92 protein-coding genes (2 of these 92 only partly in view) are annotated in these 115,343 nt (G+C 38.9%); 9 read left to right on the forward strand and 83 right to left on the reverse strand.

The features are described from left to right. Window positions 1-669 carry the 3' portion of an ELWxxDGT repeat protein gene (locus RI844_RS07000; RefSeq protein WP_348397726.1) on the forward strand. Its footprint begins 816 nt before the window's first position, so only the last 669 of its 1,485 coding nucleotides appear in the window; its start codon lies beyond the left edge, outside the window; its stop codon occupies window positions 667-669. Between the two features lie 337 nt (window positions 670-1,006). Here RI844_RS07000 and RI844_RS07005 read toward each other — a convergent pair whose 3' ends face one another. Then, window positions 1,007-2,071 (reverse strand): NAD-dependent epimerase/dehydratase family protein, encoded by a 1,065-nt coding sequence (locus RI844_RS07005; RefSeq protein ID WP_348397727.1) that lies wholly within the window; start codon window positions 2,069-2,071, stop codon window positions 1,007-1,009. A gap of 14 nt (window positions 2,072-2,085) precedes the next feature. Continuing rightward, window positions 2,086-3,360, reverse strand: a complete 1,275-nt coding sequence (gene tviB, locus RI844_RS07010) for a Vi polysaccharide biosynthesis UDP-N-acetylglucosamine C-6 dehydrogenase TviB (protein WP_348397728.1) — start codon at window positions 3,358-3,360, stop codon at window positions 2,086-2,088. Window positions 3,361-3,642: 282 nt separating this feature from the next. On the opposite strand from tviB (RI844_RS07010), the gene RI844_RS07015 reads away from it, so the two are divergent. The 4 genes from RI844_RS07015 to RI844_RS07030 all read left to right on the forward strand — a co-directional run bounded on the left by RI844_RS07015 (window position 3,643) and on the right by RI844_RS07030 (window position 8,648). Then, on the forward strand, window positions 3,643-4,566 hold the full coding sequence (locus RI844_RS07015) for a hypothetical protein (RefSeq protein ID WP_348397729.1): 924 nt from the start codon (window positions 3,643-3,645) through the stop codon (window positions 4,564-4,566). A 72-nt stretch (window positions 4,567-4,638) separates the two neighbouring features. Continuing rightward, window positions 4,639-6,114: a hypothetical protein gene (locus RI844_RS07020; RefSeq protein ID WP_348397730.1), complete on the forward strand. Its 1,476-nt coding sequence runs from the start codon at window positions 4,639-4,641 to the stop codon at window positions 6,112-6,114. Between the two features lie 383 nt (window positions 6,115-6,497). Further along, window positions 6,498-7,595: a lipase family protein gene (locus RI844_RS07025; protein ID WP_348397731.1), complete on the forward strand. Its 1,098-nt coding sequence runs from the start codon at window positions 6,498-6,500 to the stop codon at window positions 7,593-7,595. A gap of 192 nt (window positions 7,596-7,787) precedes the next feature. Beyond that, a complete protein-coding gene (locus RI844_RS07030; RefSeq protein WP_348397732.1) occupies window positions 7,788-8,648 on the forward strand; it encodes a hypothetical protein in 861 nt (286 codons plus the stop codon). A 33-nt stretch (window positions 8,649-8,681) separates the two neighbouring features. Here the strand turns inward: RI844_RS07030 and RI844_RS07035 are convergent, their stop codons facing one another. The 52 genes from RI844_RS07035 to cysD form a co-directional block, all read right to left on the reverse strand. Further along, window positions 8,682-9,245: an excalibur calcium-binding domain-containing protein gene (locus RI844_RS07035; protein ID WP_348397733.1), complete on the reverse strand. Its 564-nt coding sequence runs from the start codon at window positions 9,243-9,245 to the stop codon at window positions 8,682-8,684. Window positions 9,246-9,319: 74 nt separating this feature from the next. Then, window positions 9,320-10,201, reverse strand: coding sequence for a nuclease-related domain-containing protein (locus RI844_RS07040; RefSeq protein WP_348397734.1), 882 nt, complete (start codon window positions 10,199-10,201; stop codon window positions 9,320-9,322). Window positions 10,202-10,403: 202 nt separating this feature from the next. Continuing rightward, window positions 10,404-11,570, reverse strand: a complete 1,167-nt coding sequence (locus RI844_RS07045) for a nucleotide sugar dehydrogenase (protein WP_348397735.1) — start codon at window positions 11,568-11,570, stop codon at window positions 10,404-10,406. A 15-nt stretch (window positions 11,571-11,585) separates the two neighbouring features. After that, window positions 11,586-12,779 (reverse strand): DegT/DnrJ/EryC1/StrS family aminotransferase, encoded by a 1,194-nt coding sequence (locus RI844_RS07050; protein WP_348397736.1) that lies wholly within the window; start codon window positions 12,777-12,779, stop codon window positions 11,586-11,588. Between the two features lies 1 nt (window position 12,780). After that, window positions 12,781-13,302: an acyltransferase gene (locus RI844_RS07055; protein ID WP_348397737.1), complete on the reverse strand. Its 522-nt coding sequence runs from the start codon at window positions 13,300-13,302 to the stop codon at window positions 12,781-12,783. Next, the gene (locus tag RI844_RS07060) at window positions 13,280-13,903 is read right to left on the reverse strand and encodes a sugar transferase (protein WP_348397738.1); all 624 of its coding nucleotides are present in this window, start codon (window positions 13,901-13,903) and stop codon (window positions 13,280-13,282) included. The genes RI844_RS07055 and RI844_RS07060 overlap by 23 nt, the downstream gene beginning before the upstream one ends. Further along, a complete protein-coding gene (locus tag RI844_RS07065) occupies window positions 13,896-15,023 on the reverse strand; it encodes a glycosyltransferase family 4 protein (protein WP_348397739.1) in 1,128 nt (375 codons plus the stop codon). Before RI844_RS07065 ends, RI844_RS07060 begins: the two co-directional genes overlap by 8 nt. Window positions 15,024-15,035: 12 nt before the next feature. After that, window positions 15,036-15,926: a glycosyltransferase family 2 protein gene (locus tag RI844_RS07070; RefSeq protein WP_348397740.1), complete on the reverse strand. Its 891-nt coding sequence runs from the start codon at window positions 15,924-15,926 to the stop codon at window positions 15,036-15,038. A gap of 7 nt (window positions 15,927-15,933) precedes the next feature. Further along, window positions 15,934-16,986 (reverse strand): EpsG family protein, encoded by a 1,053-nt coding sequence (locus tag RI844_RS07075; RefSeq protein ID WP_348397741.1) that lies wholly within the window; start codon window positions 16,984-16,986, stop codon window positions 15,934-15,936. Window positions 16,987-17,173: 187 nt separating this feature from the next. Beyond that, a complete protein-coding gene (locus RI844_RS07080) occupies window positions 17,174-19,147 on the reverse strand; it encodes an acyltransferase family protein (RefSeq protein WP_348397742.1) in 1,974 nt (657 codons plus the stop codon). 215 nt (window positions 19,148-19,362) lie between these two features. Continuing rightward, complete coding sequence (locus tag RI844_RS07085) at window positions 19,363-20,424, reverse strand: glycosyltransferase family 4 protein (protein ID WP_348397743.1); 1,062 nt, start codon at window positions 20,422-20,424, stop codon at window positions 19,363-19,365. Window positions 20,425-20,796: 372 nt separating this feature from the next. Then, on the reverse strand, window positions 20,797-21,732 hold the full coding sequence (locus RI844_RS07090) for a glycosyltransferase family 2 protein (protein WP_348397744.1): 936 nt from the start codon (window positions 21,730-21,732) through the stop codon (window positions 20,797-20,799). Between the two features lie 94 nt (window positions 21,733-21,826). Continuing rightward, window positions 21,827-22,492 (reverse strand): sulfotransferase family 2 domain-containing protein, encoded by a 666-nt coding sequence (locus tag RI844_RS07095; RefSeq protein ID WP_348397745.1) that lies wholly within the window; start codon window positions 22,490-22,492, stop codon window positions 21,827-21,829. Window positions 22,493-22,688: 196 nt separating this feature from the next. Next, on the reverse strand, window positions 22,689-24,062 hold the full coding sequence (locus RI844_RS07100) for a hypothetical protein (RefSeq protein WP_348397746.1): 1,374 nt from the start codon (window positions 24,060-24,062) through the stop codon (window positions 22,689-22,691). Beyond that, window positions 24,062-25,462 carry an oligosaccharide flippase family protein gene (locus RI844_RS07105; protein WP_348397747.1) on the reverse strand — a complete coding sequence of 467 codons (1,401 nt, stop codon included), beginning with the start codon at window positions 25,460-25,462 and terminating at the stop codon, window positions 24,062-24,064. Before RI844_RS07105 ends, RI844_RS07100 begins: the two co-directional genes overlap by 1 nt. A gap of 154 nt (window positions 25,463-25,616) precedes the next feature. Beyond that, window positions 25,617-26,648, reverse strand: coding sequence for an acyltransferase family protein (locus RI844_RS07110; protein ID WP_348397748.1), 1,032 nt, complete (start codon window positions 26,646-26,648; stop codon window positions 25,617-25,619). After that, complete coding sequence (gene rffA / locus RI844_RS07115; RefSeq protein ID WP_348397749.1) at window positions 26,641-27,771, reverse strand: dTDP-4-amino-4,6-dideoxygalactose transaminase; 1,131 nt, start codon at window positions 27,769-27,771, stop codon at window positions 26,641-26,643. The genes RI844_RS07110 and rffA overlap by 8 nt, the downstream gene beginning before the upstream one ends. Then, window positions 27,768-28,328 (reverse strand): acyltransferase, encoded by a 561-nt coding sequence (locus RI844_RS07120; RefSeq protein WP_348397750.1) that lies wholly within the window; start codon window positions 28,326-28,328, stop codon window positions 27,768-27,770. Before RI844_RS07120 ends, rffA begins: the two co-directional genes overlap by 4 nt. A gap of 1 nt (window position 28,329) precedes the next feature. Then, entirely contained in the window at window positions 28,330-29,403 is a 1,074-nt protein-coding gene (locus RI844_RS07125) for a TDP-N-acetylfucosamine:lipid II N-acetylfucosaminyltransferase (RefSeq protein WP_348397751.1), read from the reverse strand. Continuing rightward, on the reverse strand, window positions 29,400-30,281 hold the full coding sequence (rfbA, locus tag RI844_RS07130; RefSeq protein WP_348397752.1) for a glucose-1-phosphate thymidylyltransferase RfbA: 882 nt from the start codon (window positions 30,279-30,281) through the stop codon (window positions 29,400-29,402). Before rfbA ends, RI844_RS07125 begins: the two co-directional genes overlap by 4 nt. Before the next feature lie 15 nt (window positions 30,282-30,296). Next, window positions 30,297-31,397, reverse strand: a complete 1,101-nt coding sequence (gene rfbB / locus RI844_RS07135; protein WP_348397753.1) for a dTDP-glucose 4,6-dehydratase — start codon at window positions 31,395-31,397, stop codon at window positions 30,297-30,299. Between the two features lie 3 nt (window positions 31,398-31,400). Beyond that, window positions 31,401-32,432, reverse strand: a complete 1,032-nt coding sequence (locus tag RI844_RS07140) for an NAD-dependent epimerase/dehydratase family protein (protein ID WP_348397754.1) — start codon at window positions 32,430-32,432, stop codon at window positions 31,401-31,403. A gap of 112 nt (window positions 32,433-32,544) precedes the next feature. Further along, window positions 32,545-33,825 (reverse strand): Vi polysaccharide biosynthesis UDP-N-acetylglucosamine C-6 dehydrogenase TviB, encoded by a 1,281-nt coding sequence (gene tviB / locus RI844_RS07145; protein ID WP_348397755.1) that lies wholly within the window; start codon window positions 33,823-33,825, stop codon window positions 32,545-32,547. Window positions 33,826-34,121: 296 nt separating this feature from the next. Then, complete coding sequence (locus tag RI844_RS07150; protein WP_348397756.1) at window positions 34,122-36,365, reverse strand: polysaccharide biosynthesis tyrosine autokinase; 2,244 nt, start codon at window positions 36,363-36,365, stop codon at window positions 34,122-34,124. A 272-nt stretch (window positions 36,366-36,637) separates the two neighbouring features. Continuing rightward, the gene (locus RI844_RS07155) at window positions 36,638-37,069 is read right to left on the reverse strand and encodes an arsenate reductase/protein-tyrosine-phosphatase family protein (RefSeq protein WP_348397757.1); all 432 of its coding nucleotides are present in this window, start codon (window positions 37,067-37,069) and stop codon (window positions 36,638-36,640) included. A gap of 112 nt (window positions 37,070-37,181) precedes the next feature. Then, window positions 37,182-37,550 (reverse strand): four helix bundle protein, encoded by a 369-nt coding sequence (locus RI844_RS07160; protein ID WP_348397758.1) that lies wholly within the window; start codon window positions 37,548-37,550, stop codon window positions 37,182-37,184. A gap of 184 nt (window positions 37,551-37,734) precedes the next feature. Next, a complete protein-coding gene (locus tag RI844_RS07165; protein WP_348397759.1) occupies window positions 37,735-38,844 on the reverse strand; it encodes a polysaccharide export protein in 1,110 nt (369 codons plus the stop codon). A gap of 681 nt (window positions 38,845-39,525) precedes the next feature. After that, window positions 39,526-40,047, reverse strand: coding sequence for a transcription/translation regulatory transformer protein RfaH (rfaH, locus tag RI844_RS07170; RefSeq protein ID WP_348397760.1), 522 nt, complete (start codon window positions 40,045-40,047; stop codon window positions 39,526-39,528). Window positions 40,048-40,443: 396 nt separating this feature from the next. Further along, complete coding sequence (locus RI844_RS07175) at window positions 40,444-41,616, reverse strand: nucleotidyltransferase family protein (RefSeq protein ID WP_348397761.1); 1,173 nt, start codon at window positions 41,614-41,616, stop codon at window positions 40,444-40,446. Window positions 41,617-41,904: 288 nt separating this feature from the next. Beyond that, complete coding sequence (locus RI844_RS07180; RefSeq protein ID WP_348397762.1) at window positions 41,905-43,065, reverse strand: nucleotidyltransferase family protein; 1,161 nt, start codon at window positions 43,063-43,065, stop codon at window positions 41,905-41,907. A 2-nt stretch (window positions 43,066-43,067) separates the two neighbouring features. Continuing rightward, window positions 43,068-44,552: a hypothetical protein gene (locus RI844_RS07185; protein WP_348397763.1), complete on the reverse strand. Its 1,485-nt coding sequence runs from the start codon at window positions 44,550-44,552 to the stop codon at window positions 43,068-43,070. Between the two features lie 863 nt (window positions 44,553-45,415). Then, a complete protein-coding gene (locus RI844_RS07190) occupies window positions 45,416-45,595 on the reverse strand; it encodes a hypothetical protein (RefSeq protein WP_348397764.1) in 180 nt (59 codons plus the stop codon). A gap of 17 nt (window positions 45,596-45,612) precedes the next feature. Beyond that, on the reverse strand, window positions 45,613-46,134 hold the full coding sequence (locus RI844_RS07195) for a hypothetical protein (RefSeq protein WP_348397765.1): 522 nt from the start codon (window positions 46,132-46,134) through the stop codon (window positions 45,613-45,615). A 22-nt stretch (window positions 46,135-46,156) separates the two neighbouring features. Further along, window positions 46,157-47,170 (reverse strand): hypothetical protein, encoded by a 1,014-nt coding sequence (locus RI844_RS07200; RefSeq protein WP_348397766.1) that lies wholly within the window; start codon window positions 47,168-47,170, stop codon window positions 46,157-46,159. Window positions 47,171-47,182: 12 nt separating this feature from the next. Next, complete coding sequence (locus RI844_RS07205) at window positions 47,183-48,538, reverse strand: hypothetical protein (RefSeq protein WP_348397767.1); 1,356 nt, start codon at window positions 48,536-48,538, stop codon at window positions 47,183-47,185. Window positions 48,539-49,075: 537 nt separating this feature from the next. Then, a complete protein-coding gene (locus tag RI844_RS07210; protein ID WP_348397768.1) occupies window positions 49,076-49,711 on the reverse strand; it encodes an acetyltransferase in 636 nt (211 codons plus the stop codon). Between the two features lie 1,083 nt (window positions 49,712-50,794). Next, on the reverse strand, window positions 50,795-51,448 hold the full coding sequence (locus RI844_RS07215) for a hypothetical protein (protein ID WP_348397769.1): 654 nt from the start codon (window positions 51,446-51,448) through the stop codon (window positions 50,795-50,797). An 11-nt stretch (window positions 51,449-51,459) separates the two neighbouring features. Then, window positions 51,460-53,652: a GumC family protein gene (locus RI844_RS07220; RefSeq protein ID WP_348397770.1), complete on the reverse strand. Its 2,193-nt coding sequence runs from the start codon at window positions 53,650-53,652 to the stop codon at window positions 51,460-51,462. Window positions 53,653-53,660: 8 nt separating this feature from the next. Then, a complete protein-coding gene (locus tag RI844_RS07225; protein WP_348397771.1) occupies window positions 53,661-54,266 on the reverse strand; it encodes a polysaccharide biosynthesis/export family protein in 606 nt (201 codons plus the stop codon). A gap of 34 nt (window positions 54,267-54,300) precedes the next feature. Beyond that, window positions 54,301-55,554, reverse strand: coding sequence for an outer membrane beta-barrel protein (locus tag RI844_RS07230; protein WP_348397772.1), 1,254 nt, complete (start codon window positions 55,552-55,554; stop codon window positions 54,301-54,303). 182 nt (window positions 55,555-55,736) lie between these two features. Then, a complete protein-coding gene (locus RI844_RS07235) occupies window positions 55,737-57,167 on the reverse strand; it encodes an O-antigen ligase family protein (RefSeq protein ID WP_348397773.1) in 1,431 nt (476 codons plus the stop codon). Window positions 57,168-57,173: 6 nt separating this feature from the next. Continuing rightward, complete coding sequence (locus tag RI844_RS07240) at window positions 57,174-57,803, reverse strand: hypothetical protein (RefSeq protein WP_348397774.1); 630 nt, start codon at window positions 57,801-57,803, stop codon at window positions 57,174-57,176. 25 nt (window positions 57,804-57,828) lie between these two features. Then, window positions 57,829-58,377: a hypothetical protein gene (locus tag RI844_RS07245; protein WP_348397775.1), complete on the reverse strand. Its 549-nt coding sequence runs from the start codon at window positions 58,375-58,377 to the stop codon at window positions 57,829-57,831. A gap of 27 nt (window positions 58,378-58,404) precedes the next feature. Next, window positions 58,405-58,659, reverse strand: a complete 255-nt coding sequence (locus RI844_RS07250; RefSeq protein WP_348397776.1) for a hypothetical protein — start codon at window positions 58,657-58,659, stop codon at window positions 58,405-58,407. A 323-nt stretch (window positions 58,660-58,982) separates the two neighbouring features. Beyond that, a complete protein-coding gene (locus RI844_RS07255; protein WP_348397777.1) occupies window positions 58,983-59,117 on the reverse strand; it encodes a hypothetical protein in 135 nt (44 codons plus the stop codon). A gap of 110 nt (window positions 59,118-59,227) precedes the next feature. Continuing rightward, window positions 59,228-59,518, reverse strand: a complete 291-nt coding sequence (locus RI844_RS07260; RefSeq protein ID WP_348397778.1) for a GIY-YIG nuclease family protein — start codon at window positions 59,516-59,518, stop codon at window positions 59,228-59,230. 787 nt (window positions 59,519-60,305) lie between these two features. Next, complete coding sequence (locus RI844_RS07265; protein WP_348397779.1) at window positions 60,306-65,195, reverse strand: RHS repeat-associated core domain-containing protein; 4,890 nt, start codon at window positions 65,193-65,195, stop codon at window positions 60,306-60,308. A 308-nt stretch (window positions 65,196-65,503) separates the two neighbouring features. Beyond that, window positions 65,504-67,570, reverse strand: coding sequence for a M13 family metallopeptidase (locus tag RI844_RS07270; protein ID WP_348397780.1), 2,067 nt, complete (start codon window positions 67,568-67,570; stop codon window positions 65,504-65,506). A 1,202-nt stretch (window positions 67,571-68,772) separates the two neighbouring features. Then, window positions 68,773-69,378: an adenylyl-sulfate kinase gene (gene cysC, locus RI844_RS07275; protein WP_348397781.1), complete on the reverse strand. Its 606-nt coding sequence runs from the start codon at window positions 69,376-69,378 to the stop codon at window positions 68,773-68,775. Window positions 69,379-69,389: 11 nt separating this feature from the next. Continuing rightward, window positions 69,390-71,123: an SLC13 family permease gene (locus RI844_RS07280; RefSeq protein ID WP_348397782.1), complete on the reverse strand. Its 1,734-nt coding sequence runs from the start codon at window positions 71,121-71,123 to the stop codon at window positions 69,390-69,392. A 355-nt stretch (window positions 71,124-71,478) separates the two neighbouring features. Beyond that, complete coding sequence (gene cysN, locus RI844_RS07285) at window positions 71,479-72,888, reverse strand: sulfate adenylyltransferase subunit CysN (protein WP_348397783.1); 1,410 nt, start codon at window positions 72,886-72,888, stop codon at window positions 71,479-71,481. 75 nt (window positions 72,889-72,963) lie between these two features. Further along, window positions 72,964-73,863, reverse strand: a complete 900-nt coding sequence (gene cysD, locus RI844_RS07290) for a sulfate adenylyltransferase subunit CysD (protein ID WP_348397784.1) — start codon at window positions 73,861-73,863, stop codon at window positions 72,964-72,966. A gap of 263 nt (window positions 73,864-74,126) precedes the next feature. Between cysD and RI844_RS07295 the strand changes: the two genes are divergently transcribed. Continuing rightward, window positions 74,127-74,276, forward strand: a complete 150-nt coding sequence (locus RI844_RS07295) for a hypothetical protein (protein ID WP_348397785.1) — start codon at window positions 74,127-74,129, stop codon at window positions 74,274-74,276. A 316-nt stretch (window positions 74,277-74,592) separates the two neighbouring features. Here the strand turns inward: RI844_RS07295 and RI844_RS07300 are convergent, their stop codons facing one another. From RI844_RS07300 to RI844_RS07420, 25 genes are all read right to left on the reverse strand, one after another. Next, window positions 74,593-76,395 carry a DEAD/DEAH box helicase gene (locus RI844_RS07300; protein ID WP_348397786.1) on the reverse strand — a complete coding sequence of 601 codons (1,803 nt, stop codon included), beginning with the start codon at window positions 76,393-76,395 and terminating at the stop codon, window positions 74,593-74,595. Between the two features lie 429 nt (window positions 76,396-76,824). Continuing rightward, window positions 76,825-77,823, reverse strand: coding sequence for a Vgb family protein (locus tag RI844_RS07305; RefSeq protein ID WP_348397787.1), 999 nt, complete (start codon window positions 77,821-77,823; stop codon window positions 76,825-76,827). A 404-nt stretch (window positions 77,824-78,227) separates the two neighbouring features. Then, the gene (locus tag RI844_RS07310) at window positions 78,228-78,989 is read right to left on the reverse strand and encodes a DUF4097 family beta strand repeat-containing protein (protein WP_348397788.1); all 762 of its coding nucleotides are present in this window, start codon (window positions 78,987-78,989) and stop codon (window positions 78,228-78,230) included. 248 nt (window positions 78,990-79,237) lie between these two features. Then, complete coding sequence (locus RI844_RS07315; RefSeq protein ID WP_348397789.1) at window positions 79,238-80,704, reverse strand: NADH-quinone oxidoreductase subunit N; 1,467 nt, start codon at window positions 80,702-80,704, stop codon at window positions 79,238-79,240. Further along, window positions 80,704-82,200: a complex I subunit 4 family protein gene (locus RI844_RS07320; protein ID WP_348397790.1), complete on the reverse strand. Its 1,497-nt coding sequence runs from the start codon at window positions 82,198-82,200 to the stop codon at window positions 80,704-80,706. The genes RI844_RS07315 and RI844_RS07320 overlap by 1 nt, the downstream gene beginning before the upstream one ends. Further along, a complete protein-coding gene (nuoL, locus tag RI844_RS07325; protein WP_348397791.1) occupies window positions 82,197-84,098 on the reverse strand; it encodes an NADH-quinone oxidoreductase subunit L in 1,902 nt (633 codons plus the stop codon). Before nuoL ends, RI844_RS07320 begins: the two co-directional genes overlap by 4 nt. Window positions 84,099-84,100: 2 nt before the next feature. Beyond that, on the reverse strand, window positions 84,101-84,409 hold the full coding sequence (gene nuoK / locus RI844_RS07330; RefSeq protein ID WP_348397792.1) for an NADH-quinone oxidoreductase subunit NuoK: 309 nt from the start codon (window positions 84,407-84,409) through the stop codon (window positions 84,101-84,103). Continuing rightward, the gene (gene nuoJ, locus RI844_RS07335) at window positions 84,406-84,945 is read right to left on the reverse strand and encodes an NADH-quinone oxidoreductase subunit J (RefSeq protein WP_348397793.1); all 540 of its coding nucleotides are present in this window, start codon (window positions 84,943-84,945) and stop codon (window positions 84,406-84,408) included. The genes nuoK and nuoJ overlap by 4 nt, the downstream gene beginning before the upstream one ends. 610 nt (window positions 84,946-85,555) lie before the next feature. Beyond that, on the reverse strand, window positions 85,556-86,083 hold the full coding sequence (gene nuoI, locus RI844_RS07340; RefSeq protein WP_348397794.1) for an NADH-quinone oxidoreductase subunit NuoI: 528 nt from the start codon (window positions 86,081-86,083) through the stop codon (window positions 85,556-85,558). Continuing rightward, window positions 86,076-87,065, reverse strand: a complete 990-nt coding sequence (gene nuoH, locus RI844_RS07345) for an NADH-quinone oxidoreductase subunit NuoH (protein ID WP_348397795.1) — start codon at window positions 87,063-87,065, stop codon at window positions 86,076-86,078. The genes nuoI and nuoH overlap by 8 nt, the downstream gene beginning before the upstream one ends. Beyond that, window positions 87,055-90,063: an NADH-quinone oxidoreductase subunit NuoG gene (gene nuoG / locus RI844_RS07350; protein WP_348397796.1), complete on the reverse strand. Its 3,009-nt coding sequence runs from the start codon at window positions 90,061-90,063 to the stop codon at window positions 87,055-87,057. The genes nuoH and nuoG overlap by 11 nt, the downstream gene beginning before the upstream one ends. Continuing rightward, complete coding sequence (gene nuoF, locus RI844_RS07355) at window positions 90,056-91,486, reverse strand: NADH-quinone oxidoreductase subunit NuoF (RefSeq protein ID WP_348397797.1); 1,431 nt, start codon at window positions 91,484-91,486, stop codon at window positions 90,056-90,058. Before nuoF ends, nuoG begins: the two co-directional genes overlap by 8 nt. After that, the gene (nuoE, locus tag RI844_RS07360; RefSeq protein ID WP_348397798.1) at window positions 91,479-92,066 is read right to left on the reverse strand and encodes an NADH-quinone oxidoreductase subunit NuoE; all 588 of its coding nucleotides are present in this window, start codon (window positions 92,064-92,066) and stop codon (window positions 91,479-91,481) included. The genes nuoF and nuoE overlap by 8 nt, the downstream gene beginning before the upstream one ends. 18 nt (window positions 92,067-92,084) lie before the next feature. Next, window positions 92,085-93,872: an NADH-quinone oxidoreductase subunit C/D gene (gene nuoC / locus RI844_RS07365; RefSeq protein ID WP_348397799.1), complete on the reverse strand. Its 1,788-nt coding sequence runs from the start codon at window positions 93,870-93,872 to the stop codon at window positions 92,085-92,087. Then, window positions 93,872-94,510, reverse strand: a complete 639-nt coding sequence (locus RI844_RS07370) for an NADH-quinone oxidoreductase subunit B family protein (RefSeq protein ID WP_348397800.1) — start codon at window positions 94,508-94,510, stop codon at window positions 93,872-93,874. The genes nuoC and RI844_RS07370 overlap by 1 nt, the downstream gene beginning before the upstream one ends. 1 nt (window position 94,511) lies before the next feature. Next, window positions 94,512-95,060, reverse strand: coding sequence for an NADH-quinone oxidoreductase subunit A (ndhC, locus tag RI844_RS07375; RefSeq protein WP_348397801.1), 549 nt, complete (start codon window positions 95,058-95,060; stop codon window positions 94,512-94,514). Window positions 95,061-95,519: 459 nt separating this feature from the next. Next, the gene (locus RI844_RS07380; protein ID WP_348397802.1) at window positions 95,520-96,785 is read right to left on the reverse strand and encodes an inorganic phosphate transporter; all 1,266 of its coding nucleotides are present in this window, start codon (window positions 96,783-96,785) and stop codon (window positions 95,520-95,522) included. A gap of 11 nt (window positions 96,786-96,796) precedes the next feature. Continuing rightward, a complete protein-coding gene (locus RI844_RS07385) occupies window positions 96,797-97,474 on the reverse strand; it encodes a TIGR00153 family protein (RefSeq protein ID WP_348397803.1) in 678 nt (225 codons plus the stop codon). 245 nt (window positions 97,475-97,719) lie between these two features. Beyond that, window positions 97,720-98,424, reverse strand: coding sequence for a phosphate signaling complex protein PhoU (gene phoU, locus RI844_RS07390; RefSeq protein ID WP_348397804.1), 705 nt, complete (start codon window positions 98,422-98,424; stop codon window positions 97,720-97,722). 16 nt (window positions 98,425-98,440) lie between these two features. Continuing rightward, the gene (gene pstB, locus RI844_RS07395) at window positions 98,441-99,238 is read right to left on the reverse strand and encodes a phosphate ABC transporter ATP-binding protein PstB (protein ID WP_405054478.1); all 798 of its coding nucleotides are present in this window, start codon (window positions 99,236-99,238) and stop codon (window positions 98,441-98,443) included. Window positions 99,239-99,311: 73 nt separating this feature from the next. Next, window positions 99,312-100,946 (reverse strand): phosphate ABC transporter permease PstA, encoded by a 1,635-nt coding sequence (gene pstA, locus RI844_RS07400; RefSeq protein WP_348398328.1) that lies wholly within the window; start codon window positions 100,944-100,946, stop codon window positions 99,312-99,314. A 20-nt stretch (window positions 100,947-100,966) separates the two neighbouring features. Next, the gene (locus tag RI844_RS07405) at window positions 100,967-103,207 is read right to left on the reverse strand and encodes an ABC transporter permease subunit (RefSeq protein ID WP_348397806.1); all 2,241 of its coding nucleotides are present in this window, start codon (window positions 103,205-103,207) and stop codon (window positions 100,967-100,969) included. 93 nt (window positions 103,208-103,300) lie between these two features. Then, the gene (locus RI844_RS07410; RefSeq protein ID WP_348397807.1) at window positions 103,301-103,936 is read right to left on the reverse strand and encodes a DsbA family protein; all 636 of its coding nucleotides are present in this window, start codon (window positions 103,934-103,936) and stop codon (window positions 103,301-103,303) included. Between the two features lie 19 nt (window positions 103,937-103,955). Next, a complete protein-coding gene (locus RI844_RS07415) occupies window positions 103,956-105,308 on the reverse strand; it encodes a sensor histidine kinase (protein ID WP_348397808.1) in 1,353 nt (450 codons plus the stop codon). Next, window positions 105,298-106,716 carry a sigma-54-dependent transcriptional regulator gene (locus tag RI844_RS07420; protein ID WP_348397809.1) on the reverse strand — a complete coding sequence of 473 codons (1,419 nt, stop codon included), beginning with the start codon at window positions 106,714-106,716 and terminating at the stop codon, window positions 105,298-105,300. The genes RI844_RS07415 and RI844_RS07420 overlap by 11 nt, the downstream gene beginning before the upstream one ends. Before the next feature lie 226 nt (window positions 106,717-106,942). Here RI844_RS07420 and RI844_RS07425 point away from each other — a divergent pair, with 226 nt between their 5' ends. From RI844_RS07425 to RI844_RS07435, 3 genes are all read left to right on the forward strand, one after another. Then, window positions 106,943-108,289: an efflux RND transporter periplasmic adaptor subunit gene (locus tag RI844_RS07425; protein WP_348397810.1), complete on the forward strand. Its 1,347-nt coding sequence runs from the start codon at window positions 106,943-106,945 to the stop codon at window positions 108,287-108,289. Between the two features lie 100 nt (window positions 108,290-108,389). Further along, on the forward strand, window positions 108,390-109,070 hold the full coding sequence (locus RI844_RS07430; protein WP_348397811.1) for an ABC transporter ATP-binding protein: 681 nt from the start codon (window positions 108,390-108,392) through the stop codon (window positions 109,068-109,070). Between the two features lie 51 nt (window positions 109,071-109,121). Further along, a complete protein-coding gene (locus RI844_RS07435; RefSeq protein ID WP_348397812.1) occupies window positions 109,122-111,554 on the forward strand; it encodes an ABC transporter permease in 2,433 nt (810 codons plus the stop codon). A gap of 84 nt (window positions 111,555-111,638) precedes the next feature. Here the strand turns inward: RI844_RS07435 and RI844_RS07440 are convergent, their stop codons facing one another. The 4 genes in view from RI844_RS07440 to RI844_RS07455 are tightly spaced (at most 19 nt apart) and all read right to left on the reverse strand, a layout consistent with a single transcriptional unit that may run on beyond the window. Continuing rightward, window positions 111,639-113,954, reverse strand: coding sequence for an efflux RND transporter permease subunit (locus RI844_RS07440; RefSeq protein WP_348397813.1), 2,316 nt, complete (start codon window positions 113,952-113,954; stop codon window positions 111,639-111,641). Between the two features lie 7 nt (window positions 113,955-113,961). Further along, window positions 113,962-114,186 carry a hypothetical protein gene (locus RI844_RS07445; protein WP_348397814.1) on the reverse strand — a complete coding sequence of 75 codons (225 nt, stop codon included), beginning with the start codon at window positions 114,184-114,186 and terminating at the stop codon, window positions 113,962-113,964. A 19-nt stretch (window positions 114,187-114,205) separates the two neighbouring features. Next, on the reverse strand, window positions 114,206-114,760 hold the full coding sequence (locus RI844_RS07450) for a ferritin-like domain-containing protein (RefSeq protein ID WP_348397815.1): 555 nt from the start codon (window positions 114,758-114,760) through the stop codon (window positions 114,206-114,208). Next, a protein-coding gene (locus tag RI844_RS07455; protein WP_348397816.1) for a 4'-phosphopantetheinyl transferase family protein crosses the window boundary here: on the reverse strand, window positions 114,757-115,343 show its 3' portion. Its footprint extends 31 nt past the window's final position; the window shows 587 of its 618 coding nt (coding positions 32-618); the start codon falls outside the window, past its right edge; the stop codon is at window positions 114,757-114,759. The genes RI844_RS07450 and RI844_RS07455 overlap by 4 nt, the downstream gene beginning before the upstream one ends.

Here is a 115,343-nt window from a genome sequence, read left to right on the forward strand (position 1 = left end):
GGCACCAATGCCGGCACAACCCTGGTTAAAGATATAAACCCGGGTAATCACAGTAGTGCCCCTAACTACCTGACCAACGTTAACGGCACCTTGTTTTTTAGCGCGTACAATACGACCAACGGCAATGAACTGTGGACATCCGATGGCACCGAGGCAGGCACTACACTGTTTAAAGATATCGTTCCAGGGGCTGGCGGTAGTGAACTTGCCTATCTAACCAACGTCAACGGAACCCTGTTTTTTAGCGCGAACACCAGCACCCGCGGATACGAATTGTGGAAATCCGATGGCACTGCGGCCGGCACCACCCAGCTCAAAGCGATAGGGCCTATTAATGACGACAGTTACCCGGTATACCTAACCAAAGTCAACGGCACTTTGTTTTTTGTCGGCAACAATGGCACTAGCGGCTATGAGCTGTGGAAATCCGACGGCACTGAGGCCGGCACTACCCTAGTTAAAGATATATATACGGGTGGCAACAGTAGTTTTCCTTACAGCCTAACCAACGCCAACGGCACCTTGTTTTTTAGCGCGAACAATGGCACCAATGGGGTTGAACTGTGGAAATCCGATGGCACCGAGGCAGGCACCACCCTTGTTAAGGACATAGCTCCAACCGAGACCATCACTAATCTTGCAGACCTGATCAATGACAACGGTAGCTAGGTTAGAGTAAAGTGGCAGCATGACTAAGGCTTAAAACAGTCACTCCCAGCTACGTCATACCCAGCTTGTTTGGGTATCGGGTATCCACTCAATTAACGAAAAGCATGGATTACCGCCTCGGCTTTGGCATCCATGCGTCGCTCTACCTCCTCCATCCGTGGAGTCGTTCGCGGCAATGACAGAGTGAGGTGGCGGCAATGACAGAGTGAGGTGGCGGCAATGACGTAAGAGGCGTACGCGGCAATGACGCGTAAAGACATTGCGGCAATTACTGTTAAGTTTAAATAGCGAGAGGATAAGCTTTACTAGAGAAAGTAGTAAAGCAATGCAATAACGTTCAACACTTACTTGTTTGTTTACTTGTTTGTTTACTTGTTTGTTTACTTGTTTGTTCAATATACCAAGGCATCGCCAGTGCTAGGCCTTGCAACACAGTGTACTTGGGTTGATAGCCAAGTTTGGTTTTTGCCTTAGTAATATCGGCCTGAGAATGCCGAACATCCCCCACTCTAAAATCTTTATAAACCGCGGGGGTGTTATATTCAACGTTATTTTGCGCCAGCGCTTGTTGTATAGCGCTAAACAATTCATTTAGGCTAGTACGATCCCCCACCGCAACATTATACACCTCATTTTTTGCCGTATCCGGGGCAACAGCAGCAAGTATATTCATTTGTATGGTATTGCTGATATAACAAAAATCTCTCGACGTTTCGCCATCACCATAAATAAACACCTCGTTATTGTGTATCATTGCATCGGTCCATTTTGGAATAACGGCGGCATAAGCTCCGTTTGGATCTTGGCGTTGGCCAAACACATTAAAATAGCGTAAGCCGATGCAGTTAAAATTATAAGTTCGGGCAAATACTTGCGCATACAGCTCATTCACATATTTAGTCACTGCATACGGCGATAATGGCGCACCAATATGCTGCTCTACTTTCGGTAAGGCCGGATGATCGCCATAGGTAGAGCTAGACGCCGCGTAAGTAAAGCTTTTTACGTTGGCGCTTGCACTGGCCATTAGCATGTTTAAAAAGCCGGAAATGTTGGTGCTGTTGGTGGTGAGCGGATCTGCAATCGATCTGGGCACAGAGCCTAACGCGGCTTGGTGCAATACATAATCAACCCCGTGTACAGCAGTTTTACATGTTGCAAAGTCGGTAATATCCCCGTTTATAAAGGTAAACCGTTGCCACTGCTCTTGACTAACCTGGTGTTGCACTTCATCTAAATTATGTTGGTAACCGGTGGCAAAGTTGTCCAGGCCAATAACCGTTTGATTTAACTCAAGCAAGGCTTCTAATAAATTTGAACCAATAAACCCGGCCACACCGGTGACTAGCCACACTTTTGGCTGTTCAGTCAGTTGTTGTTGTACTTGGGCAAACTTAGTCATAACAGTTCAACTCTTTACAGTCTTAAATCAACATCCGCTTTCGGCAAAATATATTTTAAGTCATAAATAAAATGACCACGCCTGCCCCAGGCTCTTATTTGCTTGCTGTTAAGCGCTTTAAACTGCTCATGGGCAACCGTTAAAATAATGGCGTCGTAATGCTCTATTTTTGGCTCATCGATAAGATCAATGCTATATAAACTTTTAGCTTCGTTTTTATCACACCATGGATCAAACACATCGACCTGCATATTATACTCATGCAGTTCATTAACAATATCAATGACCTTGGTGTTGCGCAGATCTGGGCAGTTTTCTTTAAAGGTTAATCCCAAAATAAGTACATTGGCATGCTCAACGTGAGCGTGCTGTTTCATCATGTTTTTCACTAATTGCGACACCACGTATTCGCCCATGCCATCATTTAAATGCCGGCCGGCCAAAATCATTTTTGGATGATAGCCAATGTCTTCTGCTTTTTGGGTTAAATAATATGGGTCAACACCAATACAATGGCCACCAACTAAGCCGGGCCTGAACGGTAAAAAATTCCATTTAGTACCTGCAGCTTCCAACACTTCTAAGGTATCAATATCGAGTCGATTAAAAATAATGGCTAATTCGTTGATTAAGGCAATATTCACGTCACGCTGAGTATTTTCAATCACTTTAGCCGCTTCTGCCACTTTAATACTCGACGCTTTATACGTACCGGCAGTGATAATACTGTTATAAACTTGATCGATTTCTTCGGCTGCCGCAGGCGTTGAACCCGAGGTGATTTTTAATATTTTGCCAACCGTATGTTCTTTATCGCCGGGGTTTATTCTTTCGGGTGAATAACCGGCATAAAAGTCTTGATTAAAGGCCAACCCAGACACTTGCTCGATAACCGGAATACACTCTTCTTCTGTAGCACCTGGATATACGGTTGATTCAAACACCACCATGTCGCCCTTGTTCATCACCTTGCCCAGCATCTCACTGGCCTTAATTAACGGCGACAAATCGGGTTGTTTATGTTTATCGATAGGGGTAGGCACAGTAACAATATAAAAATTACAATTTTTTAAATCATTAACTTGGTTAGTGAAGGAAAGCTGGGCAGCAGTGGCTAACTGTGCGGCGGTGATTTCAAGGGTGTTATCGATTCCATCTTTAAGTTCATCAATGCGAGATTGGTTAATATCAAACCCTACGGTTGGGTAACGTTTGGCAAATTCAACCGCCAGCGGCAAGCCAACATAGCCCAAGCCAATTATGGCCAATTTTTTTGAAGTTAAGTCCATGTGCTTTCAAGTTTTATTGTTGATAAACTTGAGTATAGGTGTAATTCATAAAATTACTAAAAAGCGGCAGATAAAACAACCTGCTCTGATGACGGTAATCTAACGCCATACTCTTAGTAACATTAGATGACAAAATGGCACTAAAAATGGAATGCGGGAAAACCATTTCAAATCGCAAATGTAGCAAACATTAAGTTCTTAATCGTTAGTGTAATTTATTGATTAATTTGTTTTTTACTTCTATAAGTTAAATTACAGCAAGCACATAGTTGTGAAATAATAATGAAATGGATTTTAATTATATTTGTCTCTTTTTCGATTTCAGCAGAAGAGATAAAGCAAGTAAAGCTGCAAGATTATGAACCCAACCTAGTGGGTTATACCTTTGATTCTGACGACGAAGAATTTTTTCTCGACTTCAAACTATCGTTAATGTACCCAATAGCGAAAGACTTTATTAAGTCACAATCTAACAATCATTATTTCTCCTTTATCAAACGCGCTTGTGTAAATAAATACATTAAAAGCTGCTTTCCTTATTTCGCCTTTACCGGCAGGTTTGGTCAATACATCGAAGAAAGAAATTCGTCCCCTGTTATTTCTAAACGCTTCAACCCCAAAATATTTTTTCGATTTGAGCTAACCGATGGTTATGTCGATTTAGAATATGCCCATGAATCGAATGGGCAACGGATTGTATCGCAAAACAGTTGGAATTCCATGGCTGACGATTTTGAAAACGATGGTGAAAAACGTTCGTATGCGAATGACTATATAAGCCGTGGTTGGGACTATTTCGGGGTGACTTACAAGAAAGAAAAAATTAACGAGAATTTAAGTATTTATGTTAATTATCAAAAATATTTTGGCGGTTTACTGCAAGGTGATATAGAAGAGTACTTTGACTGGGAAGCCGATAGAAAAATAAAACAACGTGCCATGGTTAATGGCCTTAAGTTACTGCTAAAAACTGAGGGTGACGGCTTGTTTCAGCTCCCCTGGCTTAATGGTTATAAATTTTCGTTAATACTGGAAACCGGCACAACCCATCCGTTTAAATATGGCACGGTAAAGGTAGAAGCCCTAACCAATATATTTGGTATGCCAACACTATTTTGGACGAGAAAAGGCTACAGTGCCGACTTTGCCCAGTATTATAAAAACATAGAAAGTTATGGCGTAGCGTTTGAATTTTTAACCTTTTAATCATTCAACCACGTAATGCTGCACGCCTTAACTTTTACAGAACGTTAAAAATAACAAAAACAGGATGTTACCATGAAGCAAATAACCCCATTAAAATTACTAAAACCATTACTCATTCTAATGCTAATGCCCTATATGACATTAAGTGCGTTAGCAAACGCATCAGAAGAAGAATCGTTAATAAAAGGGTTTGCTCAATGGCAAGCCTCTAGGGTAGAAAAAATTCTCATTAATGAAGTGCTTGAAGACATTACAGAAGACCCATACACCAAACGATTTTTTAGTAGTACATCAAGAAACTACAGCTTTTATGAATCTAGTAATGCACAACGGTTGATACCGTTACTGCAGCATTATATTAAAGTAGACATTGATAATTTTGAACAAATTATGACCAAATGTATTCCTTATCATTTAGATAACTTGGTCAACAGTAAGCAAACGATAGCACAAAAAGCAGAGGCGTTAGGCAACCTGATGCATGGTTTACGGCTGTTAAGTTCAAAAATTGCGGCAGGCGATAAACCCTATACGGTTGAAAATTTTAACGACACGGCTTGCGTAGGAAGTGAGAATTTTAACGGTAAGTTTACCGTCAGCATAAATGAAGCAAACCTAAAAGCACTGATCAACAACGTTTTGGCTTATATACAAGCTAATCCTGCCAGCTCGCAAGTGATCAAATACGCCACCCGAAACATACGCCAGCTTAATGAGAGTTACCCGGAAAATTACCAAGCAACGTTTATTAACATCACAGAAGAGCAAGTACTGCGTTTGATTAATCACGTGTTAGAGCTAAAAAGAACATTTATTGAGGCAGATAACCTGTTTATTCAAACTCATCAGTTAATTGTCACCTTAGAAACCATTGCCAACATGCAAGAAAACGACTACCCAGGATTCAATAAATTTAAGAATGCGGCATTATTATTCTCTTCATTAGCACAAGCGTCGAAGGAAGGAAAAACTGGCCAAGTTGTCGCTATACTCGATACCTACATTGATGAGCAAGATGCTTATATGCAAAAACGTTCTAAGCAGGCCTATTACGCAAGATATAAAATACCTAGCGTAGCGTCTGAAGGGTTTGATAATAATAAAATTGTCAATAAAACCTATACCGGCTCTTGTTCTGGCCGTTTTTTCAGCCCGTGTAAAGGCACTATATTTTTAAGCTCTTATTATGGCATTTCGGCAATATACAACAAGGAAGAACAATTTGAAGACCGCGAAATTAACTTTCGAGCATTTGGCCCTATTGGTTTTGAGTTTAAAGCAATTTCGTTTGAAGACAGTATTTTATCACTCAACATTATGCCGCTAGATATCGGCAATTACATCACTAACGAGTTAAAGCAAGATGACTACAGTGCTAAGTTTGATGATATTTTAGCACCCAGTGTGTTCATCTCTTATACCTCTAAAAGTAAACCCTTTGCTGTGTTGTTTGGTTTTCAAGACAAAATTAAAGTTGCCGAAGATTATGAAACAAATGGCATATTTTTGTCGCTAGTTTTTGACTTACCGATATACACAATTTACTAATTTAAATTCTACTTTTAACATTATCTGTCAGATACTTATTGTGAGGTACTGGCAGATTAAACCTTGGTCAACGAACGTTATTGGATAACACAGATCATTCTGTTAATTGGCAGTGATTGAAATGATAACGCAAAAATTTCGTATAAAATTCATACAACCAATAAACCTGAACTATAACTTATTGAAAGAATTTATTGTTGCTGATATTCATCATATATACCGGCGAGTACAGGCCAAGAGATAGAAGGAAGTCACAATAATGCTTAGCTTAATAGGGAAAAACGAGTTTGTTATTTTCTACTATAATAATTAAGTCATTGTTATTCATCACTTAACAGTGCCATATTTTTACCTACCTATGGATTGCGAAAAAAGGACTTATTGTGGAAAGCTTTTTAAATGAAGAATTATTCAATACCAACATATTAAGCTTTGCAATTGTAATTGAAGTGCGCCACTTAGTGTATTTTTCCCCGCTATTTCTGTTATTAATCGTTTCCATAGTTAAAAGCTATAAGGCCAGCATTTCCACAAAATCTGCCCCATCAGCGTTTGAGTTTTTTAAATACAAACACTTAAGAGCACTGCCCTTAAAGCGGATAGGATACAGTGACCGGTTAGCTTACCTACTCGCTGAACTATCGGCTCTGGCTTATATCAAATTTGAAGGTGAGCAAAACACCGAAACTCATGAAAATAATGCGAATAACGTCGCAAGTAGTAAAGAATTTATCGAAACCACATTAGCAAACAACCATTTTAGTGATATAAGCTTTTTTGATCATGGACCATTAGAAGGGTTTAGTTGTGTAAGCACCTTAAAAGAAAACCAGGAGCCATTTTTAGTCATTGTCTTCAGGGGCTCTGAAAAGAAAATAGATGACTGGCTCACCAATGCCGATGTATTGCCGGTAGAGCTAAAGCAAAACCGCAGTGTTACCTTGTCGCAGAAAACAACTAGGGAGAATAATAGTGAAAGACGCTTGGTCCATAGAGGTTTTTATAAAAGCTTCACCAAATCATACTCGAAAAAAACTGAATTGAGTGACTCAGCCACTAACACAACACAAACGTCTATTAAAGATGAGTTGCAAAGCCTGATCAACCAAACCAGAACAAAGCATGGTGAGCTAGCCGTTTATTTTACTGGCCACTCGTTAGGTGCAGCATGGGCAACAATAGCAACCAACCTGTTAACGGTTAAAGCACCATGCGCATGTTATAACTATGGTTGCCCACGGCTGGCCAACTATGGCTTTTATTTAAAAAACAAACATCCTATTTATCGCATTGTAAATTCTGCCGATATTGTAACTAGAGTCCCGCCGGGACCAACGTTTACCTTTACCATGTTATTTATGCTTAAATCATTAAAATATTTAACCGGTGCCATACCACTACTTACCAGGTTATTTTCGTATTTAATCAGTTTTTCGACAAACTTAAAGATTACCGCCACTACGGTGAACAACGATACTTAACAGATATGGCCAATAAACAATTTCATTTAGTTAGGTTGTTATACAACCCCAACTCAGCCGATAAATTTGTATGTTTTTGGCGCAATACGGTGCCCAATTGGTTATTGCCGATCAAGAGTCATTCGATCAATATTTATCGAATGAAACTAGCCAGCATAGCCAAAACAAAAAACACAGAGGCGTAGAACTATCATGACAGATACATTAGCAGCAGCACAAATTAGACAAATTAATGCCAGTGCCGCAAAAGAAGAATCGGAAGCGAAAAAATTAAACTATGAAGTAGAACAAGCCATGTCCGAAAATAAACTCCCCTTTTATCGACGTTCCTGGTTTGTAAAATCTGCCGTGGCTGGCATATTAATATTCTCGTTTTTAGTGGGTTACATTGAATTAATATTTTTACCGGCCCAAGAAAAGCTTAGGCAAGAAACCGACAATGCCAATTATATCTTAAGGCAAAATGAAGCAGAATTTAGTGCCGTTAAAGCCCGCCTAGAATTGTTACTTGAGCAGACAAAAATGGAAGCGATAAAGGCTGAACAACAAAACCAGTTGGCCATATTACAATTAACACAAGCAAAGGATTCGCTGAATATTATGCGAGTACAAATTGCTAAAACAGAGCAGAAACCGAGATTTAAAGCGGCTTCTAAAGCGTTAAACAAACAACTCAAAGACATCAACACGGCGCAAGAAAACATAGCGCAACAGTCAGCCAGACTTAGCACATTAAATACCGAAATTGTATCAATAGCAGATAAAGCGACGGTAACTGAGGGCTGGATTTATTTGGGACACTTCCCCGATAACAACTGGACCATTAAAAACATTGATATTGCCAATAATCAAAGTGCTAAACAAAACTCAAGGTATAAGTTAACAAATGACATTAACGTAAGAAACCAGCAGCCTAAGTTTTCATTTTCCGGTTATAAATTTGGTGCCATTAAAGGCAACCTTAATGCTGGACAAACAGTAAAAATAATAGGAAAGCCGATTAAAGTAGGATTTAGCAAAGTATGGGCGAAAGTGAAAGTGGAGCGAAAATAACACTGAGGCCAAAAAAGTTGACCTCTACCCCCTTTAAAAACGAGAATCATTTTCACAAGGAATGCCATCGCGATCACCATCCATTTTTACCCCAGGACAGTGCCTAACAAAATACACTGCCTCGGCTCGTGATCTCATTTGGCTGCAATGCTGCCTGCCATCACAGCTAAAGTTATGAGAAACCGCGCTAAACTTTTTTCTTGGCTTTTTAACAGGCTGATAAACCGTCTTTTCCGTTACAACCTCTGTAGGTTTAGGAATGCTTGCTTGAAACTTTTCATATACGCTAAAACCAATACCACAGATAATGAGCACAGCAATCAAATTAGTTAATCGATTCGATGAGCGAGTACCACCTTTAGCAACTCTAAGCGTCGTTTCCTTTGCTCTAACGCCTTCGATACGACAATGGCAGGCACGGAGCTTGCCATCACTTTGTTGCTCAACCTCAAAGTAAATAAAATCACTAATTTTGGGCGAACGGCTCATATGTTTTACGGTAGAAATATGAATGAACACATCTTTATTAAGTGCATCACACTTTATAAAACCAAAGCCCTTATCTTCATGCCAAGATGTTAACTGCCCTCTGTTCATTTAAATCAATCCTTTATTTAACATCTGTAAGTAAGTTACTTAGCCCCTACTTCATTGTGAACGACTACACTAAGTTAACTGTGGTGTTTTTGTAAATATTTAATATGTGCTTTATTGGTTTTTCTGCCACGTGGTAATCGATTTCGTTCAATAGTAGCTTCAAAATCATGCCTCTGTTCAGCACTGAAAATTTCCTCGTCAAACGATTTAATGTAGGCAAGTAGTTGTTTGGGATGACCAACATACTCTGGCATATCAGTTTTAAAATGAACATCACCGACAAACGCAATTAAAGAAACCAGCATCGATTTGTCCAAACCAAGCAAAGCCGCTAATTCACATATATGCCGATAGTTTTGACGAATAGGATTTTGAAACGAAACCTTGTTAGCAAAAATTACTTGAGTCCATATACGCCCTTTCTCTTCACCAAAGATCCAGCCTGTCATATGCTTGGTTTCAATCACAAACAAGCCATAACAAGACAACACCAAATGATCGATTTGTGTTGTGCCCTTACCACCATCAAGTGGCAAGGTAATATCATTTAGCACAATATAGTCAGCACTAAGTAAGTGCCTTTTCAAAAAACACTTAACTACCCACTCGCCTATAAACCCTTTAAACCTAGGCGTTTTAACGAGCCCGGCAAGACACAGAAAAATAAATAAACCAACACCCCATGGCCAATAAGTCAAGAAAGGTGCCCATAATATATTTGTGATCACATCACTCGGTTGTGTAGGTTGCACGCCAACCACAACATTCTTATCAGCAGAAGCTTTACCCGCACCATTGGCGGGCTCATTTTTTAATGACAGTAATGAGTTTTTATTTGTCTTCGGGTTATAAGCAATGGGCGCCTTACAGTGAGTAGTAAGCTGTGATTTGGTTTTCTTATATAAAGATGAGGATTTGCCAACACGCTTTTCATAATCAAAGAGCTGCTTTTTCATCAATAGGCAGGTACCTTCAGTGTACTGCGTAGCAGCACAAACAGAGCCAACATAAAAAGGTAATAACAGAGCAAATATAAACGTCCTTTTCAACACAACATTCCTTTGCAAATCAATAAACTAAGCAATAGTAACAAAAAAGTCCCCTATAGCAATAAAAATTGCTATAGGGGGCTTTATTATAATAATTAAGTGGTGCTATTTAATCACTACCAAACAAATCACGTGTATAAACTTTATCAGCAACATCAGATAAAATATTATCCATACGGTTCGAAACAATCACATCAGACGTAGCTTTAAATTCTTCAAGGTCATTGATCACCCGAGAATTGAAAAACTCATCTTCTTCCATTACAGGTTCATATATTACTACCTCAATACCTTTAGCTTTAATGCGTTTCATTATTCCCTGTATAGAGGATGCTCTGAAGTTATCTGATCCAGATTTCATTATTAAGCGATATATACCAACAACGTTAGGTTTTTTAGAAATTATTGCATTGGCGATGTAATCTTTGCGGGTTCTATTTGCTTCAACAATTGCACCAATCATGTTGTTTGGTACATCTTGATAATTAGCTAATAGTTGCTTGGTATCTTTCGGCAAACAATACCCTCCATAACCAAAAGATGGGTTGTTATAGTGTGAGCCAATTCGAGGGTCTAAACTTACGCCTTCAATTATATGACGAGTATCTAAATCATGAACTTCTGCATATGAATCTAACTCATTAAAGTACGCGACACGCATAGCAAGATAAGTATTAGAAAACAACTTAATCGCTTCAGCTTCTGTAGAGCGTATAAACAATACTTCGATGTTTTCTTTAACAGCCCCTTGAACTAACAACTCAGAAAATACTTTAGCTCGTTCTGATTGTTCACCAATAATTATTCGTGAAGGATGTAAATTATCATAAAGTGCACTCCCTTCCCTTAAAAACTCAGGTGAAAAAATCAATCCATCACAACCAAATTCTTCACGAATTCGACGAGTATAACCAACGGGTACAGTTGATTTTATAACCATAACTGCGGATGGGTTTATCTCCATCACATCTTTAATCACGGATTCAACCGATGCTGTATTAAAGTAATTGGTTTCAGGGTCATAATCAGTAGGCGTCGCGATAATGACATAGTCAGCCTCTGAATAGGCAGTTTTTTTATCTAATGTTGCTGAAAAGTTTAACTCTTTATTTTCTAAAAAATCTGATATTTCAACATCAACAATAGGTGGCACACCGCGATTAAGCATTTCAATTTTTTCAGGAATGATATCAACAGCAACAACTTCATTGTGTTGCGCTAATAACATAGCATTTGAAAGGCCTACGTAGCCAGTACCGGCAATAGCAATTTTCATAAAATCCGTCTCTGATTATTTTTGTGCTTTATCTAACACTTCAGAAATCGCATTTGTCATTAATACAACTTCATCAATAGTTAAAGTAGGATGCACCAAAAACATTAGGCTAGTATCTCCTAGCTCACGTGCTACCGGTAACCTTTTCTCAGGTCTAAACCCAGTATTATCAAACGCCTTTTCTAAGTACACTTCAGAACATGAGCCTTGCATACAAGGAATGCCTATAGTATTTATCTCCGCAACGATGCGATCTCTATCCCACCCTTCGGCTAACAATTCAGGTTTAACAAACACATAATATTTATAGTTAGCATGTTCCATATAATCAGGAACCCTTGGAACGCGGATACAATCAAACGAAGAACAAGTATCAGCGATCATGTCAGCATATTTACCACGTAAACTAAACCACTCAGGCATTCTACCTAATTGGATACGTCCAATAGCTGATTGCATTTCCGTCATGCGCCAGTTGGTACCAAATGATTCATGTAACCATCTAAAACCTGGAGCATGTTCTCGCTCATAAACGGCTTCATAAGACTTACCATGATCTTTATAAGCCCACATTTTTCGCCATAAAGATTCATCATTAGTTGTTACCATGCCACCTTCACCTCCGGTCGTCATGATTTTATCTTGGCAGAATGACCAACAACCAACATGACCTATAGAGCCAACAGAGCGGCCTTTATATTTAGCGCCATGCGCTTGCGCGCAATCTTCAATAACATATAAGTCATTTTCATCAGCAAGAGCCATTAACTCATCCATTTCACATGGAAGACCCGCTAAATGGACAGCAATTATCGCTTTAGTATTTGAAGTTAAAACATCACTCACAGTATAGTTTGTAATATTTTGGGTATTGGCATCAACGTCAGCAAAAACAGGGCGAGCACCAGCCGTAACAATTGCACTTGCTGAAGCTAAGAACGTACGAGAAGTTACAATCACTTCATCAGTATCAGAACCACCATTTCTAGCACCTATACCTAAAGCAACCAAAGCTAAATCTAAAGCAAGTGTGCCATTTGATAATGCTATTGCATTTTTGCTGTCAGTAAAGGCAGCAAACTCACGCTCAAACTCACGCCCTTCCTGGCCAGTCCAATAGTTAACTTTATTTGATAATAAAACGGAAGATGCTTTATCGGCTTCTTCTTGTAAAAAAGAAGGCCATGGTGAAAATTTGGTGTTTAACACTTTAAACTATCCCTTTTTCTGTCAATAGTTCTTTTTCTAATTTTTGTATCAAATCTTTTCTTCTTTTCTTTATTGGTTTGCATGACTCTCCAACATAAACCGTCCAGGGTTTTAAATCTTTGCGAACCACACAGCCTGCACCAACTGCAGCTCCTTCCCCAATTGTAACCCCAGGAAAGACAGTTACATTAGTCCCAAGAATTGCATGCTTTTCGATGATTATTTCTGAAGATGACACATTAGTATAATTTTCAGGTACAGTAGGGTTTGTCAGCCCCCCCCCAAGGAAATCATCACTACCCGTTATAATCCGGCAACCTGCACTTAATCCAGAAAAGTCCTTCATTACAAACTTCCCACCTCCGATAACGCTACAAAATGAAGCAATATGTACAAACTTTCCTATTTTAGTTTGCTCTCCAGCATTTAAAAAAACAAAATCATCAATTTGAGAATAATCATCAACGAATAGATTTTGTGCGTTAATTATTTTTGCAAGATCATATATTTGTGCTTTCATCATTACCCTTATCTTTATTTCCCGTAAAAGGGTACATAGTTACTTCACCAATTCCGGAAATCCCTTCTTTTAAGAATACTTTTTTTATCGTTAAAAAGAGTATTTTTAGATCAAGAATAAAGCTTTGGTTCTCTACATACCACACATCAAATTTAAATTTATCTTCCCAAGAAATTGCATTACGTCCATTAACCTGTGCCCAACCAGTAATACCTGGTCTTACATTATGACGCTTCCTTTGTTCAGCAGAGTATAAAGGCAAATATTCAACTAAAAGTGGGCGAGGTCCTACTAAACTCATATCGCCTTTTAATACATTCCAAAGCCCTGGGAGTTCATCTAAGCTTGATGAACGTAGCTTTTCTCCAAATGGAGTTAGACGCTCTGAGTCTGGTAATACAGAACCACCACTATTAACAGCATCTCGCATACTTCGAAATTTAATAATTTCAAAAACATCCCCGTTTAAACCAGGTCGCTTTTGACGAAATAATACTGGTTTGCCCAGGTTTTTAGCTATTTTTCGACTAACAATAAAAATAATGAGAGAAAAGAAAATTAGAGCTATGGCAGAAACTACAATATCAAATAATCGCTTAAGCATTATCACTTCTCTTTAACTGCATTATTTCCAACAACGACTCATTAACCTTTTTGACGTCGAATTTATCTTCAGCCATTTTTCTACTTTGATTAGCCATATCACTCCATTCATTTTGATTTTCAATAAACCAGACCATTCTATTAGCTAAAGAATTTACATCTTGTTTCGGCACTAAAAAACCATTAAATCCATCAGTGACAGTTTCTCTACAACCTTCAACATTAGTAGTTAGTATTGGTCTACCAATACTCATTGCCTCTAATACTGTTCTTGGCATGCCTTCATGATAAGAGGCTAAAACAAAGATATGGCAGTTATTAATAAAGGGACGTACATCATTTGTTCCACCTAAGTATTCAACAGCGTCCGAATTATGCCATTTCATTACCTCACTAATGGGAATACCATCGGGAGATGGATCTTCAGGACCAACTATTTGAAATCTAGCTTCGGGGTATTTAAATTTAACTTTCATTGCTGCTTTAGCAAATTCACGTAAACCTTTTTCACCGAGCAAACGAGCAATAGTTAAAAATACGGGTCTACCTACTGGTAAAGGTATATTTTCATAACGAGATAGATTAACACCTGAACCATAAACTCGTTTAGTTCGATCTGCGGGGACTATTTTTTGATCAATAAATACTTGTTGATTATCTGGATTTTGGAAAATAACGGAAGAAGCCTTACTCAAAGCTAATTTATATAAACCCGTTGCAATGTTACCTAATAGATTACGTTTAAAGCCACCACGTTGAAAAGCAAAACCCAAACCAGTAATTAACCCATAGAATTGAGAATCGCTATAAAAACGGGCAGCTATTCCTCCCCAGATAACTGGCTTGATAGTATAAGCTATTATCTTATCTGGTTTTTCTAATTTGAAAGTTTTGTATAAGGATATTAGTACTTTCAAATCAGAAAAAGGATTTAATCCATTTCGTTCAATTGGGAAAGACTTAAAGCGACACCCCAAAGATTCTACATTTAGTTTCAAATTTGAATCTGCAAATGCAGCCATAGCAATCACCTCGTGCCCATTTCTCACCCATTCTTTAATCAAGTCCCCCCTAAAGTTAATTAAAGAATCAGGTAATCCTCCAATAATAATTATTTTCATAATAATGATCTTTTATATGCTTAAATGTTTAAAGTTTTGAATTTTTTTTATTTCACCAACAATATAACTGTAAGTTTTTGAAGACTGTTTGTTTCCTCTATTTCTCAGAGGGATAAGTTTTTTTAATAAACCAAACTTGTTCAATAGAAAACATATAGCCAACTTTAAATATAAATAGAAATATAGCTTGGGGATTGTGAGTTTAGATGCCGTTGCTTTATATCGCTCTAAATTAATTTTTAATTTAGTTTTATAAGCGCGCATAACTTTTTTATATTCAATACTAGATTCTTCACGATAAAAATATAAAGCTTCTTTTATAAAGCCAACTTTCAAGTCACCTTTAAAACTAGCTTCCAACCATAACTGATAATCCTCAATCAGTTTTATTTTTTCATCATAACGGTTTCTTATACACCAATCGCGTCTAGCCATGATTGTAGCATGTGCAATTCCAGTCGTTCCTAGTATGCCTTCATTTACAGTCAAGTTGGAACTCTTTTCAGCGCTTGGTAGCCTGTAAGCAATTATTTCTGAATCATATGTAATTGAACAAATCCCAGTTGAAACAAGGTCAATATCTATATTGTGATCTAAAAATTCAACCTGTTTAGCTAGCCTTTCTGTTGAGACTAAATCATCAGCATCCATTCTGGCAATATACTTGCCACTAGCCATATCTATAATTTGATTTAATCTTGCTGGCAGACCTAAGTTCAGGCCATCAGATACAATTTTGATTCTTTTATCTTGAAACGAATGCGCAATTTTTAATGAATCATCTGTAGAACCGTCGTCAAGTAAAATCAATTCAAAATCAGTATAGGACTGAAGAAGTATAGACTGAATGCTTTCTTTAAAATATTTTCCGGGGTTGTAAAATGGAATTCCGATGGTAATCATAATGACTCTAAAATAAAATGGGATTAAAAATATAAGGGGCTAAATTACTAAAGGTACTAGTGGTCACAAAATAGTATGCTGAAAAGAAGAAAACAAATAAAAAACTAAAAATTAATTTGTTAAGTTCTGTTCTGATATTTCTAAAAACAATTGGAACCAGAAACACTAAACTTACATTGAAATAAAGTGACAATCTTAAAAATCCAGATGCATTCGTTCCACTTAAAACTGCAACTAGGGATATTGCGGTACCAATTACATACATTGTTAAAAATTGATTATATATTTCTTTTTCATACCTAATAAATTTTTTAATGAAAATGAGAGATAAACAAATTAGAAGGTTCAACCCTGTAATATAATAGCCACCAGAGTTGTGCTGTAAACTATAACCTGAGTACTTCTCATCAAATAATGTTGCGAAAACAATTATTTGTTCAAACAGCAATAACAGTACGAATGAACTAAAAAATATTGTAATTATTTTTTTATAACTACAAAACTTTGAAGTAAAAAAATATAAAGGAATAGTTATTAATACTGACTTATGGAATAAAGAGGCACAAACTATAACAACTATATATTTGAATAAATTTCTATTAACTAGATAAGGTAAGGATACCATAAAGACAGATAAGGCTAAACCTTGTCTAGTTCCATTGAAAATAAAACTATAGAACCCCATTGTGATAAAAACGAATAAACCAACTTCGTAGCTTTTAATGTTTCTAATTATGATGGTTAAACAACATGTGACAAAAACTAGTGCAACAAAAAATAAAAATACAAAGTATTCTTCACTAAACTGTTTTGCAACAAGCATTAGAAATTCAAAGCCAACCTCATTTTCCCCTAGTAAACTATCCGCAGGTTGTTTTGCGAATTTGGTTACATAGTTACGAGTATCAGTACCAACAGTAAAAAATCTCATTGAAATTAAAAAGACTAAACTAAGTCCAGATAATAAATAACAAAAAATTCTAATTTGTATATTTTTTTGGTTGTTAGCGATTAACAAAAAAACTGTAGATAAATACAAATTTATTGCATAAGGAAGCATCTTAACACCTTAGAAATAGATGCAACAAACAGGATACATTACTTTCCAGTAATTTAGAGGGATTGTTATCCATATGGTACAACTTAACAAACATAAATTCACTTCTCATTTTTAAATTATATAATTTTGAAATCTACAAACTGTAAAGCGGTATTACATCAGTAAATTAATAATCAATTAGGTAAACTCAGTAACTTAAAATTTCTTCAAAAAGCGGGGAAAACATTGGAATAATAAATTTATTTCCCCATTCACTTAAATGATCACTGTCAGAATATAAGGGGCGACCAGATAGAGATGAATAGCAAGTTGAATTTTTGCATAAGAGTGGCAGAGGGTCTAATAAAGTTACGTTTCTGTCGACTTCTATTAAACTTAGCAAATCAAGAATAATTGCATTTCGCTGTTTATATTTTCCCTCAGAAAGACTTATCTCCCTAAAGTCACTAAACATTGCTCTACGAGCCATAATTAAAGGTATATCTTGATAATATTCTGGTATAGGTTTCACTATAAAAACTTTTCTGTTTTTACTTAGTCTATTGATGGTATTTTTGTATCCATCTTTAAATTCAATTAAAAGTTGTTCATCTACGACAGATTTGGGAGTAGAGAAGTAAACTAAAGGCCCTGGAGATGTTATTTTCAGAGAGTCGGTTTGATTATTTAATGCAAGTGAAGCCCTAGTTATGAAAACCACAGGAATATTTTCATAGTCACGTTCAATTTTTTTCAATTGATTTGAAGACCATTCACCACACTTTGAACTGGGAAATGATCTGAATTTAACATTCTCGATTACCGGGCAGCCAGCAAAACCTAGAAAGAGAATTTTCCCATCTATTTTATTTTGCACAAAACCTAGTTCCAATGCAGAGATTAATGAGAGCCCATGGCTATCACCAAGCACTATCAACTTAACTTTTCCTTCAGAACCATATAAGCAACCACTTGATTCATAAGAATCTTGAATTAAGCATTTAGAAAAACTTTTATTGGTATTAAATTTTTCCATATTTGCCAGAGTCACGGCTTCGTTAACTCTGAAATAAAAACCATCCGAAAACTTAATGTACCCCCCTACAGTACCAATAGAAACTACAATTAAAAAATAGAAGGAGGGCTTAGTTATAATTGTATGTATTTTAGGTTTCATCTTTTTAGTTTTATAGTGAGTTTTAATCGGCTTTTCAATATACGCATAGGACATCCCACCTAGGGCTATTGAGGTTACTACGCCGAAGAAAACCCAATACCAATCGTCAGTTAGCTGGAATTGATTCAACCCAACAACTATAGGCCAGTGCCATAAATAAATTGAGTAAGATGCATTTCCTAACCATTCGGATATTTTATTATTTGTAAAAAATGAACCATAATTGGAAGAAATGACTAATGCCGTACCTAAACAGGGAAGAATAGCTAAATAAGATGGCCACAAATCTGTAGAACTAAAATAGAATACGCTTAAACAAATTAAAATTATTCCACAAAGATTTAGTAATCTTTGCTGGTTAGACTTCAAACTCAAAGGGAACAAAAAGACCATGGCACCTAACAGCATTTCCCAAGCACGACTTGGCAACAAAAAGAAAGCTGTTGAAGGGCTGGTACGTGTCAAAAAGATTGACGTGAATAACGAGAGTAAAAATGCAATAACGATTACTTTAACTACACTACTTTTTGATAGTCTCCCCCACAAAATAGAAATCAATATCGGATAAATTATGTAAAATTGCCACTCAACTGACAATGACCATGTATGTAATAGCCATTTTTCATGGGATGATGCATCAAAATAACCAGCCTCACGCCAAAATAATATATTAGATATAAATGATATTGCACCAATTATATGCTTCCCTAATTTCTCATAATCTGAGGGTATTAAATAAAACCAACCTAAAGCTATTAATACAAGGCACAGAACCGCTAGCGCAGGAATAATTCTAGCTCCCCTATCGATATAAAAATTCAATAAAGTAAAATTATTATTTGAAAGCTTCGAAAATATAATTTGAGTCATTAAGTAGCCTGAGATTACAAAAAAAATATCAACCCCAATAAACCCGCCATTAAAACCAATTACTTTGAAATGGAAAAGAACAACAACCATAACGGCAATGGCTCTTAATCCATTGATATCATTTCTAAATTTCAAATTACACCTTTAATTATTTTTAAACTCTTTTAGCACTTATGGGATAGCTTGATAGGATCATTTATGGTTTATTATAAATGGGACTATGGTAATCATAAAACAACTTAAAAGGCCATATATCGAGCTACTTCAGACTTCCTAAACCTTAGAGTCGTTAACACTTATTTTAATTTTTTTAATTGAATGTTAAAAAAATATTATATTAGATTAGTCCGTTAAGATGATAGTTGTTCATATATAGCACTGTAAGACTGTACCATTGCATCAGAAGAAAAATTTAAATTAAAATTTTCTAACATCTCCTGCTTATTAAAATTAAGAGTTTTATTATCTTTTATTATTTTTAAATAAGCTTCTTCAAATGATTCAAAAGACAAGTCAAAAATTTCAACTCCACTTTGAATTTTATCTTTTAATTCCTGGTGAGAACTTATATTTGATAATAAAACAGGCAAGCCTAGAGATATGAATTCTAGTACTGCCATAGGCATCCCCTCTGAATATGAAGGATTGACCAATATAGATTCTTTACTAATTAAGTTAAGAGGATTATCGATAAACCCATGAAAAATAAAATCAGAAGAAGCTTGTTCTTTTAATTCATCAAACTCAGGTCCATCTCCAAAAATTTCCACAGTAACCCTTAGATCATATTTATTTTTTAACTCTTCAATTGCCTTCACCAAAAACATTACATTTTTTCGAGGAATAAGCCTTCCTAAAAAAACAAAGTTTATATTTTCAGCTTTAAATATTTTTTGTTCATTTTGCGCTAAAGAATCAACACCATTATAAATGGTATATGTTTCAATATTATCTAAACATCCCCCAGCAGATTTAGAAACGGTTACAACTTTATTAAAATTTTTTAAAAAAATCTTATGCAGTTTATAATATATATATCCCTTAATTAACGGGTATTCGGTTCTGTAATCTTCCAATAAATTACAATGAATTGTCGTCAATTTCCGGGATGAAATAAACGGAGATAATAGCCAAACCAAAGCATCTGGTAGTAAACAATGAGAATGAATTACATCCGGTTTTATGATTTTTATTTGCTGGTAAAGACTAAAAGCTCTATGTATTAATGACCCATCAAGCCTTACAAATTTAACACCTTTATCTTGAAGTATTTGTTTGTATTCGGCTGAATCAGAAAAAAAATATATAACCGTAATCTTAAATAATTTGGGGTTAATATTTTTAATTAATGAAAGAACAACATTTATCGGTCCTGAATTTTTTAAACTAGGGCAGATCAATAACAATTTCAATTTAATTTCCTTCATCTATTTTTATAGAAAACAGTTTTACCTTAACCGCATATAGTTTACATCAAGCGCTTCTATTTCAGCTGATAACTAGCTAAAACACGTCATACTTGTTTAAATTTTAGTTTATCCGAAACATCAATTTTTGAGTTTATTTTATAACCTTTTTCTAATTTACATGAGACTTTTAAGGATTCGAGGTTATGAAGTTATGTGGCTTAATGAAATAACTTTGATAATAAACTATTGGGCTTTGTTCGGATATTAAAAATATTTATAGCCTACATATAAAGGTTAAGTCATTCTAGTAAGTTAATTCATTATTCTTGATATAATATTAGATAGATTAACTTTGCTACAAAGCCTTTTTCAGTATTAATTTACAGCGCACATTAATCTTCGTTTATGCGCCAACATATTTCGAAGTAACCTTACAGACAATGCTGTAAACTTGGGGGTCACACTACCAATTACACAGAGCCACTTAAGTTTTAAAGCAATATCTATTTTTCTTATTAAAACAAACTCTTTATATATCGTCTTTAACTCTATTTCATCTTTTCTAGTTATGGAGTTTAACATTAGTGTTTTAAATATTTTACTATAATGTGTGTTAGTTAACATAGCCTCCCACTTATCAATAAAGTAAAGTGTAGCTCTTAAATTGTTACTAGCACTCATCCTATGATTGCCAAAGCAATTCAAATGAACAGTAGGTAGTGATGAGCATTTAAAAACAACACTGGCTCCTGCTAATGAGAAAAAGAAATCCCAATCCTGATGCTTGAAAGCTTTGTCATCAAACTTTACTTTATCAATAACATTTCTTCTCAAAGCCAGCGTGCTTGTTCTAAAGTCATTGTTGTACTTAAGGATAAAATCTGAAGGGGAACAATTTAATTGTCTATAGTCTTGTACAATAAACTCTTCTGTATTTTCTTGGTTAGTAAAAACGTTAATAAATGAACCATATACACACTCAATTTCAATATTTTCTTTAAAGTAATTAAGGTATACCTCGGTGTGATTTGGTAACCACTCATCATCAGAATCGATAAAAAAGACCACCTCATCAAGGCTATATTCCCAACCAATATTCCTTGAATGTGCCGCATTTGATTTCAAAGATTTCTCAATTAAAGTACAGATTTCAATTTTAGAAACTATTGCTTTAATTTGCTTTAAATCAGAGGACCTATCATCAACTAAAATTATAGCATTAGGAGGAACATTTTGACTTAAGACTGAATTCAAAGTCCTCTGTAAGGTCGTTGAGGAATTATATATTGGTATAACTACTGAGTAATTCATTTTGTACTTCTTATAGATTTTTGTAGTTGTTAAAAAGTCACTTTTAAAGGGTTAGCGATATTTGGCGTTAATAGTACGGCATAAACGAAAACTATCAAAAAGAATATTCGAACAATTCTAGTTCTTTTTTATAAACACGTTCAATTATGTCTTTGGTTTTCTGATTATAAAATTTTCTATAATTTTCAGAGCCGCCTTTAATCGAATGAGGTAATTTGACACCTTTCATTCCAAGCTTTTCAGCAACAATTAAAAAATCTTTTTCCAATGATTCAAACCTTCCAATAAAGTCCATTTCTATTTCTCCAGAAAAGTTTTTTATATATGATAACTGTGTTCTTAAAGGCCCCTTACCTGCAAACTTATTTAAAAATTCGAAAAACGTAATACTGTCATCAATACCATACCGCTTTTGGTGATTAGCATCTCTTATTACATTCTGATACCATGAAAAAGCTCTTGAGTATGGGTTTCTTATAAAAGTAAATTTAAAATACTCAGCATATTGTTCAGCATTTAGACATAATTTATTTGAATCATTATTATTTCTGAATTTATGATTAAGCTTTCGCATTAGCTCTTGAAAGTTATCGATATTAGAAAGTGAGCTGTATTTTAACCATGGCTGCTCTATTAACCTAAGACTGCGGTGATCTTGAGCATTATAAGTGCCAACATTATGACCAAGGGCTTCTTCTATGCTAGTTCCAGCGCACTTTGGAATGTGTATAAAGATAACTTTGTTATCATGCGAAATCATAAAATCATTTACCTAATTGTTTTTGAAGAAAAGAATGAATATAAAGTAATGAGTAGAACAGTTATTTTTCAGGTATTTAAATGACTGTACAATTGGACTATATAATATTTATTTAATTGCACTAAATCTTTTAAAGTGATGTTCATACAGTCGTTCTACTATTCTAATTACCTTATCCAACAAGAGAATATAACATTTATTTAAATAGAGTCATTGTATTTGGCGGTATAACTTTGTTTACAGACTTACTAGACCATACGCATTTATAAGGCACTTTATCTAAGTCTATTTCTATATTATCGAAGTTAATTAACAAAAAAGTATCATCTGGGAATGGGATTATATCTAAGTTGCCAATGTATTTAATTTCTTTTTTTATACGTTGTATTTTACGCAAGTAATTTACTCCTGAAATTACTGGATCAAAACCTAGTAATCCAGGTGATGGTGCAACTTCCCCTCTGTAATGAAAGAAAGTCGTTATATACTTTTCTTTAATTAGCCCTAACCTAGCCGTAAGAATAATGGTTTCCAATAATTGGGATAGCATTGCATCTGAAACACTGCTTCGTTTCAATATCTGGAAAAAATCATCGGATAACGCATAATCAAGGCCTTTGAGCAATATAGATTTCAACAAGTCTAAATTTTTCAAATTATTTGAATATGTTTTGTCGAGAAGAACCCAATTTAGAAAACGTGAAATATCCCAAATATTTACAAGGTGATATTCAAAATTAGGTACCTTTAGGCAAAGGTCTCTTTCAGTATAGCCATCATCAAAGAAATAAAAGTTCCATTTTTTCTTTAAAAATAATCTCAATCGAAAATAGTAAAGCTCTTTTATCACTCTTCCCAAAAGCCTCTGAGTCAATTTTTTTTTACCAATCAATGAGAACATTAATTTTCTACAAACATGCTCTAAAGCCTGAATTGGTTTAGGTATATTTTTGCTTCCTTCAATAAAAAAATCTAAAGCTATTAAGCCTTCATTTACTTTATTATTTATAATATTAGATTTTTTTTCACGATTATAGATTAAACAAGTTATTAAAGTGTCAATATGTGTATTTAAAATCAACATATTCCCTTCACTTGATCCTAGTTTACGATTGAGTATATGAGGACTTGGATAGTCCATATCGCTGGCTTCTACAGAATCATGTAAAAACCAAGTGCCACGACTTAACTTCTCATTATAGGACAAATGTTTTAATAAAAGATTTTCTTTCATTTCATATGAGAAGTGTTGACCTGAACAAGTACTATCGATCAGCAATAATCTTATAGCCGAAGAAGTGAAACGTAAATGTATTTCATTACAATTCCAAGGGTTATGACACCAAAACTGTTTTGTTCTGCTAGCTTTTAAATTTGCAAAAACAGCTTTTATTACTCTTTCTTGTATTTCTGGGCGTGATTCAAATTCCGCAATGCAATATAAACTAAGAGCATCCATTTCCATCAATGTACCATTTCTAGGGTCAATGATATTTTCTTTATCAAAAAAGTCTTCAATTTCATCTATAGACTTGATAGCTTGCCCGCTACCTAAACTAGAATAGGACATTAAACTTCCCCTTCTAAAAATATGTGTCTTTTCATCCAAAGCCCAATCGTAAATACAGCAGCTAATAATAAACTAAAAAATAGAACATGAATTGGATAATATAAATTTACATGAATAACGTGATAGATTAAAACTGATAATGACAATACACAAAAAAACCAATTAATCTTTGAAGTAACCTTGTGATCCTCACAACTGAATAACGTACGTTCTATTAATAGGCTTATAAAAAAGTAGCAGAAATGCAATATTACAAATGCTCCTATCAGAACTTCCAAATCACCATTAGACACCAAAAATATTGTTATTGATAATAGTAACAAGGAGAAGGTATTCCAATATATTCCAAACTCTGGTTTATTTTTCACAAGCCACAAAGTGGAAACAGTTGCACTACTATATCTTATAGCTAACCATAAACAAAAAAGTGGAACTAAATTTACTACCGAATGAAAATTATCACCAAGCAAAAGATCAATTATAAATACGGAATTCAACGCTACAATTAAATATGAAAAAGTTATAAGTATTAACGACAACTTAAAAAAACGACGATAAACGTCTATTAAATGTTTTTCATCATCTTGATGACTTGACATTTTAGGATAAAAATAGGAGTTTAATGCTGGATAGATAACATCTGCTACACGGAACAGCAAGCCTTTTAAAACGGAATATCCCCCAGCAGCGTCAGCACCTAACACTTTAGTAATAAAAATTATATCCAAATTTTTCGAAAAATAATTTAATAACAACTCAAATAATTGAATTACAGAAAACCTTATCAAAGGTTGTACGTCTGAAATCCTGAAGCCATTGTTAACTTTAAAGTCATTCCACGTAAAATAACGCAATAATACAAATAATGAGATAGCCCAAGCAATGTTCCCATATATCATCGCATATACTCCACCATTATTCACAGCGACAAAAATAGCTATTATTACACCGAATATACGAGAAATAATCTCGGCTTTTGCAATCAAATTTAACTTAAGGTTTCTCTGTAAAACGGCTTTACAAATACGTGCAGAAGATAGTATTGGAATTGCTAAAGCTGATAATAAAATTAAACTCCAGAGCCCTTCAAGTTCAAAATATATCTCTATGGGGTAAGATAGGCAGCAAATAAAAATAAAAATAATGATTGAAATAAATAAATTAAACCAAAATACACTACAGGCCTGATTCGATGTAAATGTCTTTTGCTTAATTATCGCATTACCAATGCCAGATTGAGCGAATAGAGCTCCGAGTCCAATAACTAAGGTACAAATTGCATAGTAACCAAACTCAGATGGACTCAACATTCTAGCAAGTATACTTATCTGTAATACTTGTAATATAGCGTTTGAAATTGAACCTATAAGGCTCCAAGAGAGTTGCTTTCTTTCTGACATTTAAAACTTCCGATATACTATTTGTTAGACATTACATCTTATTAGGGGATAAATTATTATCATTTGATTACATTAAAAAATCTAAATTGTGACTTTTAAAATTATTTTTTAAATATTAAAAAAAACATAACTTGTATAGGGTCATTGTAATTAGTTATCTAAAGTATTCCTTAAGCGTGGTACTTAACCCCACTTCGATATGTTTGTGTGTAATAACTGAAACAAAAAAAGTTCCTAAAGTCGTTAACAATACCCCTAAAATAACAAGGTAATAATTATCTAGAATTGGTAGAAATGACCAAATTAAAAATATAATTATTAAATGAGAAAGATAAACCGAATAAGATATTTCTCCCAAATAAATAAAGAACTTAATGATAGAGTTTTTTTTATTAAAAGTTTGTCCAAAAAATATAAATAGTAAAACTACATATGATGCTAATAGTAATTCTTTTACGAGGGGGTGCGAAACAACTTGCAGGAGTATAAATCCCAAAAGTAATAAAGTTAACTTAGTAAAGTAAGTTAACTTACTTGTTATGCCAAGTTTGTTTTCTAGATTAAAGGCAATGCCAAGAAGTATACCTAGCGAAAATTCTATTAATTTATAATTCCCTGCAACCACCTCATAAATATTAACTTTGGTTATTTTATAAAGAACGGGAGAAAATGATAATACAAAAACAGCAATTGCTAACTTAGAAAGAATTGAAAATGGTAAAAAAAGAATCAGAGTTAGTACCAAATAAAAAAACATTTCAAAATTAAGTGTCCATCCAACACTTAAAGTAGGAAAAAAACCTAGATCAGGTGATGGATTTTCATGAGTTATAAATAACAGTGATTTCAGTACACTTTCAATACTTGCATGTGAAGAGTTAATACTATCAAATATTATCCCCATCAATAAAAATATTAAAGTATAAAAATAATAAGTAGGTGCTATTCTTACCAGTCTATTTTTAAAAAATGAAGCCGATGTTTGCTTTTTATTCTGTAACGAAATAGCCATTACCAGCCCGCTTATTACAAAGAAGATATCGACACCAAAATCACCATAATTAGAAAAAAAATCGCCTAAGAAGTTATTACTTTCAAATTTGTAAAAAATTTGCATAAAATGGTGATAAACAACAATTGAAGCGGCTAGCCCTCTTAAAATCTGAATTCCGTTAAGCTTATCCATAAAATTCTTTCACAATTCGGGCTACGTATTGGGCTTCTTCTAATCTTAAACCGAAAAACATTGGCAGTCGTAACAGTCTCTCACTTTCTTTAGTAGTGTAATTATCTTTACCGCAAAATTCGCCAAACTTATTGCCCGCAAGTGATGTATGTAAAGGGACATAATGAAATGCAGAGATAATATCGTTCTGCCTCAAATAATTTATAAGTTTTGTCCTTGTCTCTAAATCTCTAACTTTTATATAATACATATGGGCATTATGTACACATTTACTTGGTATAGTAGGTAGCTCAATTACATTTTTTTTCAAAAGAGGCTTCAATATTCGATTATACTCATCCCACAAACGTAATCGATGTGTGTTAATAACGTCAGCTTTTTCCAATTGACCAAATAAGTACGCAGCTTGAATATCTGAAGGTAAATAACTACTTCCTAAATCAACCCAAGAATATTTATCAACCATACCTCTAAAAAATGAACTTCGATTGGTTCCTTTTTCTCTTATAATCTCAGCCCGCTCAATGTACTTCGGGTTATTTATTATTAGTATGCCCCCTTCTCCACCACTAGTATAATTTTTAGTTTCATGAAAACTGTAAGTTCCTAAATGACCTATAGTCCCCAAAGGTTTACCTTTATATGTGGCCATCATTCCTTGGGCTGCATCTTCTATTACACATAAGTTATATTTATCTGCAATGGACATTATCTTGTCCATTTCACATGCTACACCTGCGTAGTGTACAGGTACTATCGCCTTTGTTTTTGTTGTAATTGCTTTTTCTATAAGTTTTTCGTCAATATTCATAGTATCTTGTCTAATATCAACAAATACAATTTTAGCTCCTCTCAAAACGAAAGCATTTGCAGTACTAACAAATGTATAACTCGGCATAATAACTTCATCATTAGGCTTTATATCGATTAGCACCGCCGCCATTTCAAGAGCTTGTGTGCAATTAGGAGTAAGTAATGACTTAGCACACGATAATCTTTCATCAAACCATTTGTGACACCGTTCTGAAAAACTTCCATCACCCGACATTTTGCCACTACGCATGGCCTCTAAAACATATTGGTCTTCATTAGTTGTATATGGAGGCTTATTAAAAACAATCATTTTATACTCTTTAAAAAACGTGACTCTAACTCAAGTAAGTCTTTCTTTCTTTCTTTCAAACGTCTAGAAGGTATGCCTACATAGATACCCCATGGCTTAGTCGTCTTGTGAACAAGGGTCATTGAACCAATGGAACAACCTTCTTCAATAGTTACACCTGGAAAAACAACTGCATTACTACCGACAATGACATGTTTACTAATCTTCACTGGTGCAAAAATCTCTTTCTTAAAGCAAGGATCTATTAAAGAGTTAACCATTGTTTCACCGCTATAATCATCTGTCTGTGAGAATATTTTCACACCATAAGCAAGCGTAGAAAAATCACTTAACTCAACACCTGGTTCCCCTCCTGCTATCAGGCACATAGGCGTAATATGTACAAATTTTCCAATATTTACCTTGCCCGATACAATACAAAAATCATCAATTCTAGAGTAATCACCTATAGATATTTTATCAGGGTCGTAAATACTAGCTTTATCACTAATTTTTACGTCTTTTCCCACATACTTAAACCCCATATTTTCTAATTGTTCATTATTAAAATATGCCATTTTAATCCTCAAAAATATTCTGTAACTGTTTAACTAAATTTTTCTCTGAAAAATAGTTTTTAACATTTTTTTGATTTTTGTTTACCGTCAATTCATCACATAGACCAAGCTCAAACTCATTGAAATCAAACACACTAATATCTAGTTCTTTAAACAGAGTAAATGGAGTAACATCATTTCTCATATAAACAGTTTTACCTTGTCCTAACAAAGTTATTGTATTACCCATTGCTTGTTGTCTTTTATGTGCAAAAATAGCGATATCAACCTCGGATAGTAATTTCAAATAATCTTCGAAAGGCATAAAAGTCATCAATGGTTTAAAACGACCGGAAAACATTGAAATACCAAGTTCTGAAACATACTTAGCATATTTTTTTGAGCCATATGATAAGGGGCAAATAATTTCAAAATTTTGATCTTCTAGGCTAGATAATTTGTTAAATATTTCTGCATGAAGATTTGATATATCAGCTGAATTACCAACCAATATAGTCCTTATATTTGAATGTTTTTTGGGAAGTTGGAATTCTTTATACAAATTACTTGGGTACATTATACATTCATGAAATTCACCTTTTGCATTATATAACTTTTGAGCAAGTTCGAAGTCTCCTCTCAAATATGTAACATAGCCTTTGAATTTTCCTTTTACTTTTTTAGCAATAAATAAATTAATTCGAGCTTTTAATGATTTACTCTTTGAAAGTTGAGGAGCATAAAGATCTCCTCCCCACATAACCCAAAAGCATTTCTTTAAGAAATATTGATAAAAAAATAGAAAGCGAATTAAATTAATTGAAAATAAACCATGTATAATTACTTTATCCGCATGGCAAAAATGAGGTTTAATAAATTTAATAAGCCCCCAAATTTTTTTCGGTCCGATAAACTGGTTATTAATATTTATAACATTCTTAGCTTCTGGGATAGGGTATTCTTCAGGTGATGCATCATTCAAATATATAAATGAATGACAATCCTTATTAAACTGTTGATTTATAAGATTATAAAAATGGTCTATGAATTTATCATTACAAATAATGTGCAATATTTTATTTGCTGATCTTTTCATCGGTACTTTACTAAGCTGAGTAAGTATTCACCATAAGTATTTTTCATAATTTGTTTAGCTGTAGATTTTATTTGTTCTTTGGTTAACCAACCTTGATTAAATGCAATTTCTTCAAGACAAGCTATCTTAAAACCTTGACGCTTTTCAATTGTTTGTACAAACTGTCCTGCATCCATTAAACTGTCATAAGTACCAGTATCTAACCACGCAAATCCCCTACCTAATAATTCAACATTTAGTTCACCACGTTTCAAGTATTCATTATTAACACATGTGATCTCTAACTCACCACGATTTGATGGTTTTATGGTTTTAGCTATTTCTACTACACTGTTATCATAAAAATATAAACCGGTTACAGCAAAATTTGATTTTGCTTTTAGTGGTTTCTCTTCAATAGAAATAGCTTTTTGATTTTCATCAAATTCAACCACACCAAAACGTTCTGGATCTTTTACTTGGTAACCAAATACAGTTGCACCACTTTCACGGCTAGCTGCATTAATTAGTAATGGAGAAAATCCCTGACCAAAGTAAATATTATCACCAAGAACTAGACAAACATTATCATCACCGATGAATTCTTCACCAATGATAAATGCTTGTGCTAAACCATCAGGACTTGGTTGTACTTTGTAGGTTAGTTCTATACCAAACTGACTACCATCACCTAATAAGCGGATAAAGCCAGCTTGATCTTCAAGAGTAGTAATAATTAAGACTTCTCTAATACCAGCTAGCATTAATACCGATAAAGGATAAAAAATCATTGGCTTATCATAAACAGGTAAAAGCTGTTTAGAAATCCCTTTAGTTATTGGGTAAAGCCTTGTACCAGAACCACCAGCTAAGATAATTCCTTTCGTATTTTTAGACATAAAATTACCTAAAGTTTAATTTCCAGAACCTAAGCGTTCCATAGAATAAGAGCCATCTAATACTCTCGACCACCAAGTTTTATTATTTAAATACCATAAAACTGTTTTACGAATGCCAGTTTCAAAGCTCTCGACTGGCTTCCAGCCGAGTTCTCTTTCAATCTTTGATGCGTCAATGGCGTAACGTACGTCGTGGCCTGGGCGGTCTTTTACATAAGTGATTAAATCAGAATAGCTTTGAATAGATCCTGAAATAAATTCAGGAAGTGATTGAATGGTTAAATTTGAACTAATTGGAACTAGCTCTTCTAGAAGTTGGCAGATTGTTGTTACTACATCAATATTCGCTTTTTCATTATGACCACCAACGTTGTAGGTTTCGCCTACCTTGCCTTGTGTTGCAACTAGATACAAAGCTCTTGCGTGATCTTCTACAAATAGCCAATCCCTTATTTGTTGACCATTGCCATATACAGGTAACGGTTTACCTTCAAGGGCATTTAATATCATTAAAGGAATAAGCTTTTCAGGAAAATGGTATGGCCCATAGTTGTTTGAACAATTTGTTACCACAGCTGGTAAACCAAATGTTCTGAGCCAAGCTCTAACTAAATGGTCACTTGATGCTTTTGATGCTGAATAAGGTGAGCTTGGCGCGTATGATGTTTCTTCAGTAAACAAATCTTCTGGGCCTTCCAAATCACCATATACCTCATCTGTAGAAATATGATGAAACTTAAAGGTAGACTTTTTATCACCTTCTAAAGCCATCCAATATTTACGGCTTTCTTCAAGTAACGTATAAGTGCCAATAATGTTGGTTTCGATAAACTCTTTCGGACCATCAATTGAACGATCAACATGACTTTCAGCAGCTAGGTGCATCACAACATCAGGTTGGTGTTCATTAAAAATTTGTTCAATAGATTTAGCATCACAGATATCAGTTTGTGAAAATGCATATCTGGGATCACTTTCGACTTTATACAGCGACTCTAAATTACCCGCGTAAGTCAGTTTATCTACATTGACCACACTATCTTGGGTATTTTGAATAATGTGGCGTATTACGGCTGAGCCTATAAAGCCTGCACCGCCAGTTACTAATATCTTCATTACTTATGATTGCTTATTTAAAAATTCAATATACCAAGGCATAGCCTTGTCGATACCTTCTTGGATCCTAAACTCTGGTTCATAGCCTAGTAATGTTTTAGCTTTTGAAATATCAGCTTGAGAATGCCTTACATCCCCAGCTCTGAATTCTCTGTTAGTAGGTTTTGAATCACAATTGACATTGTTTGCATTTAACGAGTCTTGAATACTGTCATATAACTTATTCAAGGTGGTTCTGTCACCTACCGCAACATTAAATACGTTATTTTTTGATTCATCGTTTGCAGTTGCGGCAAGTATATTCATTTGGACTGTATTTTCAATGAAACAAAAATCGCGGCTTGTTTCACCATCGCCATTAATAAATACCTCTTCATTGTTAATCATGTCAGCGGTCCATTTGGGAATAACCGCAGCATAAGCGCCATTTGGGTCTTGGCGTTTTCCAAATACGTTGAAGTATCGAAGACCAATTATATTGAAGTTATATGTTCTGGCGAATACATCAGCGTATAACTCATTTACATATTTAGTAACTGCATACGGAGATAATGGATTACCAATGTTTTCTTCTACTTTAGGAAGTGCAGGATGATCACCATAAGTTGAACTTGATGCAGCGTAGGTAAAGCTCTTGACTTGTTCATCACGTGCTGCAACTAGGACATTTAGAAAACCCGATATGTTTACGTCATTAGTTGTAGCAGGATCGTTAATAGAACGTGGTACAGAACCTAATGCCGCTTGGTGCAATACATAATCAACACCACTTACTGCTTTTTTACATATTCCGGCATTACGTATATCACCTTCAATAAAGTTAAAACGAGACCATTGCTCTTGGCTAACTTCACCTTGTACTTCATCAAGGTTATGTTGGTGCCCTGTTGCGAAGTTGTCTAAGCCTACTACGGTTTGGTTTAGCTTTAAAAGATGTTCGAGAAGGTTTGAGCCAATAAAGCCGGCTACGCCAGTTACTAACCAGGTTTTAGGTTTTTCTAGTAGGTCTTTTTTTACTTGATCGTATTTAGTCATAATAGTTTTCTATGGATTCCCGCCTTCGCGGGAACGACGATAATAATGTTATTGTGATGTTGTAGATTCCCGCATTCGCGGTAATGACGATAATATAGAGTAATGAAATACTTTATAGTCTTAGGTCTACGGCTTCTTTTGGTAATACGTATTTTAAGTCGTAAACAATGCTATCTGGTTTGCCTAGTGCACGAATTGCTTCTGGGCCCATTACTTTAAATTCGTTATGAGCAACAGCTAAAACTACTGCATCGTACTTTCCATTCTCAGCGGAAGATATTGTTGATAAGCCGTATTCACGTTCGGCTTCTTCTGAAGAACACCAAGGTTCAAGAATATCAACATTTATGTTGTATTCCTTTAATTCAGAAACTATATCGACGACCTTTGTGTTACGTAAGTCTGGACAGTTTTCTTTGAACGTTAACCCCATGACTAAAACGTTGGCACCTTTGATTCGAGTGCCTTTTTTCACCATACTTTTCACAAGTTGAGAAACGACATATTCGCCCATGTTATCGTTTAAACGACGACCAGCCAAAATCATTTCAGGATTGTAACCGATGCTTTGAGCTTTATGCGTTAAGTAGTATGGATCAACACCGATACAGTGCCCGCCAACAAGCCCTGGTCGGAAAGGTAAAAAGTTCCATTTTGTCCCTGCCGCTTCTAGCACTTCTAATGTATCAATACCTAACTTATTAAAGATCAGTGCTAATTCATTGATTAAGGCAATATTGACATCGCGTTGAGTATTTTCAATAACCTTTGCAGCTTCTGCAACTTTAATACTAGCTGCTTTATGGGTGCCAACCGTAATGATAGTATTGTATAAGTCATCTACAAATGTTGCGACTTCAGGAGTAGAGCCTGAAGTCACCTTTTTAATATTAGTAACACGGTGTTCTTTATCTCCAGGATTGATTCGTTCAGGAGAATAACCAGCGAAGAAATCTTTATTAAATGTTAAACCTGATACACGCTCAACTACTGGAATACAGTCTTCTTCTGTAGCCCCAGGATATACTGTTGATTCGTAAATAAGTACATCACCTTTAGAGACGACTTTACCTAACATTTCACTAGCCTTGATCAGCGGTGTTAGGTCTGGGTTTTTGTATTCATCGATTGGCGTTGGAACCGTCACAATGTAAATGTTACATGCTTTTAAATCATCGACGTTAGCCGAGTAAGAAATGTGTTTTGATTCTGCTAACTCTTCAGGACTCACTTCTAACGTTGAATCTTGGCCTGCGTTTAATTCAGCAATGCGGTCTTCGTTAATATCGAAACCTAACGTTGGCATTTTTTTACCAAACTCTACCGCTAATGGTAAGCCAACATAGCCTTGACCGATGACTGCAATTTTTACATTGTCTAATGAAAAACTCATGTAGTTTTCCTTTACTTTTATTTATTAATTTGAATTTTTTTTGGTTGCGTGAATTTGAAATTCACACGATTTTCTTTCGAAATAAAACATGAATAAACTCATGTTAAATGGTCAGTAATTTATTCAGGCCTTAGTCAGTTTTCTGTTTGATTTAGCCAATTTTAGGTCCCGTATCAAGTACGGAATGATGATTTATATTTTCTTAGATATGGTTTGAAGGTCTTTAGATTCCCGCCTTCGCGGGAATGACAAAACACGCGAGAGAATTTCTTGCCAATAGGTTTCCCTATTAGGACCTATTTATACTCGTACCCATAGTTGTAATAGCCATAATCACTGGCGCGTTTTTCAACCGCATTGAAGATCAGGCCTTTAATTTCGACACCATTGAGATCGAATCGGTTAACCGAAGTGATTATTTCTTTTAACGGGCTCATGTCGTATCTAGCGAGCATTAACGACGTACCGGCATGGTTACCAATAATAGCACCATCGGTTACCGCAAGAATTGGCGGTGTGTCTATTATGATCAAATCATACTCTGTTGTTACTTGCGCAATAAACTTAGTAAAGCGCTCACTCATTAATAGCTCTGAAGGGTTCGGTGGTATTTGCCCACGGGTAACCAAGCTTAAGTTGTCAATGCGGGTTTGTTTGATAACATCGCTCAACTCAATATCACCAATTAAATGTTCCGATAAGCCATTGTCGCTGGCGACGTTAAATATTTTTTGCAGATAGCCTTTACGCATATCTCCATCGACCAATAACACTTTTTGGCCGGTTTGTGCTATTACGGTGGCAAGATTGGCAGAGATAAACGATTTGCCCACCTCTGGGCTTGCCCCTGAGATCATTACCACATTATTTTTCGCTTCTAACATGGCAAAGTGCAAGCTGGTGCGTAACGAGCGTAAAGCCTCTATGGTCATATCAGCGGGGTTTACTTGTGCTAATAACTCTAAGTTGGGTTTATTGCGCTTATTACGTTGCACTTTTTCTTTGAGTTTAGATAGTTGGCTGCGTTTAAGGTGATCTTCACTTAACGGAACAGTGGCGTACACAGTTAGGCCAACGTCTTCAAAGTCTTGTGGGTTAGTAACACCGCGATGAAACGCTGCTTTAAGAATAACAAAGGCAACTGCTAAAAAACCACCCAGCATAGTGATGATGATCACAATTATCGGTTTTTTCGGTTTGATTGGAAAACGGCCAACGGCAGCATAATCGACAATATTAATATTACCCACGGTACTGGCTTTTACAACGTTAAGCTCTTGTGCCTTGTTTAATAAGGCAAGGTAGATTTGTTGGTTAACTTCTACATCGCGCGCCATGCGCAATATTTTCTGCTGCGCTTTCGGTAAACCTTTAATCGAGTTATTGATTTTTTGTTTTTGTTGCTCTAAATCACGCTGTTTAGTGATTAAGGATACATACTTAGGGTGCTCTTTGGTGAACTTTTGGCTTATGTCCACTTCTAAAAACGATAATTCATGCAGCTTAGTGTCAATAACAACCAGTTGCTCTAACACCGACTCAGTTTCAAGGGTAAGATCCACTGAGTCATTTTCTAAGCGGTATTGATTTAATGCTTGTTCGGCCGCCATTTGTTTACCATCAACTTTAGGCAATTCGGCCGTTAGAAACGCAATCGACTTCTCTACTTCTTGCGACATGCGTTGGATATTTTGTAATAAAAAGCCTTCGGCAATGGAGTTTAATATTTTTTTAATTTTATCTGGGTTTTCACCTTCAAGCGTTAGCGTTAATACCCCAGTGTCTTTACCCAAACCTTGCTCTTTTATCATTTTTTTAAGCGCTAGGATCACATCTTCTTTAAAATGTTTGCCTACGACAAAGGCGGTATTTTTTTCAGCGCTAATCTCTGTCACCAATATTTCAATGGTTTGATCTTCATTAGTCGCAAATTTGTTTATTTCACCCGTTAATACTAAATGTTCATCGCGCATTAATTGATACTGGTTATTGCCTAAATACACCAGAGTAAGCATTACTCCACGTAACGATGCCGGAATGGTTAATTTACTCACTTTGATGGTTTCGCCGCCCCAGGCGTATGAATCGGAGAAAAACAGCGAATACCATGGGTGATTAAAACCATTACTGTTAAACCGTCTGGCCGCCATTTTTCCTAAACTGTAAAACTGTTTTGGTTTAGCAACCATATCTAACTTTAATTCGTCAACGGCGTAACTTATAACCTTTCTAGATTTAAGTAATACTAACTCGGTAGCAGCATCGTTATTGCCGGCACCAAAAATTTCTTCAAAATCGCCTAAGCCAGGTACAGCAGACGATTTTTTCTCAATTTGGATCAATGAGTCCGCTTGATAAATAGGCGTTTGTAACAAGGCAAACACAATGCCTATAACGGCAAAAACACCAGTAACGCTAGCGATCAAAAATTTACTTTCTAACAGCAAGTTGAAGTAACGGCTAAAATCGATGTCGTCGGCGGCGTTGTCGGTGTCTGCACTTTGTTGTGCTATTCGAGTTTTATTTAATTTTTCGGTCATAGGTTTTAGGAACGAGGAACGAGGAACTAGGAACGAGGGGCTATATTAGTAAGCTTCGTTCAGTTTTCTGGCTCTGTTCACCTTTAATTAGTTTGGTTTAAATAGATAAAATGGAACTGGAAACGAGGAACTAAGTTGTTTATGGTTTAGTTTGCTGTTCGGGTTCTTGGTTATTTATCCGTTATATTTTATTAATTCTTTTTTTATATTGGAGCGTGAAACGAGGAACAAAAGGTAATGTTCTAAGTTTCGTTTACTGTGCCGATTTACCATTACGCTAGTTTATCGGCCCAACGTTGACAGTTGTGTTCAATTTGTTTGAATGATTGCTGAAATGCGTCGATGCTCTTTTTGTAAGGATCGGGAATTTCTTCCTCATTGTTCCATTTGCCAAGTAGCATAATTTTGCCACTGGCCGCTGGGTATTTATTCATTAACGATTGTTGGTGTTTTTTTTCCATGACCAAAATCAAATCGGCATCAATAATCATTTGATTGCTCACTTGGCGTGCCTGATGCTCTTTGTCATCATAATTATGCTCGGCAAGTATCTGCGCGGCGTGCTCTTCTACGCCATGGCCGACTAGTGCGCCTAAGCCTGCCGATGTGATTGCTTTAGTTGGCAGTTTTGCCTTTAAAATGCGTTCTGCGCTAGGGCTTCGGCAAATATTGCCAATACAAACGGTTAGTATTTTATTGAACATAGGATCCTGGAACGAGGAACGAGGAACGAAAAACTAAGTATATTTTCTAGTTTCGGTTGCTGCTAATTTCTGGTTCTGTTTAAGTTCTATTATTAAAGTTCTATTTTAAGTTTTATTTATTAAATTTTTGTTTCAGGGGTAGACCTGTTCGTTTCTTTATCATTGCACCAAGCATCGAAGCTATTTGCTCTACTTCGTTAATAAAGTCTAAACCAATTTGTTTATCAATAAAGCCAATTTTTATACCAATATACAGTTGGGTTATCAACTCCCCTGCTGAGCCTTTTGAATAATAGAGAAACCTTGTTGATTCTTTTGCGGTTTCTCTTTCTTCGCCTTCGGCAATATTAGAAGGTATTGATAAAGCAGAACGTGTTATTTGGTCTTTAAAACCGTAATCTTTGCAGTTTTTTAATTCTTTATAAATTTGACAAGTCAAATTTGAAGAACGTTTCCATACGTCTAGTTGAGTATATTTCATAACTTTTCCTTAAGTTAGCTTTCAAACTTAAGGGTAGTATGGAATTAGAAATTAGGAACTAAAAACAGGAACCAAAATCCAGGAACGAGGTACTAGGAACGAGGAACGAAAAGCTAGGTCAGTTTTCTAGTTTCGGTTGCTGTTTAAGTTCTGGTTCGTAATCTGCTTCTGTTTAGGTATAAATTTATAAATCTTGTTCCAAGTCGTTTAAGTCGTCTAAGCCTCTAACCGTTGGTAGCAGTAGCGAGATAACTTTGTTCCAGCGAGCAATTGGCGCGCTGGTTACGTAAACTAAATCCATTGGTTTTAACTGAAACTGGGTAGCCAGTATTAATGCGGCAGCGTTTGACGCATCAAGTTGAAATACATCAACAGTTTTTGTGCTATCTAGGCTTGCTCGCAAGATAAAAATTCCCGACGCATCGGCGGTCATTTCGTTAAAACCGCCGACATTACCCAAGGCTTCTGCCAAGGTTAAGCCACTGCGCTGAATTTGTAAGGTACTGGCACGTTTAACTTCGCCCATTACAAATACCTTAGTGGCATCGTTGCGTGGTACATGCACTATGTCGTTATGTTGCAATAAGCGGTTTTGACTCATGTCGCCTTTTTGATACAAGGCGTATAAGTCTAGGCGTTCATCTTTTGAATCGCGGGTAAGAATAACACTACGCCAGTCTGCGTCATCTTTTATGCCGCCAGCACTATTAATGGCATCAAGTAAGGTAACCGGTACATTACCAATAGGCATTACAGTTGGCGCCATTACTGCGCCAGTAACATACGTACGTTTTGAGCGATAGGCGGCCACTTTCACGTCAATTTGCGGGTTTTCAAGGTAACGGCTTAGCTTAGTGGTTAATAACTTACGAATGTCTGCAATGCTTTTACCAACCACGTGAACTTGGCCAATGTATGGGTAAAAGATATTCCCCTGGGCATCGATTAAGTTGCCTATTTGCTCAGGATCACGGAATTGTCCCGCTGGGGTAGTAAGTTCTGGGTGATCGTAAACAATAACATTTAATACGTCACCTATGCCTACTACGTAGGCATAGTTAAAAATTTGTTGCTCTAAATTTGAGTTTTGGCTGGCGGTTGGCTCTGCTTGTCTTAAGCCAGATAATACCTTGGGTGTTATCAATACGGTATTTACCGACTGGGTAATATCAAATTGCTCTACTTCACTTGGCTCATCATGGGCACTAACCCCTTGAATGTGGCCGCCTGGGATGGTGCAGGCGGTTATGCTGAAAGCGAGTAATGAGGTAATTATTAGTTTTATTAGGTTCATAATTTTTCTTTGTTTACGAAAAAGTTTTTATGTTTGCGTGAATCTATTCGCGCGTTATGGCGTTAGCCGTCCCCTTAGGGGATTACGTCCGAATAAATTCGGACCAACCGGGCTTAGTTACGTCCTCTTCGAGGATTACGTCCGAATAAATTCGGACCAACCGGGCTTAGTTACGTCCCCTTCGGGGATTACGTCCGAATAAATTCGGACCAACCGGGCTTAGTTACGTCCTCTTCGAAGATTACGTCCGAATGAATTCGGACCAACCGGGCTAGTTACGTCCTCTTCGAAGATTACGTCCGAATGAATTCGGACCAACCGGGCTAGTTACGTCCTCTTCGAGGATTACGTCCGAATCAATTCGGACCAACCGGGCTTAGTTACGTCCCCTTCGGGGATTACGTCCGAATGAATTCGGACCAACCTAGTTCTGGCCAAGCGAAATTCTGCTTTAGTGTGTTTTAGGCACGCTTCCGCCCATTGGTTTGGCTCCAAAAGGCAAGAAAAATCGTTGATTTTTCGGTTTAAATTGTATTTTTGGTTGGCGTGAATTTATTCGCGCGTTATGGCGTTAGCCACTGTCCCCTTAGGGGATTACGTCCGAATAAATTCGGACCAACCGTTTTTTAACATTACGTATAGATTCCCGTCTGCACGGGAATGACGAATATTAAGAGGAAATTAATCTAGTTTGTCGATAGATTGATTTTCTATTAATACTTCGTTTTGTTGGCCCAGCATGTTAATTAATAAAATGCTGCGCTCTAGGCCATCTTTGGCTTGGTAAATGGCTTGTAGGCCTTTAAATGGGCCTGCAGTTATTGCTACCTGTTCACCTTTGCTGTAATTCAATAATTGTTCAAGGCTTTTATTACTGCCCTCACCCTGTAAATCTTGCTTTATTTTTTCAATTAAGTTGTCTTGCATAGTTGCGTGGTTTACACCAAAACGCACAAAACTGCCTACACCTCGAGTTGAACGAATCGCATTAAAATTTGCTTCGTCTTTATTGAGGTAGATAAATAAATAATTAGGGAATAAGGGGTCTTGTGATACCGACTTAATTCCTTGTCGCTTTTTTACCTTGGAAACTGTCGGTAAAAACACCTCAAGTCCTTGAGAGGCCAAGTTGTCAAACGCACGTTGCTCTTCTCGGGGTTTGCTTGTTAGCACGTACCAATGGCTGTTCTGTGTGTTTGACATACTGCATCCTTTGTATGTTTATTCTTAATTTATTTATTTATTTTTATTATTGTTTTAACGTGTAAATTTTAATAAACGAAACAACAAAATTTGCAAAATTACGTATCATTAAATTTAAAAAAATTAATGAAACAGCTGATATTAATAGGGTTTTAATTTTATATGTTATTTTTCAACATACATTCGGTTAAAAACCACTCAATATATAGCGTAAAAGAGGGAGGATTATAAAGAAAGTGCCGGTTAAAAGCGATAGTTATTTTACTCAAATGTGATTTTGTGTAATTAAATTACATAAAATTTACATTCAGTAATTGATTGGCTATTGCATGTCACCTTTATTGTACATAAGCGCAACTACATATGTTCGATGATTCAATAAATTAGCAAGCAAAATTAATGAAACACTTTTTTAATAAAGCGGCTAAGATATTTAGGCTTGGTCAGCATACTTAAATGACGTTTCATGCGTTTAATACGACCTGTAAAAACAGGAAAGTGGCCATCGTCACCATAGGAAACTTTAATGCTTTCTTTGCCATAGCCTTTTATAACGGTAAATAAATGGCTAAACCGTTTGTGGGCACTTTGCCTTTTAACATACTGTTTTATGCAAGTGTTAACATGACTCACTGCTTGTTTATCATCGGTACAAGTAATTGCGGTTGTTAGCTTTAAGTATTTATTGGCTGCATATAACAACGCCGATAATGATTCTGCCTTTTTACAGCGGTTAAAATGCTCGAATACATATTGCCAATTGATGTCATTTTGGTATTGCTTTGCAATTGCCTGTAAATTCAACAGTTGGCGCCAGTCAATGTGTTTATCTTCATAGCCTTTGTGTGAGAGCTCGCTGTGGGCAACCGATAACACAATTTGCTGTGTTGGCTCCATTTGCAATATTGTTAGAGTGCTAGTTAATGCTAACGGTTTGGCATTCTGCCAAACCTCTTCGGTAGATAATGTATCGCTTGCCGATTTCATTAATACCCAGCGGTGCAACTCTACACAACAATGACCACCTTCTCGAAATAATGCAGGGGCATGATGATGGCCAACCGCGGCGTGATCATGCTCTTCTATATTTTGTGCATAACCACAGCTCATAAGAGTTTGATTGGCTTTGTCTTGTAACTCTTCAGGTACCAATAAGTCAATATCAGTCATAAAGCGGTTACTAATGGGGTTAAATACCCCATTAAATAAACTTGCTCCGCCTTTTAACATTACCACCGGTATATTGGCATTGGTTAACAACTGACAGGCATAAATGGCTTCTTCTTTAATGCCTTGGTTGCGTTGGTTATAGAATTGCTCTAATTCAGCTAAGTAATCTTGTAGTTCTTGATCAAGTGCTTGCCAAACGTTGCTGTCTTTTAAGCTGTTGTGCAGTGCGCCACCTAACCAGTAAGTATTTACTAATGAAATTAACGGCAGCCGAGCATCTTCATCTAGCAAGTTATTTAACTGTTGCTGGCTACATTGCTCAGGGTGCGTTAACCACATGCCCATATCAAGAAAGGTTTGTGCGGTGATTTTTGCTTGCTGCGGGTTTACTGCTGACATAAACGTCCTTTGTCACTCTACTTTTTTATATTAACAACAAAATCTGTTTAACGTCTTTGAAAAAGATAATTAACTATTTGATTGATATCATTCATTTTATTTCTTTCAGTTACTGGTCAAAATAAATCGATTTAACAGCACTGATTAAAATATTTTGCCTGGCTAAGTATAAAAAAGTTGCACCTTGATTACCATACTTTTATGCATTAATGAGCGGCCCGTTGTGATGTTCAAAATACAGCAAGTGTCGCTAAGGTGAGAGGATGTTCGGCGCAAGTGCCTTGAACATTACTTGAAACGCTTTAACCAGCGTTGTAAATATTTGGGCTTTATCGCCATTAAAAAGTGACGCTTTAAGTGCTTTAACCTGCCTTTGGTTAACGGCATGTGCCCGTTGCGGCCATAAGCAACAAAAATACTGTCACGCTTATACTCTTTGAGCAGCTTGGTAAAATGGTTAAACTTGCTGGTAAGGCCCTGGCGCTGTTCAAATTGTGCCAAACACTCTAAAAAGTGTTGCTTAGCGGGTTTATCATATTCAATGTTTAATGGCGTATGTAAATTGGTGATGCGCATTGCCGCATAAAGCAGGGCATTAAACGGTTGCAGTTTATTACAGCGGATAAAGTGTTGTTTAACCGTTGCCCAGTTAACCTCACTTTGATAAAAATTGGTAATTTCGACTAAATTAATCAATTGGCGTAAATCAAAATGCTTGTCTTCGTAGCCTGTATTCGACAACTCAGAATGAGCAATAGACAAAATAACCTGATGGCTTGCGGTTAGTTGTAATACCTGTAGCGCTGCGGTTAATTGCAACGGTATAGCCTGTTGCCACACGTCTTCGGTTGCTAATACATCGCTAACCGATTGTTTTAATACCCAACGATGTAGCTCAATACAGCAGGCACCGTTGTGTCGATATAAGGCAGAGGCATGATGATGTTCTGTTGCGGGCATGGCATGCTCATCTTGATTTTCTTCATAACCATGCGCCATTAAAACGTCATTAGCACGCTGGTATTGCTGCTCAGGTATGAGTAAATCAATGTCGGTCATAAACCGCGTGCTAATTGGCGAGGCTACGCCGCTAAACATATTGGCCCCGCCCTTAAGCATAACTACTTTGATATTGGCATCAACAAGTAATTGGCAGGCAAAAATGGCTTCATCTTTTATGCTTTGTGAACGCTGTAGGTAAAATTGTTCAAGTTCGAGCAAATAGGTAATAAGTTCGGGATCAAGTGTTGACCATACCGTACTATTTTTTAGGCTGTGTGCTAATGCACCAATGAGCCAATAATTGTTGGCTAAGGTAACCAGTGGTAGGCGTTTATCTTCGTCTTGCAAGCGAGCGAGTTGCGCATTGGTGTGCTTGTTAGGGAAAGACAACCACATGCCAAGATCATAAAACGTTTGTTGATTTATTTTATTATTATTTAATGCCATCGCTACCTAACTAAGTTATTAATTAAATGTTGCGCTTGTTCGCTACTTGCGTAAGTGATTTGATAGGCTTGTATGTGTTCACAAAAATCAATGAGTTGTTCTACCCTATCTTCAGTTAGTTCTACGCCTAATTGATAACCGCCTTCGGTGACAAGTTTTAGTGTGTCTATTATGGTTAGTTTGGTGGCTTTGGGCGTTGCGTCTTTATTAAACTTTGGACTGATTAAAAAAGTTTTGTTTGTTGTTTCTGTGGATTCCCGATGCCCAAACGAGTTGGGCATGACGTCGCCGGAATGACGAGTGTCCTTAGCGTCATCCTCGCGCATGCGAGGATCCATACTCTTCGGTTCTTGCGCTTCGCTTGTGGATTCCCGAACGAGTCGGGAATGACGGCTTGGGGCCTGGGAATGACAGTTTGTGACCTGGGAATGACTGTTTGTGGCCAGGGAATGACGGTTATCTTCTTCGTCATTGCCGCATCCTTCATCTTCGTCATTGCCGCGAAGGCGGTAATCCATTTCTGTTTTTTCCGCTATATGCTCGGGCCAAATGTATTTTAATATACGGCCATCTACCCGGTGCCATTCTGGTTGGCTTTTTATTTCAGGGTACAGTTTGGCAATGTGTTGCCAGCTGCCTGACTTTATTGCCATGGGTAGCGCGAGAGTTGTTAAATTAAAGTCGTTGTTTAAGGCGATAATTTCATCTGAGTATACCGAGAAGTCTTGTCTTGATAGTTCGGCGGTTAGGGTTGACTTGCCCGCTCCTGATACGCCAGGGAGTAGGATTGTTGTATTTTCTGACGCTTCGCTTGTGGATTCCCGAACAAGCCGGGAATGACAAGGCTGGGCCTGGGAATGACGGTTTGTTAATGCTGCGCCATGAAAGCCAAAACAGTAATCACTGTGTTGGTAGGCGAGAATTTGTAGGCGGTCAATAAACACTGGCATTACTTGTTGTTGGCTTAGGCCTTCTTCTACCACGATATCGTTTGAAACAAGCAGGTAGTTACCTTTGTATATTTCTATATGAATAGCAAAGTGCACTTCTTCTGGTGCAGTAATTTCAATTGGGGTGAGTAACGCTTTTATCTCGTTTAATAAGCCTTCGTCATCACTGGTGATGGCAAAGGTTGCGTTGGCAACTGTTAAGCAAAATGAATGCTGTTGCGGTTGTTGGCTAATATGGTTTTGCAATTCAGGGTATAAGCCGTCGGCGTAGCTGCGCTCTCCTTCTGTGTTTTTAAATAATGGTTTAACTTGCTCTAAGCTTTGCGTTAACTGTTGCTCGGTTAAGTTAGAGTGTTGTTGCAATTCAATTACAGCTTGTTGATTTGTTAAGCCTTCATCAAGTGCTATTAATAAGGCAATAGATATAGGCTCTATTTGTAACAGCGTTTTTTGCCCTTGATGAAACACCAAGCCTTTATTTTCACTTAACCACAAGGTTAAGTGCGGGGCATTTAATTGAATTTTTTCAAACTGCATGGAAGAGATATTACTGCTTATTTATAGTGATTTATGTAGGTTAACAATTTTGTTAATTTACGTCTATTAACTTATCCGCTAAAAAAGGGTTGGTTCACGTCCCCCTACCAGGTTGGTCCGATTTCAATCGGACGTAATTCCGAAGGAACCTTCACTTCGTAAAAAGTGGCTGCGCCATAACGCGCGAATACAGAATTTATACCTTCCGTGGCAATTCTAAGTTAAATCATCCATGATTTAAATTTCACGCCAACCAGGGCCGGCCAGAGCCAACCGTATCCCCGACCAAAGCTAACCTCGGTTGGTTCGAATTCATTCGAACGTAATTCCCGAAGGGGAAAGTGGCTTCGCCATAACGCGCGAATACAGAATTTATACCTTCCGTGGCAATTCTAAGTTAAATCATCCATGATTTAAAATTCACGCCAACCAGGGCCGGCCAGAGCCAACCGTATCCCCGGCCAAAGCTAACCTCGGTTGGTCCGAATTCATTCGAACGTAATCCCCGAAGGGGACGTAACTTTAAAGGAAGTGGCTCCGCCATAACGCGCGAATAAATTCACGCCAACCAAGACTCACGCCAACCAAGATTCACGCCAACTAAAATTCACGCCAACTAAAATTCACGCCAATCAAGATTTACGCCAATAGGAATTAAGTCAGAGGAGAAAAAAAGGCCTAATGACATTGGGAGTTATCATTAGGCCTTTTAGCTTTGGTTGGTCTGTTAAAATGGTTCAGAGCATAAAACTGAATTTATCGATAAAATTAATGTTTTAAATTGAAGGCTCAAAACCGTCATCAGTGCCATGTTCAGAAGCCATGGCTTTCGATGAATAGGTTGACATTAACCATTGAGAGAATTAAATAATATCACCTGAGTCCTCAAGTGATGCTTGCGCTCTTGATGTCATTGGTGTCATTAATGCTGTAACTGCAATTGGTGTAGCGATAGCCAACTTTCCGTACTTGCTAATAAACTCTCGACGATTGTTTAAGACTTCTTTCTTGGTTAATTCGTTTTTGTTATCTTTATTACTCATGTTAAATCCTCAGAAATCTAATTATAACTATCACTCAAACCAGCTTCACCGGCTTGTAAATGGAGTGTCGCTAAACTTGATAAATCACTAGCTTTATTGTTGGCAAATACCGCTTGAATACGAAAACTATGTGTCGCTTCTGTTAGGTTACTTTGCCTAAATATTGCGCTGCTCACTTCAACAAAATCAGCATCGGTTGTTACATCTTCACCTTCATTAAAATAAACTCTATAGGAGGTGGCACCTTTTACAGCAGGCCACATCAAACTTATATCAGTATTATTAATACGTAAGTTTAATTTTTTAGGTGTCGCCAAATTAGGCTCTACCGTTAAGGTCTCGGGCTGCTGCGTTTCAGGCTGCTGCGTTTCAGGCTGTTGCGTTTCGGGTTGTTGTGTTTCGGGTTGTTGTGTTTCAGGCGGGCTTGCTACTGGCGGCACTGATAAAACAGGCTCTGCCATTTCTTTTGCAGCTTGCTCTTTATCTGCACCACACGCGCTAAGTAACAAGCAAGTTGCGATTATAAAATATTTTTTCATGATAAATCCTTACTTATTATTGTTATGGGTTTTGAGCTGTTAGTTTCAATCGTCGACCATTAGTGCCGTAGTACCCGGCACTGCCTGCCCCTAACAAGTCTAAACCGCTAGCGAGCATTGCCGTCACAGAGTTGTAATTGCGTAAGTCTAAATTTGACTGTGATCTTGAATAAAATCGAACGACTACATCATGCACGTCAGCATCATCGTAGGCTGGAATGGTAAAAGTAAAACTAAATTCTTGATGGCTTGCATATTCACCTTGGTATTTAAGCTTTACCCAGTTATCTAAAGCAGCGCCAGATAACGTTGTGCCAAAATTAGTTTGGTTCCAGGCTACCCCACCTATTTCAGTACCTGATGCGGCATCAGGCGTATTAGTGTTTTTTGCACAATCTGTCGCTTCAGCAATGGTTTCGCCGTCATCAAAAATACAATTATAAATATTTGGTAGTAATCTGAACTTTTCATAACCAACCAGATTAACTTTTAAGGTATATTCTACTCCGGTATCCAAAGGTCCTGCGGTTACTTCAGTAAGGCCATTGAAAATACGTGCCCCTTCAACGGTAGGTGCAAGATTTGTTTTCGCTTTATCATTGGCACTGTCGACTTTGTAGTTAGAAACAAAAAAGGCTACCGAGTCTGTTCCGTCAGTAACCGTGTAAAGTGCTGATTGCGAACCATCTTGACTTGGTTTATGCCTAATTTTTAAAATACACGTATCTGCAGTTAAAGTTGCGTTAGTACCCACATCTAAATTATCGCAAAAAGCCGGATTTAGAACATCATCTTCTGGTACAACTTCAAAGCCTCCCACAAGTCCAGCAGGGTTATAATGAGTAACCGTTAACGTTAACGTTTCTGCAGCAAGTGAAGTAATGGTAAGCATTTGCTCTTCAGATTCAGTGTTTAATTCTGTGTAACCAAAAACTAAAGATTGTTTGTCAATAGTAAGCGCCGCCAATGTACTAAACGACGTTACACCAGCCAATACCAATGCACTGCCACAGATTAATTTTTTTAATAAATTCATAAATATACCCTATTATTTTGCAATGACAATTCGTCGGCCAAGTGCACCATGCGTTGGCGCCGCGCTATCAGATATTACAAATGTTGAACTCCAATGATTTCTTGCCGCACTATCAACCTGCTTTCGCGTATAAAATCGCACCACTAAAGAGTCTGAAGATGTTAGGGTTGGAATAGTAAAAAATTGACCTGAATAGGTATACCGATTAGATTTAATGCCATTAAAGTTAATAAACCCACTAATCCCTAGTTCAGTCTTTGTTGGCGTAATAACTTCAGTAGCAATAGCGTCACTAATTTTATTGGCACAATCGTCATTTAATGGGGAGCTACATTTAAACAATAAGTAGGCCATTTCATATTCGTCAGCATAGCCTTCAAGTTGGAATTGTAATTTATACGCTGTTGAACCAGATACGGTAACACTGTCCATAGGCAGGGTTTGTCTGTTAGCCGCTTGATACACTCTAAACGATCTAATATTAGGTGGAATACTTCTTTCTACATATTCTGATGTTGTTTCTTGGGTTTGTATAAAAATAGGTAAGTCGTGTGCAACGGCAGCAATGTCTGCATAAGTTACCTTAACTACACCGTAATTTAAGCCAACTGAATCAGATGATATATCTACAGTACAAGAAGAGTTTGCAGCCAAAGTATCTGCACAATTAGATATAACCGTAAAGCCACCATCATCAATAGCAATGGTATTAATTTCATCACTGGTATTGTTAGTAATAGTTACTATTTTATTATTTGCTGCGGCATCCGAATGCGTTGACATGCTTAAATGACTGGGAGTAACGGTAACTTCAGGTAAAACATAGTTAATAATTAAAGTTGGTCGATTTTCAGGAGTCGCATGGCCCACGCCTGAGATCTTGCCACCACCAAGCTCACCTACCGCTCGAGCAATTCTAAAAGTATCTACTCCATTTTTAATGAGTGTTTTAACATCTAATAAAATAGGATCAAGTACATCTTTAACATAACTTTGCGTTGCATCATCTTGGTTACCGTCAAATGATACAGATGAAGCCCACTCAAGTGCAGCCCATTGTAGCGCATCATAACTAGGAACCTGTTTAACCCCTAGCACCTTGCTCGAAAACAAAGCTTCAGTGGTGAGCTTTAATGTAGCGTCAACAATAATTGCATCACTAGGTATGGTAGACAAATCAAATTGCAGAAAACCTGCGTTAGTGCCACTCCACTGAATTGCTACATTATCAAACAAGGAAGTATTACCATCCCTTACCCAAACGGACTTAGAGGCAGTTATAGTTTCAGTAACAGCGTGAGCAAAATTAACCGGTGTTAACATTAATAAAAACACACTACACATTAAAGTAGGTATTTTAATTAACATATTCCTAAAAAAATTATTCATTTTCATAGATATTTCTCTATTATTATTTTAATTATCGATGATAATTTCCATATAAAATTTCGTTCGTCTTTGAACTATCCAGCATCTTTTTTAAATGGTTGCTTAGTGCTTTTACTCGCACAAAGTAAATAAATGTAACCAAACAGTAACACCGTTGATTACGTTGTCAATAATTATTATTAAAATAATTACATCTAGCAGAAAATAAGCACTCTTGATAAAGCTATAAAGCACACGAAAACCCCATAATCAGTGACACTACAGCACTTTCAAACTAAATGATAGACGGGGGTGACACCGTAATCAAGAACATGAGTGATCAATTAAATATTGCCTCTGGTGAGCTTAATGGTTGGTTTGTTTATAAATTGAAAAGGTGACATACAGAAATTGTATTAAGGTTTTAGTTATATGGAGATGAAATCGGACAGTATTTAAATTTAAACACCAAGAACCTGCAGATAAAAATATAGGCGGTTAAAACCGCCTATTCGAAGAGATAAAGTGCAGTGGTAATTATCTTCTGCGCACAATATGTGCAGGACACCCTACTACGGTAACTTCTGCAGGCACATCGTTAAGGATTACCGCGCCGGCGCCAGCAATCACTGTGTGGCCAATGTTAATTTGATGAATAAGGTTTGAACCAATACCAATCCAGCTGTATTCACCAACACTTATTTCTGCGGCCATATTCACGCCAGGAGAAATATGAACGTACGAGCCAATAGTACAGCCGTGATCAATGTTAGAGCCAGTGTTTATAATTGTACCTTCACCAATTGCTGTGCCGTAGTTAATACAGGCATTAGCCACTATCATTGCGCCTAGGCCAATTTCAGTAAAATCGCTGACGATTGCATCTTTTGAAATAAGCGTGGCGATAGTAAAGTTTAGGTTTTTAAACTGGGTAAGTTTTACTTTTCTTAACTTGTTATGGCTTAGGGCGATAAAAATTTCATCGTAGCTTTGGCCATGGTCTATTAAGTCTTGTTCATTACCAACCACATCCCAATGGCCATTTTTGGTAATGCTTGGAAATTTATCATCAAAAAAATACACTTCATAGCCGTTTTGTTGAGCAATTTCTGCGGCTACTTTACCGTGATCTTCAATGCCTAATATGGCGAGTGTTTTTGGTTGTAAAGGCATGTTGGGTCCTGTGGTTAGATCCTGAAACAAGTTCAGGAAATGGTAATTTAATATATTCTTCTACTTCCTGAACTTGTTTCAGGAGCTGTATTAACTATTTTCAATGCAAATACGCTATCACTTCGGTAGCTGCTTCGTGATTCGTTGCTGAGTTTATCTTGCCCTATGAAATAAATTCACACAAGCGCTAATGTGCGCTGTTGTTAAGGTTTTTTAGTATTAAAGATTATATGTAAGTAGCGAATACGTAGCTTGGTCACTTCGCGGTAATGACGAATTCGTATTTAGTCATACCCGGCTCGTTCGGGTATCCAAAGAGCGTGGATTACCGCCTTCGCGGCAATGACGAAATCTATTTCCGTCATACCCAACTTGTTTGGGTATCCATCGATATCGTCATACCCGGCTCGTTCGGGTATCCAAAGAGCGTGGATTACCGCCTTCGCGGTAATGACGCTGAGGTGGCGAATGGATTACCGCCTACGCGGCAATGACGGTGAGGTGGCGTATGGATTACCGCCTACGCGGCAATGACGAAGTCTATTACCGTCATACCCGGCTCGTTCGGGTATCCAAAGAGCGTGGATTACCGCCTTCGCGGCAATGACGAAGTCTATTACCGTCATACCCAACTCGTTTGGGTATCCAAAGAGCGTGGATTACCGCCTCCACGGTAATGACGCCGAGGTGGCGTATGGATTACCGCCTTCGCGGCAATGACGAAGTCTATTGCCGTCATACCCAACTCGTTTGGGTATCCAAAGAGCGTGGATTACCGCCTTCGCGGTAATGACGGTGAGGTGGCGTATGGATTACCGCCTTCGCGGCAATGACGGTGAGGTGGCGTATGGATTACCGCCTCCACGGTAATGACGGTGAGGTGGCGAATGGATTACCGCCTACGCGGCAATGACGGTGAGGTGGCGAATGGATTACCGCCTTCGCGGTAATGACGGTGTAAAGTCGCGGCAATGACGGAGTGAGGTTGCGGTAATGACGGTGTCTGGATTAGGATCAACCGGATTAGGAATTACGTTCGAATTAATTCCAACCAACCGGTTCTTGGTCTTGGTCTTGGTTAAACTATTCGTTGGTGTTAAATAAATGCAGGTAAGGTTTAATTAATTGCCGGTGCTGAGCGTCTGGGCTTTCGGCTAAAAAGCTGCCAAGTTGCCGCCATAATTGCTTCACTTCGGGTTTATTTTTACCAAATTTATGGGCATTTAACAGGTAGGTGAGCATTGCTTGATCAAATTCTTGCAAGTGCCATTTATTCAACGCCAGTGCCGCCCATGTTGTTGGCCAGGTAGGTCTTAATTGTACTGAGTGTAAGTACAATTCGTTGGCTTTTTGCAATGTCTTTACTTTATTTGCTTCAATACCTAAGCGCACGCCCCACTCTAATAACTGTGCTTTGCCTTCAAGGTATTGCGGCAGTGTATGTAACGCAATTGCTTTATCTATGTTTTGTCTTGCGGTTTGATAACTTTGCAGCAAAGAATGATTAGAGCCTGAGGTAAGTTCAGAACGATCGGTTTGCTCATCAGGGCGATGCATTTTAACATCGCCTTGCAGAGGTGTTAGGGTTAATAATTCTGAGTTTTCAGGTAACTTTTGCCAAAAAGCGATTTGTTTTTCAACGTCTTTAAAGGCAACATTGGCAAGCCCATATTTGCCGGCAATGTACGCGGCAAAGATAAGGCTGGCAATTAAAATGGTTTTTATTAGTTTGTCCATGGCTTGCTTGGCTACGAGTTGTAGCCATAGCGGTCATAGTAGCCTTGAAAGTCATCATATTCAGTGGCTTTATCCAGGTCTACTTTATTCAGTACAACACCACTAATGCTTAATTTGGCTTGTTGAAGTCGTTTAAAACTGGTTTTTATCTGACTTTCTTTGGTTGAGTCAGCATGCACCACATAGATCAAATTATCTGCCTGCCTGGCTACTATCATTGCATCGCTTACCGCTAAAATTGGCGGAGTATCGATAATGACTTTATCGTATTTATTGCTCAGCTCTTTCAACAGTTGTTTAAATTGATTAGACGCGAGTAACTCTTGCGGATTTGGCGGGATGGTGCCCGCGGTGATCACATCAAGGTTCGATTTTTTGTCATGATGGATACATTCTTCCAGTAAATTATTACCGGCGATAAAATCAGATAAACCCGGCGATTGGATGTTGAAACTTTTGCCAATTTTAGGCTTACGTAAATCAGTGTCGATTAAGATGGTTTTTTCAAGTTGGCCTACGGCAAAGGCCAAGTTTGAGGTCACCATGGTTTTACCCTCATTGGGTATAGTCGAGGTGATGGCAATGACTTTAACTTTTTTGTCAAAACTCAATAACTGCACGCTGGTTCTTAATGTTCTAATTGACTCTGAAAAGGCATGATCGTCGGCGTTAAAAAAATAATAATGATCAACTGGGGTATCAGCTGGTGACTTCTTAGCGTTTTGTTTTATTAACGGCACAATACCCAATAAATTAGTGCCAAGGCGCGTTTCAATGTCTGTCACATTGCGAATGGTACTATTTAATGCTTCCATTAATAATATTACGCCAATGCTTAACGCTGTTGCGGTCAACATGGCAATGGTAATGATTAATTTTTTATTCGGTTTAATTGGCCCATAAGGTATTTCAGCTTGTTCAATCATCCGCCCGACAGTCGCTTCAAAACCTTGCAATTCTGAGGTTTCTTTTAACCGTGAAAAAAATGAATTGTAGAGTTCTTTATTGGTTTCTACGTCTTGGGTTAATTCGCGCCGTTGGTTTTCTTTGCGGGTTAATTTTTGGTATTTATTCTTGGCTTCGGCTAAATCATGCTCTTGCTGCACTAACGCGGTTTTTGCTTTTTGATAATCGTTGCCAATGGTAATTTTTAAGCGGTTGATATTTTTATTGACGTTGTCTTGCTCACGCGCTAAATCGGCAACCGCCGAGATCATTTTCGGGTGCTTTTTACCATACGTTAAGGCAAGCTCAGCTATGTTTTCTTCTACTTGGCGCTGTTGTTGATTAGCCACTTTAATGCTGGGATGATTTAACACTTCCGGTAAATTAGCAATATCGTCAATACTGCTGTATTGCTGAAATAACGTATGAATAACTTCGGTGCGCTTGAGCGACTGCTTGGCGGCAAGCACTTGTTCGGATAAGTTTTCAACTTCGTTAGCGGCTAGGCCTTTTATACCACCAATATCAAGTAACGACTCTTTCTCTTGAAAGGCCTGCAGCCTATCTTCAGACACATCTAATTTCGTTTTTAAACCAGACATCGATGCATTCAACCAAGTTGCCGATTTTTCAATGCGCTCTATGCTCACCTGCATGTGATTATCGATGTACGCTTGCCCGACGGCATTCGAAATTAATGCGGTCATCTCGGGGTGAGCCGACGTAAAACTAACACTAACCAGTTGCGTCTGTTTGATTGGCGAGGCATCAAGCCCGCCACGCACATAACCAAGCGCTCTCTGGTATTGGATTTGGGCAAAGCGTGCTTCTAAGTCAGTATCACTTAAACCGATAAAATTTGGATTTTGGGTTAACCATTGTTGTTTATCAACACTAAACAACCGATTTTTATCAAGGGTTAAGTTTTTAACGACAAGCTCGGCAACCGCTTTCGAACGAATGATTTCAAGTTGCGTATAATAGTATTCTTCACCGGCATTACTGTCTCGATAGACATCACTTAAGGTGTCAACGTCGGAATTGTTTGAATCAAGGTGTAATGTTGCCGCAGCGCGATAAATAGGCGTTAACGAGTAGGCGTAGATTGTGGCAAACAAGCCAACAACAATGGTCAGTGCAATAATTTGCCAGCGAAATTTTAACACTACATTTATTAAACGCTTAAAGTCGATGTCATCAAACGAATCGTCATGTTCTTGCGGTATAATGTTTGCTTGGTATTGGTTCGATTGATTCATAACTAATTTTAGAAAAAACTTTGTTTAACAGTAATAATATCGCCGGGCTCGACCAGTGTATTTATGGTCACCCGAATTTCTTCATGCGTTGCATCGTTGGCTTTGACCACAAATAACTTATCTTTAGAAGCCCTTTCGGTAAACCCGCCAGCAAGCACCACCGCTTTAGCAACAGTTAACCCTGGTTGATAGGCATAAGCACCAGAGTTTTTAACCTGGCCTTCAATAAAAAACGGACGATAACTAACCATGGCCACCGACACATTGGGGTTTACTAAATAATCGGGTTTTAAGCCTTGAGTTATTTTTTCTTCAATTTGCTGCAGGGTTAAGCCACGAACGCTTAACTCGCCAAGAAAGGGGTAATTAATACTACCGCGGTTATTAATTAATATTTGTTTCGATAACTCTTGTTCACCAAAGACACTGATATTAATTACATCGCCAGTGTCTAAACGATACAAACGTTGCTCTTTAGTATCACTATTGGCTAATGCTGTGGGTATGCTTAGCAATAAGCTCAACAATAACATTAAGCCATGCAGCAAATATTTACTGGTTGCTAAATTAAATCGGTTAGTATTGTTGCGAGTAAAAGCTGTAAAAAAATACATATTCAGCTGAGGCCTTTATTAGTGTTACGTACTACTATAACGCGAACGTCATTGTAACGGATATATTATTTTCACTAAACTCAACACTTTCTATATTGCTGCTTCGTGTCTGGTGCTCTATTGATGCGGTAAAAGCAAGGTTGTTGCTCATTTTATAGAGCAAAGAGGCACTATAAATTTCTACGTCATCTTCCCTATTAGAATCACCGTATTCATCGGTCATAATACTTGTAGATAACTTAGTGCTTAATCGGTTTAACCATTGGTGATGCCAACTCGCGTTATAGTTAGTATTTTTGATATAACTGCCTTGGCCTTTTGCTTCTGACACGCTTTGCGCAGAGCTAAAATCAAAATTTGAATAGGTCAGCGGTTTCCATATTACCCCTAGCTGCCAACGCCCCCCACGTTCATCACTTCGTGCACGGTTATCAAATACTTTGCTTGAATAGCCTAAATTAATAAAGCCGGTGGTTAGCGCCGAGCCCTGCCACTTAAAGCCGATAAAGGCAGAACGTTCATCACTATCACGATCATCAATTAGCCCGGTTGGGTGATGATAGTTTACAATGTTAAAGTCAATAGAAGCGTTAACTTCAGTGTAGGCACCGGTTTTATAGCGAAATACGCTGCCTATTGAGGTGATCTCATGCTCTCGATCGGCGCTTAGATCAATAATTGAATTCGCAGCGGGTAGCTCAGTGTTTAAGTCATTAAAACTCAACTTTTCCCAGAGAATTTCATAATAGCCAACGGTGAGATCGATATTGGCTTGTGCGCTTGGGGAGCCAAAGGTATAGACACTCTTTAGTGATAATGTTTTATTTTCTGTTGGTTTTTTTAATAACTCGCCATAACCAATAGAGTAATCTTTGCCGCGTTCTTCATGCATGATGTCGTATGCAGATGAGAGTTTTAATCGATGCTGTGTATTAAAATCAAGTGTTGAGTTTAGGTGAAACATGTGGTCAGTAATTTTGTCACGACCTTTCGCCGAGTAATTACTGTGGGCGAAGCCATAACCCAAGTCGACACTATTAAGGCCGTATGTTTTGCTTAGAGAAACATTCGGGTTTATCAATGTTTTGAAGGTATTAACTTGGTTTTCACCATCTTGCAGTAAATTATCGGTATAGCTTTCGCTGAGTTTGACTTGCGAATTTACTTTAAAGCCGGAAAATGTAAGGCCATCTTGAAAAAATGCGGATACAGGTTTAGGTACCAAAGATAAACAGATTATCTGGCATGCAAAGATCGAAACAGCAACAGATCTACTACAGAAAAGCATTAACGCCCTAAACCCTAAAATTTATTATTATTTTTTAAAAGAAACTCATTTCATCGTGTTTCTATTAAATTGTTATTATTTTTAAATCCTATATATAACAAAGGATAATATCACAAAAACTCAATGTTTTTATGATTATTTTTTTGCTTTCATTGTTGTACAAGTGTTTAAAAAATAAGGTATTAAGCGAGCTCTTCGATGTATTTTTTAGATTTTAAACCCGAATGAGCTATCCATGCTAAGGCTAAAATAATATGAAAAATGGCCGCATTAGCCGGTGCTTGCAAATTAAAATCAACCGTCATGTGAATGAGCATACCAATAATTGCCATTGCGGTGGCAAAACCAACACCTTGTAACATTTTACTGTTTCTATGTTTCATTGCTCTAAACGCATGCAACAGGGTAACAATGATCAACAGTGCCAACCACATCGTTGCCGGAATGCCGTATTCAATGGTAAATTGCATATAGTCATTGTGCGCGTGGTCAAAAAATGATTTAACATCGTCGCCTTTCACCATTTCAAAGGTACTGTAATAGCTACCGCCGCCGGTCCCCGTTTCAGGAAACAATTTTATTAGCTCTACACTGTATTCGTTCACATCTCCCCGTATTTCAGTTTCAATGCGGGTATCTTCAATACGCTCTTTAACTTTATCGATGCCAAAGTATGAGCCTAAGATCACAACATCAATAAAAAATATACTGATCAGTAACATTAATAAGCTTTTGCTCTTGTCTCGCATTAGCCACAACGCCATTAAACCACTTATTGATAGTGCAACGAAAAATGCCGTATTGCCCATGCGAGAGCGAGACAACACCAGCGCGATGACCATAATTGCCAAGGCTATCCGTAACGTGACCTTGCCTGAAGTAAACATCGCCAGTACGTTAGTAAGGTGAGCACGATTAAGTCGAGTTTTGCCCTTATTTAACATGGCCACTAAATATCCCATGCCAATAGATAGTGACAGCATTAAAAAATTGGCAAAATGATTTTTATAGACAAAACTGCCATTTGCGGCGTTATTATTGTTGAATTGCCAAAAGAAGCTTTTTTCAACACCACTTAGGGCCATTAAGCTGCCATAAAATGCTTGCCAGGTACCGATGGCAATTAAACAAATAAGCAACCATTTTAATCGGTTAAAATTGTTAATTAACAATAGCGTTGCAAGCAGTAGCAAGTAGTAACTTATGCCTTTTATTGTTGAGATCACCGCTTGTGTAGGGTCAAGCGCCAGTGCCATCCACTGCTCAGCGTCAGCAACAGCATAACTGCTTTTTAGCAAGTAAATATTAGAGCTTATTAAGGCAACCAGTTGGCTTGGCAGGGGCACAATTTGGATGATTTGAAATACCACAAAAATACCTAAACCAAGCACTATAGGCCAGTACAACGCCAATGTTTGTTTCACATAATTAAGTGAATAACTTAACAGAGTAAGTCCAAACAATGAAAAAATAGCCACTTCCATCATTGACCAAGCCCAAGGCCTATTTGAACCAAGCGGTATGGGTAACCATGCAAGTAACAATAACAACATTACATAGGCGATGTTACTTAGTAGATTATTGCTAATTTGCTTGCGAGAATGATTATGCACGATATTTTAATTTGAAGATGCGCTTTGTTGGCCGGCGCCAGGGCCACCATTGCCATTACCACCACCTAAAGTGCCTGGCGGTATTGGCGGGGGCAAGTTTAAAGTCTTAGAAGTTACGGTAATGACTTGCTCTGGATTAATACGGTTATGAACGTTGTTACTTACCTGGATATCATCAACACCATTGTTTTTCATTTGTTCTGTATTAAATTTATTTTTTTGAACATTAGCGATGATAGTTAGTGGGGTTTGAGCTCCCCCGTGCACAACAGAGTTCGTCTCTATTACCGTATTCATTGAACTTGTTGCGCGGTTGGTTTTGTTTACTTTATTTAGTGGCGTAATTTCAGCCTCTTTAATTATTTGCTGTTCAATGGTGGGTTCATTGTTCAAATTATGACCACCTGTCTGATTTCGCTGTGAAGTATTATTACTTCGAGGTTTATTATAATGGCTAGCGTCTTTAACAATTGTGCTTGGAGCTGTGGTTGAAGTTGCAGCAACATCGACACTATTAGTATACGGCATGATAGTATCGGCCATTAATGTTGGGCTATTTTGCTTAAATTTATTAATTGCTGCACCACTACTCAGCATTAATAATAAAATAATAAGCGCAGCTACTATTCGCTTCATAAACGATTAAACAACCTGTTTTAAATTAATTTGCCGAAGCGGTGATTTGCGCGGCTCCAGGGCCACCGTTACCATTGCCACCACCGAGCGTACCTGGAGGAATTGGCGGCTCCAAATTTAACACTCGTTGGTGCTCTGATATTGGTTGTGATTTTGTCAAGCTGGCTAACTCAATTTCATTTGAGTCTCCATCTACAGACAATTTTTCTGCTTTTTGCACATCAACTACAACATGTTCAGCAGATTTAGCTGGCTCGCCAGCTTGTTGTAATTGCTTTTGAAGCGCCAACCACGCTTCTTTATTAAGCTGATTGGTTAATTTTGATTGCTTTTCTTTTGCTATCTGACGCTGTTGTTCTTTTAATTTGAGTCTATCTTCTTGCGTTTCATCAAGTAAAATATCTGAGTAGAGATAATCTTCATTAGCCAATTCATTTTGAGCAACATTGTCATCAATGTTAGATTCAAGGGCATAATCTTTCATCAAGCTTTCGTTATCTTTAAAAGAGGTAACCGCTAATAATGACGAGGCAAAACATAGTGGAGCAATAAAGGCCGCTGTTCTAATTTTCATAATTTAACACCCTTTGCATCTATTGATTTAAAAAGAATTTTTCTTTGCTGAATTAAAGTTTGCACACCATTTAGGAGGATTCTTTTTTTGACATGCGGGACTCGTAGAACTTTGAGCTGCTGACGTTTTTGGACTCATTAATGTTGTTAGGGCAACTGGCGTAACAACGGCAAGCTTACCGTATTTTTTTAAAAAGTTTCGACGAGTGTGCTCTGCGCTTAGCTCTGATTTATTAGTGCTTGATTTTTCTGCAGTAATTTGACTAGTTTTATTTTCAGCCATAACAGCATTACCCTTGATGTTTAATTATTCTTTGAGCTTTAATGAGTACGCTCTTAGTTGTTATATTAACTGGTATTTTTAGTTTTTTGTAGTTTTTTGTTACCCCCTCTTCGAGGATTACATCCGAATGAATACGGACCAACCAAGTTTTCTAAGCTGGTTGGCGAGAATGAATGCTCCGCATAGAAATCTATGCATACGATTTGTATTCGCGGTTTAGCCTTACCGTCATACCTGCCTACGTCATGCCCTGCTACGTCATGCCCTGCTACGTCATGCCCGGCTACGTCATGCCCGGCTCGTTCGGGTATCCATCGATATTGTCATACTCGGCTCGTTCGGGTATCCAAAGATTTATGGATTACCGCCTGCGCGGTAATGACGGAGTCGTATTTAGTCATACTCGGCTCCGTCATGCCCGGCTCATTCGGGTATTGGGTATCCATCGATATTGTCATACTCAGCTCGTTCGGGTATCCATGCGCCGCTCTACCTCCTCCTTCCATGGAGTTGTCCGCGGCAATGACAAAGTCTATTACCGTCATGCCCAACTCGTTTGGGTATCCATTTAATCAATTATATTTGAGTACAAATCCAACCACTCTGGATTATTCTCAATTATTTTATTAATCTTCCATTGTCGGTTCCATTTCTTCATTTTCTTCTCTTTGTAGATAGCGCATTCCATAGATGAATGTTGTTCAAAATAGACTAATTTATTTAAATCATATTTTTGAGTAAAGCCATCAACTACCTTCTGTTTATGTTGGGCTATTCTCTGAGGCAAGTTGCTGGTTACACCAATATATAATGTGCCATTTTTGTGATTAGTAACTATATACACGCAGGGTTGTTTCATTTTTGAAATCCTTTTCAAATTTATAAAGATATTTTATTAGACTATGGATTACCGCCTCGGCTCGAGCATCCTGCTTCGCTCTACCTCCTCCTTCCATGGAGTCGTCCGCGGTAATGACGGTGAATAGTACATTCATAACAGTCTCGTCATGTCCGGCCCGTTCGGGTATCCAAAGAACATGGATTACCGCCTCGGCTCGGGCATCCTGCTTCGCTCTACCTCCTCCTTCCATGGAGTCGTCCGCGGCAATGACAAAGTCTATTACCGTCATACCCGACTAGTTCGGGTATCCAGGAAATAATTCAAAAACATGGATTACCGCCTACGCGGTAATGACGAAGTCTACTACCGTCATACCCGACTTGTTTGGGTATCTAGGAAATAAATCTAAAACATGGATTACCGCCTACGAGGCAATGACAAAGTCTATTACCGTCATACCCAACTTGTTTGGGTATCCATAAAAATATTAAAGGTCACTTGTTTTTCTGTAAACAAGTGACCTTAGTTTCTATACAGTTAACTAGGTTTTATGAGCTTTTTTATTTCTTTTAAAAGAATATGGCTAAAAAATATGAGTATAAATATTTTCAATACTAAAACTATTAAGAACATACTTGCTTCATTTTCAAAATATATATAAGTCGACGTTCTTAATTTCATTATTTTTTGTTCAAAAATAGCAAACTTAAAATCAACAAATAAAAAAACAATCATAAAAGTAGAGAAAATTATCGTTAACCAACTTGGTTTATTTAAATTATTTTTCTTTAACATGTCGCACCAGTTAATTCTCATTAATTAATTTGTAAAATTCGACCCAAGAGTTAACCGCATGCCCACCAATCGCAGATATAATTATATTGTTTCCAATTTCACGGTAATTCTTAGCTTCTTCAATTTTTCTATTTCTTGTTCTTCTTGATGTTCGACTATTGGCTCTCCAACTCTTAGCACGCTTTATATTTTTCAATGTAACTAATGACATTTTCCCAATATTGAACGCTCCTACAGCATCTCCTGTATAACTACCAAACTTATACGAAGTTGAACAATCATTCACACTTTTAATGTTCTGCCATTCTCTAATGTGTTTAGTTGTATTCAACAACATAGAATCACCAAAACCGGCATAAAAATCAACCGTGCTTTGATCGGGACTCCAACCACCAGTTCCAACATAAATAGTCGACCAAATATCATCCATTTCTAATAGACCATATGGGTCATAATACATCAACGGATTACCGCCAACATACCCAAACGTATTCATGCCACCATTTAGGCCTATTGGGTCGCTTTGTAAGTAGCGGCCGGTTTTTGGATCGTAATCACGGTAGTAATTGTAGTGTAGTCCACTTTCAGCGTCATAGTATTGGCCAGTGAAACGTTTGTTATATTCAAAGGTTATGCCATTTGAGTCTACGTCTTCATTTGCCATACCATTACCAAATGGATCTGATTGCCAATGCCATACTTCTGATGTTTCACTATTTGTTATAGCTCTAGGGGTGTTTAAATGGTCTGTATGCACATAAAACAGTTCACTGTTATTGGCCTGCTGTTTCAATACAGCAACAGGCATAGTGGCTAAGTAAATATGTTCATTAGTTACGTTGCCATTTTCGTCCATCTCAACAAGTAGTTGCCCAGTTAAGTCGTAGAAAAATGAGGTTTTAGAGCCAGTTGCCAGTAGTGTTTTTTGTACTCGTTGACCAAGGCCATTGTAACTATATTGAGCCACGTTGGTTATTTGGCTTAGTTGGTTATATGGCGTGTATTGTAACGTTTGGCCATCACGATTAAGAGTATTACCATTGGCGTCAGTATTGATAACTAATGCGTTGATGCTGGTTATTAGGTTACTGTTAATGGCAATACCATACTGGGTTTGTATGCTATTTTCAGTAACAGTTAAGCGATTGCTATTTTTGTCATAAGTAAACGCTTGCTGGCTAACGTTTGTATCGGCATATTCGAGTCGGTTTAACGCATCGTAACTATATAGGCTTGCTGATTGGCTTAGTAGGTTTGCGGCGCCATCGAAGCTTTGTTGCAGATCTAATGGACCATTTACAACGTTAATTGCTCTGCCGGCTAAATCATACGATTTATTAAGAGTTAATCCATTGGCAAAATTAAAACGGGTTAGTAAGCCGCTAAATGTATAGGTGGCATCGTTAATAATACTTTGTGCTGTACCATTATGAGTATGCTGCATTGCTTGAATATTACCGGCAAGGTCGTAGCTGTAACTCACTATGCTGCCACTTGGGTAAGTAATATCTTGCAAGCGTCCTTGTAGATCGTAACTATAGCTAACGGTAGTTGTAATGTTGCCTATTGTTTGGTTTTGCGAGGCCACGTCACCAAAAGCAGTGTAGGTATAACTCAATTCTGTATTGCCTTTTGTTACTTTACAAAGTTTGCCAATACCATTGAGGCACAGATCATAAAAGTAAGTAATGTCATTACTACTTCCGAAGCTGTCAGTACTTAACAAACGATTATACGCATCAAATTGATAGGTAAATGTTTGCAGTTTCGCATCAGTAACCGAAATTCGATTACCCGCGTCATCATAACTAAAGGTTGATGTGCCTTTATCAGGGCTAGTTTCGCTGAGTAAATTACCCAAATCATCATAGCTGTAGCTTGTTGTGTTACCGTTAGCATCGGTGACACCGGTGTGCCTGTTATTAACATCATAAGTAAAATGATTGTTGCTATTAGCCGTTGCTTGATTGGTGCCGTTAACGTCTTTGCTGATCGTAGTTAATCGTTTCAACTCATCGTATGAAAAACTGCTTGTTATGTTATTTCCGTCAGTTTGTTGCTGTAAGCGGCCATCAGTTGCATAAATTGATTCAACCATTTGGTTTGCCGACGTTTGTTTACTTATATGCTGGTATTTGTCGTACACACTGGTGATTTGTTGCTGCAAAATGCCGCTTTCATCATAAATGTTTTCTGCAATCACATTACTTTGCTGATCTAATACAAATTCAATGTATTGACCAAGACCATTACTTACCTTGGTTAAGCGTTGGCCAACATCGTATGTAAAAGTAAGCGTGGTTGCATCTTCATTGCCATAACCCGTGGTGATCGTTGCAATTAAATTATTGGCAATATAGGTGATGAACGTTGTACGGCTAACGTCATTTACCGTTTCTGTATATGACTCTAGCTCTGGCACAAAACGTTGGTAAGTGTTATTCACAGTTAAGCCATTACTTGCGGTATAAGACTCTACGTTGCCACTGTAATCATAGCTAATATTCGCTTTAATTAAGGTGCCATCGGGCCCAATAATGTCTTTTAATCCTGCACTGTTGTAGTCATTTTCGGCTAAAGGATGATAAGTAAATTGATAGCTATCGTTTACATCAGTGCGCGGCCCATCGATGGCGCTTAACTGTTTTAACGGACCGTAAAATTGATAGCTGATCACTCGTTCAACTGGACTACCATCAGGTTTATACCCTTGCTGACGTTGCTGTATAAGGTGTCCGAATTCGTCATAGGTGAAATGGCTGATTTGCTCCCCACCTGAAACCGAATTTTGAATGATATGGCTTATTTTAGAGTCAAACCATGAATCGTAGGTGAAATCAGTTCTTTGCTCATTGGCCGTGCCAACTGCTTTAATGATGTATCCAGGGTTGCCGTTTTCATCATAATCACCGTAAGCGGTAGTTACCCCATCGATGGTTTTTGATAACAGGTTATTGGTGCTTGGCTCATATTGGTATGCTTTTTTACTGCTCGCACCAGAGTTACACGTTGGGCCATCAACATCGGATAATAAGCCTAAGCCTAACTGGCCAATAGCTTGATATTGCGTAACGTCGCCATTGCCATGAGTGACGGTGCGGCTGCCATCATTTCGATATTCTACATTGACCAAATCTTGGTTGTCGCCATGAAAACTACTAATAGCTAGGCCCCTATCATTGTATTGCCAGGTGGATACTCGATTAGCATTAGCAACAGACAGGCCTGTTAGTAACGAAGAAAAATTTTCATCTTCGTAGTAATAAATGCGACTTTTATTAACATATAGGGATGGAGCTGCAGATGTAAGCATACCGTTACCCCTTGATTCATAGCGATAATTACGGTTAAACCCGCCATAAACTCTGCTGATTTTGCCATCATCATGGTATTCAAAGGTTAAGCGTTTTCCGCTTGGATTATTAACGTATTGCAGTTTATTACTGTAGTTATATTCTAACGTGTAAGCATTGCCATCTTCGTGGCTGATTGATTCAAGTTTTCCTGACTGGTCGTATACTTCAACGGTATTTTGTTTCGTTTCAAAACGCCATTTTTTCGAACTAAGTGATAATTTAGAACGTACATCGGCATAAACAGCAACCCAACTTTTTCGGTCTTTATAGAACTTGATCACTTTGCCATCATCGCGATGTAATTTTGCTACGGTGAGTTGTTCACCATTTATTTCTTCAGTGCCTGTTTCAATAAAACGGGAATAGGTATGTGACCATTTAGAGCCAAAACCGGATGACTGGTTACTCCAACTGTTGTAATAGCGTACAAACTCTAATGGCATAAAGCCTTCGCCTTGAAAATCAACTTCTTCTTGGTATTTATTGCCGGTGATCACATTAATGGGGTTACCAACAATGGCATCACATTGGTCGGGTTTGCCATTATTTCGGCCAGACTCTACTAACTCTGTGATTAAATCTTCTTCTTTGTCGGGATCTTTGCCTTTTTTAACCGTTACCTGAAACTCTACCGGATTTTCTGGCGCCCAATAACTGGTTGCTTTTATGGTGTAAGTACCATATTTATTTCCTGATTCAAAAAAGACTTTAGCAATACCTTCAAAATTTGTTGTTGCCTCTATCGAGTCAATTTTTGAGCCGGACGAGCCTTGCTTAAAAATATAATTAAGGCCACCACTGGCTTTTCCTTTTGGGCGAGAAATCACTTCAAAAGTTACAAGTTTGTTAGGTGTACCAGAGGTGTTGTCATAATCAATAAGCTTTAACGCGAGTGGTTCAATGGAGTTGTCGTTTTCATAAACAGTTAAATTGCTGCCGTTGGTTATTTGCATAACACGGCCTTTTACCTCGAAGGATTCAGCGGTTACTAACGTTTCAATGCCTGCAGACACATCATACGTTTCTATCGTCCAGGTACCCACTTTATTGCCAACATAATACGCTGAATTAATCCACCACCCCGGTGTCATACAGTCAGAATTAAATATTAGTGTCCAGCATGTGCCGGTCCAGTTTGAATCTGTATCTTTAACTACATCTCCATCAGGGTTGACAAACTTCCAAGTAATTTTATCACCAGAGGCTGTACCATAATCAAGAATCTCTACTTTTCTGGCAACGTGAGAATTGATCCGTGCGGGGGTTATTGCCGAAATTGTATACTTAGGGCGTTTAGTCCATTCAGTGCCAGATGTCGCCACATGATCTTCATCCTCATAGCCACTTAATGATCCTAACGGCTTGTGAAAAGGTTGAACTGCATTAGCAGCAATAGAAAATAAAATGCTGAACAACAGCAATAATGGTAAAAATAGGTGACGGGTATTTGAATAACTAGAACGATAAAATATTGGGCGCATATCTCCTCCTTGAGATGTAAAACCTTGATGATGTAAATAGCCAATTGCTTTGGCTTTGTTCACGCAATTCCTTTGCGCGGTAAATCATAATTAAGGCTAGTTTAGAAATTCAGGAATGCAAAATATTATTTAATTTAAGTGACGAATACGGTTTAGGAATTACTAAGCCCATTCCTAAACCGTCATACCCGCTACGTCGTGCCCGGCTACGTCATGCCCAACTTGTTTGGGTATCCATGAAAAACCAGATACGAATACACCATTGCTTCGAGAACTTATTCGTAATTCGCTTTCTATAACGCTAAATAAAAAAACGCGTCCAAAGGCGCGTTTTTATAAAGGTTTACGTCAGTATGAAGTTAACGCATTAATTACCAAATTTTTACGCGTTTTTCAGGCGCTAGGTACATTTTATCGCCTTCTTTAACATCGTATGCTTGGTAGAATTCATCCATGTTAGATAACGAACCAAGAGCACGGTAATGACCTGGTGAATGGCTATCTGTAGCTAAACGCTCACGTGCAGCTTTTTCAGTGTGCTTTTGACGCCAAATTTGTGAATAGCCCATAAAGAAACGTTGATCACCTGTTAAACCATCAATTACTGGAGCTTCAACACCGTTAAGTGACGTTTTGTAGGCACGATAGGCAATAGTTAAACCAGATAAGTCACCAATGTTCTCACCTAAAGTAAGCTCACCGTTTACATGGCTGTCTTCGAATGGGAAGTAACCATTGTATTGCTCAACCAGCTGAGCACCGCGTGCAGTAAATTCAGCTAAATCTTGCTCTGTCCACCAGTTTTTCATGTTACCTTCGGCATCATACTTACTACCTTGGTCATCAAAACCGTGGCCCATTTCATGACCTATAACAGCGCCAATACCACCGTAGTTAACGGCTTCGTCAGCTTCTAGGTTAAAGAATGGTGGTTGTAAAATAGCCGCAGGGAATACAATTTCGTTTACTGTTGGGTTGTAGTAAGCGTTAACGGTTTGTGGCGTCATGCCCCATTCCCAAGTGTGAATTGGCCCACCAAGCTTTTCAATTGATTTGGCGTAATCTACTTGGTCAACATTGATCAAGTTAGCAATTAAGTTATCTGCAGAAATTGATATTTTTGAGTAATCTTCCCATTTGTCTGGGTAACCAATTTTTGGTGTAAAAGCAGCAAGTTTAACGCGAGCAGCTTTTTTGGTGTCGCTAGACATCCACTCTAGTTCGTCAATAGACTCACCATAAGCAGAACGTAAGTTTTCAACTAACGTAACCATGCGAGTTTTGGCTTCAGGAGTGAAGTGACGCTTAACGTATACTTTGCCGATGATTTCGCCAAGGTTACCGTTAATTAAGCTAACGCCACGTTTCCAGCGAGGTTTTTGTTCTTGCTGACCGTTAATGGTTTTACCAAAAAAGTCGAAGTTTTGCGCAGCAATGTCTTCGCTTAGGTAAGATGCAAAACCACCAACAACTTGCCAGTTTAAGAATGTTTTCCACGTTTCCATATCGGTACTTGCAACAATTTCACCAAAGCCGGTTACGAAGTCAGGTTGGTTAATAATGATGTTTGCTTGGTCTTGTACACCTAGAGTTTCTAACCAAACATTCCAATTAAAGTTTTCCGTTAAGGTATTTAATTTAGCTGTTTCAAATTTGTTGTAACGTGCTTCACTGTCACGAGTAGCAACTCTAGTCCAGTGTAGTTTAGCCATTTTAGTTTCAAGCGCCATAATAGTTTCAGCTGATGCTTGTGGGTTTGCAAGGCCAGCTAGTTCAAACATTTTAGCAACATGAGCAATATAAGCTGCGCGCATTTCAACAAAACGTGCGTCTTCTTTAAAGTAGTAATCACGATCTGGAAGACCTAAGCCTGAATGCCAAACGTGACCTGCATAAGTACTAGACTCTTTTGCATCGACAGAAACGTAATAATATAACGGTGAGTCTAGGCCACTAATTTGTGCTTTAGCAAAAAACTTAGCTAAATCATCTTTCGATTCAAGCGCGGCAACTTCAGCTAGAAATGGTTCAATAGGCTTAACACCTAAAGTATTCAATGCTTCAACGTTCATAAACGAACGGAATAAGTCAGCAACTTTTTGCTCATCACTGCCTGCAGCTAAGCTTTCTGCTGCGGCAAGCTCTTCAATAATAGTGTTTACGTCTTCGTCAGATTTGTCGCGTAAGTCGTAAAAAGAGCCAATTGATGTTTTATCCGCAGGGATCTCGTTGGTTTCTTCCCATTTACCATTAACGTATAGGTAAAAGTCATCTTGAGGTCGTACGCTTTCGTCCATGTTTGCACGGTCGATACCTGACGCTAACGCTGTTTTTTGAGTTTGAACTTCAGCAGTTTTTTCAGATTTAGTAGCAGATTCATTACAGCCTGCTAAAAGTAATAGTGACGAGCAAACAACGCCCGTTAACATTGATTTCATCTTTTCTTCCCGAATATTTAGTTTTTATTTAATCGAATTCATTCGTTATATTGTTCTGATATAGATTATACGATTAAAATCATTTCGAGCATGATAGTACGAGGAATCACTGTGAAGGTCTAGTGTAAAGCGGCAAGATTAATGAATTGTTACAACTTTATTTGTACAGATGTAAGGTTTTGTTGGCAGATTAACTATTTTTTTACAATACCAAGAAATATGCTGAATCTTATAACATGCATGCAAAACAGTGGAATATAGTCAATTATTGGATAAAAAAAAGGTGCCTTACGACACCTTTGGAATTACATCATTTGTTGAAGTGGTTTCTACGCTAAAACAAAAAAAATGTGCGAGCATTTTAAATTTATTCAGGGATACTTATTATAGCAGAGTTTAAGCCAAGTATAACTAATTCGAGTACAAATAATGTACAGGGTGCCCTGCCACTTCCACTTTCACATATTGAAGAGATAATGGCTTAAAAATATGGATTACCGCCTCGGCTCTGGCATCCTGCTTCGCTCTATCTTCTCCATCCCTGGAGTCGTTCGCGGAAATGACGTAAACCAAAAGCATGGATTACCGCCTCCGCGGTAATGACGGCTAGAAGGAGTCGTAAGCGGTAATGACGGTGAGACAGAGTAGTTCGCGGATACGTCATACCCAACTTGTTTGGGTATCCATTAGGCAATTCAAAGTATGGATTACCGCCTGCGCGGTAATGACGGCGAGATGGAGTCGTACGCGGAAATGACGGCGAGACGGAGTCATACCCGGATACGTCATGCCCAACTTGTTTGGGTATCCATAAGGCACTTCAAAGTATGGATTACCGCCTGCGCGGAAATGACGGCGAGATGGAGTCGTACGCGGTAATGACGGCGAGACGGAGTCATACCCGGATACGTCATGCCCAACTTATTTGGGTATCCATAAGGCACTTCAAAGCATGGATTACCGCCTGCGCGGTAATGACGGCGAGACGGAGTCATACCCGGATACGTCATACCCAACTTGTTTAGGTATCCATAAGGCACTTCACAGCATGGATTACCGCCTGCGCGGTAATGACGGCTAGAAGGAGTCGTACGCGGTAATGACGGGAGACAGAGTCGTTCGCGGTAATGACGGCGAGACCGAGTCGTTCGTGCTAATGACGGGGGTGTTTATGCACGTGCTAACCCTATGCTAACTTTGTGTTAGTTGATGTAGCCGTTTTTCTCTAAGTAACTCACTATTTGCAGCGCGCATTGTTCAATGCTTTGGTTTGCAGTTTTTACGTGAATTTCAGGGGATGCAGGAACATCGTAAGTAGAGTCGATACCGGTAAAGTCTTTGATTTCACCAGCACGGGCCATTTTGTATAAGCCTTTTGGATCGCGTTGTTCACAAATTTCTATTGGTGTATCGATAAACACTTCAATAAATTCGCCCGGCTCTAACATGTCTCGCGCCATGTCTCGGTCAGATTGAAATGGCGAGATAAACGCAGTGCTGCAAATAAGGCCTGAATCGACAAATAATTTACCTACTTGGCTGATACGTCTGATGTTTTCGATGCGGTCTTCGTCAGAAAAGCCTAAGTCGCCATTTAAGCCATGGCGCACATTATCACCATCGAGTAAATAAGTGTGAGCTTTGCGTTGAAACAAAATATCGTCCACCGCATTTGCCACGGTAGATTTACCTGAGCCACTTAAACCGGTATACCAAAGTAAACAAGGCTGTTGATTTTTTAATTGCGCTCGCTCGTTCTTAGTTACAAGGTGAGCATGCCAAACGGTGTTCTCGGTTTTTTGAGTCATGATTTTAATCTTTAGTTAAACGGAAATATTAGTGGGATCATATATAACACCACGGCACTGTAAGTAATTGATATTGGCAAACCAACTCTAACAAAGTCTTTTAATCGGTAGTTACCAGCATTGTACACCATTACGTTGGTTTGATAGCCATATGGGCTGATAAAACTACCACTGGCGCCAAACGCAACCGCCATAATAAACGGTAACGGATTAGCGTCTAATCCTAGAGCAATATTATAGGCAATAGGGAAAATAAGTGCAGCGGCGGCGTTATTAGTAACGGCTTCGGTTAATACTAATGTAATTAAAAATACCGCGACAAAGGCGATCATAATACTTTTATCTTGCAAGAAACCATGCACAACATCGGCAATAACTTGTGACATGCCAGTGCTTTCTAAAGCCGTTGCTAATGTTAAGGCACTGACTACAATTAACCAAATTTCTAACGGAAAACGACGCTTTATTTCATTTATTGATAAACAATTAAAGGCAAATAGCGCTGCCATGTAAAACAATAAACACTTAATTAACGATATTTCAAAAACTACCGATGAACTGATCGCCGCAATAAAACCAAAAAGAGTAAATTTATCACGCCAACCTGACAGCATATCTTCGGGTTCAACACCGGTTAAAATAAAAAAGTTTTTGGTTAAATTTGTTCGGCTAACAAAATCACCACCGACAGCAAGTACTAAAAAATCGCCTGACTGAATGACTAAGTCACCCAACTTGCCTGATAAGGTAGAGCCTTCGCGTCTAATTGCAACAACCGCTGCGTCAAACCTAGCTCGAAAGCCCGCTTGTTTTAAATTCATGCCGATAATGGCTGAGCCAGGTTTAATTAATACTTCGGTAAGGTTATCGCGCAGTAATCCATCTTGCTCGGCAAACAGTTGCAAGCCATCAAATTGTTGCAGTACAAATACTTTGGAGATATCGCCGGTAAAAATAAGCTTATCGCCCGGCTGAATATATTCTTCCGGGGTAACCGGGGAAATTAAATGACCGCGACGAATAATTTCGATTAAAAATAATGAGTCCATACTGCGCAAGCCATTATCTTCAATAGAACGCCCAATAAGCTTAGACTCACGCATTACTTCAGCTTCTACAAAGTAATGTTTGTCATCTTTGGGATCGGTAGCGGTTTTTGGTAACGCTCTAATACGAATAAACAAAACCAGTAAACAGGCGCCCATTGCCGCTAAACCAACTAAGGTAAAGTCAAAGAATTTTAACCCGGGCAAGCCTCGTTCAATCAGCATTGAATTGACAATAAGGTTAGTGGATGTACCCACTAATGTTAATGTACCGCCTAATATAGCGGCGTATGACAGTGGCAATAATAACCGCCCAGGGTTGATAAATTTATTGTTTTTTATCGGTGAAATTAAAGTTGCAACAACCGCGGTGTTATTAAGAATGGCCGATGCAAACGCGGTTGTTAATAATGTTTTAAGGTAAGATGCTGAAGCAGATTTACTGATTAATTTACTGGCCAATAACCGTAAAAAACTGGTACGTTCAAACGCAAATGAACAATTAATTAATAAAATCAAGGTTATCAAGCCAGGGTTAATGGCATTGTTGAAAATTTGTTCGGTAGTAACAAAGGATAAAGTAAGACAAGCCATAGTTGCAGCGGCAAAGACACGCTCAGGGCTATTTTGATACTTCACTAATCCGATTAATGTGCCAGCAAAAATTGCTAGCATAAACCATTGATCAATGCTGAGCATGGAAAACCTTTATGTGCATAAAACTGCATTATATTTACATAGCTGGTCGCTTAACCTCTATGACGTAAACACTTGCAGCTTCTTATAATTATTTAATAAACATATACCATGCATTTAATACTGGCAAGATAGATGTTAAAACTTCGCGATAACTTTCGAATAAAACCGAACCAACCCTGTTGGTCCGATTACAAGCAATCGTTGCTACTTATGGTTTCACCATTAAGTTCGCATAAAATAAAGCCGGGTTACCCCGACTTTTAGTTTGGTTACGAATTTAAATACTGCCCTAGTGAAACGTATTCGAATTAGCGAAGCTATGGATTCGCAGTGTTAACGTATTCGCGACTGTTGATTAAACAGATTTACAGTTCCACTCAGGGAAGTTTTTACGTATAAACGCATTTAATTCCACTTCTGTTGGGCTGTATTCTCTTGACTCAACTTCAATGTCGCCATCAATGCTAGTGCTAGTGATCATACCGGCACCAACCGTAACGTTGGTTAAGCGGTCGATGATAACAAATGAACCTGTACCTTCAACTTTGTCGTATCCATCAATAACAACAGGGCTATTAGTGGCAATATTACACGAGGCAATTTCATTCAGCTTCATCTCATCTTCTTGGACGTGCTCTAATGTATTTACATTGATTCGGTAATTAATATTGTCAATACGGCCATAGGTGTTTTTAGTACCAATTTTTAATTCGTACTCTTTACCCGGTTGCATGGCAGCATCACTCATCCACACAATAGTAGCGGTGAATTTATCAGAAACGGTGGCCAATTTATTTGAGCGAACAATCACGTCACCACGAGAAACATCAATTTCATCGTTTAATGTTAACGTGATAGCTTGCCCTACATGCGATGATTCTAGCTCGCCATCGGCGGTAACAATTGCTTTTACCGATGAAGACTTGCCTGAAGGTAATGCGGTTACTACATCACCAATATTGATCACGCCGCCAGCAATGGTGCCACAAAAACCACGAAAATCTAGGTTCGGGCGAGTTACGTACTGTACCGGTAAACGGAAATCTTCAAAGTTTTTATCAGAGTCAATTTTAACTGTGTCTAACAAGCCCATTAATGTGGCGCCTGGGTACCAGTCCATCGCTTCTGAGCGATTAACTACGTTGTCGCCTTTAAGCGCAGAAATTGGCACAAAACGAATATCACTTAAATTAATTTGCTCGGCAAACTCTCGATATTCAGCTTTAATTTTACGGTACTCGTCTTGGCTGTACTCCACCAAGTCCATTTTATTTACCGCAACAATAATGTGCTTTATACCTAACAAAGAGGCAATGTAAGAGTGACGTTTGGTTTGAGTTTGTACGCCATAACGGGCGTCAATCATTACAATGGCTAAATCACAGTTTGACGCACCGGTTGCCATATTACGCGTGTATTGCTCATGGCCAGGACAATCGGCAATGATAAATTTACGCTTTTCAGTGGCAAAGTAACGATACGCTACATCAATAGTGATGCCCTGCTCTCGCTCTGATTGTAAACCATCTACCAATAACGCTAAGTCGAACTCTTCGTTGGTGGTATTGAATTTTTTTGAGTCATTTTTAATTGCGTCTAAATGATCTTCAAAAATTAGTTTTGAATCATGCAATAATCGGCCAATCAGCGTAGATTTACCGTCGTCAACATTACCACACGTTAAAAAGCGCAACATGTCTTTGTTTTCGTGTACCTTTAAATATTCTTCAATATCGTTTTCTAATAAAGCTTGTTCTGTGCTCATTATTCTTTTCCTAGTGTTTAAAGCCTACATGAGCTTTAAAATAAATACTTAACTTAACTTGAATAAAAGTGATGGTTAGAAATAACCTTCCATCTTCTTTTTCTCCATAGAACCCGATGAGTCGTGATCGATCATACGGCCTTGGCGTTCAGAGGTTTTGGTTAATAGCATTTCTTGAATAACTTCAGGAAGTGTTGTCGCTTGTGATTCAACGGCGCCAGTTAATGGGTAATCGCCTAGTGTTCTAAAGCGCACCATTTTCATCATCGGCTCTTCACCTTCTTCTAACGGCATACGCTCATCATCAACCATAATCAATGTACCGTCACGTTCAACTACTGGACGTTTTGCTGATAGGTATAAAGGTACAATATCGATATTTTCTAAGTAGATGTATTGCCAAATATCAAGTTCAGTCCAGTTTGATAATGGAAAAACACGAATGCTTTCGCCTTTATTTACTTTACCGTTATAGCTATTCCACAATTCTGGGCGTTGGCTTTTTGGATCCCAACGATGGTTTTTATCACGGAATGAATAAACACGCTCTTTCGCCCGTGATTTTTCTTCATCACGACGTGCACCACCAAAAGCAGCATCAAACTGATGTTTGTCTAGTGCTTGTTTTAAGCCTTGAGTTTTCATTACATCGGTAAATTTAGAACTGCCGTGATCAAATGGGTTCATCCCTGCCGCGCGGCCTTCTTCGTTGGTATGTACAATTAAGTCCATGCCACACTTTTCTGCCATCATATCGCGAAAGGCGATCATCTCTTTAAATTTAAATGTAGTGTCGACATGCATTAATGGAAACGGTGGTTTAGCCGGGAAAAATGCTTTCATGGCTAAATGTAACATTACAGCTGAGTCTTTACCGACAGAGTAAAGCATTACCGGGTTGTCGAACTCTGCAGCTACTTCCCTGATGATATGGATTGATTCAGCTTCCAGCTGTTTTAAATGTGTTAAATTCATTGGCAACCATTATTTTAAGTTGATGAAAAATTGAAAATTTTAGAGGCTGTATTATTCCATAATTTCACCGTGCTTACTATATCAGGGCATATGTTTAGATCTGCCAATTCGCTATTAGATATAATAAAAAGGTAGGAGGAAGCAGATATTAGGAACGAAGTGTTATATATAAAAATAAGCCAAATAGGTACCGTACAAGACTATTACGTAATAGGTTATTGTCATACTCAACTTGTTTGGGTACCCATAAGGCACTTCAAAACATGGATTACCGCCTCGGCTCTGGCATCCTGCTTCGCTCTACCTTCTCCATCCGTGGAGTCGTTCGCGGTAATGACGGCAAGAAGGAGTCGTACCCTGATACGTCATACCCAACTTGTTTGGGTATCCATAATGTAAGTAAAAAAGCATAGATTACCGCCTGCACGGTAATGACGGTGAGACCGAGTCGTACGCTCTATTCACAACTACAATGGATTACCGCCTCCGCGGTAATGACGGCAAGAAGGAGTCGTACCCTGATACGTCATACCCAACTTGTTTGGGTATCCATAATGTAAGTAAAAAAGCATGGATTACCGCCTGCACGGAAATGACGGTGAGACGGAGTCGTTCGCGGCAATGACGTAATAAGTTACCGTCATACCCAACTTGTTTGGGTATCCATAATGTAAGTAAAAAAAAAGGATGACCGAAGTCATCCTTTTTTGATTTTATTTAAGCGAGTGCTTAGTGACGGGCAGAACGGTCATTACGTTGTTTACGGTCACTGTTCTCTCTGCGAGGCTTACGTGCTTGCGCTTCAACAGGTGCATCTGATACTGAGATGTCTAAACGTTGACGACGTACTTGTACACTACGTAACTTTTGGAATGCATCTTTTGGCATGCCTTTAGGTAACTGTACAATGGTGTGGTTGTCGTTCAAGTTGATTTGACCAATGTAAGCACTGTCTAGTGAAATTTCGTTAGCAATTGCGCCTACGATATCACCTGGACGAGCACCGTGGTCTTTACCCACTTCAATGCGGTATGCTTGCCAATCTACGTCTGGACGAGCACCTGACGACTGACGACGTTCTCTACGCTCACCACGATCGCTGCGTTCGCCACGGCCATTGCGATCACGGCCACCACGGTCATTGCGGTCTCTGCCACGGGTATCACGAGAATCACGGTCTGAACGCTCACGACGAGGACGAGCATCTTCTTTCGGCTGTAACGGTTGCTTTAATTGTTTATCAAACAACAACGCTGCCGCTAAGTCAGCAATATCAACTTCTGAATCGCTAGCCATTTTCTCTAAAATTTCACGCATGCTGGTTAAATCTTTTTCAGCAACTGAAGCAATTAACGATTGACGACAACGCTCGATACGAGATAAACCAATTTCTTGAATGGTCGGTAAGTTAAATTCTTTAACAGTACCTGCAGTAGCACGCTCGTAGTGACGAATATTATAAAATTCACGAGGGCGTACAAATGAAATTGCTGTCCCTTCACGGCCAGCACGGCCCGTACGACCAATACGGTGTACGTAAGATTCAGTTTCACCAGGTAAATCGTAGTTGATAACCAGGTCGATACGTTGAATATCTAAACCACGAGCAACAACATCGGTTGCTACCATGATTGACAGCTTACCGTTTTTAAGTTGCTCAACTGTACGTTCACGTTGTGCTTGGTTCATGTCACCGTTTAACGCGGCACAAGGGTAACCTAAACGTTCTAATTGCTCAGCGATAGTAATAGTATCGTTACGAGTACGAACAAAGATAAGTACAGCGTCATAATCAAATGATTCGATGATGCGTTCAAGGGCAGTATTTTTAGTAATACCGCTTACACGCCATGAAAGCTGGGTAATGTTCTTTTTCGACTCTTTTTTCGCAGCAATTTTTACATGTACCGGGGTATCTAAGAAACGATCAGCAATTTTCTTGATTGCCGGTGGCATAGTTGCAGAGAACAATGCCATTTGTGTTTCATCAGCTAAATGATCAAGGATCCATTCGATGTCTTCTAAAAAGCCCATGTTAAGCATTTCATCAGCTTCATCAAGTGCGCAGAATTTAACATCGTTTAACTTTAATGTTTTGCGACGTAGGTGATCCATTAAGCGACCAGGCGTACCGACAACAACTTGTGCACCTTTTTCTAGTTGCGAAAGTTGTGGACCGTATGATTGACCACCATAAAGTGTTGCTACACGCAAACCTTTCATGTTTTTAGCAAACTCTTCTAATGCTTCAGCTACTTGAATAGCAAGCTCACGAGTTGGTGCTAAAACCATCATTTGTGGTTTGCGTAATTTAACGTCAATGTTAGCAAGTGCTGGTAAACCAAAAGCAGCAGTTTTACCAGTACCGGTTTGGGCTTCACCTAAAACGTCACGGCCTTCCATTAAAGGACCAATTGTTTTTTCTTGGATAGGTGTAGGGTTTACAAAACCCATGCCGTTTAGGGCAGATAATAATACTTCAGGCAAACCTAAAGATTCAAAGCTAACAGTAGCGTTGTTTAATTCAGTCATTAATTTTGTCTTCTCAACAGGCAGATCAATACCTTACGGTAAATAACTGCGAAAAAATTCAAAGTTATCCACCGGAAGACTTATGGCGAGATCGGTGCGCTACATGTGTACAAACTAAGTGCGCACATAGGCTTTTGGGATCTATAGCTAATTTGATGATCGATGTCATAAGCATCACTGCTTATGGATTCATCTGGGCTAGCTCTTGGCAAGTCAGTTGGCGGAAATAACCACTCTAATTACTAATAATTTAATTAGTAAAGTAATCTCCTAGTAAATGCCGTTCGGTTGTGGCGTTAGGAGAAGTTGGCGCATCATACCGTTTTGTAAGAATAATGCAAGTAACATTGTGTAATATTCGTACTAAAAATCGTGTTTTATCGATTTTTTAGGCAAAAACAGTGCCAAAAGTGAACTTTAGCTACGAAGTCAATTCAATTTCACTCGCCCTATGGTGTTAGCATCAGTTCCAAACCAAACCTCATCAGTTGCAGGGTGATAATACATATAGCGAATTGAACCGGCCCCACTTGGTACGTTTACATTGGCAATGAATTGTTTGCTATTGCTATCAAACACTCTGATTTGATTCGGCGTTGTGCCAGTAAGGGCTAGCCAAATTCGATCATTGCGATCAATGGCTGAGCCATAAAGCTTTGCCTTGTTCTTTTCCGGCAACCGCCAGCGATCAATATGTTTTGCAGTAGGGTTATATTGACCAAGATAACCGAGGCGATGATCAAGGTAATACACGTGGTTGTTTTGAGTTATTTCTAATCGTCTTGGCCGTTCGGCATTATCCAGAAGAGGTATTTGTTCAACAGAATAATTTTCAGGATTTATGCGCGCAAGCTTGTTGCTGCCAAATAACACAACCCAAGGTACGTCATCGTAGTCAACTTTAATACCATAAGGTCTGGCCGAATCAAAAGGCATGGCCGTTAATTTCACCTCACCGGTTTGAGTATTTAAAAAACCTACTTTGTTACCCCACTGCGCGGTAAACCAAATATTTTCTGCCGAATTAAATACCAGCGTATGTGGATCTATTGGCGTTTCCTCTGGCATGGAGAATTGCTTAATTTTGCCATCAGTTGGATTTAATTTACCTATATGGCCATTTCGATTGCCGGCATACCAAACGTTATCTTTACTATCAATAATGAGATTATGTGGGTTGGTGTTCGCACTTAATTCAAAACGCTTAAATTTTCCAGTTTTCGGATTGAGCATGGCAATATAATTACCTGATTGCCCACAAAACCACACATTACCATTTGAGTCGAGTGCAGGATCTCTTGGGCGCGTGTTATCCCACGGCACTTGCCACTCTTTTATATCAATAGTTTTCGGCCATGAATTTTCGACACCACGGGAGGCTAAGGGCAAAAATAACAGAATAAAGACAACTGCAAGATAACGTTTCATAATTGGTATTTTTTTAATTGATTCGTAGGAAAAGTATAGTTTATAAAACGGAAGGTGCAGCTTGCGGTTCTTAAGAAGGCTTATGGTACGGATGAGAATGCATGGGCTGACTAATGCCCTCTCCACTTAACAGTCTCTGCCCTTAGCAGTCTCTCACCATTTGCTAGCGCCTCCCCTACTTACTGAACTGGTTTCAGTATCTTGCTTTAATTTAATGGACCCTGAAATGAATTCAGGGAATGGTATAGCTATGAGTTCTAGAAAAGTTATGGGTAAAAATGGGAAAACCCGCTGCGCTCGCTTAAAAGCACACCGGGTTTAGGTTTTACTAATTTGTTTTACAGATTGACAGATCTTTAGGAATAAACAGTATTAGTAATATTTAGCTCTACTGAGGCTATGATTTAAGAGTCGATATTAAACTCTCCTTTAACACCTTTAATGTTTAAGCCACCAGAGCCGCTTTCTGTGATCGTTAAGCCACCGGCATCTTTCACTTCAATTGCACCTGAGCCATCATCGATAGTCACCATGCCGCCAATATGGCGCAAGATCATTTCACCAGAGCCATCTTCAACATTTACCGAGCCCGCGATATCAACCACCTTCATTTCGCCTGAGCCGTCTTTAATATCTACATCGCCACTCACATTACTAATGTCAAGTTCGCCCGAGCCATCATCAACAATTAAATCACCTTGAATATTTTTGACAAATAACGAGCCTGAACCATCTTCTACTTCAACAAAGTTATTCATGTCAGTAATTGAGATATCGCCTGAGCCGTCATCAATATCTAGTGCTAAGTTATTTGGCACTTGCACCGTTATATCAATTGATGGTGTATTACCATTCCAAAAACCACTGGTAGAGCCATGCTTAGCAATTAATACCGCCTTTGAGCCTACTTTTGTTAATTCAAGTTCGTAATCACGTGCTTTAGTGGTAGTAATATCGGCCTTAACGGTAATTTCAGTAATACCTTCTACGCCGACTATATTTAAATAGCCTGAGCCAGTGTCAATTTCCAAACTGTTTACATCTGCACTGGCAATGACTAAGGTTTCTTCTAATTCTACGTCTGCACTTTGTGCTCCAACATGGATGACACAGCCTGGTAAAATAAGTACGGCAGATAATAAAGCGGCAATTTGGGTTAGTTTCATTGTTAAATCCCTGATTTATATTTAGTATTTTTAACTAATATTGTTACGTATAAGTTAATACAATCAACATTCAGGCCAACTTTTTAACCCATTGTTTTTAAAGAGTTTATAATAAACACGAGCATATACAGCTCAAAAACTAGTGGTGGTTACTACTAAATAGTGGTGAAAATGTTAAAACCAGGGTCATAAAACCAGGGTCAGAGTCAGGTTTTAAAATAACCTGACTCTGACCCTAGTTTTTTGAGTTAGCCGAATTTTGATAAGGCGAAAAAGCGTACTTCATCGGAGATCACATCTGGCAAGATGCCAAAAATCAGTATGGTTATGCTTAAGCCGACGATAACTGCATGGGACAGGCGGTTCAGTTTGATCAGGTGTTGATTGTCTGCTTTGGCAAATAAGGTAAAAATAATACGCAGGTAATAGTACAAGCCTATACCGCTACCTATCACTAAACTTGCTAATAACCACCAGGCGGAATTATCAACGGCGGTACTGATGATATAAAACTTACCAATAAAGCCTGCCGTTAACGGGATACCAGCAAGTGATAAGAGCGCGCACATCATCGCCGCGGCTTGCACTGGTGCACGCCAGAATAAACCATTCCAATGTTGCCAGTTATCGTTATCTTGCTCGCTGTTTGCTTTTGATGTTTGACAAATAAAGGTGAATAAAAGTAACGTCGCTAAGCAATAGGCCAGTAAATAAAATAAGCCCGACTCCCATGCCAGCTGCAATGATTGTTGTGACATTACATTTAACATGATCAACAAGTAGCCCATATGGGCAATGGATGAATATGCTAGTAAGCGTTTAATGTTGGTTTGTTGTAATGCCAACAGATTACCGACCAACATCGAAGCTATTGCAACAAAGGTGATGACATTAAGTAACTGATGTTCTCCTATGGGAGTTACATATTGCACCGAAAAAAACCAAAACTTGATCAATACGGCAAATATAGCGGTTTTAGATACGGTGGCCAGTAACATGCTTACCGGTGCAGGAGCCCCCTGATAAACATCAGGTGTCCACATGTGAAAAGGTGCTAATGACAATTTAAATGCTAATCCTACAATAAATAACACTGAACCCGCATTAAACAATAATTGCATTTGTGGGTTATTAGCCGCTAAAAAACTATCGCTTATATGATGGAAATTTAGATTACCACTGTAGGCATAAATCATTGCCATACCAAACAATAAAATGCTTGACGCTGTGGCGCTTAAAATCAGGTATTTAAAACTGGCTTCTAACGTTTGCCGACGATTACGTAAGTACCCCACCATACCAATCAAGGCAATGCTTAATAATTCCAGACCTAAAAATACACTGGCAAAATGATTGCTTATCGCTAACAGGCTTGCTCCCAGAGTGACCAGTAATAACAAGACATAATACTCATCATGAACTTCTTGGCTTACTTTTAAATAACGACCACTGACTAAACAAACAATAAACGCACAAAATAGCAGTAATACACTTATGGCAATGGAGAAACCATCAAGGTAAAACAATATAGTCGACTGAGTATTGATGGCCGGTAATATCAAGTAATGTGCACTGGCCGCCAAGACAATACTGATGGCGGTAAATGCTTGGATCATCAAGGTTGAACGTTTAATAGCGATTAACAATAATTGCAGTACAATCGCCAGCGACAAGATTAACTGCGGCAATATGGCTAATAATTCTAAATTACTCATTATTTACTCCCTATTACGCTGGTACTGGTTAACTCACTAATTTTCATTTCATTTACAGCTGCAACATACTGCTCTGGAAAATAGGCAAAGATCAGTTCCGGAAATAACCCTAAGCAAATCAGTAGCCCCAATAATGAGCCACAGATCAATAGCTCTCTTTTGCCTAAGTCAGTAATACTGTGCTTGGCTTCACCTTGAAAACTTTGCTGGAATAAATACATGCCATAAATGGCCGAGCCTATAAGCCCAAGTGCGGCAAAAACCACATGGACAGGATAAGATTTAAAGCTGCCGGTTAACACCATAAACTCACCGACAAAATTAAGCAGTCCGGGTAAGCCAAATGCTGCGGCGACAAACGCCAACAGCATGCCGCCCATACGCGGTGCACTGCTATACATGCCGCCCATCAGAGATAAGTCTCGGCTATGCAAACGTTGATACAACATGCCTGCCATTGAAAACAGTGCGGCACTGCTCAAGCCGTGTGCGACAATAGTGAGTATCGCGCCATGATAGGCGATTTGCTGAAATGAGAATAATGCCAGCATAACAAAGCCCATGTGCGAAATAGAGCTGTAAGCAACGAGTCGTTTGAAGTCGGTTTGCGCAAAGGCAAGTTTTGCTCCATAGATAATGCTAACAACACCAAGAACAACAGCCACATTGGCAAAGTTACTACTGGCTTGGGGAAACATCTCTAAAACAAACCGAATAAGACCATAAGCGCCAGTTTTTAATAAAACGCCGGCAAGCAATACGCTACCTGCAGTTGGCGCTTGGGTATGAGCATCAGGTAACCAAGTGTGTACCGGAAATGACGGTAACTTAACGGCAAAAGCAATAAAGAAACCAAGCATGATGTAAAACTCTACCTCTGGGTTAATCGCCATTTGTTTTAAGGTAAAGTAATCAAAACTTAAATTGCCGGTTTGTTGTTGATGAATAAACGCTAACGCGACAATGGCAATAAGCATTAACAGGCTACTTACCTGGGTAAAGATAAAGAACTTTGTTGCTGCATAAATCCTGTTCTCATGCCCCCAAATCGCAATTAATGCGGTCATTGGCAGTAGCATTACTTCCCAGAAAAAGAAGAATAAGAACAAGTCGGTGGCAATGAACACGCCCACGATACCGGCAATAGATGCCATTAAATTAAAGTAATAGAAGCCGACCTTATCAGTAATTTCTTGCCAAGAAACTAACACACAAATAACGCCAAGCAATAATGTCAGTACAATTAAAACAAAGCTTAAACTATCGATACCCGTGGCATAATAAATGTTAAACGCTGAAATCCATTCACTATTGGCCAATTTTACATACTGATGAAAGACCAGTGGATTCTCAACGGCAAACTCTGCAAGTAAGCCAAAGCTGAACAGTAACGCTAACAAACTGATCCAGCGGCCCATATTCGCACGATGATTCTCTGCTGCCCAGGCAATAATGCCGCCAACGAATAACGCGATAAGAATTTGAGTTAAGATCATAGCGCCCCCCCTCCCGCGTTAAACACGTTCGCGCTAAACAATACAATTGCGAGCAGTAGCACAACGCCAACACCTATCATCGCGCCATACCAACGCAGTTGACCATTTTGACTGGCTTTGAATACTTCATGCCAAGTTTGTACATTCCAGCGGATACCATGGACTATTTGGTCGATAATGTCGTTTTTATTCAATTTACTGATAAACACAAAAGGCTTAACAAGCATATAGGTATATAATGTGTCGAACCCTAGCCCCCGTTGTAAGAACGAATATAAATTAACTCCGGAGCCAACGGCGGCGGATATGTTTTCGCTAGGATCTGAGATATCTTGACCAGTTTTTGGAAAATACCCAACATAGGCAATAACAATACCAACAAATGGTGTCGCTATAGCAATTGTATGCAACCAGGCGGGATCATTATTAATTATTGAAATTGTTGGAAATAGAGCGGTTAAATCCAAGGTGATTAAGCCACCAACCAGTGCTAACAGCGCCAAGATAATTAAAGGTATTAATTGCAGCTTATCTGTCACCGGGTGAACGGATTCATTGCCTCGATATTCACCAAAGAAGGTAATAAATAGCATTCTAAAACTGTAAATGCTGGTGATAAGTGCGCCTATTACGCCTATCCACCAAAACACTGGTCCGGCTGTGGCTGACGAATACAGCTCAGCCAGTATTGCTTCTTTTGAAACAAAGCCAGAAGTGCCAGGAAACGCTATTAACGCAGCAATGCCAATAAAAAATAAAACGCTTATCAACGGCAGTTTTTTCAGTAAGCCGCCCATCTTGAACATATTTTGTTGATGATGCAAAGCCAGAATAATAGAGCCTGCTGTTAAGAACAATAACGCTTTAAAAAATGCATGGGTCATTAAGTGCATCACACCAGCACTAAATGCGCCAGCACCTAAAGCCAGCATCATGTAGCCTATTTGGCTCATGGTAGAATAAGCCAGAACGCGCTTGATATCAGACTGGCCAAGCGCGGCAAGACCGGCGAGCAAGAGCGTTAGTGCACCAATCCAAGCAACAATGGTCATCACTTCTGGCGTTAACATAAACAAGCCTTGCATACGGGCGATTAAGTACACCCCAGCAGTTACCATGGTTGCGGCATGAATTAATGCACTTACTGGCGTTGGGCCAGCCATCGCGTCGGGCAACCAGGTTTGCAAAGGTAACTGCGCAGATTTACCAACTGCGCCGCCAACCAGTAATAAACAAATCCAAAACGCCATGTCGTTTTCAACGAGATAATTGCTGTGCGCCAATGCGGTCACATCATCTATGGTTAAACTGCCGGTTTCACGAAATAGTAAAAACAAACCTATCGCTAAAAAGGTATCGCCGACTCTTGTCACAATGAATGCTTTTTTGGCCGCCACAGCATTTTCTGGGTCCTGATACCAAAAGCCGATTAATAAAAAGCTGCATAAGCCAACACCTTCCCAACCAAGGTAAAGCAATACCAAATTATCAGCTAATACCAACAATAACATCGCAACAATAAACAAGTTCATATAAGCCATAAAGCGTGAATAGTTTTCATCATCTTTCATGTAAGCTGCTGCGTAGGCATGAATTAAAAAGCCCACACCACTGACGACAGAAATCATCACCATAGACAAACTATCAAGATGCAGAGCAAAATTAACGGCGACATCACCAAGCTTAAACCATTGCCACAGATGTGCCGTTAAAATGGTGTCCGGAGTTAGCATGGCGACTTGTAATAAATAGGCACTGCTTAATGCACTTAGTGCCATAGCTCCTACAGATAGAATTGTTGCCATCAGCCAAGATAAGCGCTTGCCCAATAACACGAGTAATAAAAAGCTTATTAACGGGTAAAACGGTAGATATGCAAGTATTTGAATGTTATCCATTATTACCCCTTCATCTCATTAAGTTCATCAATATCAAGCGATAACCGCTGTTGATGTAAACGTATGAGTAATGCTAAACCAACGGCAACCTCAGCCGCTGCTAAGGTTAAAATTAAGATAAACATGATTTGGCCATCGGCTTCTTGCCAGGCACTGCCTGCTGCGATAAAAGCAATGCCGACAGAATTGAGCATGACTTCTAAACTCATTAACATAAACAAGGTATTGCGTCTGGCGATAACACCAATAAAACCGATAACAAATAGAATGCCCGCTAAAATAAATGCATGCATTAATGGAATGTGACTCATAAATGGCCTCCCATACTATCGTTGCTTTGGCCAATATCATCTGCACTTTTGGCAAAATGGTAACCGGCAATAAGGCCTGCTAACAATAAGAACGAGGCAATTTCTACCGCTAATAAATATGGCCCGTATAATAAAATTCCAACTTGCTTGGCTGACACAATGGATGAGGTATATTGCTGAGTATTGGCGCTATTGATGATTAAATAAACGACCTCTATTAATAATACTGATGCTAATAACACCGGGCCGAGCCAACGACTTAACCAGTGTTTCGAATAATGGATCGGGTCTTTATCGCCTTGTAAATCAAACATCATCACGGCAAATACAAACAACACTAAAATAGCCCCTGCATAGACAATAACCTCTAAACCAGCAGCAAAAGGTGCACCCATGAAGTAAAAACATACTGCCACAGCTAACAGTGACACCACTAAATACAACAATGCATGAATCGCATTTGAGCCAGTAACCACCCGAATAGAGGCAATGATGGCAATGGTTGCAGCAATGTAAAATGGCAATTGGCTTATCATTAGTCTTCCTGTTATTATTTTTTTCGTCATTCCCATGACTATTTTTTTATAGATACCCAAACAAGTTGGGTATGACGCTGTCTTTGTTCCTGCATTCCTATAACTATCCGTCATTCCCGCGACGGCGGGAATCCATGCTTTTCGTTTCTCGTTTCTAACTTCTAGCTTCTAGCTTCTCGCTCCAATATGGATACCCAAACAAGTTGGGTATGACGCTGTCTACTTTCGTCATTCCCGCGCAGGCGGGAATCCATACTTTTCGTTTCTCGTTTCTCGTTTCTCGTTTCTAGCTTCTCGTTCCATTATGGATACCCAAACAAGTTGGGCATGACGCTGTCTACTTTCGTCATTCCCGCGCAGGCGGGAATCCATACTTTTCGTTTCTCGTTTCTCGTTTCTAGCTTCTCGTTCCATTATGGATACCCAAACAAGTTGGGTATGACGCTGTCTACTTTCGTCATTCCCGCGCAGGCGGGAATCCATACTTTTCGTTTCCCGTTTCTCGTTTCTCGTTTCTCGTTTCTCGTTTCTCGTTTCTCGTTTCTCGTTTCTAGCTTCTCGTTCCATTATGGATACCCAAACAAGTTGGGCATGGCGATGTCTAATTTTTCTACGGCATCAAGTCTTTGACATTAACGGGTGCTTTCTCGTGTTCACCTGCGCCTCTTTCTTTCACACCTGCAGCAACACCTGACTGCCGGTAAAAATTGTAATCCGGGTATTTTCCCGGGCCGCTGATGAGTAAATTTTCTTTCTCATAGACCAAATTTTGTCTATCGTATTCAGCAAGTTCGATATCTGGCGTAAGCTGTATGGCATACGTGGGACACGCTTCTTCACAAAAGCCGCACAAGATGCAACGGGAGAAATTAATTCTAAAAAACTCAGCCCGCTTTCGACCATCAGGATCTATGGTTTGTTGCAAGGCGATACAATCTACAGGGCAAGCAACAGCGCACAAATTACAGGCTACACAGCGCTCTTCGCCATCAGGATCACGAGTAAGCACAATTCGGCCTCGATAACGTGGCGCTAAATACGGTTTTTGCTCAGGATATTGCACGGTATCGGCTTTGGTAAACGTATGTTTAAGCACTAACCACATAGTGCGAAGCTGGCTGTAAAACATTTTAAGCATGCACGCCTCCAATTACGCCGGTAAGCTTTAATACTGCGGTTAGTAATAAATTAAATAGTGCTAGTGGCAACATCACCTTCCAACCAAACTCGAGTAATTGATCAAACCTTGGCCGTGGTAGAGATGTTCTTAACAAGATGAAAAACATAATAAGAATAAATACTTTCCCGATAAACCATACGAGTGATGGGATCATATTGGCCCATTCGCTAGGAAGAAACCCTGGCGGCAAATAACCACCAAAAAATAACGTTACAGACATAGCTGATATTAAGGTGACGCCTAAATATTCACCTAAGAAGAACAGGGCAAATTTAAGGCCTGAATATTCGGTATGAAATCCAGCGGTAAGTTCGGTTTCTGCTTCAGGTAAGTCAAACGGTAAGCGATGACTTTCAGCAATTCCCGCCACTAGAAACACCACAAAACCGATCAATTGAGATTGAATAAACCAACCATCTTGCTGTGCAACAACAATGTCACGTAAGTTAAAACTACCGGTAATAAGCACAACGCCCATTACCGACAAGCCCATAAACACTTCATAACTAATGGTTTGCGCCGCCGCCCTCATACTACCGAGTAATGCATATTTGTTTTTTGAAGCCCAACCAGCTAACACAACGCCATAAACAGCAAGAGACGTCATTGCTAAAAAGAACAACACGCCAATATTCAGATCTGAAATACCTATAGTGTCGGAAAACGGTACCACAACAAAGCTCATTAATACTGTAGTTGCGGCAATTACCGGCGCCGCAATAAAAATAACTTTATCGGCAAACTTAGGGGTGAACTCATCCTTACCTAGTATTTTTAATAAATCAGCAAGGGATTGTAAAATGCCGAATGGCCCTACCCGATTTGGGCCCAGTCGGTCTTGCCAAATACCAATTAATCGCCGCTCTACCCACACCAACATAGCGGCAATAGGAATAAGCAATGCGAGTATGACACTCAGTTCAATCAGCTTATAGATCATCTAAACCTCCCGCCATTAGTCGAATAGGAATAAATTGATCGTTTTGTTTTAAGCGAGCCAGCAGATTTTGCTTATTTTCTTCAGCACAGGAAAGTTTATTGGCTAACGCTTGCTCAAATTCCAAAACTTGTTCAGTAGTCGCTGGAGTTAATTGACTATTACTTAACTCAATATATTTACGGTCACTTTCAAATAGATAAACCAAAGCGCAATTGGCGGCTATGTTACTGGTCAGTTTTAACTGACACGTTTGCGTTGAATCCGTTAATTGCATATTTATATGTGAGCAATCACTTAGCCCTAAATGCTTTGCTAAACTATTGCTTAGCTCTACGTAGGGTATGGGCGATAACATCTCAAACTCTATGCCTTTAAGACCTAAATAGTCATTCGCAAAAATATGTTTGGCCGGAATAAACGTTATATTGTCACTACCCTCTTCGCCATTATTTTCTATTTGATCTGTTAAATTATCGATAGACTCCGGTGACACTTGTTTTATGCCTTTACCGGCTTGCTCTGCAGAAATGGTATCCGGAGCCGATTGACTGTGTGTATTAGGATCATATATCTGCACTTCAGGAGAGCGGGTAACTAGGCCTTCACCGACCTGCTGTTGATATTTACTGATTGATTGATTCGAATTCCAACCTGGAGCCCAGGTATATGGCATGGCATTAGCTGCACTTGAGTTTAAAGAATGATCATTTTGCGGGTGAATTCCTTCCATTGAAAACTTATAAGGAGAGCTATTATCAATGGTTGCTTTACTTTCATGAACGCTTTGATTTGCTGTCATTGCTGTGCGACCAGAAGCGCGATGGGTTTGTCTTGCCGTTTTAAGCAAAAATTGTTCGGCAATAAATGCCGAAGTATCGGGAAATCTAGCTTCAATTCGCTGTAAAGTTTGCCAAAAATCATTAATGGTGAAGTTATCAATGCTCGTTGGAGAATCAGCCAATTTCCCCTTACCAATAATGGCATCTAGCATAGTGATAATACGCCAGGAAGGTAATATTGGCAGTTTCGGCGCGAAAGACGGATAAAAGCACTGTGCCCGACCTTGATAATTAACCAACAAGCCCTGTGATTCACTAAAGGCAGCAACAGGCAAGATCACATCTGCATGGTCAGTGACCACGCTTTGGTTGTGATCAAGTGCAATTATGGTAGATACCGAAGCAAATAGTTTATTGCGAACGGTGTCACTAAGGTTTGCTAATTCGTTTTCGCATACCAGCAAGCCATCAATTTGATTAGCACTTGCTTGCTGACACACTTGCTCAAGTGTTAAACAGGTATCACTAAGTAAACTGGCAAGCCCTAAGCTATTGGCTTGTTTCGGCATTATGGCAAAATTCAGCCTGGTTTTTTCATCTTGTTCAGCACTAGATTTGCCATTAGGCTCAGCTGAAGATAAAGCCGCAAAGCCAGTTGCTAAGTTCAAACACTGCTCAGCAAGCCCGACATGTTCTAAGGAATGACCACTGATAACTAATGGTTGTTTAGCGCTTGCCAGCGCGGTTGCTGCTTGTTCAACAAATTCAAGCTGCGTAGTTGTTAATGACTTGCTCAGTGAAGCAAATAGCGTTTTATGGTGTGATAATTTGGCATTAATCGCTTGGGTGATATTGGCAATATCATCAGGGCTAGAATAATTTACTGTGCTGGCCACATCATCAAGCTTGCTTGCGCCCACATCACAAATAAACAACGGCGTTAAGGTTTTACCTGCCGCAGTTCTAACCGCTTCATCTTGCCACCTTGGGATACGTAATTTATCGGCAACATCAAGCCCGGCATTACGGACAGTTTGACGAAGTGCTAGGGCAATTCTTGGTGATGTTTGAGTAAGATCTTCACCTAGCACCAGCACGCAATCGGCTTGTTCAATTTGTTTGACGCTCAGCATACTGACATGATTGAGCATTTGTGTATTTATACTGAGTAATTGGCTTTGTTTTATCGTTAGGCCTGAACAAAAATTTTCTGCACCGAATAAATGTTTTAATGCGGTATTGGTTTCAAGGGAAGCTCGCTCTGAGCCAATAGCGACAAAACGTTGACCTTTATATTTAGCTAAAGATAATTGCACATCTTTAGTGGAGAGTTTGTTATTAATTTCCTGGTTTATACCTTTTGCGGTGTGAATTCTGTCATCGCTATTTACATAGCCAAAACCAAATCGGCCCTTGTCACATAAGAAATAACCATTAATATCATCGTTATAACGGTTTACCACCCGGCGCACACAGCCATAACGCTCACCGACACTAATGTTGCAACCAACCGCACAGCCTTTGCATATTGACGGCGCCGATTGCAGATCCCACTTGCGGGCATAATGGGCTGAAAATGGTTTATCGGTAAACACTCCGGTTGGGCAGACTTCAACTAAGTTACCAGCAAACTCCGATTCTAAAACACCATCTTGTTGACGGCCAAAGTACACCCTATTTTTAGAGCCATACACGCCAAAGTCTTTACCGCCGGCGTAATCTTTATAGAAACGCACACAACGATAGCACGTTATACAGCGATTCATTTCATGACTAATGTGCGGCCCTAAGTCTTGATTTGTAAATGTGCGCTTGTCGCCTACGTATTCACGTTGGTTATGACCCGTCATTACCGTCATATCTTGTAAGTGGCATTCCCCACCCTCAGCACACACGGGGCAATCATGAGGATGATTTGTCATCATTGCGGCAATGACTTGCTCACGAAAGTGACTTGAGTAATTATCGCCTAATCCGATTCGCATTCCGTCGGTGATGGGAGTCATACAGGCCATAGCTAAACGGCCCTGTTGCTGGGTTTCGTCGTTATAGACGGTTACTGCACATTGACGACAGGCGCCAACAGAGCCCATGGAAGGGTGCCAACAAAAATACGGTAAATCTAATTTACTCGATAATACACCGGCCAACAGGTTATCACTGCCATCAACTTGATAAGGCACGCCATCAACATAAATAGTCACGCTATTATCACTCATGAGCAGCCTCCTGATTGTTAGTGCCAGTCGTATTGCTATCAGTATTGATAGTGCTATTGGCAACGGCCGCGATATTGATAGCGCCGCTTTTACTCTTGGTTAAAGTAGCAGGTTTATTACCATGCTTGATTGGACAACAACCCTTATCTATATGCTCTAAAAAGTCATCATGAAAATACTTTAATGCACTTCTTAGGGGTTCAACAGCACCTGGGGCTAATGCGCAATGGGTTTTACCAATCCACATGAAGTCACAGAGTTTTTCTAAGCTGTCAATGTCGGCTAATGTGCCATTGCCCTGTTCAATACGTGTTAAAATTTCAACGACCCAAGGGGTACCATCTCGACATGGCGTACAGTAGCCACAAGACTCTTGCGCAAAAAATTGCAGCAAGTTTAATACCATACCGACCGGACAATTATGATCATCTAGCACTATTAGCCCGGCAGTGCCTAAACGACTGCCGGCTTTGGCAATATTGTCATAATCCATTGGCGTATCAAGATGTTCTTCCACCAGAAAGTCTGTGGATGCGCCGCCGGGCAATAACCCTCTAAATTTAAGCCCGTCTTGCATACCTTTGGCTTTATCATTAAGCACATGGCCAATTGTCATCCCCATTGGCATTTCCCAAAGCCCTGGATTTTTAACTCGGCCGCTGGCACCATAAATTTTGCTGCCCGGATCGCTGTTCGGTGAAAAGTCTTTAAACCAGTCGCCACCATGTTTAAAAATGTGCGGTAAGTTACATAGCGTTTCAACATTGTTGACGATAGTCGGTTTACCAAATAAACCACTCACCTGCGGAAATGGCGGCTTTGCTCTCGGGTTGGCGCGTTTTCCTTCAAGGGCATTGATCAGTGCCGTTTCTTCACCGCAAATATAGCGCCCAGCACTGGTGTGCAAATATAAATCGAGTTGATAGTTACTGCCTTGAATATTTGTGCCTAACCAACCGGCTTTATAGGCTTCGTCTATCGCTGTTTGTATGCGCTTAGCAGCTAGGAAGTACTCACCGCGCAAAAATATATAGGCTTTATTTGCGCCTATGGTATATGCGCCAATGAGCATCGACTCAACCAGTTGCTGCGGATTACCTTCAATCAATAACCGGTCTTTAAAAGTGCCGGGTTCCATTTCATCAGCGTTACAAACCAGGTATTTATTATCAGGGGCGTTTACATCATCCTCAGCAAACATAGGCACAAAGCTCCATTTCATCCCGGTTGGAAATCCGGCGCCGCCGCGACCTTTTAAACCTGAATCTTTAACCACATCCAAACATTGTGCAGAGCTCATCTTGAGTGCTTTTTGTGCACCTTGATAGCCTCCGCTTGCTTGATAACCAGCGAAACTTAGTGGTTGTGCAAGGTTAATTAGCCCTGTTAATGGCATGCTGGGGTCAACAATAAAATTACTCATTGTTATCTCCTTGTCCAGCATCACTAGTTCTGGCTTGCTCGCGTAAGTCTTTCAACAGCGTTTTTACCTTGTCACTATCAAGGTTTTGATAGTGTTGCTCACCTATCATTAATGTTGGGCCTTTATCACACCCCCCCAAACAGGCATTGGTGATCAAGGTGAATAAACCATCATCGGTGGTTTGCCCATAATCGATGCCAAGTTCGCGCTTGATCGTATCGCTGATCGTTTCATAACCGGTTAAGTAACAGCTGATGCTGTTACATAAATGAATAACGTATTTACCCACCGGTTGGCGGTAAATTAAATTGTAAAACGTCGCGACGCCTTCAAGTTGGGCAGCGCTCATCTGCAGTAAATCAGCGATGGCATATAAGCTTTCATCCGAGATCCAGCCACGGCTTTTTTGCACTATTTTCAAACCTTCAATACCTGCCGCTTCGCGATACTCTAAAATAGTGGTTTCGTGCTCTATTTCATTTATTTCGGCTGCGCTTAAATAGCTTTTATAATCAATATTAAGCACATCAATTTGCGCATCTGCAGCAGTTGGCTTTGTTTTTATTGAAAGTAAGGTCATAATTTTATCTATTAGCCTCTATCTATCTACGTCGGCCATTACGTAGTCGATACTACCTAATGTGGCGATTAAATCGGCAACCATTTGCCCTTGCGAAATTAATGGGATCATTTGCAAATGGGCAAACGACGGGGTGCGAATACGGGTTCGATAACTCATAGTGCTGCCATCACTTACTAAGTGATAGGCCATAATGCCTTTGGTTGCTTCCACGCTCACAGATACTTCTCCAGCAGGGATCACCGGTCCCCACGACACATTGACAAAGTGTGGGATCAAAGTATCGATATCTTGCATGGTGCGTGATTTATCGGGTGGAGTAGTTTGTGGATGGTCGGCTTTATAAGGACCTGATGGCATGTTATTTAAGCATTGCTCGATAATGCGAATACTTTGGCGCATTTCTTCAACCCTTACCCGACATCGGTCATAACAATCGCCGTTTTGGCCAACAGGCACGTCAAAATCAAATTGATCATAGCCGCCATATGGGCGCTGCTTACGTAAATCCCAAGAGTAGCCAGTAGCACGAAGGCCTGGGCCGGTGATCCCCCACTCTATTGCTTCTTTGGTAGAATAAGCACCAACATTAACGGTTCGCGCTTTGAGTAATTCATTTTGCATGACCATTTTTTCGTACTGATCTAACCGCTTTGGAAGGTAGTTCACGTATTCACGGACTAAGCTGTCCCAACCTTTCGGTAAATCAGCGGCAACGCCACCAACTCTAAAATAGCTTGGATGCATACGCGCACCAGTAAAGGCTTCAATAATGCCAAACAGTTTTTCGCGGTCGATAAACATATAAAATATGGGTGATAAGGCACCAATATCTTGGGCGAATGTCCCGTAAAATAGCAGGTGCGATAATATGCGAAACATTTCAGCCGTCATGATGCGTATGACTTTTGCTCTATCGGGTACGGTGATGCCGGCAAGTTGTTCAACGGCCATCACATAGGGGAAATTATTCATTACCCCGCCTAAATAATCGATGCGATCGGTATAAGGAATATAACTATGCCAAGATTGTCGTTCGCCCATTTTTTCAGCGCCGCGATGGTGATAGCCAATATCAGGGACCGAGTCGACAATTTCTTCACCTTCCATTTGCAGCACAATACGAAACGCACCGTGAACACTGGGGTGGTTAGGGCCAAGGTTTAAAAAACTAAAATCGCTGGTTTTACTTTGTCGCTTCATTCCCCAAGCTTCAGGGTTAAATTTTAACGCTTCTTGCTCAATATCTTGTTGGGCATCAGGCAGGGTAAAAGGATCCATTTCAGTGGCCCGCGCAGGATGATCTTTTAGTAATGGATGTCCCACCCAAGTATCTGGCATTAGTATGCGGGCAAGATGGGGGTGATTATTAAAGGTGATACCAAACATATCCCATACTTCACGCTCATACCAATTGGCATTCGGCCAAATATTACTCACTGTTTCGACGCTTTTATCATGGCTTGTTAATGCCACTTTAATACGGACATCACGATTACGAGCGTATGAGCGCAAATGATACACCAAGGTAAAATCTGCAACTTGTGCGCACAACTTATTTTCACGCACCCGTTCATCAATCGCGGTAATGTCGAAACAGAAATCAAACCCATCATCAAGTTGCTGTTTGAGTAAATACATCAACATGGTTAAGTGCTTTTTTGCTACCCAATAGGTTTCAATGTTGTCGATCAACACTTGTTTTTGCAGGCTAAGCTCACTATTAATGTTGGCGACTTCTTCGCTAATACTAAACTGTGCTTGCTCTTGCCAGTCTTTTGAATTTTTTAAAAAAGAGCTACTCATTATATGCTATCCGGCTCGTCTAATACGGTGACTTCAATACGGCTCTGTTGCTTAATATCACGTAAAGACGGCTTAACCACTTCAGTCATACCTTGCTCACCAACTACCCAGCTTAATGGTCTAGGCTGATTAGCGATTTTAGTTTGTAGTAATAATAAGCCTTCAAGTAATGCTTCCGGCCTAGGCGGACAACCCGGTACATACACATCAACAGGGATAAATTTGTCAACGCCTTGCACCACGGAATAAATATCGTACATGCCACCTGAATTGGCACACGAGCCCATGGAAATGATCCAGCGAGGTTCCATTAATTGATCGTAGAGGTGGCGAATAACCGGCGCCATTTTGCGAAAACAGGTACCGGATATCACCATTAAATCGGCTTGCCTTGGTGTAGCACGAATCACTTCGGCGCCAAACCTGGCGATATCATGTCTTGAAGTAAAGCCCGTCGCCATTTCCACGTAGCAACAAGATAGACCAAAATTAAACGGCCAGATCGAATTTTTACGGCCCCAATTGATCATGTCATCGAGCTTGGCAAACATCACATTACGCTTTAAATCATCTTCTGAGATATTACGAGAATCGAGCATTTCTTTGTCGATGGCGGCTTTTGTCATGGACCATTCCATACTACAGTTCTCCTTTAGAAGTTGAGTCAGCAGTTATACCGCTTAAATTATCAGCTTTCGCTGCGCTGGCGCGTAACAACTCTCGTGCCGGTAGGTGTTTGTGTTTTAATTGTAAGGCGCCAATGCGCCAAACATAAATCAAGGCGACGAGTAAAATACCGATAAAAATTGCCGCTTCGATAAATCCGGCTATGCCAACTTCATCAAAAGCGATAACCCAGGCAAATAAGAAAATGGTTTCTAAGTCAAAAATAACAAAGAATATGGCGTATAAAAAAAAGTGATTGGTAAAGCGACTTTTCGGTGCATCAACGGCAATGATGCCAGATTCGTAGGGGGTATGGGTATGACGACGGTTTGTTTTTGGCCCTAAAACAGCAGAGAGACCAAGCATAATGGCAAGTAAAACCATTAACAAAATAAAATAAGCCGCTATCGGCCAAATTTGTTCAAATTGTTGTTCGCCAATGGTTAACGCATTAGCGGTGACATCAGTGGCTGACTCAACAGCTACAGTTAATAGTACAACGGACAGATCTATCGCGCTCACGCAACCCCCCAATGTACGATAGACCACAATGTTTTATTCATAAAGCCAGCTGTATTTTGCAAAAAAGCAATAACAATAGGCAAAACGTATAATACATACTTATCGCGCGCTCTAAGCCGTTATTTTTATAGAAACGTTAGCTCAGAGATAATTTATATTTTATTAATAAGTTTGTTTTTTCAAATAGTTACTGAATAAAGAATAGACAAGTTTTATAAAAAAGAAAAGGCTATTTTAAGATTGTTTTAAATAATTTTTAGCTGGTATTTTTAAATGCATGCGATAACGAAGTGATCGATATTCGAAGCTAAATAGCCATAACGCCTTCATCTGGTAAAGTGTGCTGACAGACGACTAGACGTCGAAATACTACGTCCCTGTAATTTCGACATACCTTCATCCATGAAGGCAAAAAAAAGGCCAAGCAGTGCTTGGCCTTCCTCTTCGAATCAAAAGCGTTTACATGAACGCGCCTTTAATCATCCAATAGAACATAATTGATAAACCGGCACCTACCGGTAAGGTAACAACCCAAGAAACAACAATGTTGCGCACAACACCTAAGTTTATTGCGGCAATACCACGAGCCATACCTACACCTAACACAGCACCAACTAGTGTTTGTGTGGTTGAAATTGGTAAACCTGTACCTGATGCGACTACAACAGTACACGCTGCTGCAAGTTCCGCGGCAAAGCCACGGCTAGGCGTTAAATGAGTAATGCCAGTACCGATTGTTTTCATTACACGGTGACCGAATAACGCCAAACCGGCAACAATACCTATACCACCAAGCGGTAATATCCACCATGCCAGTGCAGCTTTAGAAGCGATTTCACCATCATTACCAACAATAGATACTACCGCTGCTAATGGGCCAATAGCATTGGCTACATCATTTGAACCGTGGGCAAAGGCCATACCACACGCGGTAATAACCATTAATACGGCGAATACTTTTTCAACGTTAATGTAATTAGCTCGACGGTTTTTAGACTCTTTAAACTTCAGGCGAGAGATAAAGAACTTACCTATAACAGCCACTAAAATGGCAACACCTATGGCATACATGTAACCTTCTGCCGAACCGATGTTTAAACCAATGTGCTTTAAACCTTTTTTGATTGTTACTAATGACAATACAAAACCCGCTAAAAACATATAAAGCGGAACCCACTTTTTAGCTGAGTCTAATGGGTTATCTGTGTCAAATATAAGCTTTTGTGCACTGTTAAATATCACAAAGGAGAACACCCCGGCAATGAGCGGCGTTATTATCCAACTGCCAACAATACCACCAACAGAGCCCCAATCAACCGTATGTACCCCTACACCAATTGCAGAGAAGCCGACAATAGCACCAACAATTGAATGCGTAGTAGATACTGGCCACCCCATATAAGAGGCAATAAGTAACCAGGTACCGGCAGCAAGCAGTGCTGAGATCATGCCGAAAACAAGCAGTTCAGGCGTATCTATATAAAAACTTGAATCTATGATGCCTTTTCGAATCGTAGAGGTAACCTCACCACCGGCAAGATATGCACCGGCAAATTCAAAAATCATCGCAATAATAATTGCTTGCTTAATTGTTAAAGCTTTAGAGCCTACTGATGTTCCCATGGCGTTTGCTACGTCATTGGCACCAATACCCCAAGCCATAATAAAACCAACAATTGCGGCAAAAATTACTAAGGTAGAGCCGTAATTCGCTAAAATATCCATTAGTATCTACCTTATCTTGCTAACATAATTTCTAGTCGAGCACCTACGCGCTCAGCCAGATCTGCTAAATCACCAACCCATTCGATAATTTGATATAAAAACATTACATCAACAGGGTTCATACCTTCTTCGATGGCCATTAAGGCGCGGCGAAGTTTAATTTGCATAAAGTCGGTATCATCTTCAATAGAAGCCAACTCGATGATCATTTTTTCCACCAGCTTGACTTCACGACCGCGAAAGCCAGTTTCGAGCAAATCATCTAATTCATTAATTGCATCAGCGGCTTGCTTTATCGCATCAATACAACGCGTTAAGTAGCTATTGAAATCATCTGACAATTCGGCAGGAATAACTAATTTACGTCCTAGAATTCGTCCTGAGATATCTTTTGCTTTGTTGGCAATTTTATCTTGTTGGCTAACCAACTCTAATACATCGGTACGCTGAACCGGCATAAAAATACCACCCGGTAATTCATTACGAATATCGCGTTTCATTGTATCGGCTGCTCTTTCAAGCGAAGAAATATCTTTACGAATTTTTTCAGCTTTGTCCCAGTCACCTGCGGTACAAGCAACAAAGAAAGAAGGAAGAAGATCAGCACATTCATTAACTTTACGAATATGTTGTTCTAACGGTTTTAACGGCGATTTTGCAAAAACGCCAAGAATTGTATTTCCACTCATATTTTTTATCCTGCAACTCTTATATGTTGCTTGTTAAAAATCTTGGCAAATATACCTTATTTGCCAGATAATTTAAAAGTTTAACTGATGATAAAACACGATATTTTTTCTAACATACCCTAATATGTATAAAAAAAATACAACTTGTTCTAAACGGCTTAACTTTGCAACAAGTTTAGCGTACTTATTGCAAACACGAATAATTTAAAATGTTAGCTTTAAACGATTCAAATTTACTTATTTAATTAAAAAATTCCTGGTACATCTTCCTCTGAAATATGACGAATAACTTTACCTTTAACAAAGTAGATAACGTATTCGCAGATGTTTTGGCATCTGTCACCAATACGCTCTAGCGCTCTAGCAGACCAAATAACCGACATAATTGATGGTATTGAACGAGGATCTTCCATCATATAAGTCATTAATTGCCGCATTAACGCTTCGTATTCACGATCAATGCGATTGTCACTTTGATGTACTTTTAATGCCGCGTCAAAATCCATACGGGTAAACGCATCGAGTGTGTCATGTAGTGTTGTTAATACTAAACGACCTAGGTTATCCAAGTTTAATAATAAATCTTGTTGTTTAGCACTAAATTGTTCTAAGGCTACTTTCGCTATTTTTTCAGCTTCATCAGCAATACGCTCTAAATCAGCAATGGTTTTAATAATCGCCATCACTAACCGTAAATCGCTGGCTGCCGGTTGGCGCTTAGCAATAATACGGGTACATTCTTCATCAATGGTTACTTCCATTAAATTTATTTTGTAATCACTAGAGAGTACTTTGCGAGCGAGTTCTTCGTTATTGTCACTCACTGCCGTTAAGGCATTTTTAAGTTGTTGCTCTACTAGGCCGCCCATGTTCATCACATTATTACGAACGGCATCAAGTTCTTGGTTAAACTGGCCAGAAATATGACGACCGGTATCAAACGTTTCCATTATTATTTCTCCTCAATTAACCGTAACGGCCGGTAATATAATCTTCGGTTTTTTTCTTATTTGGGGTAGTAAATAAGGTATTGGTATCACTATATTCAATTAGGTCGCCCATATACATAAATGCAGTTTGATCTGACACTCGGGCAGCTTGCTGCATATTATGAGTTACGATTACCACAGTATATTTATCTTTAAGTTCAGTGATCAACTCTTCAATCACTAAAGTAGATATTGGATCAAGAGCCGATGTCGGCTCATCCAATAAAAGCACTTCAGGTTCAATTGCAATTGCTCGGGCAATAACCAAGCGTTGTTGTTGACCACCAGATAACCCTAAAGCACTGTCATGAATTCTGTCTTTCACTTCATCCCAAAGCGCCGCAGCACGCAAGGATTTTTCACAGGCTTCATCTAAAACCCGGCGGTTATTTTGGCCAATTAATCGTAAGCCATAAACCACATTCTCGTAAATTGATTTAGGGAATGGATTCGGGCGTTGAAATACCATCCCCACTTTTCGGCGAAGTTGGGCAACATCAACATGCTTACCGTAGATATTCTCTCCATGTAAATCGATTTCACCGTCAATTTTACAAATATCAACTAAGTCGTTCATTCGATTGATACAACGTAATAACGTTGATTTACCACAGCCACTTGGGCCGATAAAAGCAGTGACCTTGCCTTTTGGGATCTTCATTGAAATATTATTTAATGCTTGCTTATCACCGTAGTGAAGATTCAAGCCTTTAATTTCCAGGGCAACTTGATCAGCGGGTAAATCATTGATATTTACCGCTTGCTGGTTTTGCATTAATACTTCTGGAGCTACATTAATCATCGTAAATTTTACTCAGTTTAAATTTTTAAATATTCTGTGTTAGTTACTAGTGTTCTAAAGAACGATACTTTTCACGTAATTTGTTTCGAATAGACACGGCGGTCATATTCAGGCCAACAATAATGGTGACCAATAAAAATGCTGTGGCATAAACTAATGGCCTTGCGGCTTCAACATTCGGGCTTTGAAAGCCGACATCATAGATATGAAAACCTAAGTGCATGAACTTACGCTCTAAGTGTAAGAACGGGAAGTTGCCATCAAGTGGTAATGTTGGCGCCATCTTCACCACGCCAACTAACATTAATGGTGCTACTTCACCGGCGGCGCGGGCAATGGCTAATATAATGCCGGTCATGATTGCCGGACTTGCAATCGGTAAAATAATACGCCATAGCGTTTCCGCTTTGGTTGCGCCCAATGCTAATGAGCCATGACGCATGTTTGATGGAATACGTGCTAAACCCTCTTCAGTAGAAACAATAACTACCGGTAACGTTAGTATCGCTAACGTAAGTGCTGACCATAGTACGCCTGGCGAGCCAAATGTTGGGTTTGGTAACGATTCTGGGTAGAAAATCTGGTCAAGCGAACCACCAACCATATATACGAAGAAGCCTAAGCCAAATACCCCATAAACAATTGACGGTACACCGGCTAAATTTATTACCGCAATTCGCAGTAATTTAGTAAAGCCATTGTTGCCCGCATATTCGTGTAAATATATAGCGGCAACAACACCAAGTGGCGCCACAATAACAGTCATCAGCAAGACCATTAATACCGTACCAAATATTGCCGGAAACACCCCGCCTTCGGTATTAGCTTCTCTTGGGTCATCAACTAAAAAGCTGCTTATTTGACTGAAGAACTTAGCAATTTTAGTGAGCAAACTTAATTGGTTGTTAAAACTAATTTGCATTACTTGTTCAAGATTAATCTCGACCAGCTCGCCGCCCATAGCACGAACAACAACCTTGTCGCGTTGCACGTCGGTGCGCATCACGTTAAGCTGCTCTTCTAAGGCAAGGTATTTATTGTTTAACGCTTTGCGCTCAACGGCAAACTCAGCTTTTAGCTGTGCCGTTAGTTTGCCATCAATTTCAGCTTTACGTTCTTGCAAGCGAATGCGTTCTAAATTGTAATTGATTGCGCCTATATCCGTTTTTTGCAATTCTGCGATATCATCTTGTAAATCGTTTACTCTTTCTAAAAAATTATCAAGCTGGGCAGCAGGTACAAGTTTACCATCCATATAAACTTGCTCAATAAAGCCATAAAAATTACCGTTGGTGCGACGCTCAATAACCACCACATTTTCAGGTTGGCTTTGTTTCGTGATCAGCGGTTCAACAATCCAGCGAAAGTCCAAGCTGACTAATTCACGGTTACCGGTTTTGATCAAAAAGCGTTCAATAGTAATCGCATCTTTTGTGTCAATATTAGTGTGAGCCAGTTGCTCTACTGGAATACGCTCCACGTCATATATTTCACCAATAACGGTCGATGTAACACCACTTGGATCTTGGATTTCAAATTGATGAATTTGCGCCGGCCAAAAGTACGTTAAACCACGAGATGCGATCAACCACAATAAACCAACGACCGAAATCAAACTAATTGATACACCTGCGGCACTTAGCCATACCCAAGGTGAACCCGATTTAAACCATTTATTCATATTATTCATTTGGGTAATCCTTACAGCGAACTATATTTTTCACGTAAACGCTGACGAACAAACTCAGCTAACGTATTAAAGATAAAGGTGAATACAAACAACACAAAGGCTGCTAAGAATAAAATCCGATAATGTGAACTACCCACTTCTGATTCCGGCATTTCAACGGCAATATTAGCCGATAAGGTACGCATGCCCTGGAATATACTCCAATCGATAACCGGGGTATTACCCGTTGCCATGAGCACGATCATAGTTTCACCTACAGCGCGCCCCAAGCCCATCATTACAGCGGAGAAAATACCTGGACTTGCGGTAAGTAATACAACTTTAATTAAGGTTTGCCATTGAGTTGCACCCAGTGCTAATGAACCAGAGGTTAAATGCTTGGGTACAGAAAAGATTGCGTCTTCGGTCATTGAAAAAATAGTAGGAATAACCGCAAAGCCCATAGCAATGCCGACAACGAGTGCATTACGTTGGTCAAAATCAATGCCTAAATCGTTGGTAATGTATTGACGCATATCGCCGCCAAACATCACATCTTCAACAAATGGCGAGAACTCAAATGCCAGTAGGCCGGTAATGATTAATACAGGTATTAAAATAATTGGTGCGAATGCTTCCGGTAAAATTAACTTAACTTTTTTCGGTGTATTGTGCCAGGCAAAGGCAGTTAAAAAGGTTGTCAGTGGCAACAGTATCACCAGCAAAAATACTGCCGGTAAATACTCTTCCATCAGTGGTGCTAACCAAAGGCCGGCTAAGAAACCTAAAATAACCGTTGGTAGTGCTTCCATCAGTTCAATGGTTGGTTTAACGGTTTTACGCATCGCTGGCGGCATAAAGTAAGCGGTATAAATAGCCGCAGAAATTGCAATTGGCACGGCAAATAACATCGCATAAAATGCCGCTTTCATGGTGCCAAATGATATTGGCACTAATGAGAATTTAGATTCAAAATCATCTGAGCCAGAAGTAGATTGCCAAATGTAGGCAGGCTCAGGGTAACCTTCATACCAAACTTCTTGCCACAATGCCGACCAAGTCACTTCCGGGTGTTCATTATGGACGGTAAAAAGTTCAATCGATTGTTCACTGCCAATCACCACACCATTAGCACGAGGGGCGATAGCAAAAGGCTGCTTGGCATCGTCGAGTAATTTACCCTGCCAAAGTTTAGCCTCAGAAGTTGTATAATAAACACCAACATGCCCTGATGGCGTTACCGTATAAAAACTTTTGCGATAGGTTTCAGGATAAATAGCGGCAACGGCTTCATTGCTGCTTACTGCAAATGAACGAATTAGTTGAAAGCTTCTGCCCGTTTTACCAGCAACCTCAAAGTATTGATGCACTTTACCTGCACTGGTACCGAATAATATTGAACTACTGCCCGATAATAATGTTGTTGAGGTAATATCAGCACCCGATTTATAAACCGGATTAAATACCGCTCTTACTGGCACATCATATTCATCGGTTAAATCAAAAATACTCACTGCGTTATTTTCAACTGCAATAGCCATCGATAAATCAGGGGTGATCTCAACAAAATCAAGGCTTTCGACATCGTCTTTAATTAATTGGAATTCGGTTGAAAATTCAGAGTCATAATAAAAATTATCTTCGGCAATTAACGACGTTTTAATCAAGCGATTATCATTAGTTAGTGCTACAACAACTGCACGCTCTTCGGTCATGGCAAACGAAAATATTGATAATGCATTTTCATTTTCATCAATAACAATAGGCTTTTCACCTAATGGATAACCGACACTTGGGTGAATCGTGCGAATGTCCGCGGCAAAGGTCGCATTAAAGGTAGGTTGGATAACCCTGATTAACCCATCAGAGGTTAACAATACATATTGATTGGTATTAGTGGTAAATACATCAAGCAGTGTATCTTGCTCTGCAATCAGCTTTTCAGTAAGTAATAAATCGCCAGTTTGATGAGTGTCATTGGGTTTTAATTGGTAAAAATTGATCTCGCCATTGCTGTTAATATTGAACGTTATCTCTTTCAATTCATCAACACCAACAGCTAAATTTGTCGCACCTTTAGTTTCAGCTTTAGTTTCAATCAGCGCAAGTGATTCAACTCTTGCGGATTCAAACACTGGTTTAACTACATACACTAAATACATAAAGATCAGTACTAGGGTAAACAAAACGCTCACACCGCCGACTGAAATAAGCCATTTAGCTAAAGTGTTTTTAACTTGTCTTGGCTCAAAAGATTTTGCAGAAATTGTCACTGTACAACCTTAAAATAAGTGTTCTTTATTAGACACTGGAGATTATAAGACAGTTATGTGACAGTTTTATTACAACAGATAAATAGTCGTTATTTAGCTGAGATTAACTTGTTCAGTTGGTAAATACGCGATTACAGCTTCATAGCTAACTTGCCAGTGCTGATAATCAATTGCTATCGACTTTAGCTCTCCATTAATTGATAACACTAATGATGGGAACCCTTGTATCGGCATATTCCGAACGAAAGCAACTTCATCGGTTAATTGCAGCTGTATATCCTCACTTAAGATTTTTTTTTCAAACTTGACAACATCAAGGCCTAACTCAGCTGCAATGTTAACTAAAGTATCAATATTAGCAGGGTTCTTTGCCTGTAAATAATAAGCTTGCTGAATTGCTAAATACATATCTTGTTCAAGGTTGTATTCGCGTGCAATTAATACAGCACGACATGCCGGATAGGTGGAGCGGATTGGCTGGCACTGAGTCCAAAAATCAAAATTAAATTCGGTGCCCAGCTGCGCAGCGATCTTATGCCAAGTCTGCTGCAAAAAATGCTGCATTTCGATAGACATTGCTTCGTTACTGTCTGGGGCTAAGCCACCAACTCGATATTGCACCTCAATCGTAGATTTAAGCTTCTCTTGCAAGGCCTGCCAAGTAGGACGATAGCCCCAGCACCAACTGCACATAGGATCATAAATATAATACAATACAGGTTTAATCATGCTTTCAACTTTTAGTGCTCTAGAATGTTAATCGAAATAATGCGCCACCTAATGGGCTCCGCTCTAATTTGACATTACCACCATGGGCAACCATCACTTGTCGAGTTAAAGCCAGCCCAACACCGGAGCCTTCTTTTTTGGTGGTAAAAAATGGCACAAATATTTTCTTGGCAATATCATCAGGCACACCTGCGCCATTATCGCTTATGTCGATAACCACATGGCCACGTTTATTTAACGACGCATTCATTGTAACAGTTGGGTTTGTGACCGACATTAAAGCTTGCTCAGCATTTTGTAACAGATTTATCAGTAGCTGTTCAATCATATCTTTGTCAACGTTAATGTCTAACTCAGACGGTTCAATATTAGCGTTAAACGATATACCTTTTTCTAACCATTGTTGGGTAGCGAGTGTACTAACCTGGCTGAATATATCACGGAGCTTTACAACTTGTTTATTTGGTGGTGGTAGCCTGGTCAAACGTCGGTAGCTGCCGACAAACTTTGTTAAACCGTCACTTCTGCGCGCTACAGTTTGTACGGCATCAGATACATCGACCAATGATTCAACTAAATCTGGGTGGTCAATTATTTTACTTTTAGCATCCTCTAATAAATCCACCGCAGTTTTTGATAATGAGGCTACTGGGGTGATGCTATTCATGATCTCATGGGTTAACACTCGCACTAAATCTTGCCAGGCTTGCAGTTGCACCACATCTAATTCACTTTGAATGTTTTGCATACTGAGCAGTCTTTCTTGCTTATCTGCAATTATTATTTGCGTAGATAAAATGGTTAATTGCTGTTCCATGTCGTCTACTTCAAAGGTAACCAAACGGCGTTCACCAGCACCAACAGATTTAATATGTCGGGAAAATTGTTCACCAAATTGCGCTAGATCTTCCACCTTGGTGACATGGTTTGAGCCAAATAGTCGACGAGCACTATTATTCCACAGTGTTAACGTGCTATCTGCATGTACACTCATTAATGGCACTGGCACATGTTCTATTAACGCTTTTAAGTGGCGTAGCTCTTTTTCTTGGCTAGTACGTACCGCTTGAAAGCGTTTAAGGATATCGGTAAATGCGCTGCCTAGTTCGCCAAAGCCTGAACCCAATTCTTTCAATTCAAAGCGTTGTGAAAAATCGGCATAACGAGCAGCATCTAAAAATCGTGCTAATTCAGCATTAGTTTTAGTAATAAAGCGAAACACCAAAATGCATTGCACAATTAGAAACAACGAGGTTAATAAAGTTGCAGCATGATAACCAGGAGTGGTCAGAAGAAATGTTAGAAAAATAAGCGTCAACATTATCAATGCTGTACGCATGGCGATCATTAATGAGAATTTTTTAAAAGCCATGTTTTTCCATCCTTCTATAGAGCGCAGCTCGGGTTAAGCCTAAATCTTTGGCTGCATGACTAATGTTATAACGATGTTTCTGTAAGGCCTGTTTAATTGCGCCCTTTTCCAATCGATCAAGATTCAAATCCTCGTTTTCAATGGTGTTACTGTTAGCAACGTTTACTGATACTGGGGCAACCACATCTCCAGCCTGATTAGGTTGGGGATCTAATTGAAAGTCTATAGGCTCCAACTCTAGCCCTTGCGATAATATAATCGCTCTTTCAATGGCATGTCTTAGTGCTCTTACATTGCCTGGCCAAGGATAGTTTTCTATTGCTGTTAATGCCTTTGCTGATAGCAACTTAACGGGTTTATGATATTTTCGAGCATATAGATTAATATAGTGGTTGGCGATAACGGCAATATCTTGGTGACGCTTTCTTAATGGTGGTAACTCAATTTCCACCGTATTTAAGCGAAACAATAAATCTTGCCTAAATTTAGACTCTAAGGATAAATCTTGTTTACTCACATTAGTTGCGGTGATCACTCTTACATCGATTGGTACAGCTAAATTAGCACCTATAGGTGTGACCATGCGTTGCTCAAGTACTGTTAATAGTTTGGCTTGTAAATGCAGAGGCAAGTTACCTATTTCATCCAAAAATAAGCTGCCACCATTAGCCGCTTGTAGGCGCCCTACTCGGTCTTCTTTAGCGCCGGTAAAAGCGCCTTTTTTATGACCGAACAATTCGCTTTCAAATAACGTTTCAGACAATGAGCCTAAATCAACCGACATAAATACTTTATTAGAGCGTAGGCTTTGCGCATGAATTTCTCTTGCAATAAGTTCTTTACCGGTACCATTTTCACCAAGTATCAACACATTGGCATCGGTTGGTGCAGTGCGCTCGATTAATGAGAACACGGTTTTCATTGCAGGAGAATTCCCCAACAAAGCCTGCCCTGAGCTTGCCCCACTTACTTCGGCCAATACTTTATTGGTATTCCTCAGATCTTTTGCCTCGGTTCTTGTTCGACCCAATTGCACCGCAGCAGAAAGTGTTGCGACTACCTTTTCATTTTGCCAAGGTTTAGCAATAAAGTCGGTGGCGCCTAATTTCATCGCATCAACCGCAACATCAACCCCTCCGTGGGCGGTGATCATAATCACCACCGATTGCGGATCAATTTCAAGGATTTTTTCAAGCCACAAGTAACCTTGTGCGCCACTACTTTCACCAGGGCCAAAATTCATATCCAATAAAATAGCATCGAATTTTTGTTCACTCAGTAAACGCGGAATATTCTCCGGTTGATTACATATTTGCACACTGGAAAAGTGTCTTTTTAGCAGCAGCTTACCCGCCACTAAAATATCTTCATCATCATCAACAATGAGTATTACGCCATCTTGTTTCACGCTATCGCCTTATGCAGTAAAGGTAAAATCAACTGTTCATTATCGTACACCAACTGTTCGTAAGCGTACAGTAGATAATGTTCGATATCGGACACATTATAATTTTTCCATTGAAAATCAACAACTAAAAATATGGCACAACGTTTGCAACATATTATTTACATTGAAAGCAACAGCAAATGTTTTCGCAAAGCACAGCACTCAGCTTGATGAGGACATACAACATATGGGTACGATCACACCAATGGAACAAACAACGAAAGCCAAAAAAGAGATTAAAATGCCAGCTAAAAAAGCAGGCAATTCTTCTAAAGCTGTGTCGGGTGCCGGTATGGACCGCAAAGTAAGCCGCAAACAAAATCCCCTGAAGAAATGGCCTGGGATCACCGTTTTAGCAGTAGTTATTGGCTATTTTGGTTATCAATCAATCACCACAAATGGTGGCAGGTCGTTAAGCGTGGATCAAAACCGAATTGTCGTATCAACGGTTACCAGCGGCACGTTTGAAGATTTCATCCCAGTGCGAGGCCGCGTAACGCCAGCAAAAACCGTCTATTTAGATGCCGTTGAAGGTGGTCGTGTAGAACGCATATTGGTTGAAGATGGTGCAACTTTAAATAATGGTGATTTAATTGTTGAATTGTCGAATGCCTCACTACAACTTAATGTGCTAGGTAACGAAGCGAGAGTTGCTGAGCAGTTGAATAATATGCGTTCAATTGAGTTATCGCTTGAGCAAAATCGCCTACAACACAAACGTAACCTGGTAGATATTAATTACCAAATAAAGATGCTTACTCGCCAGTTAGAACGAGAACAGCAACTAGTTACTACCGGGTCTGTTGCTCAAACCAAGTATGAAGATACTAGCGACACCCTACAATGGTATAAAAACCGCCTTACCATCACTCTTGAAAGCCAAGCCTCTGATACTCGCATGCAAACCGAGCAATTAAAGTTTTTAAAAGATACCAGCAACCGCCTTGAAGGTAACTTAGAGATCTCACGTAAAAATTTGGAAAATATGAACGTTCGTGCCCCGGTTAATGGCAAGTTATCAGGTTTTAATGTGGAAGTGGGGCAAAGTATTGGCCGTGGCGAGCGCCTTGGGCAAATAGATACGCCTAACGATTATAAACTTACTGCCAATATTGATGAGTTTTATTTGGGCCGTGTCGATCTTGGTCAAAAGGCGAAGTTTGATGATTACCAATTGGTGATTTCCAAAATATACCCGCAGGTAATAAATGGTCAGTTTGAAGTCGACTTCAAATTTATTGGTGAACAGCCATCTAATATTCGCCGCGGCCAAACCATTCAAACCAAATTGACCTTAGGTGATGAAACTAAAGCCTTGTTAATACCTAATGGTGCATTTTTTCAAGATACTGGCGGTAATTGGATATTCGTAGTCACTGCTGATAAAACCGAGGCGGTTAAACGCACGGTTCGTTTAGGGCGCAGAAACAGTCGCTATATCGAAGTACTGGATGGTTTGGACGAAGGCGAGCAAGTGATAACTAGTCCGTACAGCAGCTATCAAGATATGGAACGCCTGAACTTAAACAATTAATTTGGGCCATTAGCTTAGTACCGTTAACGCAAACAAATTTTAAAATTAAATAACTTTTAATTTAAATAAGAAATCAACATCGAAATAAGGAAAATGAATTATGTTAAAGCTACACAATCTTTCAAGAGTATATCAAACAGACGAAGTTGAAACGGCCGCATTAAACAGTGTCAACATTGAAATTGAACAAGGCGAATTTGTTGCCATTATGGGGCCTTCTGGTTGCGGTAAATCAACCTTATTGAATATTGTTGGCATGTTAGATAATCCTTCGGATGGTCAATATATGTTTATGGACGAAGACATTTCAGGTTATAGCGAAGCGCAACTGGCCAACATTCGTAAACAAAACATTGGTTTTATTTTCCAGAATTTCAATTTAATTGAAGAGCTTTCAGTGCAGGAAAACATTGAGCTGGCGTTGCTTTATCACAACATTCCAACAGCTGAGCGTAAAACGCGTGTTGCAAGAGTAATGGACAAAGTGGGGATTGCCCATAGAGCTAAGCATATGCCAAGTCAATTGTCTGGTGGACAGCAACAACGTGTAGCGGTTGCCCGTGCTGTGGTTGGCGATCAAGCGATGATCTTAGCCGATGAACCTACCGGAAATTTAGACAGCGCCCATGGCCAAGAGGTCATGGAGATGTTGCAACAGTTAAATCAAGAAGGTACCACCATAGTTATGGTAACGCATAGCCCAGCTCATGCGGACTACGCGCGTCGTACTATCAATCTGTTTGATGGCCATGTGGTGACTGAAAATGTACGTGCGGCGTAGCATAACGTACAGAGAAAAGTTAAATAGTTACAGATTATTAAAGGAACTAGCATGTTTCAGAATTACATAAAAATAGCGATACGGGCATTAGCAAAAAATAAACTTTATGCCGCCATCAACGTTATTGGCTTAGCCATTGGCCTTACCGTTTATTTATTCGGAGGCATTATTGCCGAATACGAGCGTAATCATGACACTATGTATAAAAACCATCAGCGAATTTATACCGTAGGATCTGTTTTGTCCCCTACAGCTAATATTGGCGTGAGCCAACTCGATAACACTTATTCGGCATTGGGACCACTAATTGGCGCAGAACTTGAAGAGTTAGACACAGTTGCCCGTACGATAAGGCGCGGTTATTTACTGACGATTGCTGATAACCACTTTCATGAAACACTAAGGTTTGCCGACAAAGAGTTACTGAGCATTTTTGATTTTGATTATATCTCAGGTGATGCTAGCGCTTTGGCTGACCCAAAAGGTTTAGTACTTACTCGTGAAACGGCAATAAAGTTTTTTGGCCGAATAGATGTTGTTGGTGAAACCGTAATGCTTAATCACGAGCACGACTTACACGTAACGGCGGTTATAGAAGAAATACCGCAAAACAGCCATTTTAATTCATCCCTTATCACCGATGCGATAACAATGTTTGCGCCCTTAGAAGCACTTAACCGGATAGAAGACTGGGATTTGGCAGGTAACTGGAACAACATTAGCACTGGTAATCATGTTTATGTGATGACCAAAGAATCGATGAGTACAGCTGATTTAAATCGAAAATTAAATGCAATTTTTGACCGTCATGTTGAAGCTGAAATGAAAGAAAAATTCATGACGTCATTAAGCGTTCGCCAACTTAAAAACACCAATGCTTCATTTTGGGATATGGTGGGCATGCCAGTCATTGAAACTATTCAAATATTAGGTGTATTGGTACTTCTCATCGCGATTGTTAATTACACTAATCTAGCCACAGCTCAGAGCATTGGCCGTGCCAAAGAAGTAGGTTTGCGCAAAACATTAGGGGCGGGCCGAGGCCAACTAATGACGCAATTTTTAACCGAGAGTATGACCATAGCTTTTATATCAATGATCTTGGCCATAGTATTTTTAGAATTATTGGTGCCATTATTTAATGGTGCAACCGATAAAGTTGTAGCAATAAAATACGTAGCTCTCTTACCTTGGTTATTAAGCACAACAATTATCGTTGGACTTATTGCTGGTGCTTACCCAAGTTTTCTTATTACCAAGACCACACCCATAGATGCATTACGGGATGTAAATGGTAAAGGTGCAAAAGGTAACTTTTTCCGTTCATTAATGATCGGCACGCAATTTATGTTGTCTATTTTTATGCTCGCTCTGGTAATGATAGTATTTTTTCAAAATGAAAAAGTTCAACAAAGCAGTGATATCTATCCAAAAGATGAAGTATTGTTACTTGAAAAAATGGCAGTAGAGTCGATACGTACAAGAGAAAATACGTTACGCAACGAATTACTACAATTAGATGATGTCAGAAGTGTTACTTTCGCCGCACAAGTGCCATTTGAACAAAGCAACAGTCAACGAGAAGTAAGTAGAATTAAAGGAGAGAAAAACAGTGACGTGCAAGCAAATGTGAATGAAGTTGATCATGATTTTTTGACAACTTTTGACGTGCCTTTAATTGCTGGTAGAGACTTTTCAAGAGATGTTCTTGGCGATGAAAGACGCGATATTGAAAATCGTAGGGCTAATGTTATCGTTAACGAATTATTGACTAAGAAACTCGGTTTTGCCACACCAGACGATGCTGTAGGGGAAACATTTTGGGGCGAACAAGGAGAAGAAACAGAATCATTCCAATACGACATTGTTGGGGTGATGGAAGATCAAAACTTGTTAGGTCTACATAATAAAATGAAAGCGTGGATTTTTATTAATAATCCCGAACCACATCGCTATGGTGCAATTCGTATTCGTAAAGGTGCTTCAGCCAATATCATTACTGAAATAGAGGAAGCGTGGAAAAGAGTATTACCCGACTACCCTATTCAACATAGATTTTTAGATGGATTGTTTAACCAAATCTATCAAATTTATAAAACCATGAATGGTGTTTTAGCAGGCTTTGCTGGCCTTGCACTGCTATTAGCATTAATCGGGTTATTTGGCTTGGCTGCTTTTATGGCACGCTCTCGCACTAAAGAGATAGGCATTCGCAAAGTAATGGGCGCTTCATTACCACAAATTGTTAAATTGTTATTATGGCAATTCTCTAAGCCGGTGATGTGGGCTATTATTTTTGCCCTACCATTAGCTTATTTTACCTCAAACATGTACTTGCAATTTTTTGCTGAACGCATTGATTTACAGATCCCGATTATTTTTATGTCGGGCATTATAGCGGTAGGTTTAGCTTGGGTTGTTATTGCGCTACATGCATTTAAAGTTGCGAGCGCAAACCCAATAAGTGCATTACGTTACGAATAATTATTTTTATCGTACTTTTACAGATCATTATACGGATTGGTATTAGTCGTAGCACATAGCAGAACAAAGGGGCGATACGTTAATTTAACAGCGTGCCCCTTTTGATATTGTTTGCTGGTTGGTTTTTATTTGCGGTAAAGCATACAGTGCTGGTAGCAAGAGTATATCGGCCAACAACGCCGCGACAAAGGTAACGCTGGCAATAACACCCATATCGTTAATCGCAATAAGTTGATTACTCAGCATAGATAAAAAACCCGCCACTAATGCAAATGTTGTATAGATAACGCCTTTACCGGCACTGTCTAACATTAATTGAATTTGTGCCTGCACCGGCATGTTTTCTTTAGCTAACGATCTTAACTTGGTCAATAAATGAAAGCTATTATCAACCACAATACCAATGGCGATAGCTAACACTACCGCTGTGCCAATTCTTACTTTTATTCCGGTTAAAGCCATGAAGGCTAAAGGTATTAAAATGGGTAAAAAATTTATAATAATGGCAATAATCACCAATCGTTTTTCTTTTAACGCGACAATAACAATTGGAATTATGATGACAAAAGCAGTGCATAGAGTAATGATCATATCGATTAAAATTTGATTCATACCTTGTTGGGCAAGCCACCACTGCCCGACAATATCGACTTTAAATTCACTGCCTAAATGTTGCTTCGCCAAATCTTGTATGTGTTTGGTATACAGCATTGCTTGCTTAGAGCCTATATCAGCAATACGAATTTGCAGGGCAACAACGGTATTACTTTCATTAATCAGTTCAGCAAGATTTAATTGCTCAGAAGGTAAATGTCGCAGTTGTTCTATCGAGTTTTTGTATTGCAATTCATTATTCAGACTGGGTAACAAGTGAAATATAGAATGAATTGTGCCGGTATGCTCTAACGCTTTAATTGCGTCTATAAATGTTGTTAGTTTATTGACAGAGTTATGTGTAAAAACGTGCTCACCGTCAACTCGTTTAACTCTGATATCAGGCCCTAAGAAGCCAGTAAATTTTTGCTCTAATAAGGTTTGCGCAACTCTTATGGGGTGCTGCTGAGCTAACTCTTCGTTAAACTTTTGCTCGATATTTATGAAATTAAAACTGAGCAGGCAAACAACAATAACTCCCCCGGTGCCGCACATAACCTTGTATGGTTGTATCGTGGCAAAGTTAGCCATTTTATACATAAAGCTAACCGTTGTTTTGGCGAATTTATTATCGATAATGTTTGGCTGTAACAAAATTTTCCGAAGTAAAAATGGGATCAATAGCTGATTTGCCAACCAGAGTTGGATAACGGCAACAGCGACGACTAAACCAAAATTTTGAATAATAATGAGTTTGGCCATAAGCAAAGAGAAAAAACCGGCAGCGGTAGAAATTGAGGTGTAAAAACACGCTGGCGAGGTAGTAAAGAGCATATCCTCAATCGCAACGTCTGTTTTACGCTCTAGCGAATATTTTCGTAAATATGCTAGGACCATATGAATGGCATCGGCCACTCCAATAACCAGTATAACGGCTGGCACAACACTATTGATAATGGTTACCGGAATATTTAACCAGCCCATAACCCCAAGACACGAAACAATCACCAAAAACACCGGCGTAAGTACAATCAATAATACCCGCCATTGTTTTAATACTAGATAAACCAGCATTGCGACAAATACAGTGGTAAGAACTGTGGCAATGAATTGATCGATTAGGATCTGTTCAGCATAGGTTGCTTCGACTATTGAAACACCTGATTTATAGACTTGGGTATTTTCAGGTAAATGGTTATTAATTTTACTTGTTATATTTTCAATAATGAACTGACGTTGCTGCAAGTCACTCAATGGCGGAATAAGCTTTACGGCTAATAAGGTATATTGTTTGTCCTTTGATAACACCAATCGATAAGCATCAATATTATCAGCAATTTGCTGTAAACGTTTTTGTAAATCTAGCTCTTCGTTGAAGGATTCTACAGGAAACGCCGGCATTAGTTTTAAGGTAGGATATTGTTTCGATGATGGCTCGGTAACCAGGTTGTGCAAGGTTGTTAAACTTAGCACTCGAGCAACGCCATTAACCTCTGTTATCTGCGTAGACAACTCATTTAAGTTTAAAATAAAGCCCGGCTGTAAGATATTTTGATTATGCAAAATAAAAGTTACATAACTGCCAGACGCTTGGCCAAATGTTTGCTCAAATTGTTGGGTAATTTGATATTGCGAGCTTTGTGTTAAAAAAAATGGTTTGAATGAAAAATCATAGCGCAGCTGAAAAATTCCCAGGCTTAATATCAGCCAAATGATAAAACATGGCACTAAGATCAAACGCTGATTTTTGCCTATCAACTTTTGCAGGTTTAGATAATTTTGATGAACCTTAGTAGAAAAATCCATACTCAAATTAATCTATATTAAAGAGATCCTGCAATTGACCAACATTTTCAACACTTTTCAATTCTATTTGGCCAAAACTGATCCCGTATAACTCTTGCATTTCGATGATCAGTTCAACTAAGGTGAATGAATTATCGACTAAATCAAGCATTTTGGTTTTTGCACTAATCTTATCTTCCGGGCAGGCCAAAATATTTGCCATGTCTGAAAAAAACTGTTTTTCATCTACCATTGTTTATCTCCTAAATGACCTACGCTGTCATCATAGTTTCAATTCGGTCTTGATATTCATCCGTTACTTTAAGATACGCGGCTTTGTCAGCCTCCATAAACCGCTTAATGGTTGACTGTACTTCATTAACACCGTACTCAATTTCCATATTTTTTAAAGCCTTACGTACCCACTTTAAGTGCCATACTTCTTCACCAATAATAGTCTCTAATGTTTGAAGTACAATTTTTGGTTGTGAAATTATTTTTTTATGGTGCGAGTATTGCTCGAAAACTCTTAATTCAAATACATGGGTAATGGCTAAAACCTCCATTAAATTAGACGGTAAACCCGCGGCCTTTAAATAGTAATCCTGATAACTTCGGGCCAGCTTAAATGGCTCCATATCTAACTTATTTAAGCAATCTGTCCAATACCTTGAATGTTGTGCTTCATCGGCAAATTGTTGCGTCATATTATGCTGGATTATGCCAGGCTTCATGCTGCGCGCCAGTTGACCAAAAAATAAGGCGCCGGAAATTTCGGAGGTACGGTAGAAACTCAATAACCAACGGATATTTTCATTTATATTCATAATGTACTCCTTTGCGAGAATGCCACGCATAATGCCCCGACATCATCAACAATGCATTTATAGTAAAATAACCAACTAGGATGATTATCAACCGTAGCTATGCCTGTCATCGCGCTCGGTTGGTCTAGTTGAAAATCAATTAACGCCAACTGTTCATTATTCATTGCCGCTTTGAATAACGCTTCTTTTACCGTCCAAAGGCGAACAAACTCTTTATCATATTGCTCACTGCTTAACGTTGATAGCCAAGATTGTTCGGTGTTATTAAGAAACCAGTGTGCCATTTGGGGTTTTACTTTATGCCATGCTTCAAAATCGACTCCGACCCCAGCAACATCATTCATGGTAATGGCTATTGCCAGGCCGTCATTGTGGGTTAAAGAAAACGCTTGGTTAGGAAAACTTAATCGCTGTGTATCTGAGCTTTGACCATTTTTTAGCAACAACTCTTTTAAAGCGTTACGTCCTTTTAACCAGTCAGTTTTACGCGATTGGGTCAAAAAAGAATCATAAACCTTTCTTTCATTAAGGCTCAATTGGCTTAAAGGCAACGGCTGTTCACACTTTTTCAGTGACACGTGTT

The sequence above is a fragment of the Thalassotalea fonticola genome (assembly GCF_032911225.1).
Taxonomy (GTDB): domain Bacteria; phylum Pseudomonadota; class Gammaproteobacteria; order Enterobacterales; family Alteromonadaceae; genus Thalassotalea_A; species Thalassotalea_A fonticola.

Coding starts and splice junctions, on each gene's coding strand:
- cysC (WP_348397781.1), bottom strand. CDS start 69,378: ATGACTCAAAAAACCGAGAACACCGTTTGGCATGCTCACCTTGTAACT.
- RI844_RS07035 (WP_348397733.1), bottom strand. CDS start 9,245: ATGAACAGAGGGCAGTTAACATCTTGGCATGAAGATAAGGGCTTTGGT.
- RI844_RS07195 (WP_348397765.1), bottom strand. CDS start 46,134: ATGAAAAAATATTTTATAATCGCAACTTGCTTGTTACTTAGCGCGTGT.
- RI844_RS07015 (WP_348397729.1), top strand. CDS start 3,643: ATGAAATGGATTTTAATTATATTTGTCTCTTTTTCGATTTCAGCAGAA.
- RI844_RS07250 (WP_348397776.1), bottom strand. CDS start 58,659: ATGGCTGAAAATAAAACTAGTCAAATTACTGCAGAAAAATCAAGCACT.
- RI844_RS07045 (WP_348397735.1), bottom strand. CDS start 11,570: ATGAAAATTGCTATTGCCGGTACTGGCTACGTAGGCCTTTCAAATGCT.
- rfbA (WP_348397752.1), bottom strand. CDS start 30,281: ATGTCTAAAAATACGAAAGGAATTATCTTAGCTGGTGGTTCTGGTACA.
- RI844_RS07165 (WP_348397759.1), bottom strand. CDS start 38,844: ATGAACCTAATAAAACTAATAATTACCTCATTACTCGCTTTCAGCATA.
- RI844_RS07110 (WP_348397748.1), bottom strand. CDS start 26,648: ATGGATAAGCTTAACGGAATTCAGATTTTAAGAGGGCTAGCCGCTTCA.
- RI844_RS07245 (WP_348397775.1), bottom strand. CDS start 58,377: ATGAAAATTAGAACAGCGGCCTTTATTGCTCCACTATGTTTTGCCTCG.
- RI844_RS07120 (WP_348397750.1), bottom strand. CDS start 28,328: ATGGCATATTTTAATAATGAACAATTAGAAAATATGGGGTTTAAGTAT.
- RI844_RS07220 (WP_348397770.1), bottom strand. CDS start 53,652: ATGAATCAATCGAACCAATACCAAGCAAACATTATACCGCAAGAACAT.
- RI844_RS07305 (WP_348397787.1), bottom strand. CDS start 77,823: ATGAAACGTTATCTTGCAGTTGTCTTTATTCTGTTATTTTTGCCCTTA.
- RI844_RS07155 (WP_348397757.1), bottom strand. CDS start 37,069: ATGTTCAATAAAATACTAACCGTTTGTATTGGCAATATTTGCCGAAGC.
- RI844_RS07105 (WP_348397747.1), bottom strand. CDS start 25,462: ATGTCAGAAAGAAAGCAACTCTCTTGGAGCCTTATAGGTTCAATTTCA.
- RI844_RS07280 (WP_348397782.1), bottom strand. CDS start 71,123: ATGCTCAGCATTGATCAATGGTTTATGCTAGCAATTTTTGCTGGCACA.
- RI844_RS07430 (WP_348397811.1), top strand. CDS start 108,390: ATGTTAAAGCTACACAATCTTTCAAGAGTATATCAAACAGACGAAGTT.
- nuoC (WP_348397799.1), bottom strand. CDS start 93,872: ATGAGTAGCTCTTTTTTAAAAAATTCAAAAGACTGGCAAGAGCAAGCA.
- RI844_RS07215 (WP_348397769.1), bottom strand. CDS start 51,448: ATGGACAAACTAATAAAAACCATTTTAATTGCCAGCCTTATCTTTGCC.
- RI844_RS07225 (WP_348397771.1), bottom strand. CDS start 54,266: ATGTATTTTTTTACAGCTTTTACTCGCAACAATACTAACCGATTTAAT.
- cysN (WP_348397783.1), bottom strand. CDS start 72,888: ATGAGCACAGAACAAGCTTTATTAGAAAACGATATTGAAGAATATTTA.
- RI844_RS07060 (WP_348397738.1), bottom strand. CDS start 13,903: ATGCTTAAGCGATTATTTGATATTGTAGTTTCTGCCATAGCTCTAATT.
- nuoG (WP_348397796.1), bottom strand. CDS start 90,063: ATGAGTGATAATAGCGTGACTATTTATGTTGATGGCGTGCCTTATCAA.
- nuoE (WP_348397798.1), bottom strand. CDS start 92,066: ATGACCTTACTTTCAATAAAAACAAAGCCAACTGCTGCAGATGCGCAA.
- RI844_RS07005 (WP_348397727.1), bottom strand. CDS start 2,071: ATGACTAAGTTTGCCCAAGTACAACAACAACTGACTGAACAGCCAAAA.
- RI844_RS07310 (WP_348397788.1), bottom strand. CDS start 78,989: ATGAAACTAACCCAAATTGCCGCTTTATTATCTGCCGTACTTATTTTA.
- RI844_RS07185 (WP_348397763.1), bottom strand. CDS start 44,552: ATGCAGTTTGAAAAAATTCAATTAAATGCCCCGCACTTAACCTTGTGG.
- nuoI (WP_348397794.1), bottom strand. CDS start 86,083: ATGCTTAAAATGTTTTACAGCCAGCTTCGCACTATGTGGTTAGTGCTT.
- pstA (WP_348398328.1), bottom strand. CDS start 100,946: ATGAATAAATGGTTTAAATCGGGTTCACCTTGGGTATGGCTAAGTGCC.
- pstB (WP_405054478.1), bottom strand. CDS start 99,238: ATGCAAAACCAGCAAGCGGTAAATATCAATGATTTACCCGCTGATCAA.
- RI844_RS07385 (WP_348397803.1), bottom strand. CDS start 97,474: ATGAGTGGAAATACAATTCTTGGCGTTTTTGCAAAATCGCCGTTAAAA.
- RI844_RS07200 (WP_348397766.1), bottom strand. CDS start 47,170: ATGAATTTATTAAAAAAATTAATCTGTGGCAGTGCATTGGTATTGGCT.
- RI844_RS07030 (WP_348397732.1), top strand. CDS start 7,788: ATGACAGATACATTAGCAGCAGCACAAATTAGACAAATTAATGCCAGT.
- RI844_RS07230 (WP_348397772.1), bottom strand. CDS start 55,554: ATGCTTTTCTGTAGTAGATCTGTTGCTGTTTCGATCTTTGCATGCCAG.
- RI844_RS07140 (WP_348397754.1), bottom strand. CDS start 32,432: ATGACTAAATACGATCAAGTAAAAAAAGACCTACTAGAAAAACCTAAA.
- cysD (WP_348397784.1), bottom strand. CDS start 73,863: ATGAATTTAACACATTTAAAACAGCTGGAAGCTGAATCAATCCATATC.
- RI844_RS07095 (WP_348397745.1), bottom strand. CDS start 22,492: ATGATTTCGCATGATAACAAAGTTATCTTTATACACATTCCAAAGTGC.
- RI844_RS07125 (WP_348397751.1), bottom strand. CDS start 29,403: ATGAAAAGATCAGCAAATAAAATATTGCACATTATTTGTAATGATAAA.
- phoU (WP_348397804.1), bottom strand. CDS start 98,424: ATGGAAACGTTTGATACCGGTCGTCATATTTCTGGCCAGTTTAACCAA.
- tviB (WP_348397755.1), bottom strand. CDS start 33,825: ATGAGTTTTTCATTAGACAATGTAAAAATTGCAGTCATCGGTCAAGGC.
- RI844_RS07440 (WP_348397813.1), bottom strand. CDS start 113,954: ATGGATTTTTCTACTAAGGTTCATCAAAATTATCTAAACCTGCAAAAG.
- RI844_RS07055 (WP_348397737.1), bottom strand. CDS start 13,302: ATGATGAAAGCACAAATATATGATCTTGCAAAAATAATTAACGCACAA.
- RI844_RS07075 (WP_348397741.1), bottom strand. CDS start 16,986: ATGCTTCCTTATGCAATAAATTTGTATTTATCTACAGTTTTTTTGTTA.
- nuoH (WP_348397795.1), bottom strand. CDS start 87,065: ATGATCTATAAGCTGATTGAACTGAGTGTCATACTCGCATTGCTTATT.
- RI844_RS07300 (WP_348397786.1), bottom strand. CDS start 76,395: ATGACTGAATTAAACAACGCTACTGTTAGCTTTGAATCTTTAGGTTTG.
- RI844_RS07255 (WP_348397777.1), bottom strand. CDS start 59,117: ATGACAATATCGATGGATACCCAATACCCGAATGAGCCGGGCATGACG.
- RI844_RS07150 (WP_348397756.1), bottom strand. CDS start 36,365: ATGACCGAAAAATTAAATAAAACTCGAATAGCACAACAAAGTGCAGAC.
- RI844_RS07020 (WP_348397730.1), top strand. CDS start 4,639: ATGAAGCAAATAACCCCATTAAAATTACTAAAACCATTACTCATTCTA.
- RI844_RS07180 (WP_348397762.1), bottom strand. CDS start 43,065: ATGGCATTAAATAATAATAAAATAAATCAACAAACGTTTTATGATCTT.
- RI844_RS07450 (WP_348397815.1), bottom strand. CDS start 114,760: ATGAATATAAATGAAAATATCCGTTGGTTATTGAGTTTCTACCGTACC.
- RI844_RS07415 (WP_348397808.1), bottom strand. CDS start 105,308: ATGGCTTTTAAAAAATTCTCATTAATGATCGCCATGCGTACAGCATTG.
- RI844_RS07445 (WP_348397814.1), bottom strand. CDS start 114,186: ATGGTAGATGAAAAACAGTTTTTTTCAGACATGGCAAATATTTTGGCC.
- RI844_RS07100 (WP_348397746.1), bottom strand. CDS start 24,062: ATGTCCTATTCTAGTTTAGGTAGCGGGCAAGCTATCAAGTCTATAGAT.
- rfbB (WP_348397753.1), bottom strand. CDS start 31,397: ATGAAGATATTAGTAACTGGCGGTGCAGGCTTTATAGGCTCAGCCGTA.
- RI844_RS07175 (WP_348397761.1), bottom strand. CDS start 41,616: ATGTCAGCAGTAAACCCGCAGCAAGCAAAAATCACCGCACAAACCTTT.
- RI844_RS07295 (WP_348397785.1), top strand. CDS start 74,127: ATGGATTACCGCCTCGGCTCTGGCATCCTGCTTCGCTCTACCTTCTCC.
- RI844_RS07320 (WP_348397790.1), bottom strand. CDS start 82,200: ATGATCTTAACTCAAATTCTTATCGCGTTATTCGTTGGCGGCATTATT.
- RI844_RS07065 (WP_348397739.1), bottom strand. CDS start 15,023: ATGAAAATAATTATTATTGGAGGATTACCTGATTCTTTAATTAACTTT.
- RI844_RS07380 (WP_348397802.1), bottom strand. CDS start 96,785: ATGGATATTTTAGCGAATTACGGCTCTACCTTAGTAATTTTTGCCGCA.
- RI844_RS07040 (WP_348397734.1), bottom strand. CDS start 10,201: ATGAAAAAGCAGCTCTTTGATTATGAAAAGCGTGTTGGCAAATCCTCA.
- RI844_RS07190 (WP_348397764.1), bottom strand. CDS start 45,595: ATGAGTAATAAAGATAACAAAAACGAATTAACCAAGAAAGAAGTCTTA.
- nuoF (WP_348397797.1), bottom strand. CDS start 91,486: ATGAGTAATTTTATTGTTGACCCCAGCATGCCATTAACAGGGCTAATT.
- RI844_RS07410 (WP_348397807.1), bottom strand. CDS start 103,936: ATGATTAAACCTGTATTGTATTATATTTATGATCCTATGTGCAGTTGG.
- rfaH (WP_348397760.1), bottom strand. CDS start 40,047: ATGTCAAACACACAGAACAGCCATTGGTACGTGCTAACAAGCAAACCC.
- rffA (WP_348397749.1), bottom strand. CDS start 27,771: ATGATTGTTTTTAATAAGCCTCCATATACAACTAATGAAGACCAATAT.
- RI844_RS07205 (WP_348397767.1), bottom strand. CDS start 48,538: ATGTTAATTAAAATACCTACTTTAATGTGTAGTGTGTTTTTATTAATG.
- RI844_RS07240 (WP_348397774.1), bottom strand. CDS start 57,803: ATGAAGCGAATAGTAGCTGCGCTTATTATTTTATTATTAATGCTGAGT.
- RI844_RS07370 (WP_348397800.1), bottom strand. CDS start 94,510: ATGGAATGGTCCATGACAAAAGCCGCCATCGACAAAGAAATGCTCGAT.
- RI844_RS07425 (WP_348397810.1), top strand. CDS start 106,943: ATGGGTACGATCACACCAATGGAACAAACAACGAAAGCCAAAAAAGAG.
- nuoK (WP_348397792.1), bottom strand. CDS start 84,409: ATGAGTCACATTCCATTAATGCATGCATTTATTTTAGCGGGCATTCTA.
- nuoJ (WP_348397793.1), bottom strand. CDS start 84,945: ATGATAAGCCAATTGCCATTTTACATTGCTGCAACCATTGCCATCATT.
- tviB (WP_348397728.1), bottom strand. CDS start 3,360: ATGGACTTAACTTCAAAAAAATTGGCCATAATTGGCTTGGGCTATGTT.
- RI844_RS07070 (WP_348397740.1), bottom strand. CDS start 15,926: ATGATTACCATCGGAATTCCATTTTACAACCCCGGAAAATATTTTAAA.
- RI844_RS07435 (WP_348397812.1), top strand. CDS start 109,122: ATGTTTCAGAATTACATAAAAATAGCGATACGGGCATTAGCAAAAAAT.
- RI844_RS07260 (WP_348397778.1), bottom strand. CDS start 59,518: ATGAAACAACCCTGCGTGTATATAGTTACTAATCACAAAAATGGCACA.
- RI844_RS07160 (WP_348397758.1), bottom strand. CDS start 37,550: ATGAAATATACTCAACTAGACGTATGGAAACGTTCTTCAAATTTGACT.
- RI844_RS07315 (WP_348397789.1), bottom strand. CDS start 80,704: ATGAGTAATTTAGAATTATTAGCCATATTGCCGCAGTTAATCTTGTCG.
- RI844_RS07270 (WP_348397780.1), bottom strand. CDS start 67,570: ATGAAATCAATGTTAACGGGCGTTGTTTGCTCGTCACTATTACTTTTA.
- RI844_RS07210 (WP_348397768.1), bottom strand. CDS start 49,711: ATGCCTTTACAACCAAAAACACTCGCCATATTAGGCATTGAAGATCAC.
- RI844_RS07090 (WP_348397744.1), bottom strand. CDS start 21,732: ATGAATTACTCAGTAGTTATACCAATATATAATTCCTCAACGACCTTA.
- nuoL (WP_348397791.1), bottom strand. CDS start 84,098: ATGGATAACATTCAAATACTTGCATATCTACCGTTTTACCCGTTAATA.